103 protein-coding genes and 1 pseudogene (2 of these 104 only partly in view) are annotated in these 113,464 nt (G+C 59.0%); 46 read left to right on the forward strand and 58 right to left on the reverse strand.

The window, feature by feature from the left end:
• Together ACA061_RS10565 and ACA061_RS10570 are read right to left on the reverse strand one after the other, a co-directional pair.
• Positions 1-1,025: the 5' portion of an NAD-dependent epimerase gene (locus ACA061_RS10565; RefSeq protein ID WP_210555548.1), read on the reverse strand. Its footprint begins 13 nt before the window's first position; only the first 1,025 of its 1,038 coding nucleotides appear in the window; the start codon lies at positions 1,023-1,025; its stop codon lies beyond the left edge, outside the window.
• Positions 1,022-2,374 carry a UDP-glucose dehydrogenase family protein gene (locus ACA061_RS10570; protein WP_150602267.1) on the reverse strand — a complete coding sequence of 451 codons (1,353 nt, stop codon included), beginning with the start codon at positions 2,372-2,374 and terminating at the stop codon, positions 1,022-1,024. The genes ACA061_RS10565 and ACA061_RS10570 overlap by 4 nt, the downstream gene beginning before the upstream one ends.
• Before the next feature lie 388 nt (positions 2,375-2,762).
• On the opposite strand from ACA061_RS10570, the gene ACA061_RS10575 reads away from it, so the two are divergent.
• Positions 2,763-4,463: a sulfatase-like hydrolase/transferase gene (locus tag ACA061_RS10575; protein WP_497301433.1), complete on the forward strand. Its 1,701-nt coding sequence runs from the start codon at positions 2,763-2,765 to the stop codon at positions 4,461-4,463.
• Between the two features lie 86 nt (positions 4,464-4,549).
• Here the strand turns inward: ACA061_RS10575 and ACA061_RS10580 are convergent, their stop codons facing one another.
• Positions 4,550-5,566: a helix-turn-helix domain-containing protein gene (locus ACA061_RS10580; protein WP_497301434.1), complete on the reverse strand. Its 1,017-nt coding sequence runs from the start codon at positions 5,564-5,566 to the stop codon at positions 4,550-4,552.
• Between the two features lie 306 nt (positions 5,567-5,872).
• Positions 5,873-6,793 (reverse strand): LysR family transcriptional regulator, encoded by a 921-nt coding sequence (locus ACA061_RS10585; protein WP_497301436.1) that lies wholly within the window; start codon positions 6,791-6,793, stop codon positions 5,873-5,875.
• A gap of 96 nt (positions 6,794-6,889) precedes the next feature.
• Between ACA061_RS10585 and ACA061_RS10590 the strand changes: the two genes are divergently transcribed.
• Entirely contained in the window at positions 6,890-7,732 is an 843-nt protein-coding gene (locus ACA061_RS10590; RefSeq protein WP_497301437.1) for an AraC family transcriptional regulator, read from the forward strand.
• A gap of 99 nt (positions 7,733-7,831) precedes the next feature.
• Here ACA061_RS10590 and ACA061_RS10595 read toward each other — a convergent pair whose 3' ends face one another.
• Positions 7,832-9,805, reverse strand: a complete 1,974-nt coding sequence (locus tag ACA061_RS10595) for an alkyl/aryl-sulfatase (RefSeq protein WP_497301438.1) — start codon at positions 9,803-9,805, stop codon at positions 7,832-7,834.
• Positions 9,806-9,943: 138 nt separating this feature from the next.
• Between ACA061_RS10595 and ACA061_RS10600 the strand changes: the two genes are divergently transcribed.
• The 6 genes from ACA061_RS10600 to ACA061_RS10625 all read left to right on the forward strand — a co-directional run bounded on the left by ACA061_RS10600 (position 9,944) and on the right by ACA061_RS10625 (position 15,468).
• The gene (locus ACA061_RS10600; protein ID WP_210701765.1) at positions 9,944-10,597 is read left to right on the forward strand and encodes an ABC transporter ATP-binding protein; all 654 of its coding nucleotides are present in this window, start codon (positions 9,944-9,946) and stop codon (positions 10,595-10,597) included.
• Positions 10,594-13,065 carry an FtsX-like permease family protein gene (locus ACA061_RS10605; protein WP_497301439.1) on the forward strand — a complete coding sequence of 824 codons (2,472 nt, stop codon included), beginning with the start codon at positions 10,594-10,596 and terminating at the stop codon, positions 13,063-13,065. Before ACA061_RS10600 ends, ACA061_RS10605 begins: the two co-directional genes overlap by 4 nt.
• On the forward strand, positions 13,055-14,122 hold the full coding sequence (locus ACA061_RS10610; protein ID WP_210555556.1) for a lipocalin-like domain-containing protein: 1,068 nt from the start codon (positions 13,055-13,057) through the stop codon (positions 14,120-14,122). Before ACA061_RS10605 ends, ACA061_RS10610 begins: the two co-directional genes overlap by 11 nt.
• A 238-nt stretch (positions 14,123-14,360) precedes the next feature.
• A complete protein-coding gene (locus ACA061_RS10615) occupies positions 14,361-14,603 on the forward strand; it encodes a hypothetical protein (RefSeq protein ID WP_150616511.1) in 243 nt (80 codons plus the stop codon).
• Positions 14,604-14,614: 11 nt separating this feature from the next.
• On the forward strand, positions 14,615-14,797 hold the full coding sequence (locus tag ACA061_RS10620; RefSeq protein WP_150602257.1) for a hypothetical protein: 183 nt from the start codon (positions 14,615-14,617) through the stop codon (positions 14,795-14,797).
• Positions 14,798-14,883: 86 nt separating this feature from the next.
• The gene (locus ACA061_RS10625) at positions 14,884-15,468 is read left to right on the forward strand and encodes a hypothetical protein (RefSeq protein WP_150602256.1); all 585 of its coding nucleotides are present in this window, start codon (positions 14,884-14,886) and stop codon (positions 15,466-15,468) included.
• A 341-nt stretch (positions 15,469-15,809) separates the two neighbouring features.
• Here ACA061_RS10625 and ACA061_RS10630 read toward each other — a convergent pair whose 3' ends face one another.
• Entirely contained in the window at positions 15,810-16,637 is an 828-nt protein-coding gene (locus ACA061_RS10630) for a glycosyltransferase family 2 protein (RefSeq protein WP_210701768.1), read from the reverse strand.
• Between the two features lie 216 nt (positions 16,638-16,853).
• Between ACA061_RS10630 and ACA061_RS10635 the strand changes: the two genes are divergently transcribed.
• Positions 16,854-17,666 (forward strand): VanW family protein, encoded by an 813-nt coding sequence (locus tag ACA061_RS10635; RefSeq protein ID WP_210701780.1) that lies wholly within the window; start codon positions 16,854-16,856, stop codon positions 17,664-17,666.
• Positions 17,667-17,711: 45 nt separating this feature from the next.
• On the opposite strand, the gene ACA061_RS10640 is transcribed toward ACA061_RS10635, so the two are convergent.
• From ACA061_RS10640 to ACA061_RS10730, 19 genes and pseudogenes are all read right to left on the reverse strand, one after another.
• Positions 17,712-18,209 carry a hypothetical protein gene (locus tag ACA061_RS10640; RefSeq protein ID WP_210555559.1) on the reverse strand — a complete coding sequence of 166 codons (498 nt, stop codon included), beginning with the start codon at positions 18,207-18,209 and terminating at the stop codon, positions 17,712-17,714.
• A 27-nt stretch (positions 18,210-18,236) separates the two neighbouring features.
• Complete coding sequence (locus ACA061_RS10645) at positions 18,237-18,719, reverse strand: hypothetical protein (RefSeq protein WP_215731540.1); 483 nt, start codon at positions 18,717-18,719, stop codon at positions 18,237-18,239.
• A 43-nt stretch (positions 18,720-18,762) separates the two neighbouring features.
• The gene (locus ACA061_RS10650) at positions 18,763-19,716 is read right to left on the reverse strand and encodes a hypothetical protein (RefSeq protein WP_210701769.1); all 954 of its coding nucleotides are present in this window, start codon (positions 19,714-19,716) and stop codon (positions 18,763-18,765) included.
• Positions 19,713-22,991 carry a toxin VasX gene (locus tag ACA061_RS10655; RefSeq protein WP_497301444.1) on the reverse strand — a complete coding sequence of 1,093 codons (3,279 nt, stop codon included), beginning with the start codon at positions 22,989-22,991 and terminating at the stop codon, positions 19,713-19,715. The genes ACA061_RS10650 and ACA061_RS10655 overlap by 4 nt, the downstream gene beginning before the upstream one ends.
• Positions 22,988-23,878 (reverse strand): DUF4123 domain-containing protein, encoded by an 891-nt coding sequence (locus ACA061_RS10660; RefSeq protein ID WP_210701771.1) that lies wholly within the window; start codon positions 23,876-23,878, stop codon positions 22,988-22,990. Before ACA061_RS10660 ends, ACA061_RS10655 begins: the two co-directional genes overlap by 4 nt.
• The gene (locus ACA061_RS10665; RefSeq protein WP_497301445.1) at positions 23,851-25,896 is read right to left on the reverse strand and encodes a type VI secretion system Vgr family protein; all 2,046 of its coding nucleotides are present in this window, start codon (positions 25,894-25,896) and stop codon (positions 23,851-23,853) included. Before ACA061_RS10665 ends, ACA061_RS10660 begins: the two co-directional genes overlap by 28 nt.
• 132 nt (positions 25,897-26,028) lie before the next feature.
• Positions 26,029-26,211 (reverse strand): annotated as a pseudogene (tssD, locus tag ACA061_RS10670) (type VI secretion system tube protein TssD); the annotation flags it as partial.
• 62 nt (positions 26,212-26,273) lie between these two features.
• Positions 26,274-27,419, reverse strand: a complete 1,146-nt coding sequence (locus ACA061_RS10675; protein WP_497301446.1) for a DUF6708 domain-containing protein — start codon at positions 27,417-27,419, stop codon at positions 26,274-26,276.
• A gap of 222 nt (positions 27,420-27,641) precedes the next feature.
• On the reverse strand, positions 27,642-28,721 hold the full coding sequence (locus ACA061_RS10680) for a DUF6708 domain-containing protein (protein ID WP_497301447.1): 1,080 nt from the start codon (positions 28,719-28,721) through the stop codon (positions 27,642-27,644).
• A gap of 36 nt (positions 28,722-28,757) precedes the next feature.
• On the reverse strand, positions 28,758-32,078 hold the full coding sequence (locus ACA061_RS10685) for a toxin VasX (protein ID WP_497301448.1): 3,321 nt from the start codon (positions 32,076-32,078) through the stop codon (positions 28,758-28,760).
• Positions 32,075-32,974, reverse strand: coding sequence for a DUF4123 domain-containing protein (locus ACA061_RS10690; protein WP_497301449.1), 900 nt, complete (start codon positions 32,972-32,974; stop codon positions 32,075-32,077). Before ACA061_RS10690 ends, ACA061_RS10685 begins: the two co-directional genes overlap by 4 nt.
• A complete protein-coding gene (locus ACA061_RS10695; protein WP_497301450.1) occupies positions 32,967-35,009 on the reverse strand; it encodes a type VI secretion system Vgr family protein in 2,043 nt (680 codons plus the stop codon). Before ACA061_RS10695 ends, ACA061_RS10690 begins: the two co-directional genes overlap by 8 nt.
• Before the next feature lie 132 nt (positions 35,010-35,141).
• A complete protein-coding gene (locus ACA061_RS10700) occupies positions 35,142-35,657 on the reverse strand; it encodes an Hcp family type VI secretion system effector (protein WP_007919523.1) in 516 nt (171 codons plus the stop codon).
• 437 nt (positions 35,658-36,094) lie between these two features.
• A complete protein-coding gene (gene hglS, locus ACA061_RS10705) occupies positions 36,095-37,483 on the reverse strand; it encodes a 2-oxoadipate dioxygenase/decarboxylase HglS (protein ID WP_210555063.1) in 1,389 nt (462 codons plus the stop codon).
• 88 nt (positions 37,484-37,571) lie between these two features.
• Complete coding sequence (gene glcF, locus ACA061_RS10710; protein ID WP_210555064.1) at positions 37,572-38,792, reverse strand: glycolate oxidase subunit GlcF; 1,221 nt, start codon at positions 38,790-38,792, stop codon at positions 37,572-37,574.
• A gap of 2 nt (positions 38,793-38,794) precedes the next feature.
• A complete protein-coding gene (gene glcE, locus ACA061_RS10715; protein WP_210701874.1) occupies positions 38,795-39,844 on the reverse strand; it encodes a glycolate oxidase subunit GlcE in 1,050 nt (349 codons plus the stop codon).
• Positions 39,844-41,343, reverse strand: a complete 1,500-nt coding sequence (glcD, locus tag ACA061_RS10720) for a glycolate oxidase subunit GlcD (RefSeq protein ID WP_497301453.1) — start codon at positions 41,341-41,343, stop codon at positions 39,844-39,846. The genes glcE and glcD overlap by 1 nt, the downstream gene beginning before the upstream one ends.
• Before the next feature lie 130 nt (positions 41,344-41,473).
• Complete coding sequence (locus ACA061_RS10725; protein WP_210701876.1) at positions 41,474-42,400, reverse strand: alpha/beta fold hydrolase; 927 nt, start codon at positions 42,398-42,400, stop codon at positions 41,474-41,476.
• A 21-nt stretch (positions 42,401-42,421) separates the two neighbouring features.
• The gene (locus ACA061_RS10730; protein WP_210701877.1) at positions 42,422-43,876 is read right to left on the reverse strand and encodes a flavin-containing monooxygenase; all 1,455 of its coding nucleotides are present in this window, start codon (positions 43,874-43,876) and stop codon (positions 42,422-42,424) included.
• 315 nt (positions 43,877-44,191) lie between these two features.
• Here ACA061_RS10730 and ACA061_RS10735 point away from each other — a divergent pair, with 315 nt between their 5' ends.
• Both ACA061_RS10735 and ACA061_RS10740 read left to right on the forward strand, forming a co-directional pair.
• Positions 44,192-45,265 (forward strand): diguanylate cyclase, encoded by a 1,074-nt coding sequence (locus ACA061_RS10735; RefSeq protein WP_210701878.1) that lies wholly within the window; start codon positions 44,192-44,194, stop codon positions 45,263-45,265.
• 542 nt (positions 45,266-45,807) lie between these two features.
• On the forward strand, positions 45,808-46,110 hold the full coding sequence (locus ACA061_RS10740; protein ID WP_497301454.1) for a hypothetical protein: 303 nt from the start codon (positions 45,808-45,810) through the stop codon (positions 46,108-46,110).
• Positions 46,111-46,233: 123 nt separating this feature from the next.
• Here ACA061_RS10740 and ACA061_RS10745 read toward each other — a convergent pair whose 3' ends face one another.
• The 8 genes from ACA061_RS10745 to ACA061_RS10780 form a co-directional block, all read right to left on the reverse strand.
• Positions 46,234-47,103 carry an isocitrate lyase/PEP mutase family protein gene (locus ACA061_RS10745; RefSeq protein WP_042559747.1) on the reverse strand — a complete coding sequence of 290 codons (870 nt, stop codon included), beginning with the start codon at positions 47,101-47,103 and terminating at the stop codon, positions 46,234-46,236.
• Positions 47,104-47,501: 398 nt separating this feature from the next.
• Entirely contained in the window at positions 47,502-48,536 is a 1,035-nt protein-coding gene (astA, locus tag ACA061_RS10750) for an arginine N-succinyltransferase (RefSeq protein WP_150604532.1), read from the reverse strand.
• A gap of 61 nt (positions 48,537-48,597) precedes the next feature.
• Complete coding sequence (locus tag ACA061_RS10755) at positions 48,598-49,614, reverse strand: arginine N-succinyltransferase (RefSeq protein ID WP_497301457.1); 1,017 nt, start codon at positions 49,612-49,614, stop codon at positions 48,598-48,600.
• Positions 49,615-49,732: 118 nt separating this feature from the next.
• Positions 49,733-51,082, reverse strand: a complete 1,350-nt coding sequence (locus tag ACA061_RS10760) for an APC family permease (protein ID WP_497301459.1) — start codon at positions 51,080-51,082, stop codon at positions 49,733-49,735.
• 81 nt (positions 51,083-51,163) lie between these two features.
• Positions 51,164-51,916, reverse strand: a complete 753-nt coding sequence (locus ACA061_RS10765; protein WP_150616488.1) for an N-formylglutamate amidohydrolase — start codon at positions 51,914-51,916, stop codon at positions 51,164-51,166.
• Positions 51,900-53,231, reverse strand: coding sequence for a type I glutamate--ammonia ligase (locus ACA061_RS10770; protein ID WP_497301461.1), 1,332 nt, complete (start codon positions 53,229-53,231; stop codon positions 51,900-51,902). Before ACA061_RS10770 ends, ACA061_RS10765 begins: the two co-directional genes overlap by 17 nt.
• The gene (locus ACA061_RS10775) at positions 53,228-53,872 is read right to left on the reverse strand and encodes a cysteine hydrolase family protein (protein WP_150616486.1); all 645 of its coding nucleotides are present in this window, start codon (positions 53,870-53,872) and stop codon (positions 53,228-53,230) included. Before ACA061_RS10775 ends, ACA061_RS10770 begins: the two co-directional genes overlap by 4 nt.
• 2 nt (positions 53,873-53,874) lie before the next feature.
• A complete protein-coding gene (locus tag ACA061_RS10780; RefSeq protein WP_497301462.1) occupies positions 53,875-54,729 on the reverse strand; it encodes a MurR/RpiR family transcriptional regulator in 855 nt (284 codons plus the stop codon).
• A gap of 330 nt (positions 54,730-55,059) precedes the next feature.
• Here ACA061_RS10780 and ACA061_RS10785 point away from each other — a divergent pair, with 330 nt between their 5' ends.
• Together ACA061_RS10785 and cobF are read left to right on the forward strand one after the other, a co-directional pair.
• Positions 55,060-55,629 carry a histidine phosphatase family protein gene (locus ACA061_RS10785; protein ID WP_497301464.1) on the forward strand — a complete coding sequence of 190 codons (570 nt, stop codon included), beginning with the start codon at positions 55,060-55,062 and terminating at the stop codon, positions 55,627-55,629.
• Positions 55,629-56,384 carry a precorrin-6A synthase (deacetylating) gene (cobF, locus tag ACA061_RS10790; protein WP_210555075.1) on the forward strand — a complete coding sequence of 252 codons (756 nt, stop codon included), beginning with the start codon at positions 55,629-55,631 and terminating at the stop codon, positions 56,382-56,384. The genes ACA061_RS10785 and cobF overlap by 1 nt, the downstream gene beginning before the upstream one ends.
• Positions 56,385-56,645: 261 nt before the next feature.
• Here cobF and ACA061_RS10795 read toward each other — a convergent pair whose 3' ends face one another.
• From ACA061_RS10795 to ACA061_RS10805, 3 genes are read right to left on the reverse strand one after another with little or no spacing between them, the layout of a single operon-like run.
• A complete protein-coding gene (locus ACA061_RS10795; RefSeq protein WP_497301465.1) occupies positions 56,646-57,827 on the reverse strand; it encodes an acetyl-CoA C-acetyltransferase in 1,182 nt (393 codons plus the stop codon).
• An 11-nt stretch (positions 57,828-57,838) separates the two neighbouring features.
• Entirely contained in the window at positions 57,839-58,504 is a 666-nt protein-coding gene (locus ACA061_RS10800; protein WP_150604542.1) for a CoA transferase subunit B, read from the reverse strand.
• A 24-nt stretch (positions 58,505-58,528) separates the two neighbouring features.
• On the reverse strand, positions 58,529-59,227 hold the full coding sequence (locus tag ACA061_RS10805) for a CoA transferase subunit A (RefSeq protein WP_150595564.1): 699 nt from the start codon (positions 59,225-59,227) through the stop codon (positions 58,529-58,531).
• A gap of 308 nt (positions 59,228-59,535) precedes the next feature.
• On the opposite strand from ACA061_RS10805, the gene ACA061_RS10810 reads away from it, so the two are divergent.
• From ACA061_RS10810 to ACA061_RS10825, 4 genes are all read left to right on the forward strand, one after another.
• A complete protein-coding gene (locus ACA061_RS10810; RefSeq protein ID WP_150604543.1) occupies positions 59,536-60,411 on the forward strand; it encodes a LysR family transcriptional regulator in 876 nt (291 codons plus the stop codon).
• 155 nt (positions 60,412-60,566) lie between these two features.
• On the forward strand, positions 60,567-61,925 hold the full coding sequence (locus ACA061_RS10815; protein ID WP_210555077.1) for an MATE family efflux transporter: 1,359 nt from the start codon (positions 60,567-60,569) through the stop codon (positions 61,923-61,925).
• Between the two features lie 356 nt (positions 61,926-62,281).
• Complete coding sequence (locus tag ACA061_RS10820; protein WP_497301466.1) at positions 62,282-63,277, forward strand: IS110 family RNA-guided transposase; 996 nt, start codon at positions 62,282-62,284, stop codon at positions 63,275-63,277.
• A 67-nt stretch (positions 63,278-63,344) separates the two neighbouring features.
• Positions 63,345-63,902 (forward strand): YceI family protein, encoded by a 558-nt coding sequence (locus ACA061_RS10825; RefSeq protein ID WP_497301467.1) that lies wholly within the window; start codon positions 63,345-63,347, stop codon positions 63,900-63,902.
• Between the two features lie 15 nt (positions 63,903-63,917).
• On the opposite strand, the gene ACA061_RS10830 is transcribed toward ACA061_RS10825, so the two are convergent.
• Both ACA061_RS10830 and ACA061_RS10835 read right to left on the reverse strand, forming a co-directional pair.
• Positions 63,918-64,955, reverse strand: a complete 1,038-nt coding sequence (locus ACA061_RS10830; RefSeq protein ID WP_210555079.1) for an AraC family transcriptional regulator — start codon at positions 64,953-64,955, stop codon at positions 63,918-63,920.
• A gap of 8 nt (positions 64,956-64,963) precedes the next feature.
• Entirely contained in the window at positions 64,964-65,878 is a 915-nt protein-coding gene (locus tag ACA061_RS10835) for a GGDEF domain-containing protein (RefSeq protein ID WP_497301469.1), read from the reverse strand.
• A gap of 405 nt (positions 65,879-66,283) precedes the next feature.
• On the opposite strand from ACA061_RS10835, the gene ACA061_RS10840 reads away from it, so the two are divergent.
• The 6 genes from ACA061_RS10840 (at position 66,284) to ACA061_RS10865 (ending at position 73,709) form a co-directional block, all read left to right on the forward strand.
• Positions 66,284-68,827, forward strand: coding sequence for a TonB-dependent receptor (locus ACA061_RS10840; protein ID WP_497301471.1), 2,544 nt, complete (start codon positions 66,284-66,286; stop codon positions 68,825-68,827).
• A 60-nt stretch (positions 68,828-68,887) separates the two neighbouring features.
• A complete protein-coding gene (locus tag ACA061_RS10845; RefSeq protein WP_497301472.1) occupies positions 68,888-70,792 on the forward strand; it encodes a phytase in 1,905 nt (634 codons plus the stop codon).
• A gap of 90 nt (positions 70,793-70,882) precedes the next feature.
• Positions 70,883-71,593 carry a protein TolQ gene (tolQ, locus tag ACA061_RS10850; protein ID WP_150595556.1) on the forward strand — a complete coding sequence of 237 codons (711 nt, stop codon included), beginning with the start codon at positions 70,883-70,885 and terminating at the stop codon, positions 71,591-71,593.
• A 14-nt stretch (positions 71,594-71,607) separates the two neighbouring features.
• On the forward strand, positions 71,608-72,054 hold the full coding sequence (gene tolR, locus ACA061_RS10855) for a protein TolR (protein WP_150616474.1): 447 nt from the start codon (positions 71,608-71,610) through the stop codon (positions 72,052-72,054).
• Positions 72,051-72,857 carry an energy transducer TonB gene (locus ACA061_RS10860; RefSeq protein WP_497301473.1) on the forward strand — a complete coding sequence of 269 codons (807 nt, stop codon included), beginning with the start codon at positions 72,051-72,053 and terminating at the stop codon, positions 72,855-72,857. The genes tolR and ACA061_RS10860 overlap by 4 nt, the downstream gene beginning before the upstream one ends.
• A 165-nt stretch (positions 72,858-73,022) precedes the next feature.
• Positions 73,023-73,709, forward strand: a complete 687-nt coding sequence (locus tag ACA061_RS10865) for a GNAT family N-acetyltransferase (RefSeq protein ID WP_497301474.1) — start codon at positions 73,023-73,025, stop codon at positions 73,707-73,709.
• Positions 73,710-73,814: 105 nt separating this feature from the next.
• On the opposite strand, the gene ACA061_RS10870 is transcribed toward ACA061_RS10865, so the two are convergent.
• A complete protein-coding gene (locus ACA061_RS10870; protein ID WP_210701891.1) occupies positions 73,815-74,453 on the reverse strand; it encodes a TetR/AcrR family transcriptional regulator in 639 nt (212 codons plus the stop codon).
• An 85-nt stretch (positions 74,454-74,538) separates the two neighbouring features.
• Here ACA061_RS10870 and ACA061_RS10875 point away from each other — a divergent pair, with 85 nt between their 5' ends.
• Positions 74,539-75,126, forward strand: a complete 588-nt coding sequence (locus ACA061_RS10875) for an NAD(P)H-dependent oxidoreductase (RefSeq protein WP_150616470.1) — start codon at positions 74,539-74,541, stop codon at positions 75,124-75,126.
• Between the two features lie 106 nt (positions 75,127-75,232).
• On the opposite strand, the gene ACA061_RS10880 is transcribed toward ACA061_RS10875, so the two are convergent.
• Complete coding sequence (locus ACA061_RS10880; RefSeq protein ID WP_210555085.1) at positions 75,233-76,174, reverse strand: class I SAM-dependent methyltransferase; 942 nt, start codon at positions 76,172-76,174, stop codon at positions 75,233-75,235.
• 199 nt (positions 76,175-76,373) lie between these two features.
• On the opposite strand from ACA061_RS10880, the gene ACA061_RS10885 reads away from it, so the two are divergent.
• Together ACA061_RS10885 and ACA061_RS10890 are read left to right on the forward strand one after the other, a co-directional pair.
• Positions 76,374-76,787, forward strand: coding sequence for a response regulator (locus tag ACA061_RS10885; RefSeq protein WP_150604556.1), 414 nt, complete (start codon positions 76,374-76,376; stop codon positions 76,785-76,787).
• Positions 76,788-76,865: 78 nt separating this feature from the next.
• On the forward strand, positions 76,866-77,534 hold the full coding sequence (locus ACA061_RS10890) for an HAD-IA family hydrolase (protein ID WP_497301477.1): 669 nt from the start codon (positions 76,866-76,868) through the stop codon (positions 77,532-77,534).
• A 146-nt stretch (positions 77,535-77,680) separates the two neighbouring features.
• Here ACA061_RS10890 and ACA061_RS10895 read toward each other — a convergent pair whose 3' ends face one another.
• Positions 77,681-78,574 (reverse strand): LysR substrate-binding domain-containing protein, encoded by an 894-nt coding sequence (locus ACA061_RS10895; protein WP_497301479.1) that lies wholly within the window; start codon positions 78,572-78,574, stop codon positions 77,681-77,683.
• 112 nt (positions 78,575-78,686) lie between these two features.
• Between ACA061_RS10895 and ACA061_RS10900 the strand changes: the two genes are divergently transcribed.
• The 3 genes from ACA061_RS10900 to ACA061_RS10910 are packed head-to-tail and all read left to right on the forward strand — an operon-like array spanning position 78,687 to position 80,937.
• Positions 78,687-79,709 (forward strand): aldo/keto reductase, encoded by a 1,023-nt coding sequence (locus tag ACA061_RS10900; protein ID WP_210701896.1) that lies wholly within the window; start codon positions 78,687-78,689, stop codon positions 79,707-79,709.
• Positions 79,706-80,503 carry an SDR family NAD(P)-dependent oxidoreductase gene (locus ACA061_RS10905; protein WP_150616465.1) on the forward strand — a complete coding sequence of 266 codons (798 nt, stop codon included), beginning with the start codon at positions 79,706-79,708 and terminating at the stop codon, positions 80,501-80,503. The genes ACA061_RS10900 and ACA061_RS10905 overlap by 4 nt, the downstream gene beginning before the upstream one ends.
• Positions 80,504-80,526: 23 nt before the next feature.
• Positions 80,527-80,937 carry an SRPBCC family protein gene (locus ACA061_RS10910; RefSeq protein WP_210555089.1) on the forward strand — a complete coding sequence of 137 codons (411 nt, stop codon included), beginning with the start codon at positions 80,527-80,529 and terminating at the stop codon, positions 80,935-80,937.
• Positions 80,938-81,107: 170 nt separating this feature from the next.
• On the opposite strand, the gene ACA061_RS10915 is transcribed toward ACA061_RS10910, so the two are convergent.
• Entirely contained in the window at positions 81,108-82,502 is a 1,395-nt protein-coding gene (locus ACA061_RS10915) for a sensor histidine kinase (protein WP_150616463.1), read from the reverse strand.
• The gene (locus ACA061_RS10920; protein ID WP_042559723.1) at positions 82,480-83,163 is read right to left on the reverse strand and encodes a response regulator transcription factor; all 684 of its coding nucleotides are present in this window, start codon (positions 83,161-83,163) and stop codon (positions 82,480-82,482) included. The genes ACA061_RS10915 and ACA061_RS10920 overlap by 23 nt, the downstream gene beginning before the upstream one ends.
• A 171-nt stretch (positions 83,164-83,334) precedes the next feature.
• Here ACA061_RS10920 and ACA061_RS10925 point away from each other — a divergent pair, with 171 nt between their 5' ends.
• From ACA061_RS10925 to hcnC, 5 genes are all read left to right on the forward strand, one after another.
• On the forward strand, positions 83,335-83,664 hold the full coding sequence (locus ACA061_RS10925) for a YdcA family protein (RefSeq protein ID WP_497301919.1): 330 nt from the start codon (positions 83,335-83,337) through the stop codon (positions 83,662-83,664).
• Between the two features lie 191 nt (positions 83,665-83,855).
• Positions 83,856-84,797: a hypothetical protein gene (locus ACA061_RS10930; protein ID WP_150604563.1), complete on the forward strand. Its 942-nt coding sequence runs from the start codon at positions 83,856-83,858 to the stop codon at positions 84,795-84,797.
• Between the two features lie 492 nt (positions 84,798-85,289).
• Positions 85,290-85,604, forward strand: coding sequence for a (2Fe-2S)-binding protein (locus ACA061_RS10935; protein WP_042562120.1), 315 nt, complete (start codon positions 85,290-85,292; stop codon positions 85,602-85,604).
• Positions 85,601-87,010, forward strand: a complete 1,410-nt coding sequence (gene hcnB, locus ACA061_RS10940; protein ID WP_497301485.1) for a cyanide-forming glycine dehydrogenase subunit HcnB — start codon at positions 85,601-85,603, stop codon at positions 87,008-87,010. Before ACA061_RS10935 ends, hcnB begins: the two co-directional genes overlap by 4 nt.
• Positions 87,003-88,262 (forward strand): cyanide-forming glycine dehydrogenase subunit HcnC, encoded by a 1,260-nt coding sequence (gene hcnC, locus ACA061_RS10945; RefSeq protein ID WP_497301488.1) that lies wholly within the window; start codon positions 87,003-87,005, stop codon positions 88,260-88,262. Before hcnB ends, hcnC begins: the two co-directional genes overlap by 8 nt.
• Before the next feature lie 157 nt (positions 88,263-88,419).
• Here the strand turns inward: hcnC and ACA061_RS10950 are convergent, their stop codons facing one another.
• Complete coding sequence (locus tag ACA061_RS10950; protein WP_497301490.1) at positions 88,420-90,228, reverse strand: monovalent cation:proton antiporter-2 (CPA2) family protein; 1,809 nt, start codon at positions 90,226-90,228, stop codon at positions 88,420-88,422.
• 264 nt (positions 90,229-90,492) lie between these two features.
• Here ACA061_RS10950 and ACA061_RS10955 point away from each other — a divergent pair, with 264 nt between their 5' ends.
• Positions 90,493-91,407, forward strand: coding sequence for a LysR family transcriptional regulator (locus ACA061_RS10955; protein ID WP_150604567.1), 915 nt, complete (start codon positions 90,493-90,495; stop codon positions 91,405-91,407).
• Here ACA061_RS10955 and ACA061_RS10960 read toward each other — a convergent pair.
• Positions 91,397-92,164 (reverse strand): substrate-binding domain-containing protein, encoded by a 768-nt coding sequence (locus ACA061_RS10960; protein ID WP_210555094.1) that lies wholly within the window; start codon positions 92,162-92,164, stop codon positions 91,397-91,399. The two genes, ACA061_RS10955 and ACA061_RS10960, sit on opposite strands and share 11 nt — an antisense overlap.
• A 12-nt stretch (positions 92,165-92,176) precedes the next feature.
• The gene (locus ACA061_RS10965; RefSeq protein ID WP_150616457.1) at positions 92,177-93,469 is read right to left on the reverse strand and encodes an MFS transporter; all 1,293 of its coding nucleotides are present in this window, start codon (positions 93,467-93,469) and stop codon (positions 92,177-92,179) included.
• A 779-nt stretch (positions 93,470-94,248) separates the two neighbouring features.
• On the opposite strand from ACA061_RS10965, the gene ACA061_RS10970 reads away from it, so the two are divergent.
• Complete coding sequence (locus tag ACA061_RS10970) at positions 94,249-94,557, forward strand: RcnB family protein (protein ID WP_497301493.1); 309 nt, start codon at positions 94,249-94,251, stop codon at positions 94,555-94,557.
• A 102-nt stretch (positions 94,558-94,659) separates the two neighbouring features.
• Positions 94,660-95,130, forward strand: coding sequence for a hypothetical protein (locus tag ACA061_RS10975; protein WP_210555096.1), 471 nt, complete (start codon positions 94,660-94,662; stop codon positions 95,128-95,130).
• A 75-nt stretch (positions 95,131-95,205) separates the two neighbouring features.
• On the opposite strand, the gene ACA061_RS10980 is transcribed toward ACA061_RS10975, so the two are convergent.
• Together ACA061_RS10980 and ACA061_RS10985 are read right to left on the reverse strand one after the other, a co-directional pair.
• Entirely contained in the window at positions 95,206-95,517 is a 312-nt protein-coding gene (locus ACA061_RS10980; RefSeq protein WP_042559711.1) for a protealysin inhibitor emfourin, read from the reverse strand.
• Positions 95,514-96,578 (reverse strand): M4 family metallopeptidase, encoded by a 1,065-nt coding sequence (locus tag ACA061_RS10985; RefSeq protein WP_497301496.1) that lies wholly within the window; start codon positions 96,576-96,578, stop codon positions 95,514-95,516. The genes ACA061_RS10980 and ACA061_RS10985 overlap by 4 nt, the downstream gene beginning before the upstream one ends.
• A gap of 143 nt (positions 96,579-96,721) precedes the next feature.
• On the opposite strand from ACA061_RS10985, the gene ACA061_RS10990 reads away from it, so the two are divergent.
• Entirely contained in the window at positions 96,722-97,060 is a 339-nt protein-coding gene (locus ACA061_RS10990) for an FKBP-type peptidyl-prolyl cis-trans isomerase (RefSeq protein WP_210555097.1), read from the forward strand.
• 268 nt (positions 97,061-97,328) lie between these two features.
• Here ACA061_RS10990 and ACA061_RS10995 read toward each other — a convergent pair whose 3' ends face one another.
• The 3 genes from ACA061_RS10995 to ftrA all read right to left on the reverse strand — a co-directional run bounded on the left by ACA061_RS10995 (position 97,329) and on the right by ftrA (position 99,206).
• Positions 97,329-97,640 carry a helix-turn-helix domain-containing protein gene (locus tag ACA061_RS10995; RefSeq protein WP_150616452.1) on the reverse strand — a complete coding sequence of 104 codons (312 nt, stop codon included), beginning with the start codon at positions 97,638-97,640 and terminating at the stop codon, positions 97,329-97,331.
• A 2-nt stretch (positions 97,641-97,642) separates the two neighbouring features.
• Positions 97,643-97,966, reverse strand: a complete 324-nt coding sequence (locus ACA061_RS11000) for a type II toxin-antitoxin system RelE/ParE family toxin (protein WP_150616451.1) — start codon at positions 97,964-97,966, stop codon at positions 97,643-97,645.
• Positions 97,967-98,231: 265 nt separating this feature from the next.
• Positions 98,232-99,206, reverse strand: a complete 975-nt coding sequence (gene ftrA, locus ACA061_RS11005; protein ID WP_497301501.1) for a transcriptional regulator FtrA — start codon at positions 99,204-99,206, stop codon at positions 98,232-98,234.
• Positions 99,207-99,308: 102 nt separating this feature from the next.
• On the opposite strand from ftrA, the gene ACA061_RS11010 reads away from it, so the two are divergent.
• Positions 99,309-99,737, forward strand: a complete 429-nt coding sequence (locus ACA061_RS11010) for a rhodanese-like domain-containing protein (RefSeq protein WP_497301504.1) — start codon at positions 99,309-99,311, stop codon at positions 99,735-99,737.
• Here the strand turns inward: ACA061_RS11010 and ACA061_RS11015 are convergent.
• Positions 99,702-100,037 carry a hypothetical protein gene (locus ACA061_RS11015; protein ID WP_210701905.1) on the reverse strand — a complete coding sequence of 112 codons (336 nt, stop codon included), beginning with the start codon at positions 100,035-100,037 and terminating at the stop codon, positions 99,702-99,704. The two genes, ACA061_RS11010 and ACA061_RS11015, sit on opposite strands and share 36 nt — an antisense overlap.
• Before the next feature lie 28 nt (positions 100,038-100,065).
• Between ACA061_RS11015 and ACA061_RS11020 the strand changes: the two genes are divergently transcribed.
• The 3 genes from ACA061_RS11020 (at position 100,066) to ACA061_RS11030 (ending at position 103,048) form a co-directional block, all read left to right on the forward strand.
• On the forward strand, positions 100,066-100,845 hold the full coding sequence (locus tag ACA061_RS11020; RefSeq protein WP_115146805.1) for an ABC transporter substrate-binding protein: 780 nt from the start codon (positions 100,066-100,068) through the stop codon (positions 100,843-100,845).
• Positions 100,846-101,032: 187 nt separating this feature from the next.
• On the forward strand, positions 101,033-102,145 hold the full coding sequence (locus ACA061_RS11025; RefSeq protein WP_497301507.1) for a succinylglutamate desuccinylase/aspartoacylase family protein: 1,113 nt from the start codon (positions 101,033-101,035) through the stop codon (positions 102,143-102,145).
• Between the two features lie 186 nt (positions 102,146-102,331).
• Positions 102,332-103,048, forward strand: a complete 717-nt coding sequence (locus tag ACA061_RS11030) for an alpha/beta hydrolase (protein ID WP_210555107.1) — start codon at positions 102,332-102,334, stop codon at positions 103,046-103,048.
• Here ACA061_RS11030 and ACA061_RS11035 read toward each other — a convergent pair.
• Positions 103,038-103,601 (reverse strand): DcrB/PsbP domain-containing protein, encoded by a 564-nt coding sequence (locus ACA061_RS11035; protein WP_150604581.1) that lies wholly within the window; start codon positions 103,599-103,601, stop codon positions 103,038-103,040. The two genes, ACA061_RS11030 and ACA061_RS11035, sit on opposite strands and share 11 nt — an antisense overlap.
• A gap of 74 nt (positions 103,602-103,675) precedes the next feature.
• Positions 103,676-104,446, reverse strand: coding sequence for a hypothetical protein (locus tag ACA061_RS11040; protein ID WP_497301510.1), 771 nt, complete (start codon positions 104,444-104,446; stop codon positions 103,676-103,678).
• A 148-nt stretch (positions 104,447-104,594) separates the two neighbouring features.
• Here ACA061_RS11040 and ACA061_RS11045 point away from each other — a divergent pair, with 148 nt between their 5' ends.
• Positions 104,595-105,131: a chalcone isomerase family protein gene (locus ACA061_RS11045; RefSeq protein WP_497301513.1), complete on the forward strand. Its 537-nt coding sequence runs from the start codon at positions 104,595-104,597 to the stop codon at positions 105,129-105,131.
• Between the two features lie 137 nt (positions 105,132-105,268).
• Here ACA061_RS11045 and ACA061_RS11050 read toward each other — a convergent pair whose 3' ends face one another.
• Positions 105,269-106,408 carry a cytochrome P450 gene (locus ACA061_RS11050; protein ID WP_497301516.1) on the reverse strand — a complete coding sequence of 380 codons (1,140 nt, stop codon included), beginning with the start codon at positions 106,406-106,408 and terminating at the stop codon, positions 105,269-105,271.
• A gap of 79 nt (positions 106,409-106,487) precedes the next feature.
• On the opposite strand from ACA061_RS11050, the gene ACA061_RS11055 reads away from it, so the two are divergent.
• The 3 genes from ACA061_RS11055 (at position 106,488) to ACA061_RS11065 (ending at position 109,384) form a co-directional block, all read left to right on the forward strand.
• The gene (locus ACA061_RS11055; RefSeq protein WP_210555110.1) at positions 106,488-107,249 is read left to right on the forward strand and encodes an ArsR/SmtB family transcription factor; all 762 of its coding nucleotides are present in this window, start codon (positions 106,488-106,490) and stop codon (positions 107,247-107,249) included.
• 96 nt (positions 107,250-107,345) lie between these two features.
• Positions 107,346-108,566, forward strand: coding sequence for a putative DNA modification/repair radical SAM protein (locus tag ACA061_RS11060; protein WP_150595510.1), 1,221 nt, complete (start codon positions 107,346-107,348; stop codon positions 108,564-108,566).
• Entirely contained in the window at positions 108,563-109,384 is an 822-nt protein-coding gene (locus ACA061_RS11065) for a TIGR03915 family putative DNA repair protein (protein ID WP_497301518.1), read from the forward strand. The genes ACA061_RS11060 and ACA061_RS11065 overlap by 4 nt, the downstream gene beginning before the upstream one ends.
• Before the next feature lie 191 nt (positions 109,385-109,575).
• Here the strand turns inward: ACA061_RS11065 and ACA061_RS11070 are convergent, their stop codons facing one another.
• From ACA061_RS11070 to ACA061_RS11080, 3 genes are all read right to left on the reverse strand, one after another.
• Complete coding sequence (locus ACA061_RS11070) at positions 109,576-110,595, reverse strand: branched-chain amino acid aminotransferase (RefSeq protein ID WP_150604587.1); 1,020 nt, start codon at positions 110,593-110,595, stop codon at positions 109,576-109,578.
• 239 nt (positions 110,596-110,834) lie between these two features.
• Positions 110,835-112,208 carry a dihydrolipoyl dehydrogenase gene (gene lpdA / locus ACA061_RS11075; RefSeq protein ID WP_497301521.1) on the reverse strand — a complete coding sequence of 458 codons (1,374 nt, stop codon included), beginning with the start codon at positions 112,206-112,208 and terminating at the stop codon, positions 110,835-110,837.
• Between the two features lie 7 nt (positions 112,209-112,215).
• Positions 112,216-113,464, reverse strand: the 3' portion of a protein-coding gene (locus ACA061_RS11080) for a dihydrolipoamide acetyltransferase family protein (RefSeq protein ID WP_210555113.1). It continues 26 nt past the right edge of the window; the window shows 1,249 of its 1,275 coding nt (coding positions 27-1,275); its start codon lies off the right edge, out of view; its stop codon occupies positions 112,216-112,218.

Here is a 113,464-nt window from a genome sequence, read left to right on the forward strand (position 1 = left end):
GCGCGTGGGCGATAGGCAGTTGGGTAGTAGTCGCGGAACCAGGCGATGAAGCGCCCGAGTCCTTCATCCAGCTCTATCCGGGGCTGAAAACCGGTGGCCTGGGCCAGATCGCTGGCCTCGGCACAGGTGTTGAGTACGTCGCCCGGCTGCAAGGGCAGCAGCTCGACCAAAGCTTTTTGACCGAGGTGTTTTTCGATCAGCGCCAGGTAGGTTTTCAGTTCCACCGGATGTTGGCCGCCGATGTTGAACAGCCGCCACGGCGCCATGCTGCTGGCGGGGTCGGGCTGCTCGCGGTTCCACTCGGGGTTGGCTTTTGGCGGTTGCGGGATGAGGCGGGCAATGCTTTCGATGATGTCGTCGATGTAGGTGAAATCGCGCTGATGCTCGCCATAGTTGAACAGCTTCAGCGGTTGCCCCTCGCTGATCGCCTTGGCGAACTGGATTGGCGACATGTCCGGCCGGCCCCACGGCCCGTACACGGTGAAAAAGCGCAGCCCGGTGCAGGGGATGCCAAACAAGTGGCTGTAGCTGTGGGCCATCAGCTCATTGGCTTTCTTGGTCGCGGCGTACAGCGACAGCGGATGATTGACGCCGTCCTTCACCGAGTACGGCGTGGTCTGGTTGGCGCCATACACCGAACTCGACGAGGCGTAGATCAGGTGTTCGACCGGATGCTGCCTGCAGCTTTCCAGAATATTGAGGAAACCCTGCAGATTGCTGTCCAGATACGCCCGCGGATTCTCCAGCGAATAACGCACCCCGGCCTGCGCCGCGAGGTGGATGACTACTTGCGGACATTCCCGGACGAACAGCGCTTCGATGGCCGACGCATCGGCCAGGTCAACCGTAGCGAGCTGGAAATCGCCGACCTGCTCGCGCACCCATTGCACGCGATCGTGCTTGAGTTGCGGATCGTAGTAGGCGTTGAAATTATCCAGACCGACCACTGTGTGTCCGTCGCGCATCAGCCGCAATACGCAATGGGCACCAATGAAGCCGGCCGCGCCGGTGACCAGGATTTTCATGGCCGCAGCCCTTCGGGGGCGATGTGGCGCAGGCCGATGCCGCTGTAATGCAGGCCGGCGGCGGCCAGATGTTCCGGGTTGTAGAGGTTGCGACCGTCAATCACCACCCGCGAACGCAGCTTGCTGGCCAGCCATTCGAAATCCACCACGCGGAAGTTTTTCCACTCGGTGCAGATCACCAGCGCATCGGCATCTTCCAGCGTGTCGTCGCGGGTGGCGCACAGGTGCAAGTCGTTACGGTAACCATAGAGGCGCCGGCACTCGGACATGGCTTCCGGGTCGTAGGCCTGCACGCTCGCGCCTTCGGCCCACAGCGCATCCATCAAGTAACGGCTGGGGGCTTCACGCATGTCGTCAGTGTTTGGCTTGAACGCCAAACCCCAAATCGCAATGGACTTGCCGGCCAGGCCCTGGGGGAACTGCGCTTTCAGTTTGCTGAAGAGGATGTGCCGCTGACTGTCGTTGACGTCGGTGACGCTGCGCAGCAGTTTCAACGGCATGCCGTTGTGTTCGGCGGTGTGCAGCAGGGCGCGCAGATCCTTGGGAAAACACGAGCCACCGAAGCCGCAGCCCGGATAGATAAAGTGATAACCGATGCGCGGGTCGGAACCGATGCCCTTGCGCACTGATTCGATGTCGGCGCCAAGCAATTCAGTGAGGTTGGCCAGCTCGTTCATGAAGCTGATGCGCGTGGCGAGCATCGCGTTGGCCGCGTATTTGGTCAGCTCGGCGCTGCGGTTGTCCATGAACATCAGTTTTTCGTGGTTGCGGCAGAACGGTGCGTACAGCTCGCTCATCTGCTCGCGGGCCTCGTCATCGCGGGTGCCGACGATAATCCGGTCGGGGCGCATGCAATCGGCCAGAGCGCTACCTTCCTTGAGGAATTCGGGGTTGGACACCACGCGCACTTTCAGGTCAGTCCTGGCGCGGCGCAGCAATTCGCTGTTGGAAGTGGCGAGGACTTGATCGGCGGTCCCGACCGGCACCGTGGATTTGATGATCAGGGTACGATCGGCCTCCATTAAACCGGCGATCTGCCGGGCAACGTTGAGCACGTGGCTGAGGTCAGCGGAGCCGTCTTCATCGGCCGGGGTGCCGACCGCGATGAAAATCAGCTCGGCGTGTTCGACCGCATCGCTGGCCTGGGTGCTGAACAGCAGACGCCCAGCCTTGATGTTTTCTTCAAGTGCGCTGGACAGTCCTGGTTCGCTGATGGGCGGCACGGCTTGTTGCAGTTGTTTAATCTTCTTCGGGTCTATATCAACGCATAAAACCCGATGTCCGACATCTGCAAGTGCGGCAGCTTGTATAAGTCCAACATAGCCCGTGCCAAATACGCTCACGTCCATCTGCGCACCCTCGATAGAGCGAAAAGAAGAAGTTCTTGAGAAGACCGTAGAAGGGGTATAGCGCAGGGTTTGAAAAGCGTGTCAGCAAAATGACATGTTGCATCTGTATAACACTTGAGCGCTTTTTGGCGATTGGCCATCAAGTCATTGCTGCGATTGGATTTGTTGATTTTTTGCAGATTTGTTCAGAATTAAAATAAGCGATAGACGGTTGTAAGTCTTTAATTTAAAGGCTTTCAGCGCATGGCGTGTGTCAGATTTGAGTCACCGTTTTTTTGACGCATTATAAAAAAAACAGTCAATTCTTGCGCTTTGAGGGCCGGGTGCTAGTGTCAGGTTTTGACCGACAAACCTTTGACTTTCTGCCTTTTGCACCAGCGGAATCGCCATGTTCAAATATGCCAAAGAACTGCTTTTAATTACTTATCTGCTCCTTTATTCCGAATATTACATTGAGCGGTTAAATGCTATCGGCCTCGGTTTTTCTGTACTTCTTTTTGGCGCGATGTTTTTGGCGCTCACTTTGGCGTTATATCTAACGGCGTATATAAGACAAACACTCGTTCGCCATTTATTCGCATTGGCGATGTTTGTTTCGGCGGTGTTTTTCGACATCTATACCCGGGTCACCGCGGATTACCTGAGCTACAGCAATTTCGTCTCGCTGGTGTATTCCGGCGGCTTCATTCAGGAAGCGGCGTACCAGTACCGTGACGCAATCATTCGCGGTGCGCTCAGTGGCCTGCTGCTGTTGTTTGCCATAGGTCTCAAACCGCGCCATTCGCTCATCGTACCGAACACGTTGCGCGTGGCGGCGCCGTTGTGTGGCGTGTTGCTGCTCAGCGCGGTGCTGTTTTTGCGCGCAGGCGAGGGTGCCCGCGGTTTGCCGATCATGTACACGCCGTTGGCCTATCTGAACCTGTTTGCCTATGAGGCGCTTCATAACACGGTGGGCCCACGTGAACCGGTCACGCTGGCGCGCACTTCGCAGGCGATGGGGCATGACATCGTGCTGATCATCGACGAGAGCATCTCCGGCAATTATCTGGATATCAACGCGCCATTTGGCGTGCACAGCAACCTCAAACAGCCGCACGCAGGCGTCGACATTTTCAATTACGGCTATGCCGCCTCCATCGCCAATTGCAGCGCCGACACCAACATCACCCTGCGCTACGGTGGCACCCGCGCCGACTACATGCGCATCAACAGCACGCTGCCGTCGATCTGGCAGTACGCGAAAAAGGCTGGAATGCGCACGGTGTACATCGACGCCCAGCGTACTGGCGGCAATCTGCAGAACCTGATGAACGACGCCGAGAAAAAGGACATCGACGAGTTTGTCCAATTCGACCGCACCAGCGTGCGCGACCGAGACATGGCCGCGGCGGCGAAGCTGATCGAACTGCTCAACGACGACAAGCCCGAGCTGATCCTGATCAACAAGGTCGGCGCGCATTTCCCGGTGCACGACAAATACCCGGATGCCTTCATGGCTTACCGCCCGACCTTGCCGCGCGGGCAGTTCACGGAAGTTGCCGATACCGGTGAACGCAATGGTTTCAATGGTCAGGTGGATGACTGGGTGCTGTATCGCAACGCCTACAAAAACACGGTTTTATGGAACGTCGGCGAGTTTTTTGCGCGGGTGTTGGCCAAGGGCAATCTGGACAATGCACTGCTGATCTATACCTCCGATCACGGGCAGGATCTGCACGAACGCGGTAACCCGGGGCTCAACACCCACTGCGGCGGGGATCCGGTGGAGGAGGAGGGCCTGGTGCCGCTGGTGGTGATTCAGGGCCGCGATCTGAAAACGCTCGACTGGTCGGCGCAACTGGCAACCAACAAGGATCGCTCCAGTCACTACAACATTTTCCCGACGCTGTTGCAGTTGATGGGGTATGACCTGGCGGCGATCGAATCGGCGTACGGCAAGCCGCTGTCGGTACCAACGGTGGATGAATTCACCTTCAACTATCGCTTCAATGCGCGGTTGGGGGCCAAGCCTGAGTGGAAGCATATTGATCTGGGCAGCATCGTGACGCCGACCCAGGCGCCGGCGAGTGTGGCGGCGGGGCAGCCCTGAAAGATCGCAGCCTGCGGCAGCTCCTACATTAAAAACGCGATCCACTGTAGGAGCTGCCGCAGGCTGCGATCTTTTGATCTTGCTGTTCAGACTTGCCACTGCGCCCGATACACCCCCGGCGCACACCCCAACCACCTCAAACACGCGCGGTTAAAACTCTGCACATCGCTATAGCCCAAACGATCAGAGACCTCGACCAACTCCAGCTCACCTGCCTGCAACAGATCCTCGGCCCGGTAGCGCCGATACTCGTCCAGTAACTCGGAAAAACGCCAGCCCAATGCCTTCAACCGCCGAGCCGCTGTGCGTTCGATCAAATGCCGGGCGGCACAAAACTGCTTCCAGTCGGCCGCTGCCAGGTCTGCAATCAAATAGTCGCTGAGCTGCTCCAGCAAGGTCGACTCGCTGTTGCGGCGGGTCTGCTCCAGCAATTCCACCAGCGTTTGTTCGAGCGACTGATTGCCCGGCGTCAACGGCGCCACAAACAACTGCGGATCCAGGCGAATCGCCGGATACGCCTGCCCACCCTGCACGGGCGCACGAAAGGCGCGCTCATGTTCTGCGCTGCTGGCCGAAACCAGCGCCACACTCGACACAGGATCACGCCCAAGACCACTGGCGAGCAACTTGCGCCGCAACATGCTGCACAGGCTGATAAGGATGTAATCGGCCGTCGCGGCACACGCTCGCAAGCTGCCGGCATCCAGCAAACGCAGTTCGACAGCATCGCCGTCGCGGACGATCTGCGCGCGGTAATGGCCGTTGAAGAAAGGGAAGAACCGCTCGAAATAATCGCAGGCACTTTGCAGCGACACCGCGACATCGAACAGATACGTCAGGCCATTGGTGGCCGTAGAAACAAAGCGCCGGCCCGCCGCCAGACCGATCAGCGGATCGCCGGTCTGCTCGATGGCAAACGCCCAGAACCGCCGCGACAGCACCAGCGGAATGCGCATGAAGGGCGTGCGCAAATCGAACAGACTGCGGTGAAACTGCGCCTCGATGGCTTGTTGCGCGACTCCGCGAGCAAGCAACTCTTCGATGGCCGGCAACAGGGTCGGTGCGTAAAAAGCGTTGGCGGGCGGCTGATCGATTTTTGTCATGTAGGGCTCACCGCTTGTTTCAGGACACTGGTCAGGCTGGCCGACGTTAAGCGATTTGCCGGAGCAAGACCATGCTTGATTTATGCCAGCTCGACCTGAATCTGGCTGCTCGCGATAGCGGTGTGTCAGGCGCTGATGTGTTGGATGTGCTGACGCCATCGCGAGCAGGCTCACTCCTACATTTGATCGCATTCCAACTGAATAAATACGGTCACCTGTAGGAGCTGCCGAAGGCTGCGATCTTTTGATCTTGCTTGTAAAAAATCACAATCAAAAGATCGCAGCCTTCGGCAGCTCCTACAAGGCTCAGTGGTTGGCTGCCAGCAGGCGTTGGTCCACCGTCAGAATCGCTTCCACCATCGCCCGCGCCGCCGGGGTCATGAAGTAGCCGACGCGGGTGACGATGCCGTAGCTCAGTTGCAGAGCCGGATCGTCGTGGGGTATGTCGATGAATTCGAGCAAGTGGATCACGCCTTGATCGACCTGCTCACGCAGTGCCTCCAGCGTCGCCAGGCCCACTGCGTCGGAGCGCAGCACCACGCGCTGGATCGCGTCGAACTGGGCGCATTCGACGCTGGGGGTGAAATCGGGTTCGCCCAATACATCGGCAAGGATTTTGCGGATCATCGGCGGAATGCGTGTGCCCACCACCGGGTAGTCGAGCAGGGCACGCAGCTTCAAGTCAGGCTGACTGGCGAGCGGGTGACCCGCGCGGCAGAAAAACCGCCCCGGTCGGGTACGCAGCAGTTGCACGTGGTACTGCGGATCGCCAACGAAATAACGCGCATCCGCCACCAGAAATTCGATCTGCTGCTCACGCAACCACAACGACAATTGCTGCCAGTCGCCCTGATGAAAACGCGTGCGGATCGCTGGGTGCGCCTGGATGAATTGCGCCAGCGCTTCCGGCACTAACACTTGCGCCGGATAAGGGCCACAACCGAATTGCAACTCACCGCTGGTGAGGCCGTTGTATTGCGTCAGTTCGTTGTGCAATGCCTGACTGCCGGCGAGCAGGCGCCGAGCATGTTGCAACACCAGTTCACCCTGACCAGTGAGACGAAATTCTCGGCTGCTGCGCTCGACCAATTCACAGTCCAGATCGCGCTCCAGCGTCTGGATACTGCGGCTGAACGCCGGTTGACTGAGGTTGATGGCCTCGGCCGCGCGGCCAAAGTTGCGGTAGTCAGCGAGGGCGACCAAGTGGCGAAGCTGTCGCAAATCCATCATGCGTCTCCTGCATTCTGCGGATACTTTTAATGCATTGGATCGATATCACGTTGGCTGGCATAAGTACACGCCTGTCTCTTGGTAGCCGTCGCCATGTCCCACCTCCTGTTCGCCTCCAGCGCCTTCACCCGGACCATTCTCGGCCACGCCGAGCAGTCCGGTCTGTGCCCGCAGACCTTGCTGGCGCGCGCCGGAATCAGCCACGCGGCACTGCAGGATCAGGCTCGGCAGATCCCCGCCCACGCGGTCGAGCAACTGTGGCTTGAATGCGAACAGGCCGGTGTCGCCCCGACGTTCGGCTGCGAGCTGGTCAACTCAATGGCGACCACTTGCCTGCAAGGCTTGAACATTCTGCTCGACTCCGCGCCCACCCTGCGCGCCAGCCTTGAATGCTTTGTGATGTTGGTCCCGCGAGTGGCCAATTACGTGGCTGTCGAACTGCAGGAGATCGGCCCGTTCGCTCATTTGCATTTGCGCCCGGTGCTGGGCCATGCGCATCACTTCGGCCTTGATGCTGCAACGCTCACTTTGGTGCGCAATATCGCCGGGCGACTGGGCAAGGCGCCCGAGGAAGTGTTTGTCAGCGTCAGTCTGTGCCCGCCACAAGCGGCCGGAACCTGGCTGCGCAGGGCCGGCATTAACGTCGAGCAGGGCGAGCATCCGCGCCTGACGCTGCGCCGTGCAAGTCTTGACGATGCGCTGCTGGGCGCCAATGCTTTCCTGCATCAGAGCATGCTCCGTCACTGGCAGGCTGAATCATCCGCCCCCAGCCGTAACGACAGTCTGCAAATGGCCCGTCACTGGCTGACAGCCGGCGATCAACCGATCGAGCGCATCGCCGCGCGCCTCGGTTATCGCCAGCCGAGCAACTTCATCCGCGCGTTCCGCAAACAGTTCGGCATCACGCCGAAGCAGTTCCGGCTCAATCCGTTGTAACTTCGGCATTGATCGTTTTTTTGTCGGCTCGCTCTCACATTTAGCCAGGGGCGCGGTTTCAATGTGGGAGCGAGCCTGCTCGCGAAGAGGGCGACGCGGTTACGGCGTGACGATGTTGAACTGCGGCCCGAACGTATCCAGGCTGCCCATCAACTCACCCAGTTTCTTGCCGTTACCCTGCAATTTGATCAAGCCTTTTTGCATCGCCGTCGGGAAGTCCAGTTGCTTGAGGCTGATCCGCTCCAGTGTGTCCTTGCTCAGGCTGACACTGGCATCTGCCGTCGGGTTCAGCCCGGCCCTGTGGGTGAGGACGCCATTGCGCAAGGTCAGGTTGAAGTCCTTGTGCTGATCCTCGAATGTCCAGTTCAGCGTCAGGTCATGGCCGACCGCCTTGTCACTGTCCAGGCGCACCGCCAGATAATCAAAGAACATTTCCGGGCTCATCGCCCGCACCATGTCTATCGACACCGAAGTCCCGGCGTGCGGTGGCACACCATTGCGCAGCTCCATCGCGCCGGTCAGGTACATGTTGCGCCAGGTGGCGTTTTCACTTTGATAACCCATTTGCTCCAGTGTCTCGGCCTGGGCCTTTTTCGCGTCGACGTTGTCCGGCTCGGCGAACAATAACTGGTTCCCCAACTGCGCCGCCCAGCGATAGTCACCGCTGGCCATGGCTTTGCGCATTTTTTCCAGCACCGCAGCGCCGCCGCCCATGGCCTCGACCGTGCGTTTGGCCGTGTCCACCGGCGGCAGCGGATTGAGGTTGGCCGGGTTGCCGTCATAGAAACCCATATAGCGCTGATACACCGCGCGGACGTTGAAACTCAGCGAGCCGTAATAGCTGCGGGTGTACCACTTCTGGTCCAGCGAGCCCGGCAGCTTCTTGACCGCATCGGCGATTTCCAGCGGTGTCAGGCCCTTGTTGAGCAGGTGCAGCGTGCGGTCGTTGAGAAACGCGTACATGTCGCGCTGGTCGGCGAGGAGCGTGCGAATCCGCTCGCCACCCCAGGTCGGCCAGTTGTGCTGGGCGAACAGCACGTCGGCCTTGTCGCCGTAGCGCACCAGGCTGGCGTCCAGATATTGTGACCACGCCTTGGCGTCGCGTACCTGGGCGCCACGCGGCGTGAGCACGTTGTGCATCATTTGCGTGGCGTTTTCTGCCATGCACAGGGCTTTGAGCTCGGGCAGATAGAGGTTCATCTCGGCCGGGGCTTCGGTGCCCGGCGTCAGTTGAAACTCGACCTGCACACCGGCGATGGTGCGGGTTTCCAGTTCCTTGGTGATCAGGTCGGTGGGTGGAATCAGCGTGATAGTGCCGCCACTGGGCGTGCTCTTGCCCAGGCCGGCGTCGACCTGACCCTGCTCACCGCGCGGCAGCAAACTGCCGAACTGGTACTGCGCGCGGCGGCTCATGGCGTTGCCGGCGTAAACGTTCTCGCTCATCACGTGTTCCATGAACCCGGCCGGGGCGAACACCTTGACCTTGCCGGCCTTGACATCGGCCTCGTCGATCACGCCGCGCACGCCGCCGAAATGGTCGGCGTGAGTGTGGCTATAGACCACCGCGACCACCGGTTTGTGCGGACGGTTCGCGTAGTACAGGTCCAGCGCAGCCTTGGCGGTTTCGGCCATGGTCAGCGGGTCGATGATGATCAACCCGGCGTCGCCTTCAATGATGGTCATGTTGGCCAGATCGAGGCCGCGCACCTGATACAGCTTGGGGCTGACTTCGAACAGGCCGGCATGGGCGCTGAGTTGAGCGAGCCGCCACAGACTCGGGTTGAGCGATTCCGGGGCCTGATCCTTGGCGAGGAAGTCATAGGCCTGCACATCCCAGATGACCTTGCCGGCGGCGTCCTTGACCTGGCCCTTGAACGGCGCGATCAGGCCTTTGCTGACCGACTCGAAGTCGGTGCGATCACTGAACGGCAATTGTTGCAGGACGGCAGCGTTGCTGGCGGCAGTCTGGGCGCTGGCGGCAACGGCTGCGTCGGCGGCGATGACTGTTTGACTCAGGCATGCGGTGATCAGGCAGGCCAGCAGGCCACGGGGGCTCAAAGTAAAACGAGGCATGGATTCTCCAATTATTATCGTTATGGCTGGATCAGGGTTGGAGGGTAGGGCGCAGCGAAGGCACGGCGATGATCATCCGCGGACAAAAACCATTCAGCACCGCTATCCTTGGCTCACGTCCATCGATCAGGTTTGCCCATGCTTGAGGTTCGCAACGTCTTCAAAAACTACGCCACCCCCCAAGGCCCGTTACCCGTGCTGCAAGGCGTCGACCTGACGCTGGAACCCGGCAGCAGCCTGGCGTTGATGGGCGAATCCGGCAGTGGCAAAAGCACCTTGCTGCACTTGATCGCCGGTCTCGACAAGGTCGACAGCGGCAGTATTCACAGCGGCGAGCATCGGCTCGAGAGCATGAACGAAGCGCAACTGGCCAACTGGCGACGCACGGAAATCGGTCTGGTGTTCCAGCAGTTCAACCTGATCGGCAGCTTGCGCGTCGAAGACAATCTGGCGTTTCAGGCGCGCCTGGCCGGGCGTCACGATCCGCGTTGGCAAGCGCATCTGGTGCAGCGTCTGGGCCTGGGAGATTTGCTCAAGCGTTATCCCGAGCAACTCTCGGGCGGCCAGCAGCAGCGTGTCGCGTTGGGTCGGGCGCTGGCCTCGCAGCCGAAACTGCTGTTGGCCGACGAACCCACCGGCAGCCTCGATGAAGCGACCAGCGACGAAGTGCTGCGATTGTTGCTGGAGCTGCTCGACGACACGCCGACGACCTTGCTGATGGTCACTCACAGCCCTCGTGTGGCGGCGCGGTTGTCGCAGCGGGTGGTGCTGTCCAGCGGACGTCTGACGTGATCGTTTTCCGGCAAACCCTGCGTGCGCTGCTCAGCCATTGGCGGCGGCATCCGGTGCAGTTTTTCAGTGTGCTGACCGGGTTGTGGCTGGCTACCAGCCTGTTGACTGGCGTCGAGGCGCTGAACAGTCAGGCTCGCGACAGCTACGCTCGCGCCAGCCAATTGATCGGCGGCGAACCGCAGGCCAGCCTCAGTACGCCGAACGGTGCGACGTTCCCCCAGCAATGGTTCATCGACCTGCGGCGCCAGGGCTGGCCGGTGTCGCCGCTGTTGCAGGGGCGCTTGATCCTCAAGGATCACGACAATCAACGCCTGCAACTGATGGGCATCGAACCGGTGTCGCTGCCAGCCGATTCCGCTGTGGCAGGGCAGGCGATGCCGATCGAGCGTGTCGTCGAATTCTTCACGCCGCCGGGCAGTACGTGGATTTCCCCGGAAACCTTGCGGGCCCTGAACCTGAGCGAAGGTGCTACGCCGCAAACGGTCAGTGGCCAGACGTTGCCGCCGTTGCTGGCACAAAAGGACATGGCGCCGGGCGTGTTGTTGGTCGACATCGGCGTCGCGCAAACCCTGCTCGAACAACCCGGACAACTCTCGCGTTTGTTGCTGCCCAAGGATTTTCACGGTGAGTTGCCGGCCGCGCTCACAGGCCAGTTGCAGCTCAAAAGCAGTGGCGAGGAAAACAATCTCGCGCGCCTGACCGAGAGCTTTCATCTCAATCTGGATGCCTTGGGTTTTCTCTCGTTCGTTGTCGGTTTATTCATCGTGCATGCAGCCATCGGCCTGGCGCTGGAGCAACGCCGTGGCTTGCTGCGCACATTGCGTGCCTGTGGGGTCAGTGCGCGGATGTTGATGGGTTGCCTGATTTTCGAATTGGGTTCGCTGGCGCTGATCGGCGGAGTGTTCGGCGTGATCAGCGGTTATTGGCTGGCCAGTGTGCTGCTGCCGGACGTCGCCGCCAGCCTGCGCGGATTGTACGGCGCAGAAGTGGCGGGGCAGTTGCGCCTGAGCCCTTGGTGGTGGGTCAGCGGGATCGGTTTGAGCCTGCTCGGCGCCTTGCTGGCCGGGGCAAACAGCCTGCTTCGCGCTGCCCGTTTGCCACTGCTGGCGGTGGCGGATCCGCAAGCCTGGCATCAGCAATACACGCGCTGGTTGCGGCGTCAGGGCTGGCTGGCCTTGGTGCTGGGCGTGATTGCGCTGGTGGCGTTGATTTGGGGCGACAGCCTGGCCAGCGGTTTTGTGCTGATGGCGGGGTTGCTGCTCGGCGCCGCGCTGGCCTTGCCGGTGCTGTTGAGTGGCGTGTTGAATCAACTGCTCGGGCGCAGTCGTTCGGTGCTCGGCCAATGGTTTCTCGCCGACTGCCGCCAACAATTGCCGGCACTGAGCCTGGCGCTGATGGCGTTGCTTCTGGCGCTGGCGGCCAACATCGGCGCCGGCAGCATGACCGCCGGTTTTCGCCAGACCTTCAACGACTGGCTCGAACAACGCTTGAGCGCCGAGCTTTACATCAACCCGAGCAACCCGGCCCAGGCCCGCGAGATGTCCACTTGGCTGAAACAGCAGCCACTGGTGACGGCGGTGCTGCCCAACTGGCAGGTATCGATCACGTTGCAAGGCTGGCCGGCGGATGTCTATGGGGTGATTGATCATCCTTATTATCGTCAGCATTGGCCATTGCTCGATGCCAGTGGCGGTGATCCGTGGGCGCATCTGGCGACGGATGATGCGGTGATGCTCAGCGAGCAACTCGCCCGCCGCCTGCAGGTGCGCGCCGGTGATCGCCTGACGATACCTGCTCCGAATGGCGCGTGGTCGCCGCGAATCGTTGGCATTTATGCCGATTACGGCAATCCCAAGGGCCACTTGCTGGTCAATAGCAACCATCTGCTGCGTGGCTGGCCACAGTTGACGCCGAACCGTTTCAATCTGCGCATCGATCCGCAAAACATTGCGGAATTTTCGCGTGCATTGCAGGCGCGTTTTCAGCTGGATGACAGCCGCATCGTCGATCAGGCGCGGCTCAAGGGCTGGTCGGTTGAAGTTTTCGAACGCACCTTTGCCGCCACGGCGGCTTTGAACACCTTGACCCTGGCGGTGGCGGGCGTGGCGCTGTTTATCAGCTTGTTGACCCAGAGCCAAAGCCGTCTCGGCCAACTCGCGCCGCTGTGGGCGCTGGGCGTGACACGACGCCAATTGATGCTGCTCAATCTTGGTCAGACCTGGCTGCTGGCGGTGCTGACGCTGGTATTGGCGTTGCCGCTGGGGATCGCGCTGGCGTGGTGTCTGGATGCGGTGATCAACGTGCAGGCGTTTGGCTGGCGTCTGCCGTTGCGCGTGTTCCCTTGGCAGCTTTTGCAACTGATGGGGTTGGCGTTGCTGGCCACATTGCTGGCGTCGGCGTGGCCGTTGTATTCGCTGTACCGTACGCAACCGGCGGATTTGCTGAGGACGTTTGCCCATGAGGACTAACTTCGTTGTGCTGATGGTTCTGCTGTTGCTCGGCGGCTGCGATCAGTCAGTGCCCGAGCAAAAGGGCTTCGCCGGAATGGGCGATCAGGCACAGGCATTTACCCCGGTGGTGCCGGGTCGGGTGTTCAGCTTTCCGGCGGATCACGGCGCCCATGAGGGGTTTCGCATCGAGTGGTGGTACGTCACCGCCAATCTCAAGGATCAGCAGGGCAACGATTTCGGCGTGCAATGGACGCTGTTTCGCAGCGCCCTCAAACCGGTGCCGGAGCAGGCAGGTTGGGGCAGTCAAACGATCTGGCTGGGGCATGCCGCGGTGACTTCGGCAACGGCGCATCATGCCGCCGAGCGTTATGCCCGTGGCGGCGTTGGTCAGGCCGGCGTGCGTTTGGCGCCGTTCGAGGCGTGGATCGATGATTGGCAGTTCAGCAGTCAGGCGGTCGATCCCCTAAGTGACCTGCAACTCAGCGCCCGCGATAGATCATTCGCCTATCAACTGCATCTCACGTCCAGCCGTCCGTTGGTGCTGCAAGGCGACAAGGGTTTCAGCCAGAAATCCGAACAAGGGCAGGCATCGTATTACTACAGTCAGCCGTTTTTTCAGGCCAGCGGCACGCTGCAAATCGATGGCAAGACTTACACCGTCAGCGGCCCGGCGTGGCTCGACCGCGAGTGGAGCAGCCAGCCGCTGACCGCCAGCCAGACTGGCTGGGACTGGTTCTCCCTGCACCTGGACAGCGGCGAACACCTGATGCTTTATCGCATGCGCCAGAAGGAGGGCGCGCCGTACCTGACCGGCACCTGGATCGGCGCCGACGGCCAGACGCAAACGCTGCGTAGCGAGCAGATCAAACTCGTCCCGCAAGACACCGCCAAAGTCGCCGGCCGGGCGATGCCGGTGCGCTGGTCAATCAGCATTCCAGACAAGCACCTCGATATCAGTCTCTCGGCGCTCAACCCCAACGCGTGGATGGACCTGCGCATTCCCTATTGGGAAGGTCCAGTACGCGTCAGTGGTAGTCATGGCGGCAACGGCTACCTGGAAATGACCGGGTACTGATGCTCAAAATCCTGGAATGACTCATCACGCGCTACCGACATAAAACCCCGGGGGATATGGCTCATCTCAATCTGCCGACACACATCCCTGTAGGAGCTGCCGAAGGCTGCGATCTTTTGACGGTGGTCTTTGAACGCAAGATCAAAAGATCGCAGCCTTCGGCAGCTCCCCAGGGATCGGGTTGAACTCCGGTTGCTCGCTGAACCTCTACAAAAGTAATACCTGTCGAGGATGAGCCATGAGCGACGACCTGCAACCCCAAGACCTCACCACTTGGCAACGTCTGTTCGACGACGACACTTTGTGGCAGCAGTCCCCCGACGCTCACTTCTTAGACCTGCAACGCATCGCCGATGACATGCTCGGTCAGGGCGCCATCGACCTTGAGCAATGGCAGATCCTGCGTGCCAAGGCCGATGACCTGCACAAGGATTCCCCCGCCGTAAACGTCGCCCGCGAACTTGACGACCCCGAAGCCTGAGGACAACACCGATGAAACCTGAATCTGAAAACCAGCATCCTGACGAGCCCCGGCCACCGGGGGAAACCGAGCGCGACAATGATGCTCTGCGTCCGACCGATCCGAAGCAGCGTGAGAAGAGCGGCAAAGGCACGGCCAGTGGCGAATCGACCGCACAGGAAACTGCCGCGCCACAAACCAAAGCCAAGCCCTGAACAGCGTCTATGCTCAGTGACACACCCCACGTCTGAAATGATTCCGGCGTCGGGTGCTGCCAATCATTGACAGGGAAAGTACGCTTATGAAGCTTCATGCACTCGCCAAGTCCATCGCCCTCGCGTCGCTGCTGTCCGCCTCCAGTCTCACTGCGTTTGCCGCCGACATACCGCTGTCGGCAACGGTTGAAGCCGACAAAGTCACCACCAAAGTGCTAGCGGTTGACGCGGATAAACACCAGGTTGTGCTGGAAGGCGCCGAAGGCCAGCAGGTTCACGTACAGCTCACGGAGAAAGCGAAAAACCTCGCCAATCTGAAGGTCGGCGACCAGGTCAACGTGGAAGTCATGCGTTCCGTCGCGGCCTACCTCGACACCGATGTGGATAAAGGTCTGCCTGGCACCACCGAGCGAACCGGCGAACTGCGCAACGCTCCGGGCAGCAGCAACCCCGGCGGCGAAGCTTACCGTCAGGTTCAGGTGCAATTGAAAATCACCAAAATTGATTTGAAAACAAATCAGGTAACTCTGCAAAACCCTGCCGGTGTATCGAAAACCCTCAACGTCGAACGGCCTGATATTCAGGACAAACTGAAGAACCTCAAAGTCGGGCAGAGCGTTGTTGTCACTTATACCGATGTATTAAAAGTGACCAGTCAGCACGAAAGTTGAGTTTTAGCTCTACAGGATGACTACTCTTGTACAGTTTTTGTATTAGAGTAGTCATACTATTAGTTGCTTGTAGGGTTTCTGAAAGTTTCGTGAAAGGTTCGTGAAGGGTTTCATCGATAAATATCTATTAACTTTCTTGTACATAATATTTACATTGAAGTATGGCGACATATCCGCCAACTTCTATTAAAATCCTTCGCGTTCGCCCAGTGTCAGGGCTCTTTACCGGTGCATGGATTGCCAGGCCATTACACTGGGCGAACACCTCCGTTGGAGCAAATGTATACAATTTCAGTTAAAAAAAGGGTGACTTTTAAAGTCACCCTTTTTGTTGCCATGAGTTAAACCGATGTTTGTATCCCGGGTTTGCCTCGCTGTCCCTGGAAGCGCTCGATAGTCGCTTGGTACATTTTCGTACGGCGGTGATTTTTCCCGTAGGTGCCCGCCGCGGCGACCGTTCCTGCCTGGATGTGATCGAGATAACGGAAAATCGTGCGTGGCGAAAGCAGCTTGATGCCGTATCCAAGGCTCACCATTCGATCCTGCAGCGTGTAACCGGGTACGCGATCATCCATGCAGAAGTGCAGGCCTTGAGACTTCATCAGTCGCACGTTCCACAACGTACAGAAACTTTTCAGGTGAGTTTCCTTATATGGTCTTGGCGGTTTGGATTTCATACCCAGACGAACTTTTGCCTGGCGAACATAATGCTTGCAAAAGCGTGAAGTTAAACGCCAGGTATCCCGCACAATCCCCCGATTGATCTGCTCGACACAACCAACTGCGGCGATATCCGCACTTTTTGTGCACTCGCGCAGCATCATTGCAAACACTTCTTTGTCATAGACGAAGGTGTCGGTGTGGAGCAAAAACAAATAATCGGTTTCAACCTTTTCCAGCGCCAGATCAAGTGCCTTGCCATGGGCAATATGGCCTGCTTCCTTGCACGGAGAAGGCCGCTCGATCAAGTTGATCCAGTCGAGCGAACGCAGGTAGTCCAGACTTTCATCCGCTGAATCGTTGTCCACCACCCAGACTGGAATGCGCTGTTCCTTGACATGCTGGTGCAATAATTCCAGGCACATCCGGGTAATGTCCGCGGTCTTGTAATTGACCAGGACAAGGCTGAAGTTCGGCTGTGGTTGGGTTGGCAGATTAAACGCACTCATAACAGAAAGACTCATCCACGGGTCAATGACGACAGGGTTTATGAGCCGGGAGGGTAGCGAGCCAACCTTAGGCGAAGCTTAATTTGCAGGTCTGGCAGCGCTTCAGAATGTGTCGAAGTGAGTCGAGGAATATGCGTGGCGCGCTCGGGTTACAGGCTAGAATGCCCGCCCATTTCACGATTCAAGGAAGAAGCGGCGATCGCCGTTGCGTCACGGATGAAACCACTTTCCCTCTACCACCCAGCCTTGTACTGGCTGCGCGTGTGGCAAAAAAGACTGTTCCGGCACATCGCCTGGCACTGCTCCAGCAAGCGTTACGCACGACCCGTTGCGTTGACCGGACGCCTGCCATTTCGCTACCTCAAACACACCTCGAAACTCATCCGTAAACTCGGCGACTCCGATCTTGCCCTGCAACACAACAAAGTCATCAACCTCAAACTCGCCGTCGCCGCCATCGATGGCGTCATCATCGCCCCTGGCGAACACTTCTCCTTCTGCCGGCTCGTCGGCCGCCCAACGCGTAAACGTGGCTACGTCGAAGGGATGGAACTGTCCTTCGGCGAGGCCCGCACCGGGGTGGGTGGCGGGATATGCCAACTGAGCAATCTGATTCACTGGATGGCCATACATTCACCGCTGGTAGTGGTTGAACGCTCCAATCACAGCTTCGATCCGTTTCCGGATGAGGGACGCGTACTGCCGTTTGGCTCCGGTGCGGCGATTTTCTATAACTACATTGACCTGGTGCTGCATAACCCGACGGATCGGTGTTTTCAGCTGAAGTTGAATGTCGGGCAGACGCAACTGGAAGGGGAGTTGTTATGTGATCAGGTGCGGGCGTATCGGTATCACGTGTTTCAGGAAGGGCATCGGTTTGCGCGCGAAGGGGAGCGGGTCTATCGGGAGAATGAGATCTGGCGGGAAGTTCGGGAAAAGGGGCAGGTGGGGACATTGGTAATGCGGGAGAGGCTTTATCGCAATCGTGTGGTGGTCAAGTATGCGGTGGCGGACGAGCTGATCGGATAGGGCACGCGCAAATATGCTTCGCTGAACAAGGCGCGCCGCGTCTGATCAGTTTCTGAAATAAAGCTCGTCGAGCTGACGTCTGCGTATCGACAGATATTCATCCCATACCTTGGGGAAGTCCTCATCCCTCGTCAGCGGAAAGGTCAGATAAATGTATCTTCCGACAACACTGATGTATTGCCGCGCACGTTTGAAAGCCGGCTGCTCGAAAAGCGCGACGCTCTCATCGTAGGCGTCATGGTGATGACGGATGCTCACTCGGTGCGGCGCGATCATGCCCCGCGCAAAATCGATTACCCAGCAATTATCAACGGCTGTGCTCAGGTACCCGTAAACACCATCGCTCGACAAACGAATACATGAATTGGCCTGAGTACCGTCTTCATCGTTGACCAAAACAATCTGGTCTGCGAAATACTGGATCATCCTGTTATCGGGCCCTTGCAGGAGCAAGCTCCAACCTTCTGCCCCCATGTGGAATTCACCGTTGTTTTCAAAGGTGGCGGTCCAGCCGTTGGCGAGTGTGATTTGGCGGGTGTTCACGTGAGTTCCAGATTCAATGGTTCGAGGCTAAAGCGATTCGAGTTCGAGTGTGCAACCAAGGCTACGCAGTCTCTGAAGCTCTTGAGCGAACGAGTATTTCGAAGTGCCAGCATTTTCCTTGTCGTAGGATATTCGGAGCAGCCTGAACAACACGCCTGCTTTATTTCGGCTGGTTTTACCAAGGGCGGCGGTAAGGTCATAACCCGCCCCGGATAGAAACGGGTTCTTCTTCCTCAGGATGTAATAGGCCCTCAGGTTCGAAAGCAATCCGTCCGAGTCGATGTAGTTTTCCTCGAGGCTTTGAACGTACTCCTCAAAGATCCGGGTCAGTTGTACTTGCGCTGAGTCTTGGTGCCTCAACACGGCACACATCCCTTGCCAGTTGTTTATGTGCAAGTGGTCGCCCCAGTCACAGCCTTTGGCGAAGTAGAACCCGTTGCCTTTGAAGAAATCAGGGATTTCATGTTGGTCTAAAGCGTTTTGGAAGGTAGCCGTCACTGGCGTACTCATGTGTTGTCCTCAGGTAACGGCGCACGGCACCCCCTTAAGCCAATTACTGTAGTGGTTGCTCGGCCATTTCTGTCTCACGCTTGGCGATGGCCGCCTCCAACTCAGGCGAGCGTTTGGCCCATTGCTCGGGAGGAAGGGGTTTGGACCATTCGACGATGGCGGGATCAGTCAGATCAGGTGGTGGTGCGAGTTTCCACACCTGAAGCATCATGGCCAGAGGCGTTCCCAGAAGAAAAATGGATACAAACAGCCACAGTGCTTGGCCAAACTCCTTGGCTATCAGGTGGTCACGAATACTTATAAAGAAACCGTACCAGATACCCCAAAATGTGCCTTTTCTTCCAAGTTTTCCGCGAATGCCCTCCAGGTCATTTCCTTGTGGAGTAGCGTCCGGTCCAACTTCCATAAAACTGCGCATGCATTCCCAAAGGCTCATGGCTGTTTCGCCGCCGCCGCAACTGAACCCTAGGCTGAAATCGCGTTCTTTTTCAGGCGCATCAGGATCGGGATTACGAAAACCCACCACCAATAAGCCTTGAGTTGTTTTACCGTGCTGGCCTACGGAGTCCATCGCCACCGCTTGGGCGGTAACCTGTTCCCAAGGCACGATCCAGTAGCGGCCATCTTCGAATGGGACACAGACTTCGCGCCGTTGGCGGTTGAAGCGAATAGGAGGTGGTACTGGGCTGATCAAGCCTTTGAAGACTAGAAGAATTGGAAGGCCAACGATAAATAACGAAAGCGCTAATGCACCTCCAAAATATCCTTCAGAAGAACTCTCATGCTGCACAAACCAAATACTCATAAGCAGCACTGGCCAAATAACCATGACGGCAGAGCCAATGCTGTAGGAGCCAATATCAAGAAACACGTCGTTCTTGCGCCAAATGCTGTTAAGCACATCTTTGGGTGTTTGCCCCGTCGGGATTGCTGGTGGTGCCAGATAGTCCTCTCGTGAGAGCAATCCTTTGCGAGTGCCGGTTGCGGCTGAGGTCATGCCTTATCCTTGGGGGTCAGGTAGTTAGAGTTCTGTTGTGGGCCAAGACGGTGAACGCTGGCCCGATCTAGCTCGGGAGTTGGCTCGCCCGATCGCAGGGTGATGATTTCACCATCCGGACTCAGTAAGCCGCCATTGGGCGATAGTGTGTACGCGAGGCCTTTAGTGCCGCCGATGGTAGCACCGTCACCGGCCAGCAGTGCCACGGGACTGAGGTAACATATGCGCAAGGACAAGCGAGTAAGCGGCTGCGAGAAGCTGCCGGTAAGGCGCAAGCCCTGGCCGGCATCGGCGGGAATCCAAGTGCACTGGCTGGCATTCAGCCAAGTAGCACCCAGGTCGGTGGGCGTACCTCGAGTACCGGTACCGAACCCCGCCGAGACTGGGGTAGGATTGCCGCTCATAGATAAATCGATTTGTGCCGCTTCTGGTGCAGCACCCGGCAAGTCAATGCTTAATTGGGTAATGGCGTCCTGGGTGATTGTGTCGCCCAGAACCCCGCTGATACGAACTTCTCGAGTCTCCATCGACACTCTCGGCTGATACAACAACATCATCAGTTCGTTGATTTCGTCCAGTTGTGCCTGAGGCTCGATAGCCTTATTGGTATTTGCACGGCGATGGGACCAGCAGCAATTGGCCAAATAATTCTGCAACGGACTGGCTTGGCGGAGCCAGGCGAACAGGTAAAGACCCCCGAGTGCCAACAACAAGAAATTCATTGGCCCCATCCCAAGGCGAAAGCGTTTTATGGCCACTGGAGTTGAAATTTGATTTGATAGCCGCATCCCCGTTAGTCCAAGCCCTAGAAGTGCTTGCGCTCCATACACGGCAACCTGCCCGGCAACGGCCAATTGTTTGATTTTAAGCCACGGATCGATATTGCTTTGAGCACTCTCTATTTGAATTTGAAGCGACTTGAATTCTTTATAGGCTGCTGCAGCGGATAGCCATCCAACAACTCCACTGAACAGAGTGAGCGTTGGAGCCGTTGCAGAAAGCCCCAGAGGCAGTCGACCGGTTATGTCCTTTACTCCTTTCCCCAAAAGCATCCAATTCTGAATCACCGCCCCCAACGCCGCCCCTGCATATAAATACGCAGAAAGAGAGTCCGCCTGACGCTGCTCATCGCTGCCTTCCAGCGCCGCTGCCTGTCCAGCATAGGTGCCGGCGTTGAGAATGTTGACCACCAGCGCCGCCAGCGGCAGTAGGCCACCCGAGGCTTTGATCGAGGGTGCGTTGACGATGCCGTTGACGCGACCGAGGCTGATGGCCTGAGCGGTGCTTCGGGTCCATTGGCTGAGGGCTTCAGCGTTCTGGCCGACTAAGCGCCAGACTTTGATACCGTTCTCTACGCCCTGCACAAGGCGGGTGTTATCGCCGAGGCGGATGACCAGGAATAATCCCATTGCCATCGCCGTGCCTTTGCTTGCATGAATCAAAGACGCGCCGAGGCGGGTCATGGTCGCCGTCCAGGCACCTTCCAGATTGCTCGCTAACCGCTCGATATTGCGCAGGGTGTCAGCGTCCAGAATCTTGAGCGCGGCTGCGCGGGAATCGGCAAGGTTTTCCAGACTGAGCGCCGTGACCAGTTCGTTGAGGCGTGAAGTGTTGTTCACCGCCGCTTCCAGGCTCGGACTCCACGCCTGGAACACCAGACGCAGCAAGCCGGGGTCATCGCTGCTCACGTAATCGGCAAACTGTTTGGCGCCTTCGCTACGGCTGCACTGAGCACTAAGGCAGGCGACCGTCAAACTTTCAAGCCAAGTGAGGTGTTCTTCGCTGCTCTGGTCGACAAACCAAGTACCACTGTCGTTGCGTGGGAGGTAGGTTTCGCGATCGGCGTACAGCAATTGATGGCGTTCTTCGACCTGTTTGAAGTGCTGCGGCGCCTCCTGATCCAGCCAATGGTCCATGCTCGCCAAGTCGATGTATTCACCAACCTTGGTTCCGCCGCCACCTTCCAGATTGCTGACTTTTTCCTGGCGATAATCCCGCACAACCTGTTGCGCTTCCTGATGCAATTCGCTCGGGATGAAGCTGCGCACCTTGTTCAGCACGGCTTCTTCACGGGATCGAACCTCAGCCAACAGGCCATCCGCTTGAGCATGCCCATACTGTCGGCCGCGTTGTTGGTTGATGCGTGTTTCTTCCAGCATCAGGGTGTTCAGCTGCTTCTGACTGTCGATCAGGGTGTCGCCCTGTTCCGGTGTCAGTTGCAGGTTATGTTCGCGATACCGGTAGTTGAGCAGGCTGGCAACTTCGCCACCGTCTTCGGTGACCATGTTGCGGATAAAGCTGCCGATGGTCTGGCGCAAGCTATTGTCGGCTACCCACTCTTCGTGTTCTGCCTCGACCTTGTTCTGTTCGTGGTCGATATCCCGCAACACCCCCAGATCATCATCCAGCGCAGCAAACACCGCATATAGCGGAGCCGACTCGCTCTTGGCTTTGTCCAGCCAGGCTTGCGTAGGTGCCAGTTCCCAAGGGCTGGCGCTCCAAGTCCCGGGCTCGACCACGGGCTCGCCCGGTGGTTGCGTGCCGGCCGCCTGTTCGCGTTCGCGCAGAGATTCCGAGCTGGCGGAATAGGCTTTGATGTTGTCTTGAGTAGGCGCGGCTTGCGCTGTTTTTCGTTGTTCTTTCACGCCTTCGCGGTCAGTCGCGCCGTTCTTTTGATGTTCATGTGCGAGGGTTTTTTCGCGAACTTTCGGCATGAGTTCGGCGACAAGTGTCGGGGCTTTTTCGAGCGGCGGGCAGTGTTTGGCCGACAGGCGTTTAGCGACGTCGGTGAGGGCGATCTGACGCATACGCTTGCGTCGTTCACCGTTCTTTTTCAGGCGCTCGCAGGCGTCTTTGCCCAATGGCACTTCGCTGTAGAGCATCCACGCGTCGGTGCTTTTGTTCAACGCGATTCCGGCGTTTTCACCGGTCGTCAGAGCAGAGTGGGGTTGCGTCAGCGGTTGTTCAACCAGCAAACCATCAGACGCCACCGCGTAGCGTTTCAATGGTCCTTCGGCATGCCAAAGATAGGCGTAGCCCGCGCGCAAGCGACGCAAGGCCATCGGGTGGCTTTTGGTCGGGCTGGATGGCGCGAAATCGGCGTGTTCGGCGGCCTGTTCGGCCATTGCGTAACGGCTGGGAACCACAAAGATTTCGGGTTGGCGCGCAGGGCAGGTGGTAGCCGGGCTGGACAGGTCTTCGTCGCCGAACTGGCATTGTGCAGCCTGATCTGCAGCGGCCAGGTTGCGGTTTTTATCGAGCGGTGCGGTGGTCATGCATTGGACTCCTTGTCAGTCAGCAGCCAATGGCGATGCAGTTCTACCAACAAGGCATCCAGGCGTTGTGTGGCGTTGAGCGTCGGCTGTTGAAGAATCTCGCGGTAGGCCTGATGTTCAGGCGCTTGGGGGAACTCGGTCCCGTGCTCAGCAACCAGAGCAGACCAGCGTGCCACTTCGTTGGGCGCCGAGTAACCGTGGCTGGCGGCGCCTTCACGGCAAAGGACCGCCCATTGCTGCTGTTCGACGGCCGAGCGCTGAGCCAGGCAGTCGGGAAAGTAGGTACGAACGTGCGCCAGCAACTGTTGATCAAACATTTCCAGCTTGCCTTGATTGAGCCGTTGCAACTGTTGCTCATCGAGGTGAAGCCACGGACGCTCAGCATATTGCTGGGCGCTTTGGCGATCCTGCTCACGAACGATCCACTGTTCTTCCTGGCCTTCTCGCGCTGGCAGGCGTACGCGTCTGATCGGGCCCATCACGTGATCTTTTTCCCCGGGGTTCAGGGCCGGCAGCCAATGGCGCATGACTCGCGGGTCGTAGTAGCGAAACAGCATTGACGCTTCACCGGTCACCCGCGCGTGGATGAGGCTGCGCAGATGTTCAGTCAATTGCTGTAGAGGCGCATCGCTTTCGATGATGATGCCAGCATCGTTTTGCCAGTCATCAGTAAAGGCCTTTTCAAGTGCGCTGTTGGCGCGCAATACGACCAGCGCAGGGCCGACATCAAATACCTCTTGGTAGGGCGTTGCGTGATACAGCCATTCGATAACAGGGTTGTCGTCCAGACTGTACAAACGGGCCGGAAGGTTTTCGATCTTTGCTCCATCCAGAAGCAGATAACGCGTGGCACCGGGGATCATTTCAGCGCCTTCAGTTTTTGGCATATCTCGCAGACCGGCTGAGCCGTTGTGGCCGCCCGTTTCAGGGTTTGGCGCAACACCGGTCCCAGCAACTGCCCAGCCTTATCCGCATCCGCCTGCTTCAACGGCCCCGGCAACAACGGTGCAGCCCCCGTGCCGCTACCCGGTCCACCGCCGGAGTTCATGTTGATCACCGGCCCGCTCATGGTCACGCCGCCAGCATCGATTTTGATGAAGCTCCCACCGCCAATGAGCGTCAGTTCCGCCCCCGCTTCAAGCACGACTTTCATGCCGCTGCTGAGGTGGATTTCCTGCCCCGCATCGATGAACTGCCCAGTCCCAATCTTTATGTGCTGATTGACGCCCACGGTGAGGTGATCATTTGCCCGCGCCTCAACTTTGCGATCGGCATAAACCGTGTGGTGTTCTTCGGCCTTGAACTCGCTGTAGCTGTTCTTTTCAACGGTGTCGTGACGCTCGTTGCCGACCCTAATCTTCTGGTCATGCTCGACGTTCTCGTCCCAGTCACGCTGGGCGTGGAGATAAATCTGTTCCTGACCTTTTTTGTCTTCGATGCGCAGTTCGTTGTAGCCGCCGCCACCCATTGAGCTCAGGGTTTTGAAGGTGCTGCGGGTTTTGTTCGCCGGCAGCGCGTACGGGACGGTGTTTTCCTTGTGGTACAGGCAGCCGCTGATCAGCGGTTGATCAGGGTCGCCTTCGAGGAAGGTGACAAGCACTTCCATGCCGATGCGCGGGATGGCGATGCCGCCGTATTGGGCGCCGGCCCAGGCGCTGGAGACGCGGAGCCAGCAGCTGGTTTTGTCGTCGGCCTGGCCTTCGCGGTCCCAGTGGAACTGGACTTTGACGCGGCCGTATTGGTCGCAGTGGATTTCTTCGCCTTTGGGGCCCGTGACCACGGCGCTTTGGCTGCCGAGAATGCGCGGTTTCGGGTGGCGCAGGGGCGGGCGATTCGGCACGTCCCACGGGGTGGCCTGGAAGCGGTTGCGGTAGCCCTGATGGAAATCGTCTTTGAGCGCGGTGGTGTCGCTGGTCACGGACTCTTCCAGCACTTGCGGCTGTTTGCCTTCGTGGAGGACTTCGGTGAGCAGCCAGAGGTCGTTCCATTTGGCTTTCGGGTGCGCGGTCAGCGCGAGGAAATGGCCGCTGACCAGCAACGGCTGATCGCTTTTGCCTTCAGCCAGTTGGAAGTCGCTGCGGTGACGTTCGAGGGCGCGTTTGGCCAGGTGTTTGCCGCGCTCGCGGTCGATGAAACGGCCCGGGTAATCGTAGTCTTCGAGGTCGGGCAGGGCGTCGCCACGGTTTTCGCTTTCCAGCGTCAGGCGTGGTTTTTCGAAGTCGTAATCGCGGCGCGTGGTGCGGCTGGTGCGGGTTTCCAGGCGCAGGTCGAAGCGCTTGATCACCGGGTCGCTGGCGACCATGCCGGAGTCTTGCTGATAGGCCACAGGCTTGAGTTTCGGGAACACCGTCTGGTCATCGCCGAACACCAGTTTGTGCGCCGTGGCGCTGTGCTGGAAGTGGTAGTGGATACCTTCTTCCTCGCACAGGCGCTGGATGAAATGCAGGTCGGATTCGTCGTATTGCACGCAGTAGATGCGCTCGGGGTAGATCGAACCGGTCTTGAATTCGTAAGCGTTGCTCTGGATGCCGTGCTCTTCCAGCACTTGGCCGATGATTTTCGGCACTGTGAGGTTCTGGAAGATGCGCTGGTTGACGCGGTGCGCCAGGTACGACAGTTGCGGGCGCAGGGTCACCGAATAACGGGTCAGGCGTTTGCCCGAGTCACCTTGCGCGGCGCGATAGATCTGGCCGTGGATGCCGCTGCCGTCGGGCGACAGTTGCAGGAAGGCCGGTTTGTGCAGCAGGGTTTCGAGGTCCAGCGACGGCTGCTCACTGACCAGCTCCACCTCAAAGACAAAAGGCTGGCTGATGGCTTCCCGGCCGGTGAGGGTAAACACCTGAAAATCGGCGGAAAGCCCTTCGATGGTCAGGGCAAAGTGGGTTTCATTGGCCGGCGCGAACATCCCTTGTTCCTCGTGCTGTGCAGCGGCGCTCGTCGACGCCCGCAAAAGCGGGTCAACGTACGCTAAATTCTGGAGGGGCGTAAACAACATCGACCAGCAGAGCTGGCCGATGCTTGTAACGATCAGCCGTAATTAAACGACTGGAGCACGCCAGTCATCGGAACCCGAAGTACCGGATACTTCGTGGGTCCAGGTGATTTTGCGGTAGGTGAACTGCACTTCTTCCAGGTGGGTGAAGTGCGAGTTGCCTGGATCCTGGCAGTTGTGCATTTTGTTGTTGATGGCGACGATGATCGCGTCTTCCAGTTTTGTAGAAGCTCAGATGTAACGGTTACCGGGCCACCTGATTTTGGCAACTATATAGCTCAGCTGTTTTTTTATTTTTCTGCCTTGCTTTCATTTAGGTTTGCCTTGAAGTACGTCATGAAATCTTGTCCCTGAGCAAAAGCCTTTTCGATCTCGGCGCTTTGCTCTTTCAATGCATGGCTTGGTTTGGCCCATTGCTCAGTTGGTATAGATTTTGACCACTCAGCAATGGAATCAGGTAGAGACTTCATACTGAAACGGTGGTCCCATTCCGCAACCCAGTACGGAAAGCGCCATAAAGTGATTACATGAGTGAAATACCACCAGCCAACACCTAACGCGGAGCGCTCGTTGTGTTGATATTCCTCAAGCATATCTCCGTGCTCTTTATCAAATGTATGACGGCCTTCGTATGGAGCTTTACCGGGGCAGTGTTGTGGCCCTCTTTCCATGTAAATACGTATGGCCTCCCATTTGCCCAAACCATGAACTGGAGTCATTACTTCCTGGTTCACAAAATGAACTGTATCAGTTTTAGTGTCGTCAAATGCCATGCCAAATGTATAAGTACTCATGACGCCGACCCCAGTTACACCGGTACTGACAGAAAGCCAGGAAACCATTTCTTCCCAAGGTTGGATGACCGGATCGTCAGACCCGTTCGCAAAAAAACAGACTTCGCGACGTTGACGATTGAAGCGTATTGGGCGGGTACGGACTTTGGCAAGAGTAGTGCTGATGACAACATAGAGCCCCAGAACTGTGGCTCCTGCTGCTCCCCAAACTCCAATTGCAGCACCGGTGGGGAAAAACTCTATGAAAATATGTGTAAATGTTCTGCCATAGGGATCACCAAAACTCATAAGTCCGGCGATGAAGGGGCCGATTATTAAACTCACAATCAGAATGAGCATGCTGCTTGCGATCATCACTCTGGTTTGGAATGCCTTATTGACGTTACTGCTACCGAGGTCCAGGTAGGTGTCGTTGATATCAAGAAAACTTCCCCCCAAATCCATTGGGATCTGGCCGGTAGGGACGGGTAGTGGCGAGAAAAACACTGCTTCGCCAGTAGTAAAACGTCGAGATTCACCAGCGACGGGGCGCTGATGCTTGAGATGAAGTTCGTCGTTATTTGTTGATTTGGATGACATGTAATTCAACCGGAAAGTGGTGAAGCGGGCACCTACAGGAAGTCGCTGTTGACCAATAGCCATGGTGCATCGGTTTGGCGCGACTTTAATACAGAGACAGCCGGAAGTAGCTTGCTATTTTGCGTAACCAACGTCGTAGTTTGGATGCTCGAAAAGGGGGCGGGATTATTTTCTTTTGAAAATAAATCATCCCCTTTGTTTTTCATTTTTGTAAAAGCTTAGATTCTACCCGGCGGTTATCGGGCTATCTGATTTCTGACAACTATATAGCTCAGCTGTTTTTTATTATTCTGCCTTGCTTTCGTTTAGGTTTGCCTTGAAGTACGTCATAAAGTCCTGCCCTTGAGCAAAGGCTTTTTCGATTTTCGCGCTTTGCTCTTTAAGCGCTGGGCTTGGCTTGCCCCATTGTTCAGGCGGAAGAGGTTTGGACCACTCAGCAATGGAATCAGGTAGAGATTTCATGCTGAAACGATGGTCCCATTCTGCTACCCAATACGGAAAACGCCACCAAGTGATCAGGTGTGTCAGGTACCACCAACCAACTCCTAATGCGGAACGTTCGTTGTGCTGGTATTCCTCGTGCATGTCTTTTCGTTCTTTATCGAAGGTATGGCGACCCTCGTAGGGTGCTTTAGCAGGGCAGAACTCCGGTCCTTTTTCCATGTAGGCACGTATGGCTTCCCATTTGCCTAGTCCATGAATAGGAGTCATGACCTCTTGTGTGAGAAAGTGCACCGTATCGGCCTTGGGATTATCTATTGCCATGCCAAAGGTGTAGCTACTGATTACGCCTACTCCAGTGAATCCGGTACTGACTGATATCCACGCAACCGTGTCTTCCCAAGGCTGGATCACGGCTTCGTCGGAGCCATTCGGGAAGTAACAGACCTCTCGGCGTTGACGGTTAAATCGGATGGGTCTGGCGCGGGCTTTGTTCCTTGTGGTGCTGATAATCGCGTACAGTCCAATCAGCGCTGCTCCCCCTCCACACCAGAGCGCTAGTGATATTCCGAACTCAAAAAAATCGTTGAAGTAAAACCAGAAGCTTCTGCCGAATGGGTTTATGAATGCTGCGAAGCCCATCAATGTTGGGAGAACAAATAGACAAACGATAACTACGACTGTTGGGAGTGACACAGCTAATCGTGCTTGGAAAGACTTGGTGATATTGCTACTACCCAAGTCCAGATAGGTGTCGTTGACTTCAACAAAACTTCCGCCGAGATCCATTGGGATTTGCCCGGTCGGAACTGGCAGCGGTGAGAAAAATAATGCTTCACCTGTGGCAAAACGACGAGTTTCACCCGCCGTGGGGCGGTGATTTTTAAGGTCAAGTTCGACTTGCTGTTCAGGTTTGGATGGCATGCAATTCAACCGAGAAAACGTAGGCGGTTTAGGCAACTACAGGGAGTCGCTAGTTACTAGCAACCAAGGGGCATCCGTGGTACGTGTCCTTAACACAGATACTGATTGAAGCAGCTTGCCATTCTGTGCGTTTAGAGTCGTGGTTTCGAATCGTTTCTCTCGGAAAGATTTATCACCGGCTACGGGGTGGTAGCGTAAAATGACGGCAAGGCCATGCTGGGCATTAGCTTCGTGTTGGAATATTTCCAAGCCGAGCTTAAGAGGTTCGCCCGGAGCACCTAGCAGATTGAGTTGATACAGCAACGGTTCGCTCCACGCTTCCCAGTCATTGCGCTGTTGGTTAGTTAACCAGTAAGCACTGAGGCCGAGACTGACATCTTCTAGATCATTGGCTGTCATCCCCGGCACGCTCAAGACGGCCATGGGCTTGCTGTTTACTTGTTGTAGGGCTATCTGCGGAGCGGCAGTAATATTTGCTAACATCAAACGCTCCTCCGCAAGACTTCGGTTTTCGCTCTGCTTGCCCCAAGGACCTTTAAGCAGCCATTTATCCAGTTCCGTCTTATTATTACGGTTGTATAGCCATTCACCACCTAACTGGAGGCCTGTCAGGACTAGGCCAATCAGGTTGGCACGTGCGGCGACGCTGAGCAACTTACCACCAGCAGTAACCCACGCAAGAGCACGCGCCTGGCTTACATTCGTCATAGCTTCAAAAGTGTATTGAACTGTTCGTGCGGTCGCCCAGCCATTGACAACTAGTTGGCCGGAGTCTCCAGCCAGCGTCATGCTAGCCCCAGCTAGCTTGGCGCCATCGCCTGACCGTAAAGCTTCGGTCCATCTTGCGGCAGACCCTTTTTCACCATACAAACCGGTGCCTGCGGCAATAGCGCCAAAAAAATATGAAAACGGCCCCAATACGCCTGTAATTTTGCCTAACTTGGAAGCTAATCCGATTTTAGCGGCGGCACTCGCATAGTTTTCAATTGCCACAGAAAGGCCAGTAATGGCAATCCCTTGGGCCGCGGCAATTGCCCCCCCAAACATTGAAAAAAGAGCATTTGCTACAGCCAACTTATCGGAGGAGTCCGCCTCTTTTTTTCTAGCAAATTCACCATAAACAGTCGCAAAGCTGATGATTTGCAGAACCGCTGCAGCTGAAGAAAACAAATCCCCTCCAGCTGATGCGAAAACCGCCTTGCTTATTCCCTTGGAAGGACGCTTGAGCCGATAGTCATCGGCCATCCGCTCAAACTCAAGCACCTGAGCATTGTTAAGCCCTTTAATCTTGTAGGCAGCCTTGCCCGGTCCGTCACCAACAGGACTCATGGCCTGAGCTATCCGCCCTTCAAGGGGAGCGACAGTCTGTTGAATGGCTTTGCGGCGAGATACCAAGGTTTTATAACCGCCTTTTGGTGACCTTCCTTTACGTTCATCAGCCAGGGTTTGCCGAATCTGATTTTTCAGCGAGGTCATTTGCTGGCGCAGATCTGTCAGTTTGGCCATATCAGCTTTGAACGCAGCAATTTGATTCGCAGAGGCAAATTCTAATGTAATACCTCCCTTACCAAAGGCACGAAGAACATCTATCCAGGCCGAGCCAGGAATTCGGCGCAATACTTTTGCTGGATCTAGCGGCTGTCCATTGCGTAGCGCTTGGATGGCCTCATCCAGCGCTCCTGCCAGGCGCAATTGCTTTGCCGGCTCATACGCCGTGTTGCGCAACTGACCGAGCACAATGCCGTTTTCACTCAATTGCATTGCTGCTGCGAGATTCTGAGTGAGCAAATTGCCAAATTTTCCGCTGAGTGCCTGGGCACCCTGATAGTCGTCCTTGACCATATAGGTATCGCGCAGGGACTTGATGAAAGATGTGACCTTGGAATGCATGTCCTTCTGATCAGTCAAGCTCAATGTGAAGAAGGTTGGTACGGTAAACCCCGGCTGTTTCTCGAGCAGATCGGCAAGCTTTTCAGTCGCTTTATCTGTCCGGCAAATGTCTCTCATACAGGCATATTCAGTAGCGAGAGTTGTGTCGAGTTGATCGCCAAATTTAGGATCAAAATACCAGGCTGAGCGTTGGAAGCGTTCTTCACAGATTAGATTCGCGCGATCGTCACTGATCAGATCTAGTCGTTTGTTCCAACGATTGAGTTGGGCGCGTTGCTGTTTCAGGAAGGCTTCCATAGCTGGTCGGTCGATCAGATCGTTGATGCCCTGTTGTCCCATCTTCGCGCCTTCGAGCGCGTCATCCGCGTTGTCTTCGATGGTCTCGATCAAGTCTTCGTACTTGGAATGCAAAGGTCCAAGACTCGTACGCATCCGCGACTTTGAAGCTGCAATAGCCCCACGATGCGTACCAGCGCCTGAATACTGGGTTTGATTTTTAACGTTGACGTAGTCGACGATCGATTGCCGCTGCTCTTCGCTTGTTTCGTCCTTGAGTTTGGCAAAGCGTGGATCGCTTTGTGCAGCATTCAGGATGGTATCGCCGGTGACTGTGTACAAGGATTCGATGTAGCAACCAAATACGTATTTTTTTTGGTTTGTCTCCGCATCACTCCAGTCACTGATCCAGCCGGTGACCAAATCCTGATGTTCGGCAAGGTCGCGCAGCACGCCGATGTCATCCTGTATGACCATATACAGATGGTCACGCTCGTTTTCTGCTTTGACCTGTTTTTTCAGCGCACCCAGTTGAGTCTTTTTGAAGTGCGATGCTTGCTCCCAGAGGTAGTCTTTGCTTTCTTCGGGTTTGGCGCCCGTAGCTGCTGGGTCTTTGCTCGGCTGCTCTGCAACTTCCGCAATCCACTTTTCCGCCTGACTTGGAGTCAGTAGATTAGCTGCGCCTTTCTCAGGGTCTGCATTGGTGAGATCGACCTTCTGCATGAAATACTCACGTTCAGACTTGTGCTTGATGACCTGCGCGCATTTCGCGGCGGTCCATTGCACCTCGGAGTAGTTGACGTAAAGTTTGCTCAAGCGCGGGAAGACCAACACGGCTTCACCCACATTACTTTCGCGTTTATTTGCGGTGATCTCACCTTTATCCCACAGCAGTTGCGTAACGATGCCGTCCTGAATACGGTATTCGTGCATAACGGCTTCAGGCTTCTTGTCGACGATGACGTAGAGCCAGCCGTCACGCATCAATCGAATGCCTAGTGGGCGAGAAGTGGTTTTGTACGGCATGGTCAGCGCGCTTGACGGGTCGAGTCGTTCAACGAGGCCGTAACGCAGTGGGATGAGCTGGATTTTTGCCTTCATCAACGAGCAGCCGCCCATGGCACACTTGCCGTCATCCCGGCTTTTTGCAACGTTGTTCGGGTTTTTGCCGGTCGATGTTGGCGTTGTCATCCTTGGCTCCTGTTCAGGGTTGCAGCCCGTTCCTGGGCAATATCAGCGACCCTTTCGAGTCGTTGTGCAGGCGTTTGTTCCGACGGGGTTTTGAGTATGGCGTCGAGGTCTGGATGTTCTTCCAGCGCTCGCTCGCCAAGGAACCCGTGAATGTTGGCGTAGAGGGTGATGTCGAGTTCAGTGTTGAAGCCGCGATCGTAGGAGGTCGTTGCGAGTGCGTGCAGGTGTTCCCAGCGTTGCAGTGGGTTCGATTGCGCCTGATAGGACGGAAAGTATTCTTGCATGTGTGCATCGAGGCGCATTACTACGTTGCGAAAGTTCACCTCGTCCAGTTGACTGAGTTGTGCGTCGCTCAATCGATAGCGCTTATTGTGGTCGGGCTCGGGAGAATTGCCCGGCCGCTGGTTTATGTACCAGCAACCCAATGCAGCATTGGCAGTAACGATTTGTTTGCAAGGGCCGAACAGGGTCGGATCCTTGATGGTTGCTGCGTGGGCGAGCAGTGCATGGGTTACGGCCGGATCCGCGATACGCAACAACACTTCTTCGCCCATCGGGTGCAAGACGCTGGTGAGCCAGCGAAAGTGTGCGACCAGTTGATCCCATGATTGATCGCTGAACACCAAGTGACCCCATTCTTGGTTTGAGGCGTTTAGGAACTGAGCCAAGATCGGGTCGTTTTGGTTTTTTATGAGCACGAGGCATGGGGAAATATCGCCCAGTTCTGCCCAGCGTGTCCCGAGATAAAGCGGCTCGAATTGAGGGTTTTCTGCCCACTGATATAAGTGCTGTGGGAGCTTCTCAACGCTGACACCATCAAGCAATAAACCAACCGTGCCATTCCACGGAAGACCTTGCGGAAGGCCGTTTTCCAATGGAAATTCCGCCTTAAGCATTCTGAGCCTCCAGTTTGGCCTTCTCGCAGATCGCGCAGATTGGCTTCTTTTGCATCAGCGCTTGCCGTTGTGCAGGCACTAACAATTGCCCAGCCTTATCCGCATCCGCCTGCTTCAACGGCCCCGGCAACAACGGTGCAGCCCCCGTGCCGCTACCCGGTCCGCCACCGGAGTTCATATTGATCACCGGCCCGCTCATGGTCACGCCGCCGGCATCGATCTTGATAAAACTACCGCCGCCAATGAGCGTCAGTTCCGCCCCCGCCTCAAGCACGACTTTCATGCCGCTGCTGAGGTGGATTTCCTGGCCGGCATCAATGAACTGCCCAGTCCCAATCTTGATGTGCTGATTGACGCCCACGGTGAGGTGATCATTCGCCCGCGCCTCAACTTTGCGATCGGCATAAACCGTGTGGTGTTCTTCGGCTTTGAATTCGCTGTAGCTGTTCTTTTCAACGGTGTCGTGACGTTCGTTGCCGACCCGGATTTTCTGGTCATGCTCGACGTTCTCGTCCCAGTCGCGCTGGGCATGCAGGTAAATCTGTTCCTGACCTTTTTTGTCTTCGATGCGCAGTTCGTTGTAGCCGCCGCCACCCATTGAGCTGAGGGTTTTGAAGGTGCTGCGGGTTTTGTTCGCCGGCAGGGCGTACGGGACGGTGTTTTCCTTGTGGTACAGGCAGCCGCTGATCAGCGGTTGGTCGGGGTCGCCTTCGAGGAAGGTGACAAGCACTTCCATGCCGATGCGCGGGATGGCGATGCCGCCGTATTGGGCGCCGGCCCAGGCGCTGGAGACGCGGAGCCAGCAGCTGGTTTTGTCGTCGGCCTGGCCTTCGCGGTCCCAGTGGAACTGGACTTTGACGCGGCCGTATTGGTCGCAGTGGATTTCTTCGCCTTTGGGGCCCGTGACCACGGCGCTTTGGCTGCCGAGAATGCGCGGTTTCGGGTGGCGCAGGGGCGGGCGATTCGGCACGTCCCACGGGGTGGCCTGGAAGCGGTTGCGGTAGCCCTGATGGAAATCGTCTTTCAGTGCGGTGGTGTCGCTGGTCACCGACTCTTCCAGCACTTGCGGCTGTTTGCCTTCGTGGAGGACTTCGGTGAGCAGCCAGAGGTCGTTCCATTTGGCTTTCGGGTGCGCGGTCAGCGCGAGGAAGTGGCCGCTGACCAGCAACGGCTGATCGCTCTTGCCTTCAGCCAGTTGGAAGTCGCTGCGGTGGCGTTCGAGGGCGCGTTTGGCCAGGTGTTTGCCGCGCTCGCGGTCGATGAAACGGCCCGGGTAATCGTAGTCTTCGAGGTCGGGCAGGGCGTCGCCACGGTTTTCGCTTTCCAGCGTCAGGCGTGGTTTTTCGAAGTCGTAATCGCGGCGCGTGGTGCGGCTGGTGCGGGTTTCCAGGCGCAGGTCGAAGCGCTTGATCACCGGGTCGCTGGCGACCATGCCGGAGTCTTGCTGATAGGCCACAGGCTTGAGTTTCGGGAACACCGTCTGGTCATCGCCGAACACCAGTTTGTGCGCCGTGGCGCTGTGCTGGAAGTGGTAGTGGATACCTTCTTCCTCGCACAGGCGCTGGATGAAATGCAGGTCGGATTCGTCGTATTGCACGCAGTAGATGCGCTCGGGGTAGATCGAACCGGTCTTGAATTCGTAAGCGTTGCTCTGGATGCCGTGCTCTTCCAGCACTTGGCCGATGATTTTCGGCACGCTGAGGTTCTGGAAGATGCGCTGGTTGACGCGGTGCGCCAGGTACGACAGTTGCGGGCGCAGGGTCACCGAATAACGGGTCAGGCGTTTGCCTGAGTCACCTTGCGCGGCGCGGTAGATCTGGCCGTGGATACCGCTGCCGTCGGGCGACAGTTGCAGGAAGGCCGGTTTGTGCAGCAGGGTTTCGAGGTCCAGCGACGGCTGCTCACTGACCAGCTCCACCTCGAACACAAAAGGCTGGCTGATGGCTTCCCGACCTTGCAGGGTAAACACCTGAAAATCAGCGGAAAGACCTTCGATGGTCAGGGCAAAGTGGGTTTCATTGGCCGGCGCGAACATCCCTTGTTCCTCGTGCTGTGCAGCGGCGCTCGTCGACGCCCGCAAAAGCGGGTCAACGTACGCTAAATTCTGGAGGGGCGTAAACAACATCGACCAGCAGAGCTGGCCGATGCTTGTAACGATCAGCCGTAATTAAACGACTGGAGCACGCCAGTCATCGGAACCCGAAGTACCGGATACTTCGTGGGTCCAGGTGATTTTGCGGTAGGTGAACTGCACTTCTTCCAGGTGGGTGAAGTGCGAGTTGCCTGGATCCTGGCAGTTGTGCATTTTGTTGTTGATGGCGACGATGATCGCGTCTTCCAGTTTGGTGGTGTAGTAGTGCTCTTGAGTACCTTGAGCCGAAGTACGGAACCACTGGATAACGATTTCGCTCATGCGCTCGCCGGAAGTCAGAGCGGCTTGCAGCAGAGGCGAAGCCTTGTCGTAGACCTTGGTGATCACAACTGGCTTGTGAACGCGCTGACCGGTTGGCTGACCGGATTGCGGGTCACGCGGGATGATCACGTCGTGGCTGAAAGCCTGAACCATGACCTGGTCTTCGTGGCCTTCCTGGTAGGTGTTGCCAACGGAGTCAGCGGTGAATGCGCCTGCAGTGATCAGGCCTTGTTTTTCGCCGGTAACCGACATGTACGCTGGTGTTGCCATGGGGTGCTCTCCTTGCGGATAAATTTAAGGTGCCCGGGAGGCGAAATCGCCCGGTGGGTGCCTGACTGTTATCAAGGAGCGTGCCAGGTTTTGCCAAGTCCCCGGAGGGCGGGGGGCAAAGTGCTCTGGACTGCGGTTGCGAGGGTTTTTTACACGGAATCGAAGGCGAAAGTGCGCAAGAAGTTGCGCAGTACTGCGCAACTTCTTGCGCACTTGGCTGCAGGCCTCGTGACGTATAGGCTGTAGCGCTTCAGAGGGGTGTTTTATTATGGGGTACTGCGCAACTTCTTGCGCAGTACGGCCGAAGGCCGTCACTGGCAGTGCGATGAGTCAAAAGCAAAAAGATCGCAGCCTTCGGCAGCTCCTACAGGAAAAATACATTCCAGATGTAAGAGCTGCCGAAGGCTGCGATCTTTTGATCTACCGACGACCTGCCGTTAGATTATTTTCAGGCCCAGCACTTGCGCGCATTCTTCAATCGAACGCCTCTGCGTCTCGGCATACAACCCCAACTCATCAATGGTCGGGCGCCCCAGCGCCTGTTCGAACGCCTGTCGATTGGAGTGCTCGCCATAGTGCGCCTGCGCCGCATCCCCAAGGTTCGACTGAAAAATCCCCGCCGCACTGACCGGCAGGAAATCTTCGTACACCAGTGGCTCAGCTTTCACATAGCCATCGCGCAACAAGCCCTCCAGCGAGGTATCACCGAGACTACCCGCCCCCAAGCCTTTTTCAGTAGTGAAATAGCGAAAGTACGCCAGGCTCTGTTCACGCATGCCGTCGACGCTGTCGGGAAATTCGCCAAAGTGTTGAATCATCAGCGTGTTGTAGCGTGAGGCATTGCCTTCGTTGGGGAAATCACCGAGCTCATCGCGGGCAGCATTCAGTAATCGGTCATACAGCGCCCGGCCCTTGGGGGTCAGCGCGGCGCCGCGTTGTTCGATTTCGCCGAAACGCGCGCTGTGGCTGCCTCGGGTTTCGCTCTGATCGGTGAATGCGATTGGCTCATCCAGCGCTTTGAAACTGGTCTGGCGCAGCAGGATCGGGCATTGCCGGCGAGGCGGGCCTTCGACCACCGCTTTGGGCGTGATGCCATGGGCGGGCATCTGTTCCTGGACGATGTCGATGTCCAGCGTGCGTGGGGTCAGGTGATTGATGTGTGGGCCTTTGAACGCCACGACATCAGCGATCAACCGGTGTTGGGCGCTCAACGTCTGGTACTGCGCAGCGGTAACAGTTGCGCTGTGATGCCAGCGAAAGGTTTCCAATGCCTGTAGGACGAATTCCTGCGATTCGGTTTCGTCGAGTCCGCCAGCCGTTTCAGCTTGGGCGATCAAACGCAGCGCCGCGTCGGTAAAGATCGAACGTTTGGCCAGGACTGACTCGGCGAAAGCGCGCAGCTCAGGGTCTTCAATCAACTCCAGCCGCAACAACGACGTGAACACCCGGAACGGACTGGTCTGCAGCGCATCTTCATGCACCGCGCGAAATGCCGTGGAGTGCACCGGCACGCCCGCAGGCGTCAGGTCGTAGTAACCCACCGGTTGCATGCCCATGACCGCGAACAAGCGGGCGAGGGTGGCCAGTTCCGTCGCGGTGCCGACGCGGATGGCGCCATGGCGTTCCATGTCCAGGCGTTCGATTTCGCCGGTGCTGTCTAGCTGCCGAGCGATGCCTGGCTCACGGGAAAGCACGTCACGGTTGGTCTGTTCCACCAGTTCCATCAGTGCGCCGTACAGAGGCACCTCTTCGCGGTACATGTCGGACATCGCTTTGGAGAAGCGTTGGCGGATCAGGTCGGGGCTGACGAAAGGCTGCACGGTCATGAAATTAATTCCTGCCACGGTCACGTAATGGATAGGAGAAAAGATCGCAGCCTTCTCCTGCGCGGGCAAACGAAGAATCCTACGAACTTCATTCTGCCAACGACTGATCCACCAGTTCGATCCAGTGCAAAACCGGTGTGCGTCCGGCGCTGGCCAAGTGGCTCTGGCAACCGATGTTGGAGGTGACGATCAGCTGCGGGCGGCCGCTTTCCAAGGCATTGAGGCGGTTGTCGCGCAGTTGCCGCGCCAGTGTCGGCTGGGTCAGGGAATAGGTGCCCGCCGAGCCGCAGCACAAGTGGCCGTCCGGCACCGCCGTCAGGTTGAAGCCGAGGCGGGTCAGCACCGCTTCCACCGCACCGCCGAGTTTCAATGCGTGCTGCAAGGTGCACGGGCAATGCACGGCGATCCGCTGTTCGCTGGCGGCGCAGACCTGCTCCAGCGGTTCTTGCGCGAGAACCTGCACCAGATCGAGGGTCATTTCGCTGATCCGCCGTGCCTTGTCGGCATAGACCGGATCGGCCTCGAGCAAATGCCCGTAATCCTTGATGAACGCGCCGCAGCCGCTGGCGGTCTGCACGATGGCTTCGGCGCCGTTTTGCAGATGTGGCCACCAGGCGTCGATGTTCTGCCGGGCGCGGTCGAGGCCTTTGGCCTGGGCGTCGAGGTGATAATCCAGCGCACCACAGCAACCGGCCTCGGCTACCGGGATGACGCTGATGCCGAGTCGGTCGAGCACACGCGCCGCGGCGTCATTGGTGTTCGGCGACAAACCCGGTTGCACGCAACCTTCCAGCAACATGACGCGGCGCGCATGCCGAGGGGCGGGACGCAACCCCGACGTCAGCATGGGCTGCGGCAGTTTGCTTTCAAACATTCGCGGCAACAGCGGCCGAAACGTAGCGCCCACCCGCAGCAAACCTTTGAACAATCGCGGATTCGGCGCCAGTGCGCGCAGGCCTTCACGCAACAAGCGTTGCGCCGCCGGACGCGGCACCGCTTGATCAACCACGGCCCGACCGATGTCGAGCAAGTTGTGATAGTCGACGCCGGACGGGCAGGTGGTTTCGCAATTGCGGCACGACAGGCAGCGGTCCAGATGCAGTTGCGTTTGTGCGGTCGCCGGTGCGCCTTCGAGCACTTGCTTGATCAGATAGATGCGCCCGCGCGGACCATCGAGCTCATCGCCGAGCAATTGATACGTCGGACATGTCGCGTTGCAAAAGCCGCAATGCACGCAGCTACGGAGGATCTTTTCCGCCTCGGCGGCGCGGGGCAACTGTCGGGATTGCTCGCTGAGGGTTGTTTGCATGGCTAAAACTCCGCGTACATCCGGCCGGGATTGAACAGCCCTTGCGGGTCGAGTTGCGCCTTGAGTTGCCGGTGATAGCGCAGCAGCGTGGCGGGCAATGGCTGGAACGGTGACGAGGTGGCGCCATGGGTGAAGCAGGTAGCGTGGCCGCCGAGTTCCTGGGCAAGGATATGAATGTGTTGGCTGTCGGATTTCAACCAGCGTTGCGCGCCGGCCCAGTCGATCAGTTGCGCGCCGGGCAGATCCAACGCGCCGAGATTGTTCGGCAGCGACAGGCGCCACAATGGCAGGCCTTCGTCAAAGAATGGCGAACGTTGCTCGTTCAAATCACGCCAGAACAGCGAGTCCAGTGGTTCACCGCCCAAGCGTTGATGCGCCGCCGTCACCGAGCCCTCGCCACCCTCAAGTCGCAGATACAAACTGTCGCCATCGTGGCACGCGGCGCTGATTGGCAGCGGTTGCTGGCCCCATTCGGCGAGATTGGCCAGTGCCCGAGCGCAATCGATATCCAGGCGAATGCTCAGGCATTGCCGGGGTTTGGGCAGGACTTTGAGCGAGACTTCGGTGAGCACGCCGAGGCAGCCGTAACTGCCGGCCATCAGCCGCGAGAGGTCATAACCGGCAACGTTTTTCATCACTTCGCCGCCGAAACGCAGGTGTTGGCCCAGACCGGTAATCACTCGTGTACCCAGAACGAAATCGCGCACCGAGCCAGACCATGGCCGCCGAGGGCCGGACAAACCCGTCGCAATCATGCCACCGACCGTGGCGCTTTCACCGAATGCTGGCGGCTCGCACGGTAACATTTGCCCGGCGGCATCCAGTGCCGCGAGCAACTCGGACAATGGCGTCCCTGCGCGCACGCTGACCACCAGTTCGGTCGGCTCATAGCGCACGATGCCGCGATGCACGCGGATGTCGAGTACCTCACCGGCCACTTCGCGACCGAGAAACGCCTTGCTGTTGCCGCCCTGAATTCTCAGTGGCGTGGCATTGGCCCGCGCTACATTGACCTGATCGAGCAGGATGCTGGCGCCGTCGAAGTCAGCCATCAGAAGCGCTCCAGCTCGGGAAATGGCAGTTGCCCGGCATGAATGTGCATCGCGCCAAACTCGGCACAGCGGTGCAGTGTCGGGATGTTCTTGCCGGGGTTGAGCAGGCCTTGCGGGTCAAACGCGGTTTTGACGGCGTGGAACAGGGTCAATTCTTCGCTGTTGAATTGCGCGCACATCTGATTGATTTTTTCGCGGCCGACCCCGTGTTCGCCGGTGATGCTGCCGCCGACCTGCACGCACAATTCCAGAATTTTGCCGCCCAGAGCTTCGGCGCGGTGCAGTTCGCCGGGTTGGTTGGCGTCGAACAGAATCAGTGGATGCATGTTGCCGTCGCCGGCATGGAACACATTCGCCACGCGCAAACCGTATTCCTCGCTGAGGCGGGCGATGCCTTGCAACACGCCGGGCAATTCGCGCCGCGGAATGGTGCCGTCCATGCAGTAATAGTCCGGCGACAAGCGGCCGATGGCCGGAAAAGCGTTTTTGCGCCCGGCCCAGAAACGCACGCGTTCAGCTTCGTCACGAGCCTGACGCACCTCGGTTGCACCGGCCTCGGTCATCACGTCGCGAACCCGCTGGCAGTCGTCGTGGACATCCGCTTCGACGCCGTCGAGTTCGCACAACAGAATGGCTTCGGCGTCGACCGGGTAACCGGCGTGAATGAAGTCTTCGGCGGCGCGAATGGCGAGGTTGTCCATCATCTCCAAGCCGCCGGGAATGATCCCTGCGGCGATGATTTCGGCCACGGCGCGTCCGGCCTTTTCCACGGAATCGAAACTGGCCAGCAGCACTTTGGCGACCTGTGGTTTGGGCAGCAGTTTGACCGTGACTTCGGTGATGATCCCCAGCAAGCCTTCGGAACCGGTGAACAGCGCAAGCAAGTCGAAACCAGGCGAATCGAGGGCTTCGGAGCCCAGGGTCAGGCGTTCGCCTTCAATCGTCAGCACTTCGATTTTCAGCAGATTGTGCACGGTCAGGCCGTACTTGAGGCAATGCACGCCACCGGCGTTTTCGGCGACGTTGCCGCCAATCGAACAGGCGATTTGCGACGATGGATCCGGCGCGTAATACAGCCCGAACGGCGCGGCGGCCTGGGAAATCGCCAGATTGCGCACGCCGGGCTGAACCCGCGCAGTGCGGGCGGCCGGGTCGATGTGGAGGATGGTGTTGAAGCGCGCCATCACCAGTAACAGGCCTTTTTCCAGCGGCAACGCGCCGCCGGACAAACCGGTACCGGCGCCGCGGGCGACCACCGGAACGTTTTGTTGATGGCAGAGTTTAAGCAGGGTTTGCACCTGCTCGAGCCGCCGGGGCAGGGCGACCAGCATCGGCGTGGTGCGGTAGGCGGAGAGGCCATCGCATTCGTAGGGTTTGAGTTCTTCCTCGCGCCAGAGAATGTCGAGGTCGGGGATGGCCTGTTGCAAGGCCTTGAGCAGATCGGCCTTGTTGACGTCAGGCAGCGGACCGTCGAGGCGTTCGTCGTAAAGAATGTTCATCTCAACCTCTCAACCACTCCCCCTGTAGGAGCTGCCGAAGGCGGCGATCTTTTGATCTTGCTTTTGATTCTTAAAAACCAAAGTCAAAAGATCGCAGCCTTCGGCAGCTCCTACAGGGGTGTGCAGGTTTTCATTTTTGCTTGCCCAAAAACTCTCGATACAAGCGCGCGGTGTCTGCGGGCTGTTCGACCATTGGCATATGCCCGACGTGGTCCCACACATCCACCTGCAAATTGGCGATGCCTTTGCTCCAGATCGGCACGCTGCTGACATCGATCAAGCGATCCTTGCGGCCCCACAGCAGCAGCGATGGGCATTTGATGTCGGCCAGTTTTGGCTCCATCGGCGGGCTGGCGCGGAAATCGCGGAAGATCTCTTCCAGTTCATCGCGCTGGTTTTCATAACGCTGGGCGATCGCATCCAGCACGGGTTTCGGCACCCAGGGCGGCGAGGCCATGGTCATCGCATAAAACTGCTGGAATTCTTCCCGGGAGTTGATCAGAAACGGGTTGTGCCCACGGGCCAGGTGGCGCTCCATGTCGCTGACCTCGGGCGCGGCGACGCCGGCCGGGTCGATCAACGCCAGCGAAGCGATCCGCTCCGGATACGTTGCCGCCAGCCAGGCCGCGATGTAACCGCCCATGGAGTTGCCGATCACGTGCACTTTCTCCACGCCGCAGACGTCGAGCAACTGGATCATGCGCTTGGCCTGAACCGCAATGTCGTAGCCGCCACCCGCCTTGAAGCCGGTTTCACCGTGGCCGGCCAGATCCGGAATGATCACCCGGTACTCGCGCACGAAATGCCGGGAGAAGCGCAGCCACAGGTTTTTGTCGCCGCTATAGCCGTGCAGCATCAGGATCGCACTGGGCGCTTCATATGGCCCGCCCTGCCAGGTCGAGACTGTCATCTCGGCGATCGGCACTTCGATCTTGTGCAGTTTGTACAACTTGGCCTCAATGGCCATGTTCAGGTCATACAGCCAATGGCCGACCGCCGGATAACTCAACCAGCTCCAGGCCACGAACACCGCGAGGGCGACAAACAGCAAAAGCATCGACGTCTTCCTTATACGTAGTCAGGACAAAATGTGGTCGGCCGGTTTCAGCGCCCGGGTCAAACGGTGATAGCTGAAACTGAAGCCGGGAAACATCGCGATCACATGACCGCTCTTGCTTTGATACCAACTGTGGCAGCCGCCGGACTTCCAGACCGTGCGCTCCATCTCCCGGTGGATCATTGCAGTGTAGGTACGTTCTGCCTCGGGGCGCACTTCGATGCTGCGCAGACCTTTGGCTTGCACGGTGCGGATGCAGTCGATGATGTAGTTCATCTGCGATTCGATGATGAACAGCGCCGAAGTGTGGCCAATACCGGTATTGGGCCCGGTGACGATAAACAGGTTGGGAAAGTCCGGCAGGCTGGTGCCGAGGTAGGCGCGAGGATATTCGGCCCAGACATCTCTGAGTTGCACGGCGTTCTTTCCGCTGACGGGGTAGGAAATAACGCCGTCGGTAGCGTCATAACCGGTCGACCAGACGATCAGATCAACATCGATGTGCTCGCCGTCCTGGGTGTTGATTCCGCTTTCATCGATTGACGCGATGCCCTGCTCGCGGCTGTGCAGGCTGACATTGGGCCGGGTCAGTGCCGGGTAGTAGGTGCTGGAGACCAGCACCCGTTTACAGCCGATGGTGAAGTCCGGCGTGAGTTTTTGCTGGAGCACGGGATCGGGCACTTGGCGTTTGAGAAAGCGCAGCGCCTGTTTCTGCACCATGTGAATCGCCGGTTTCGAGTATTTGAAGGCGATCACCCGTGTCTCGAACTGCCAGTAAATCAACCAGCGCAGCAGTTTGTAGGCCGGTTTCAAACCGAGTAACCAGCGCTGAAACGGCCCGAATACGCGATCGGCTCGCGGCAGCACCCAATGCGGCGTGCGTTGGAATACATGCAGTTGCTCAACCTGCGGGGCGATCACCGGGATTACCTGCGCGGCGCTGGCTCCGCTGCCGACGATGGCCACGCGTTTACCGCGATAGTCGTAGCTGTGATCCCAATTGTTTGTATGAAATGTCTTGCCCTGAAAGCGATCCTGCCCAGGGAAGTGCGGGATTACCGGTTGGCTCAATGGCCCGCTGGCATTGATCAGGAACTGCGCATGGAACGTGCCTTTGGTGGCGGTGTGGACGGCCCAGCGTTTTTCCGTGTCATCCCACTCGACGTGTTCGACATTGGCTTGCAGCTCCACGCGCTCACGCAGGCCGAACGTATCGATCACGTGCTCGGTATAGCGATGCAATTCCGCTTGTGCTGCAAACATCTGTGACCAGCGGTACGGCGCGAACGACAGCGAATAAAGCGGGGAGGGCACATCCACCGCCGCGCCGGGGTAGGTGTTCTGGCACCAGGTGCCGCCAAAGAAGTCGCGCCGTTCCAGCAAGCGAAAATCGTCGATCCCGGCCTTGAGCAGGTTGATCGCCGCGCACTGACCGCCAAATCCGCTGCCGATGATCAACACTTGGTAAGTCTGCATGGGCCTCCTTCTTATAGTTGTTTTTCCGTTTTACTCCTTTCATGTATAGCCAAAAATTTGCACTGTGCCCGGTCGCAAGGGTTACCGCATCTTTCCCCATTCCTCCGTCCACCCCAAAACCCTGTAGGAGCTGTCGAGTAAAACGAGGCTGCGATCTTTTGATCTTGTTTTAAGGTTCAAAATCAAAGGATCGCAGCGTGCCGCAGCTCCTGCATTCAGGGCGCTGACCGGTGATGGCTATTTAACGTTGCCCTGTTAGACTCCGAAGACGTCCGCCCTGCACTTTGCAGGTTCCGTCGAGTGGTCGAGGCCCTTATGGGAAAAACGGGAGGAAAGGGACTTTCATTGGCCAGGAGGCTGTACACATCGAGAGTCCTCGGGCTGCTGCTTGGGCTTTTGTGTGTGTCTGTGTCGATGTACTCGCTCGATCCGCCGTTGTGGGTCTGGGCGCTGATGTTGTCCAATGGCCTGGTCTGGCCTCATCTGGCTTATCAGCTGGCGCGCCGCGCTCGAGTGCCTTTTCATGCCGAACATCGCAACCTGTTGATCGACGCCTTTTTCGGCGGCTTCTGGGTCGCCGCCATGCACTTCAATCCACTGCCTACTGCAACAACCATCTCGATGATGGCGATGAACAACGTTGCCATCGGTGGGGCGCGTTTTCTGCTGGCCGGTTCTGCGGCGCAGCTGCTAGGCGTCGGCGTTGGGTTGGTGGTGTTTGCCCCGGCGTTCATTCCGCAAACCACGCCGGCGCAGATGTATGCCTGTTTCCCGCTGCTGCTGTTGTACCCGTTGGCGCTCGGCTGGATCTGCTTTCGGCAGGCCTATACGCTGGGCGTGCATAAACGTGAATTGCTGGCGCTGAGCCGCACCGACAGCCTCACTGGCCTGCTCAATCACGGTGCGTGGAAGGATCAACTGGAAATCGCCTTTCAGCGTTGCAAACGGCAGAAGCAGGGCGCGGCCATTGCGTTGATCGACATCGACCATTTCAAGGCAATCAACGACACCTACGGGCATGTGGCCGGCGATATTGTGTTGCGACAATTGAGCAAGATGCTCAAGCAGAACCTGCGTGCGACCGACGTAGCCGGGCGTTACGGCGGCGATGAGTTCTGCGTGATTCTGCCGGAGTTGCCGCTGTTCAATGCGGCCCAGGCCATGGAGGCGTTGCGTGAGCGTTTCGCGACGTTGGGTTATGAGCAGAATCCGGCGTTGAAGGTCAGTTTGAGTATTGGCCTGGCGGCGTACGATCCGGCGCACCCCGATGCGACCCGTTGGCTCAGTGATGCCGATCAGGCGCTGTATGAAGCCAAGGCGAGCGGACGGAACCGGGTGATTTGTAACAGCGATAGTTTGCCAAAGCAGCCGTTGCTGGACTCGGTCTGAGATAAATCCCCCCTGTTGGAGCTGCGGGAACCACGTCGGATTTGTGGTGCGGCCGCCCCTCACCCTAACCCTCTCCCGGAGGGAGAGGGGACTGACCGCGTTGTTTGCAGTCAATGCAGCAACCTGCCAGATCAATTTGAATTCACGATTTCCATTCAGCGCGGTGTATCACGTCGGCGCCGGTCCCGAGCATCTCCCAATCAGTTCCCTCTCCCTCTGGGAGAGGGTTAGGGTGAGGGCTATTTCGTAGGAAAAGTGGAAGGCATGAGCGGCGCACAACTTTCCAAGACGTTTCCTACAACGTACCCTGTTGCCGCGTTTCGGTCTCGACCCCTATAGTTCGGGCTCGCGGAGTTTATCGCGAACGACCTTGGCCGGTCGGAAACCTGAAACGCAGCAGCTTGCATCGTGTTATGGCAGCTGTGCGCGGGACACCTGCGGGTGTGCCGGATCTTTCAGGTATCTGGTCGGCCAACCCGCACACAGCTGCCACCTTATTCGTTTGGCCGCGAACGGTGGTTGCGACACCTGGAGATACACCGATGAACGACCAAGTAACGCCACGCTACCTCCCCATCGACACCTACGACGCCGAATCCCCGGTGCTCTTCATCAATACTCACAAAGAACTCAGCGACATGGCGGCCTGCGCGATGCACCGGTTTGTGGTCGTGCGCGATTTGGCGGACACCTTGTCCAGCCTCAACCTCAAAGGCATTTCAGACGTTGACCTGACGCGGGTCACCAGCGCGGTGCACCTGTTGATGCGGGAAGGGTGTGCAATTCTGGATGTGATTCAAGCGCGGGCGGCGCAGCGGGAAGAGGCTTACAAAACACCGGTGTAGCGGCTGGCCCCTTCGCTGGCAAGCCAGCTCCCACAGGGTTTTATGGTGACCGCAAGTTTGTCGCCAATCACATAACCTGTGGGAGCCTGGCTTGCCAGCGATGGCGTCAGCTCGGCCAGCACATCACTCCTTGACGCTCATATATTCCTTCGCCCAGAGAATGTATTCCTCCGGCTGGGTGTAGGTGTGCGTCAGTTCGGTCGCGCTCAGGTCGGAGGCCTGGGTAAAGATCTGCCGCTGTTCACGCAAGCTGTCGTATGTGGCCTTGATCGCCGCGAAGTAAGCGCCGTGGCCGTCGATGGTCACGCGCACACCCAGTTCGGCCAGACGCTTGTCGTCGCGCAGCGCCGGGTTGCCGTAGGTGACCAGCATCAGTGGCACGGTCAGGTGCTCGGCGATCTGCTCTAGCTGATCGAAGTCCTGCACGCCAACCATGCAAATGCCATCGGCACCCGCACCCTGGTACTGGCGGGTGCGGCTGATGATTTCCTGGATCGGCAGGATCCCGGCATTGGTGCGGGCGATGATCGCCATTTCCGTGTCAACCCGGGCTTCCAGCGCCGCGCGAATTTTGCCAACGCCTTCGGCCACGGTGATCAGGTCGGTGGATTTGCGCCCGAATTGCGCGGGCAACAAGGTGTCTTCGATGGTCAGGGCGGCGACGCCGGCGCGTTCCAGTTCGACGATGGTGCGCATCACGTTGAGGGCGTTGCCATAGCCGTGGTCGGCGTCGGCAATCACCGGCAATTGGGCGACGCGGCCGATGCGGGTGGCTTGTTCAGCGAACTCGCTGAGGGTGATCAAGGCAAAGTCCGGGGCGCCCAGCACCTGCAACGAGGCCACGGAGCCACCGAGAATCCCTACTTCAAAACCCAGGTCAGCGGCAATCCGGGCGGACATCGGGTCGAACACCGAAGCCGTGTGGTAGCAAGTGTCGGAGGCCAGCAGTTGACGGAAATTGCGGCGCAAATCTTGATGAGAAAGCCTGGTCATACGAGTTCCACCAATACCAAAGGAATGGAACGGCTTGAGCAAAGGTGTCAACGCCGAAGGATGAAAAGGCTATCACGCGAATGGGTCAAGGATCATGACGAATTTTCGAGGGGGGCATTTTCAGATGATCTTTAGCTGAAAGGATTCATCTTTGGTGCGGGGATTTGACTGTGGGGAAGGATTTATCTGTGGTGAGCAGATCTGTAAGGGCAGGGAATTTACCTGTGGCGAGGGGATTTATCCCCGATGGGCTGCGAAGCGGCCCCCTTATCCGCACAACTGATTTTCTTTCGGGTACATCGCGGTTACCGGTTTTGCGACTGCTGCGCAGCCGATCGGGGATAAATCCCCTCGCCACAGGAGGTTTTCCATAACGGGGAGAATGTGATCCCCGAGGTTCAGGCAGCCACAGCCTGTTGCTGTTGATTGGGCAGCATCACCGCCCGCACCGAATTCCCCGGTTGCAGCTGCAGGCGTTTGGCCGTGAGACGGTCGATGACCAGGCTGCTGCCGACCCGGCGCGCCGGTGCGACGGTGATACGGCAGTTTTCCAGGCGCCGGTTGTGGATCAGCCACAGCGGTGCCTGTTCGTCCGGGCTGCCAAGGCTCAAGGACAATTCCAGGCTGTCACGTACCGTGCGGATGTTGCGGATCGGCGCTTCAATGACCGGCCCACCGTCGAAAATATCGATATAGCCCTTGTGGGCGAAACCCTCGGCCTGAAGGATTTTCAGCGCCGGCTCAGTGTTCGGGTGCGCCTGACCGATGGCCGCCTGTGCCTGTTCGGTGAGCAGGCAGGTGTACAGCGGTTGGCGCGGCATCAGTTCGGCGATGAACGACTTGTTGCCCAGCCCCGACAGGTGATCGGCGTGGCAGAAATCCATCTGGAAGAAGTGCCGGCCAAGGCTGTCCCAGAACGGCGAACAGCCCGTTTCATCGGCGCTGCCGCGCAGTTCGGCGATCATCTTCTCGCCAAACAGATGCGGAAACTCGGCAACGAACAACAGGCGCCCCAGCGACAGCAAGCGACCGTTGCTGCCGTGGCGATGGTCATGGCCCAGGAACAACGAGCACAGTTCCGATTGCCCGGTCAGTTCGTTGTTGAGGAACAGGGTCGGGATCTGCCGTTGAATGCCCAGATCCGGCGCCGAACTCACGGTCAACCCGACCCGATAGTTGTACCAGGGTTCACGCAGGCCGACCGCCCCGGCCAACGCACTGACACCGACCACACGCATGTCATCGTCTTCGAGCACGAACAGATAATCGGCGTCGGCACGCTCGACCTGCTCGGCGAACGCACGTTGTGCCCAGCGCACCCGGTGGGACAGGCGATCTTCATTGACCGGCAGGGTGGTGAACCCCGGGCCGGCCTGTTCTACCAGCGCCATCAAGGCTCGCAGGTCGCTGATTTTAACCGGGCGGACAATCATGCTGTAACTCCTTCTGCGCGCCTGTTCGGGCACTGTCGTTGAGTGCGGAACCGGGCGTGGTTCACAGGGCGATCAGCCGAATCGGGCTGCCATTGGTCACGTTCAGCGCCGCACACATTGCAGGGGTGAGGGACAGGGGTTGATCGGGTTGATAATCCAGTTCGGCGACGATGGCGCGAAAACCGTGCAGCGCATCATTGCTCAGCAGGTAACGGCCACGGGCATCAATGTGGGGTTGTTGCTGCACAGGCGCGATCTGGCTGCGGACGATCGAGTGGATGTTTGTCGTGCGTGCATACAGTGTCGGTCCGGCGTCGAACAGGTCGATGTAGCTGTTGGTTTCAAAGCCTTCACGCTCAAGAATGTCGAACGCTTCCTGGCCGTCCGGATGAATCCGGCCGATACAGTCCTGAGCCGCTTGCGGCAGCATCGGGACATAAATCGGGTATTGCGGAAACAATTCGGCGAGAAACGCGCGGCTTTGCATTCCGCACAGCCGCTCGGCTTCGACGTAAGGCAGATCGAAGAAGTGCTTGCCCAGTGCGTCCCAGAACGGCGAATGGCCGTTTTCGTCGCTGTAGCCGACGATTTCGGTGATCACTGCGTCGGCGAAGCGTTGTGCGTGGGCCGCGATGAACAGCAATCGTGCCCGCGAGAGCAATTCGGAGAATGGCGTTCGCACCAGCGCGGCGTCGATATGGAAACCGCGCAGCAGCGTGTGGTCGTTGAGGTCGTGACACAACGACAGCGCCGGCACACCGTGCTCGATGTTCAATTCCCGCGAGGCACTGGTGAAGTGACGGTTGCGCAGGCTGTAGAACGGTTCGTCGAAGCCGGCGGTGGCGAGAATCTCCGAGCAGCCGACCAGACGTTGACTGTCGAGGTCTTCGAGCACGAAGAAGTAGTTCTCCGGGCCGTGGGCCGTGGCGTCACTGGCAAACGAGGCACAGGAACCGGCGATTTTCTCGCGCAATCGCTCGCTGTCGTCCGGCAGGGAGGTTACCCCCACCAGACTGTCACGGGCCAATTGTTGGAGCTGGGTCAGGTCAGTCTGCTCGACTGGGCGTAAGACCAGCATGGATGTACTCCTGTATCAAAAGGTTCGGCAAATTTGCCGAACCTGACTATCACTGTCGGTTTCCACGCATTAAATCGGCGGTCGCCTGATTTGTTGTCAGACGCCGCTCTTTTTCTTGTCAGCCGTTGCTCGGGTCAGGCAGCGCGGTACTGGCGCTGAACTTGTTGAGGAAGAACAGGTACACCAGGCCCAGAGCGATCCAGATCAGGCCGAGTTTCTGCGCATCGACACCCATGTTGACCATGATGGCCGCGACGATGATGAAGCCGATCACCGGGCAGATCAGGTGGCGCACAACCTGACCGGACTTTTGCCGACGCCAGTAGTAGTTGATCACTGTCAGGTGCAACAGCATGAAACCGCTGAGTGCGCCGAAGTTGACCAGCGAGGTCAGGGTGTCGACCGAGTTGATGAACAGGTAGCAGATCACCAGCGACAGCACCGCCACCAGATAAATGCTCATGTACGGCGTGTTGTGTTTCGGATGAACCCTGGCCAGTATTTTTGGCAGCTTGCCGTCACGGGCCATGCCGAACAGCAGGCGCGACACAGCAGATTGCGAAGTGACCGCCACAGCGATACCCCAGGACAGCGCCGTGGTGATAGCCGTCAGGGTCGCCAGCCAGCTACCGGCTGCGAGTTCGGCGATTTCATAGAACGCGGTGTCGGCGGACTTGAAGTCCAGGCCTGCTGCCAGATCGGTAGCGATCCAGGTTTGCACCACGAAAATCGTGCCCATTACCACCAGCGTGATCAACGAAGCTTTGCCAACACTACGACCCGGGTCGCCCTTGATTTCTTCGGCGAGGGTGGAAATCGCATCGAAGCCCAGGAACGACAGCACGGCAATCGACACGGCTTGCATCAGCAGGGCGAAGTTGAAGGTTTGCGGGTTGTACAGCGGCGCCAACGTCAGCTCGCCATTGCCGCCACCGTTGTGCAGGGCGGTCCAGGCATAGAACAGGAAGATGCCCAGCACGACCAGTTGCGCCAGCAGAAAGACAATGTTCATCCGTGCGGTAAACGTGATTCCGCGCAAGTTGACGAAGGTGGCGCTGACGAGGAATGCCAGAATGAAGCCGACCTTCGGAATGTCCGGGTACAAGTGGTTGAGCGCCATCGCCGCGTACACGTACAGCAGCGGCGGGATCAGCAGGTAGTCAAGCAGCATCAGCCACCCGGCGATGAAGCCGACGTGTTGATTGAGGCCGCGTTGCGCGTAGGAATACACCGAGCCTGCAACCGGAAAAGCGCGGGCCATGCTGCCGTAGCTCAACGCGGTAAACACCATGGCCACCATGCCGATGATGTACGCCAGCGGCACCATCCCCGGTGCCTCGGCGTTGACGTAGCCATACACGCCGAACGGGGCGATGGGGATCATGAAGATCATCCCATACACCACCAGGTCGGTGAGCGTCAGGCTACGTTTCAACTCTTGCTTGTAGCCGAATTCTTCAATTTCCATGAAGCGCAACTCCTTGTAAGCCAATCAGTCGTTTTAGTTGTTATATCGGTCCATCGTTTACAGCTTCAGCAGTGTTTTCCATTACAGCAGTGGCGCGAGGTATCCAGCCCAGCGCGACACCGCTTCGGGGCTGCGCAGCAAGTCGTTGCGCACCTCGATCAGCACCGAATCCAGGCCACGGGCATCGCCGTGTACCGGGACTGTCATGTCGCCCAGCGGATCAATCCTGTACGGCTGATTACCCGCGACTACCAGCGGATGTGCTTCGAGGCCGTCGAGCACTTGTTGGGCGTAGGCCTTGGCCTGGCCAAACAGCACACCGACTTCCATGGTGCGCGGCTGGCCGTAATACACCGGCGTAAAGCTGTGAATCCCGACTATGCGCACCGGTTGGCCCTTGGCAATGCGCGCGTCGATCAGTGTTTGCAAGCGCGTGTGAAACGGCTTGAACAGCGTCTGCCGGCGGTACTCGCGCGTGGCTTCGTCCAGCTCGCGGTTGCCCGGCACCTGATAGATCTCGCTCTGCGCCGGAATGCTGTCGGGGGCATGTCGTGGCCGATTGAGGTCGATCAGTAGCCGCGAATAGTTGGCGCTCAACAGCGTTGCGCCGAGTGTTGCCGACAATTGCTCGGCCAGTTCCAGTGCGCCGATGTCCCAGGCGATGTGCTCGCGGGCGGCTGTATCGTCCAGGCCCAGATTGTTCAGGGCCTCGGGGATGTAGCAGCTGGCGTGCTCGCACACCAGAATCAACGGATGCGTCGAGTCGGCGCGGCTCAGGTTGTAGACCGGTCTGGTAAACAACCCCAGCTCGGCGGATTCAGTACACGCGTGCATAGTGCTCACAAAGTTCAGCGATCGAGAGCTGTTCCGTCAGCGCCAGTTCCTCGGTTTTAAGGGCGTAATAACTGTCGAGCAACGGTTTGGGCAGCCATTCGTTGAGGGCTGTACTGTCGCGCAGGCAATCCAGTGCCTGAGCCAGCGAGGCGGGCAGGGCAACGATGCCCCGCGCCTGACGTTGCTCGTCATTGAGTGAATCGGGGATTTCATTGGTGATTGCGTTCAGCGCCAGACGCTGTTCGATGCCCAGTCGTCCGGCGATCAGCAGTGCAGCCATCGCCAAATGCGGCGAGGCGGTGGCGTCCATGGCGCGAAATTCCAGGTTGAACTGCTTCGCCACGGATTTGCTGCCCAACGTCGAAGTCGGGCAGATGCGCAACGCCGCTTCGCGGTTCTGTTGCCCCAGGCAGGCGTAAGAGGCGCTCCAGTGATGTGGCTGCAAGCGCTCGTACGAGAGCGGTGTCGGTGCGGTGATTGCACACAGCGCCGGCAAGTAATGCAGGATTCCCGCCGCCCAATGCTGGCCGAGGCTCGACAGACCATTGCTGGTGCCTGCGTCGTAGAGCATCGGCTGGCCGTCCAGATCAAGCAGGCTGACGTGCAGGTGCACACCGTTGCACATCGCCTCCGCGGCAGTCTTCGGTGCGAAGCTCAGGTCCAGGCCCATCTGCCGGGCGATCTCACGGGCGATTTCGCGCACGTTCACCGCGCGGTCTGCGGCCGCGACGCCCAGCGCTGGTCGGCAAGTGATTTCGAATTGATGCTTGCCGTACTCGGGCAGAAACATCTCCGGCTCGACGCCGCCGGCACGCAGAGCGCTGAGCAGCCAGCCGCCGAACTCGGCGCCCTGACGCTGGGCTTCAAGCGAGAACGCCGGAGGTTCGGCAAGGTCTGCATGCAGGTTGAATTCGTGTTCGAACGCGGCGTTGACCTGCAAGCCCAAATCGTCGCGGTAACGCTCGACCTCATCGCGCAGCAGCGTGCGCGGGCAGGCGCCGAATGGCTGGCCATCGGTTTCGCGAAGATCGCCGTGGATGAAGTCCAGCGGCGGGGCGTTCACATCCGGCCCGTTGCTCACGGTGACGCGGCTGCTCAGATCCGGAACCAGGCGCAAGTCGCCATAAGCGCCCCACGGGCTGGTCGAAGCGATGGAATCCTGCGGGGTCAGGGCGCTGTTGGCTGGCACCCAGCCACAACCGGGGGCTTGGTAATGCTCAAGTTCGTCGGTGGGGAACGAGCGGCCACGAGTAATGCCGATCAGGTCAGTAGTGACGATAGTGGTCATCGGCAGCGGCGTCAGACGGGCGCTCATGGCTGCATCTCCTGCAACCGGCCGAGCACGGTGTCGGTGTCGGTGATCCAGCAGTAACCCTTGATCGCGTTCAGGCAGGCGTGATGGCGTTCGGCAGTGCGGGTGGCGCAGGCGTCTTCGACCAGGGTCACCAGATAACCGCGGTCGGCAGCGTCGCGCACGGCCATGTCCACGCACTGATCGGTAACGATGCCGGCGATGATCAAATGGCGGGTCGCGAGGTTGCGCAGCACATAGTCGATGTTGGTCGAGTTGAAGACCCCGGAGGACGTTTTCGGCAAGAAGATTTCGTTTTCTGCGGGCGTCAGTTCGGCGATGATCTGTGCCTGCGGGCTGCCCTTGGGGACGTTCAGATTCGACAGTTTGTGGTCCAGCGAACGATCGCGGCCATCGGCGGTAAGGCTCTCGATGACGGTGTGCAGCACGTTCTGCTGCGCCTCGCGAAAGCCATTCAGCAGGCGTTGTTGATTGGGCACGACATGCGTCTGGACGCGGTTCAGAAAGTATTCGCCATCCGGACTTGTGAGGTGAGGTTCAAACTGCGGATCGAGCCAGGCGCGCTGCATGTCAACCAGCAACAAGGCCGTATGGTCGGTGACAAATGGCAGGTCTCGCGGCGAGCGGTGTGGAAGGGTGAACATCCTTATTTATCCTCCAGAAGGTGCGTATTGAAGTCGTTGCGCAGGGCGTCGATGCCTTCCAGGCGATCGGCCAGATTCGTGGTGCGCAGGGTCAGGCTGGCGATCAGTGCTTCGACTTGCGCCAGCGCCGGCACCATGGTGTCGAACGGCGAGGCTGACTCTACGGGGGCGCTGATAATCAGGTCGGCTAGTTCGCGCAGTGGCGAGGCGTAGATGTCGGTGAAGAGCACCACTCGCGCGTTGTTGTTTTTCGCCGCGCTGGCCACGCGTAGGGCCTGGGACTGGTAGCGGCGATAGTCAAACAGCAACACCACATCCTGGCGTTGCAGATCGAACAGGCGATCAGGCAGTTGCGCGTTGTCTTCCAGTGCAAAGCAGCCGGTGCGCAGCAGGCGCAAGTGATTGAGCAAGTAGCTCGCCAGCAGGCTGCTGAAGCGTCCGCCGAAGCAGTGCACCTGATGCCGGGTATCGAGTAGCCAATCCGTGAGGATGCGCACGTCTTTGGGTTGAGTCAGCGATTGCGTTTCAACCAGCAGGCGATGGCTGTCGGCCAGATAATGACCCCAGGCGTCGTCCTTGTTTTGCTGGGCTCGCGGTTGCAGCAGGGTGCGCGGTGAGCGCAGGCGATGATCCATGTCGCTGAGCAGCGCATCCTGGAACTCGGCATAACCGCCGAAACCGAGTTTTTTCACCAGGCGCACGATGGTCGGGTCGCTGACGCCGGCGTGTTCGGCCAGACGTGCCATTGGTCCCAGACCGTTGCGTGGGTATTGATCAAGCAGGGCGCGAACGACTTTGCGTTCTGACGGTGTCAGATCGAGGCCGGGATCGGTGATCAGGTCTCTGAGAGGGGGCATCCTGGCTCCTGCTGGATGGGTGTGTCGAATTCGTTTCACAATCCGTTAAAACAGTATTTATGTAACTGACGCTACATGTCTAGTGAATTTTTCAGTGTGTTGAAAAGGCCCTGAAATGGGGCAAGATGCTTGTGTAACAAGGGCTACACGGTTGGCGACAAGCTTTGTAGTCCATTGCCCATGGGCATGTCAGACATTGCCGATTTTTTGGCATCTTAAAGTGATAAGGCGATGCAGCTAACAGCCTTGAAGCCCTTGATGTACGGCACAATTGCCCACTAACCGGCATTGCGCCGTGGTTTTTCATGACTCTCGACAGAGTGATTGATTGTGCACACCACCCGTTTGACCCTGATGTGCCACGCGCGAACCGTCGCACAAAAACTGGCGCGTTTTCCTACGAATGAGCCTGTTGAAAATATCGGCCCGGCTTCTGACGTATTGGCTGCGCGCTTCGACGCCTCACGGCGCCTGATCTGTGCGCCTGAACTGCGTACACGTCAGACCGCCGCGTGGTTGGGTGCCGACGCACATATTGATCAAGCGCTGCGCGATTGCGATTGGGGGCAGTGGCACGGGCAGGCGATCAAGGATCTGCAACGCTCGCAAACTGCGGCGCTACAGGAATGGCTGGAAGATCCGCACGCCACGCCCCATGGCGGTGAATCGATCGCGCAGGTGTGTGAGCGTGTGTCGAGGTGGCTGGTCAGTCTGCAAACCACGCCGGGGCACGTGGTGGCGGTCACGCATCCGTTCATCATCCGTGCTGCGTTGATTCACGTTATGCAGGGCTCGGCGTTTCATGACATTGATGTCGAGCCGTTGTCAGCGGTTGAACTTCGCTTCACCGGGCGCTGGCGGCTACGCTTGCCAGGTCATGACATTGAAGGAACACGCTGATGAAGCAGCTGCTGGTGATCGGTATCGGCGCCGGTAATCCGGACTACATCACGATGCAGGCGGTGAAAGCGCTGAATCGGGTGGATGTGTTCTTTTTGCTGGATAAGGGCCAGAGCAAGGACAAATTGATCGATCTGCGCCGCGAGATTTGTCAGCGCTATATCACCGATCCAGCGTATCGCTTCGTCGAAGCCCACAGCCCGGAACGCGAGCGCGGCGACGTGGACTACATCGCCAGCGTCGATGATCTGAACCGCACCAAGCAGCAAACCTTCGAACGGCTGATCAACGACGAATTGTCTGACGGGGAGTGCGGCGGTTTTCTGGTGTGGGGCGATCCGGCGTTGTACGACAGCACCCTCCGCATCCTGCACGCGATACTGGCGTCGGGCCGCTGTGCCTTCGAGTTTGAAGTGATCCCTGGGATTACCAGCGTTCAGGCCTTGGCGGCGCAGCACAAGGTGCCGTTGAATACCATCGGCCGCTCGGTTGAAATCACCACCGGCCGGCGCCTAGCAGCAGGGCAGGTAAGTGATGCCGACAGTTTGGTGGTGATGCTCGATGCCGAAGATTCCTACCACCATGTGGCTGATCCGCAGACAGAGATTTTTTGGGGGGCTTACCTGGGCACGCCGGATGAGATCTTGATCAGCGGCAAACTTGGCGATGTGGCGGATGAAATCGAGCGGGTGCGCAAGGCTGCGCGGTTGGAGCATGGATGGATCATGGATACGTATTTGCTGCGCAAGCCTTAGATCTTTGGTGCTTGAATGGGCCCCTTCGCGAGCAGGCTCGCTCCCACATCGACCTCTGTAGGAGCTGTCGAGTGAAACGAGGCTGCGATCTTTTGATCTTGTTTTTCAAGAGCAAGATCAAAAGATCGCAGCCTTCGGCAGCTCCTACAGTTGATCAGTGTCGTACACAAATCTTGCGGCGAACATTGATCCCCTAAGGATCTGTGTGTTGGGGAGACAGCGAGCGGATGTCGTGGATCCGCCCGCGGTCGGTAGTGCTCTTTATGCGCGTTCCAGCGCCAGGGCCACGCCCTGTCCGCCGCCGATGCACAGGGTCGCGAGACCTTTTTTCGCATCACGCTTGATCATTTCATGCAGCAAAGTCACCAGCACCCGGCAACCCGACGCACCGATCGGGTGACCCAGCGCGATGGCGCCGCCGTTGATGTTGACCTTGTCCAGATCCCATTGCAGGTCCTTGGCCACGGCCAGCGATTGCGCGGCGAAGGCTTCGTTGGCTTCGATCAGGTCGAGTTGCTCGATTGACCAACCCGCCTTGTCCAGGCAGCGGCGGGTGGCCGACACCGGGCCGATGCCCATGATCGCCGGGTCAACGCCCGCGTTGGCGTATGCAGCGATGGTCGCCAGTACTGGCAGGCCCAGGGATTTGGCTTTCTCGGCGCTCATCAGGATTACCGCAGCGGCGCCGTCGTTCAGCGACGATGCGTTGCCAGCAGTGACGCTGCCGTCCTTTTTGAACGCCGGGCGCAGTTTGGCCAGCGATTCAGCGGTGGTCTCACCACGCGGTTGTTCGTCGACCTTGAAGGCGACCGGATCGCCTTTGCGCTGCGGGATCAGGATCGGGGTGATTTCATCGACAAAACGCCCGGCCTCGATGGCGGCAGCGGCTTTGTGCTGGGAGGCGGCAGCGAAGGCGTCCTGCTGTTCGCGGCTGATCTCGTATTTGTCGACGAGGTTTTCCGCGGTGATGCCCATGTGGTAATCGTTGAACGCATCCCACAGGCCATCGCTGATCATGGTGTCGACGATTTGCGCGTGACCCATGCGCAGACCGGTGCGCGCGCCCGGCATTACGTAGTTGGACAGGCTCATGTTTTCCTGGCCGCCGGCGATAATCACGTCGGCGTCACCGCAACGGATCGCTTGGGCACCGAGGTGCAAAGCCTTGAGGCCCGAGCCGCAGACCTTGTTCAGGGTCATGGCCGGCACCGCGTGGGGCAGGCCAGCCTTGATGGCGGCCTGACGCGCCGGGTTCTGGCCGGCGCCGGCGGTCAGTACCTGGCCCATGATCACTTCATCGACCTGCGCACCGTCCAGACCGGTCTGTTCGAGCAACTGGCGAATCACCGCTGCGCCCAGATCAACCGCGGATACGCTGGCCAGAGAGCCTTGGAAACTGCCGATCGCGGTACGCGTAGCGGCAACAATGACGACGTCTTGCATTTTCAAATTCCTCACTGGGCAGCGAACTGCATTTCCGGCACATGATCAGGCACGATCAGTTTACCGGCGGTTTTGGCCACGATCTCTTCAACGCTGACACCCGGCGCGCGTTCTTTGAGAATGAATGCACCGTTCTCGATTTCCAGATAGGCGAGGTCGGTCAGCACACGCTTGATGCACCCGGCGCCGGTCAGCGGCAGGCTGCAACGGGCTAACAGTTTGGACTCACCGTCCTTGGACGCGTGGGTCATGATGACGATGATGTTGTCTGCGCCAGCTACCAGGTCCATCGCGCCGCCCATGCCTTTGACCAGTTTGCCGGGGATCATCCACGAGGCGATATTGCCTTCGACGTCCACCTCAAACGCGCCCAGCACGGTGAGGTCGACATGGCCGCCGCGGATCATCGCGAAGGATTCGGCCGAAGAAAAAATCGAAGCGCCGATACGCGCGGTCACGGTTTGCTTGCCGGCGTTGATCATGTCGGCATCGATGGTTTCTTCAGTAGGAAAAGGACCCATGCCGAGCAGGCCGTTTTCCGACTGCAGCATGACTTCCATGCCTTCGGGAATGTAATTGGCGACCAGGGTCGGAATGCCGATGCCGAGGTTGACGTAGTAGCCGTCCTGCATTTCGCGGGCGACGCGCTGAGCCATTTGTTCGCGGGTAAGTGCCATGTTGTTGTTCTCCGTAGGCCTGAATTATTTGCGGATGGTGCGCTGTTCGATGCGTTTTTCGAACGTGCCGCAAATGACCCGGTCGACGTAGATGCCGGGAGTGTGGATGTGTGCCGGATCCAGCTCGCCGGGCTCGACGATTTCTTCGACTTCGACCACGGTGATCTTGCCGGCGGTGGCGGCCAGCGGATTGAAGTTCTGCGCGGTATGGCGATAGATGACGTTGCCGAAATGGTCGGCTTTCCAGCCTTTGACGATGGCGAAGTCGCCTGTGATGGACTCTTCCATCAGGTACTTGCGACCGTTGAATTCGCGCACTTCCTTGCCATCGGCCACCGGAGTACCGACGCCAGTAGCCGTGAAGAAGGCTGGAATGCCAGCCCCGCCTGCACGCATCTTCTCGGCGAGGGTGCCTTGCGGGGTCAGGGTGACTTCGATTTCGCCTTTGAGCAGTTGCTCTTCGAACAGCTTGTTTTCGCCGACATACGAGGCGACGACCTTGCTGATCTGGCGGTCGGTCAGCAGCACGCCGAGGCCAAAACCGTCGACGCCGCAGTTGTTGGAGACGACGGTGAGGTCGCGGGTGCCCTTGCGCTTGATCTCGGCGATCAGGTTTTCCGGAATCCCACACAGACCGAAGCCGCCAGCGATAACGGTCATGCCGTCTTCAAGCCCGGCGAGGGCTTCCTCATAGGAACTCACGCGCTTGTCGAAACCTGCCATATGCACCTCTTTTATTATTTGCGGGCGGCTGGCTAGCCGAATGGTTGGAGTGTCTCGCTGAAGAATATATTTGTTAAGTTGATTTTTAAGGTTGATTGATAGATAAAACTCAACAATCGCCAAACTCACTGAATCGACGATTTTGCCTAATGGCCGAATCGACGAAATCCTGTAGGAGCTGCCGAAGGCTGCGATCTTTTGATCTTGACCCTTGAACATTCAGAACAAAATCAAAAGATCGCAGCCTTCGGCAGCTCCTACAGTTTTAACCGCGTTTATCCAGGCAGCATCGCAGGAAGCTATCCAGTATGACCATCAAACAAATCCGTGCCTTTCTTGCTGTGGCCCAGAGCCTGAGTTTTGCCGTGGCCTGCGAGCGGTTGCACCTGTCGCAATCGGCGCTGAGCCTGACCATCAAAGCCCTGGAAGAGGGCTTGGGTGGACGGCTGTTCAGCCGCAACACGCGCAATGTGGCGTTGACCGCAGAAGGTGAATCCCTGCTGCCGCTGGCCCGACGCCTGATTGCCGACTGGGACAACGCCGAAGACGAAATGCGTCAGCGCTTCAGCCTGCAACGCGGGCGGGTGACGCTGGCGGCAATGCCGTCGTTTGCCGGCAACCTGCTGCCGCCGATCCTCAAGACCTTTCGCGCGCGCTATCCCAACGTCAACGTGACGGTCAACGATGTGATCAACGAGCAGGTGCTGGAGATGGTGCGCGACCGTCAGGTGGAACTGGGCGTGGCGTTCGAACCGATGCAGAACACCTCGATGACATTCACACCGCTTTACATGGATCGGTTCGTCGCGGTGGTGCCGCAGGATTCCCCGCTGGCCGCCCGTACCGAGATCGACTGGCAGACGTTGTTACAGGAACCGTTCATTACCTTGCAGCGGCCGTCCACGGTGCGGGTGATGCTCGAAGAGCACTTGCAGGCGCGGGGCATGAAGTTGCCGGTGGAGTTTGAAAGCCACCAACTGGCAACAGTCGGGCGGATGGTTGCCAGTGGGCTGGGCGTGAGCGCTGTGCCGGCGCTGTGTGCCGAGCAGATGCAGGAATTGGGTGCGCGCTGCCTGACGTTGAATGACTCGGTGGAGCGGGCGATTGGCGTGCTGACTGAACCGGGCAATGAACTGTCGGCGGCGGCGCAGGCACTCTTCGACATCCTCAGGGCTGAGTATTGAACGCTGCCGCAGGCTGCGATCTTTTGATCTTCGCCCGTTCTCAATCTTGATGGGGAAATATAAACACCTGTCTTAAATGTTAATTGCACCCCGCTCACAACTCACCGAAGCTATCCTTCATCAGCTCTCCCGCCGTCGAGATGGACCTCTATTCAATGCAGACCCCCAGCGTCACCAAACCCCTCTGGCAAACCTACCTGCTGTTTCTGGCGCCGATGGTGCTGTCCAACTTCCTGCAGTCCATGTCGGGTACGGTCAACAGCATTTACATCGGCCAGATGCTTGGCACTCAGGCGCTGGCGGCGGTGTCGGGGATGTTTCCCGTGGTGTTCTTCTTTATCGCGCTGGTGATCGGCCTCGGCGCGGGTGCGGGTGTGTTGATCGGTCAGGCCTGGGGGGCGCGTGAGCCGCACATGGTCAAGGCGATTGCCGGGGCGACGCTGTTGCTGGGTGTATTGATTGGTCTGGTCGCGGCGGTGTTGGGCAGTGTGTTTGCGCGGCAGGCGCTGACGGGGTTGGGGACGCCCGCGGATGTCCTGGACGATGCGGTGGCATACGCCCACGTGATGATGTGGATTCTGCCGTCGCTGCTGGTGTTTGTGCTGTTCACGCAGTTGTTGCGCGGGGTCAGCGATACGGTGTCGCCGTTGCTGGCGCTGGTAGTGTCGACCTGTGTCGGGCTGGCGCTGACGCCGGCATTCATTCGTGGCTGGTTCGGCTTGCCGCAACTGGGCATTCAGAGTGCAGCGTATGCGGGGCTCGCGGGTAACCTGGCGGCGATGGCGTGGCTGGCGTGGCGGCTGATTCGCAAGAACCATCCACTGGCGCCGGACCGCGAATTTTTTGCGGCGTTGCGGCTCGACAGGGTGATCCTTGGCAAAGTCCTGCGTATCGGTTTGCCGACCGGCGTGCAGATGATTGTGTTGTCGCTGTCGGAATTGGTCATCCTGGCCTTGGTCAACCAGCACGGCTCGCAAGCGACGGCGGCGTACGGCGCGGTGACGCAAATCGTCAACTATGTGCAGTTCCCGGCGTTGTCGATTGCGATCACCGCTTCGATCCTCGGCGCACAGGCCATCGGCGCGGGGCGACTGGAACGGATGGGTCCGATCTTGCGCACCGGTCTGTTGATCAACGTGTGTTTAACCGGCGGCTTGATCGTGCTGGGTTACCTGTTGTCGCACTGGTTGCTCGGCTTGTTCCTGACCGAGGATTCCACCCGGGCAATGGCCGAGCATCTGTTGCACATCATGCTCTGGAGCCTGTTGGTGTTCGGCTTCCAGGCGATCATCGGCGGCATCATGCGCGCCAGTGGCACGGTGCTGGTGCCGGTGGTGATCGCTATTGTCTGCGTGGTGGGCGTGCAATTGCCGGCGGCCTATTGGCTGGACGGGCAGTTTGGTTTGCAAGGTGTCTGGATGGCGTTCCCGGTGGCTTACCTGGGGATGCTGGTGTTGCAGACGCTGTATTACAAACTGGTCTGGCAGCATCAGAAAATCGAACGTTTGGTTTGATCTGTGTAGGAGCTGCCGCAGGCTGCGATCTTTTGACTTGAAGTTTTCAAAAGCAAGATCAAAAGATCGCAGCCTTCGGCAGCTCCTTGTATGTTGCCCTCACACCAGTCGATTGAGATCTAAGCTCGCTGGTGCGGACATACGAAGATGTGTTTCTGGGGGAGACCGATCGCTCCTGAAGGCAGGACTTGCTCCTGACCTTGTCTGTAGAGAGGTCCCCCCGCCTCATTGCCCACCACGAAGAGTATCGAGAAGCCGACAAGTCGGACTTCGCATTACAAGGTTGCAGTGGCATGAAGTTCGAGGTCAGGGGAACCAGAATGCATTTCTAACCCAGTTCACTCGGAGTTGAAAGCATGAGCATGCATGTCGGTTTGGATGTGGGGTCTCGTACGACCGCCATGGGCTGGCGCAACCACGGCCGTTTTGCAGGGGCCTGCAACATCGACCAAACGCCCGCCGGGCGTAAAGCAGCGGTCAACAAGCTGCTCGAGCTCAAGCCTTTATCTGTGGTAATGGAAGCCACTGGCATCTATTACCTGGATTTGGCCATGGAGCTCACTGCAGCGGGTTTGCCCGTTTCGGTTATCAACCCGAAGAGCTTTCATAACTTCGCCAAGCTGATGCTGAAGAACAGCAAAACCGATGCGATCGATGCCCAATTGTTAGCCGAATACGGCGAGCGCATGAGCCCCGGATTGTGGACACCACCCACGGCCGTACAGTTGGAACTTCGGGCTATCGGAAGGCATATCAATCGTTTGACGTGTCATCGCACCCGAGCCAAGAACGAGCTGCATGCGCTGAAAGCCACTCAAACAACCCTAACGATGTTGATTGAAGACGAAGAAGAAGCCATTGAGGCATTTGACAAGCGAATCGAGCGCTTCAGACTCGCAGGTCGGGCGCTGATCGACAATTGCCCGACGCTAAGCGCCCAGTTCGGGCACATGATCGCAGCGCCGGGCATGGGCGAAATTTCAGTATTTGCGGCACTGGCTGAATTGACGACCTTGCCAGTGACACTTAAGTCCGCGCAGGTCAGCCGACATGCAGGACTCGATGTGCGGCTTACGCAATCAGGTACCAGCATCGATAAACCTGGACGGATAAGTAAGGGCGGAAACGCCTACCTACGCTCAGCGATGTACATGCCAGCGCTGACTGCCATACGTTGCGACAGCAACGTGAAAGCCTTTTACGAAGCGTTGATCGGGCGAGGGAAGAGAAAAATGCAGGCTGTCGTCGCCGTCATGCGCAAATACCTGACCGGCTTGTGGGCCTGTATGCGAGCTGGCGAAGACTTCAATACGGCCAAGCTTTTTAGCGAAAAACACCTCGCAAAAGCTTGACCGTGAACAGAGTATCTACAGGGTAGGTAGATCAGTTGGCGCAACTGCCTGATGTTTGGAGAATCCCATGTCGATCCGCTTGCTGCTCGCTGCCGCTTTTTGCCTGTGTGTCGCTCCTGTAGCGCAGGCGGTTGAATACACCCGGGTCAACACCACCGCCAGCCAGATCAGCTTCACCTACAACCAGATGGGCTCGCGGATGTACGGCACCTTCGGCAAGTTTGACGCGACGCTGGCCTTCGACACTGACAACCTCGCCAACGCCCACACCACCTTGCACATCGACCTCACCAGCATTGACGCCGGCAGCGAAGACGCCAATACCGAACTGGTGAAACCGGCGTGGTTCGACACCGCGAAATTTCCCGTGGCAGTGTTCGAATCGAGCCATTTCACGCAGGTTTCCGAAAACCACTACCTGATCACTGGTCGATTGACCCTCAAGGGCATCAGCCGAGAAGTTGCGGCCCCGGTGGAGTTGAAAGCAGGCAACGCCATCGGCATTTTCGACGGCGAACTGGTGCTCAAACGCGACGAGTTCGGCCTCGGCGCGGGGGAGTGGGCTGATACCGTGGTGTCCAAAGATATCGCCATCAAGTTCAAGGTTGTGGCGCCTCAGCAGTGACACCCGCCCAACACCTCAATGACTGCCGAACAACTGACGGATCAGGTTCGGGGTGCTGCCGGTCCAGCGTTTGAATGAACGCCGAAAGTTCGCTGCATCGGTAAAGCTCAGGTATTCGGCCACTTCGTCGTTGCTCATGCCTTTGACCTGATACAGGTACAGCGCCACGTGTTTGCGCACCAGATCCACCTGTTGCTGGAACCCGCTGTCGTGTTTCTGCAGCTTGCGTTTGAGGGTCGCCGGGCTCATGGCAAATGCCTGTGCAGCCTGTTCCAGGCTCGGTGGCTGACGGACGTGATCCTGCAAGTGGCTGTAGAGGCAATCGGTGAAGCTGGCGGCAAAACCCAATTGCTCGATCTGCCGCGTGGCTTCCTGGCGCGCGACCTGACCGGCCGTGGCGGAGGCGCCGGGCCACGGTCGGGCGAGAAATTCGCGCGGGATGCGCATCAGGTCCAGCGGTCGCTTGAACTGTGTGTGCTCGCCCAGATGCACCCAATACTGCTCGACATAACGCGGCTCGGCATGACTGAAGCTGCATTCCCACGGCAGGCGCTGGCCGCTGAGCCACTGACTCATGGCGATCAGCGAGGTCATGCCAGCTTCCAGCAGAAAACGCCATTGCTCGCCAGCGCCGCAACTGTCCAGCCAGTACACGTAGGCAAAACTGTCATCGAGCAACAGACGCGGTGTCATCAACGGGCTGAGCAAGGCCTGTTGCTGCACCAGTGTGTCGAGCGCCTGATGCAGATTCTGGGCGTGGCGCAAGGCATGGCTGGCCGCACCGTAATGACCGGGCAGCAAGCGTTGGCCGAACAGGAAACTGCTGTCATCGGCGTCGAGCAAGCGCCGACTGTTGTCGATCAAAGCGAGAAACTGCTGCGGACTGAGGCGCGTCTGCCCCGCCAGAATGTCTTCATGAAACAACCCGGTGCCACGCAGCAGTCGATGGCTGTCGATGTCACGCGACAGCGCCAGGTCGATCAGCGTCGCCGGTTGGTAATGCCCGGGGATGAAACGGCTGTCGCTTTCGTACCAGTTGGTTTTGACGGTCATGGTCGGCCTCAGGCGCTTTTGGCCAAGGGCGACTTGGCGCGTGCCAGTGCCAGGTTCAAGCGTTTGAGCAGCACTTCGGGCGTCTCGTCGAGGGCCATGACAGCCGCGGTACTGGCCGCCAGTTGCAGGCGCTCGCCGTGTTGACGGGTTTTGTGCGCCAGCGCTTGCACGGCGAACTGCAGTTCCTGCGCGAGCAGTTGCGCCTGACGTTCGCCCGTATTGGGCAGCAACACCACAAAGCGGTCGCCGGCCAAGCGACAGAGCAGATCCTGACGGCGCAGGTTGAGCAGCAGCAAATGGCTGAGGGCCTGCAACACGGCATCGCCTTCGGCATGCCCATAGGCCTGATTGATCGCGGCGAAGTTATCCAGATCCAGTACCAGCAAGGACAGCGGTTGCTGCTGGGCGATGCTCTCGCCGAGGCTGTCGGCCAGTTGCCGTTTCAGATAGTCGGCGCCGCCCAGCGGGGTGAGTTTGTCGAACAGCCGATGCTCGCGGAACAGTCGCTCGCGTTTCTCCATCTGCGCGCTGATCGCCAGTTGTTCGCGGTGCCAGTGATAGATGCCGATGGTCAGCAGCACCATGCCCACCGGCATCGGTCCCGACTCCAGCCAGTGATCCCAAGTGATGCTGTCGGGCAGGCGGATGAACTCGTCGAGGCTGTCGATCCACCAGGAAAAGAAGATGCAACTCAGCCCCAGCGCCAAGTAGTTGGTGACCCGCCCGGCCGGGCGGCTTTTCAGCACCAGCCCCAGCCAGACCAGCGCCAGCAGCGCCGAACCGCCTTCGCCGATGATGTCCAGCCAGACCCATTCGCTGACCGCTTTAAGCTCGCCGCACGCCAGGTGCAACAGCAAACCGAGGTTGGCCGCCAGCAGCAGTGCAACGAGTTTCCAACGATGGGGTTTGAGCACTGAGAACATGGCCGCGATCCTTTGGCGAAGAAGCAATGCGCGCCAGCACAGCAGATATTTATGACAGTCGGGTGACGGGCGGGGGAGGTCGAATCAGCTCACCGGCCAGTGCAATATTTCTTCAAGAACACCACGTCCCCTGTAGGAGTGAGCCTGCTCGCGATAGCGTCAAGTCAGCCAATATTAATGGTGACTGGAAAAACGCAATCGCGAGCAGGCTCACTCCTACAAGTGCCGTGGTGGGTGGAAGAGGTCATTTCAGCTCATTTGCACAGACAAACCTCAGCAAATGCCCGGTTTACACGGCTCGGCCGCCCTCCCTGTCACAGAAGCGTCATCCGCCGCCCCTAGCTTGCCCTTCCAGTTGCCGGGCCACTTGCCTGGCCTGACCGGATTCTTTGGGGGAGGACACACATGTACCAGCGCAGCAGTTATCCGCGCAGCGGCACCGTCGGGCTCTTCAGTTTCACCCTGACCGCTTTGGCCATGGCGGTGGCCAGTGAGCCGCTGCACGCGGCCGATGCCAGCGCCAATGTCGAACACGTCGAAGTGGTTGGTCAGGCGGCGAGCATCGACTCGGCGCTCAAGGAGCAGCGTCGTTCCGACAGCATCAAAAGCGTGGTACACGCCGACGGCATGGCGCAGTTGCCCGATGAAAACGTCGCCGAAGCGGCGCAGCGCATGCCGGGTGTCAGCGTCGAACGCGATCAGGGCGAAGGGCGTTTTGTCAGCGTGCGCGGCCTCGGGCCGGATCTGAACAGCGTGACCATCAACGGTACGCTGGTGCCGTCGCCGGAAAGCGAACGCCGTGCCGTGGCGCTCGACGTGTTGCCTTCGGAGCTGGTGCAGTCGCTGTCGGTCATCAAAACCCTGACCCCGGACATGGATGCCAACTCGCTGGGCGGTACGGTCGATGTCAAAAGCCTGTCGGCGTTCGACCACAAAGGGCTGTTCTACACTGGCGGCACCGAGGCCAGTTACGACAAGAACTCCCATCAGACCAGTCCCAAGTTCTCCGGTGCGGTCAGCGACCGGTTCAGCCTGGGCGACGGCATCGATAACTTCGGTGTCGCGGCCGCGTTGAGTTGGCAGAAGCGTGATTTCGGTTCGGACAACGTCGAAACCGGTGGCGCCTGGGATTTCGCCCGTGGCGCGCAACTGGAAGAGTTCGAACAACGTGACTACGACATCAGTCGCGAACGCACGGGCGGCGGTCTGAACTTCGATTACAAACCCGACGACCTCAGCAGCTATTACCTGCGCACCCTCTACAGCCGCTACAAGGACAGCGAAACGCGCAACTCGACGAGCATCGAGTTTGCCGACCCACAGGCCGGCGGCGTATTGGGCGACGCTGAAGGCAAACGCAAACTCAAGCAGCGCGAAGAAACCCAGGAAATCCAGTCGTACGTGTTCGGTGGCGAACGCATGATCGGTCTGTGGACGCTCAGCGGTCAGGCCGGCTACAGCCGCTCCAGCGAAGACAGCCCCGGGCACATCGCCAACGCGGAGTTCGCTGGCAATGACGATTTCGCCGACAGCGGTTTTTACAGCAACGACAAGCCGCGGCCGATCATTGGCCAGGGCTTCTACGACGCCAATAACTTCAGCCTCGACAAGGTCGACTGGGAAAAGCAGAACACCCAAGACACCGAGAAAAACCTGCGTCTGGATCTGGCCCGTGACTATGACTTGAGCGGCTACGCGTCGCAGGTCAAGTTCGGCGGCAAAGTCAGCCGCCGCAACAAGGACAACGACCTCGATGCCTGGGTATATGAAGATTTCGATGACCTCGGTTTCAGCGACGATCAACTCAACCTCAGCCGCTTCGCCAAGGGCTCGGTGGATTATCGACTGGGGCAGTTCGGGCCGGGAATCAGTGGCAGTGCGATCAAGAACCTGATCGGCGGGCTGAACCGCGACGATTTTTATGACCCGGTCGAATCAACCGTCAACGACTTCAAGATGAGCGAGGACATCAACGCCGGTTACCTGATGAACACGGTCGATATCGATGACTGGCGTTTTATTGCCGGTCTGCGCTACGAGGGCACCGAGTTCGAAGCCAAAGGCACCGGCGCCACCGACGGCGACTTCGAGCCTACCGAGACCAAGCGCAGTTATCACCACTGGCTGCCGGGCCTGCATGCGCGCTATCAACTGGACAAAAACACCCAGGTGCGTGCGGCGTGGACCAAGTCTGTGGTGCGTCCGACCTTCGGCCAACTGGCGCCGGGTTTTGTCATCGATGGTGATGAGGCGACGTTCGGCAACCCCGAGCTGAAACCACTGGAGTCGAGCAACCTCGACCTCGGGATCGAGCACTTCATGGGCCATGCCGGCACGGTGTCGGCGTTTGTGTTCTACAAAGACATCCAGAACTTCGTTTACAACACCGACGTGGCCGGTACGGGTGCCTGGACCGACTTCTCCGAAGCGCACACTTTTGCCAACGGCGACAGCGCCAAACTCTACGGTCTGGAGCTGGCGTACTCGCAAAAATTCGACTGGTTGCCGGCACCGTGGAACGGTCTGTTGCTGGGAGCCAACACCACGTTCAGTCGCTCCGACGCCGAAATAAAAGGCTTCGATGCCGCCACTGGCACTAACCGCAAACGCAGCATCGATCTGCCCAGCCAGTCCGACACCGTCGGCAACCTGATGCTCGGCTGGGAAAACGACAAGGTCAGCCTGCGCCTGTCGGCCAACTACAAATCCGACTACCTCTACGAACTGGCTTCGATCAGCGACAAGGCCCACGACCTGCACGTCGATGCGCAGACCTTCGTCGATTTCAGCGCGCGCTACTCGCTGACAAAAAACCTGCAACTGAGCTTCGAGGCGCAAAACCTCACCGACGAGTCGTACTTCGTTTACACCGGCCACCGCGCTTACAACGGCCAATACGAAGAATACGGCCCGACCTACAAGCTCGGCCTGACCTTCACCCATTTCTAAGCCTCGGAGGGCGGCCGGGTGCCGCCGTCGATCCACGCACGACAAGGATTCTGCCGGTTCATGAGTATTTCTTTGCGACACAAACACTGGCTGCTCGGCGCCCTGATCGCCCTGACCGCCAGCCAGACGCTGGCCGCCACGCCGAGCCTGGCACTCACGCCGTGGGCGCCCAAGTTGAAATTTGAAGCGCTGGGTTTTTTGCCCGGTGATGCGCGCCTTGGCATCAGTGCCGCTGAAGGCTTGCTGTTGCTTGATGGCCAGGGCGCGCAACTGGCGCGTTTGCCCGGTTCCTTCAGCGGGCTCGACAGCCGCGCTGACCAGCGTCACGTGTGGGTTGCCAGCCTGGACAACGCCAGTCAGCGAGCGCTGGTGGTCGGCCTCGATCCGGCGCAGCGGCAATGGGGTGCGCCGCTGTATCTGCCGACGCGAGACTTCGCGGTAAACGGCGTGTGCCTGTACCGCGACAGCGCCGATAACCTGTTTGTGTTTCTGGTCGGCGAGGAGGGCAAGGGTGAGCAATGGCTGGTGGGCAACGGCGTCACGCTCAATGCTCAGGCGCAACGGGTGCGGGGTTTGCCACTGCCGCCATCGGCGCAGTTTTGCCAGGTCGACGATGCCGCCGAGCAACTGGTGGTCAACGAAGAGAACGTCGGCTGGTGGGCGTACCCGGCGGCTGCCGAAGCCGAGGTAAAACGCTCGCCAGTGGCGCTGCGCGAGCCATTCGGTCAGATCAAAGGCGAGGCCGGTGCCATGGCGCTGGTGCCTGGCGGCGTCATCGGGCTCGATCCGAAAGCGGCGCAGTTGCACCTCTACCAGCAACAGGGCGAGGGCTGGACGGCGCAAGCGACGTTGCCGTTGGCAGATTTGAAAGAGCCGGAAAACCTGGCCGTGCGCAACACCGCCAAAGGCCTGCAAGTGTTGATCCGCGACGATGACGATGGCCGCGTCTACCAGGGCAATCTTGACTGGCAAGCCACGCCGGTGGCGTTGCCGCCGAAGCTGCCAAATATCGCGGCGCAAGCGCAGAGCGATCCGGTCGCACGGCAGGGCGATGCTGCGGACGACCCGGCGATCTGGGTGCATCCGCGGCAGCCATCCCTGAGTCGCGTGCTTGGCACCAATAAAAAACAGGGCCTGATGGTGTATGACCTGCAAGGCAAGCAAGTGCAGGAGTTGCCGGTCGGTCGCCTGAACAACGTCGATGTGCGGCCCAATTTCAAATTGGGCGCGCAGACGGTGGACCTCGCGGTGGCCAGCCATCGCGATCACAACAGCCTCAGCCTGTTCGCCATCGACCGCAACAGCGGCGAGTTGCGCGACATTGGCGAAGTGCCGACGCCATTGAAAGACATCTACGGCCTGTGCCTCTTTCAGCCGGCCAGCGGCGAGATTTACGCCATTGCCAACGACAAGGACGGCACCTTTCTGCAATACCGCCTCGGCGCCCCGAACGGCACGGTGCAGGGCGAATTGGTACGCCGCTTCAAGGTCGACAGCCAGCCCGAGGGCTGCGTCGCCGATGATCAGCGTCAACGTCTTTTTATTGGCGAAGAAGACGTCGGAGTCTGGGCGGTGGACGCCCGCGCCGAGCAGCCGGCGACCCTCACCAGCGTGATCAAGGTGGGTGGGCCGCTGCACGCCGACGTCGAAGGTCTGGCGCTGTATCAGAGCCAGGCGCGGGACTATCTGGTGGTGTCCAGCCAAGGCAATGACAGTTATCTGGTGCTGGACGCCGAGCCGCCATTTGCCGTTCACGGCGCATTTCGGGTCGGGCTCAACGCGGCGGCGGGGATTGACGGGGCGTCGGAAACCGATGGCCTGGAGGTGACCTCAGTCAACCTCGGCGGGCCTTGGAGCCAGGGCCTGTTGGTGGTGCAAGACGGCCGCAAGCGCATGCCCGAGCAAAGCCAGAACTTCAAGTTCGTGCCGTGGGCCGAGGTGACCAACGCCCTGAAGTTGCCCTGATCCGTCATCAATCGGTCATCACTTTTTCATCGAATAGCGGCACGGTCGTTGCCTCGGCAACCCCGGCCATTGCCCACAAGGAGTTTCACCATGCAGGCCACGCTCGAACACATGACAATCTGGGGGCTGATCAGCGACGCCAGCCTGTTGGTCAAAGCCGTGATGCTGACCCTGTTGCTGGCATCGGTGCTCAGTTGGTACTTGATCATCCAGCGCAGCCGCGTGCTGCAACGGCGCGACCGCCAGTTGAACGGGTTTATCCAGCGCTTTCGCCTGGCGCCCGAGCTGTTGCCGCTGTACCGCGAAACCGCCCAGGTGCAAGAACCCGAGGCCGGTATCGAACCGATCTTCAACGCCGGATTCGCCGAGTTTCGGCATCTCAATCAGCACCCCGGCAGCCAGGCCGATGCGGTGCAGGAAGGTGTCGAGCGAGCGCTGCATGTCGCCATCAGCGAACAGGAGCTGCAACTGGAAAAGGGTTTGCAGTTTCTTGCCACCGTCGGCTCGGTCAGCCCTTACATCGGTTTGTTCGGCACCGTGTGGGGGATCATGAATTCATTCCTCGGCTTGTCTCAGGTGCAGCAGGCGACACTGTCGACCGTCGCCCCGGGCATCGCCGAAGCACTGATTGCCACGGCCATCGGCCTGTTTGCGGCGATCCCGGCAGTCATTGCCTACAACCGCTTTGCGGCGCGTAGCCAGATGCTGCTGACGCGTTACTACGCCTTCGGCAACGAGCTGCAAGTGCGGCTGCATCGCCAGTTGCACGGCACGCCGATGAACCTCGCCGCTGCGGCCTGAACAGGAGAACCACGATGCTAGTCAGGCCACAACGCAAGCATGGGCCCAAGGCTGAAATGAACGTGGTGCCTTACATCGATGTGATGTTGGTGCTGCTGGTGATTTTCATGGTGACCGCGCCGATGCTGACTCAAGGGGTGAAAGTCGAGCTGCCGAAGATCGCCAGCGAAGCCTTGGCCACCGACACCCGCCAGCAGATTCTGACGCTGTCGGTGAAGGCCGGCGGCGGCTATTTCTGGAATCTGGGCGGGGAACTCGATACGCAGCATCAGACCGATAGCGCCGTGGTCCTCGACGAAATGCGCGCCAAGGTCGAGCAGATTGTCGCGCAGCGCCCGGATACGCAGGTGTATATCCGCGCCGACAAGGACGCCGGTTATGGCAGCGTCGTTGCCGCCATGGCCGCGTTGCAGCAGGGCGGTGTCAGCAATCTCGGGCTGGTGACCGAGGCCCCGCAATGACGGCGATGATCATGCACAATCCTCCAACCCTTGCAGCGCCGAAGCCGCACCACGACTTCTGGCAACACAGCCTCGCGGCGACGCTGGCGCTGGCGTTGCATGCCGGGGTGCTGGCGCTGTTGATCAACACCTGGTCGCCGTCGGCACCCGAGGTCAAACCACCTCGGGTGTTGACCACGCAACTGGTGATGGTCGCACCCCCGGTCCAGCCGCCTGCGCCTGCGCCTGAACCAACGCCGGCGGCGATTGCCGAGCCGGTTGTCGCGGCGCCGGTCGAACCGGTGAAACCACTGGCCGAGCCGCAACCTCAGGCGCCAAAAGTCGAACAAGCGGCACTCGCACGCAAGCGAGTGGAGGAGCGCAAACGCGAGCAACAAGCCGAGCAACAGCGCCAGCAAACCGAGGAGCGCAAGCGGGCAGACGCCGCCACGCAGCAACGCCTGGCACAACAGCAAGCCGCACAACAACAAGCGAATCAGGCCCAGCAACAGGCACAACAGGCCGAACGCGCACGCCAGCAGGCACTCGCCGACAGCCGCCAGTATTTACCGCTGAGCAAAGAGGCGCCGGAGTATCCGGAGCGGGCGCTGGACAAAAACATCGAGGGTGATTGCTCCGTGGAATACACGGTCAACCCGCAAGGCCGGGTCGAGCATCCCAAGGTGCTGGACGGCTGCCATCCACTGTTCATCCGCCCGTCATTGGCGGCGGCGCAAACCTTCCGTTATCAGCCGCGGATCGTCGAGGGTGTCGCGGTGTCGGTGCCAGCGGTGCGCAATACCTTTCATTACCGGATCAAGTGACCCGGGTGATCCTCCCTGTAGGAGCTGCCGCAGGCTGCGATCTTTTGACTTTGGGTTTTTACAATCAACAGCAAGGTCAAAAGATCGCAGCCTTCGGCAGCTCCTACAGAGGCAAGTGCTGTGACAGGTTATGATGTCGCGGTTTTCCGCCGGAGTTCAGCCGCCATGCACCGCATCACCCACTACAAAACCCCTTGCCCCGAGGGCGTCAACAGCCAGATTCTGCAGATGGTCGTCGACTACCTGACCGACATCAGCGCCGTGGGCCTGGGCCCGAGCAACCTGTTGTACAACGTCTATCAGTACGCGGTTGGCTACGAAATGCATCTGTATCTGGAAGCGTTGAATGGCGAGAAGGGCACCGAGGTGGAGTTGCTGGTGGCAACTGATGAGCAAGATCCGGAGCAGGTGATCGGCTTCCTGTTGTACCTGCCGGTGCAGGGCGATTGGGAGGCGTGCAGCGTCGCCTACATGGCGGTGCGTGAAGGGCATCGGCGTCAGGGTGTGGCGCGGGCGATGATCGGCGAGATGGTCGGGCGCTATCCCCACGCCGAACTGGCGTGCACCGTCGGCAAGGTCCCGTATTTCGAGGCGCTGGGCCTTGAAGTGATCGGCCAACGCGAGACGCAAGTGCTGATGAGTACACGGCATTACCGCAGCAACGGCCTGCGCGGATATATCGACACCACACCCATCTACCGTTCGCTGGAGGTGCAGCAGATTCATACTTATCTGCTGAACAAGAACAGCAAGCGCGCCATGCTCGACGCTGAGAAGCAACGTGATCGGCATTTGGACCAGACCACGCGTCATACCGAAGAATTTGTCCGCCAGCGCCTGACCGTGCACTGATCAGTCATCGGCATTCCAGGCAGGGCTCACAGCACTTATGCCTACGCACCTCTGGTCGAACAAAGCCGCTGCGCAACTCCATCGTGGAAACTTGCGCGGGCGCTCTTAAGTACCACTAGCCCCTCGCGCGACGGCTCGTTCGACCATCGCCATGATGGTTGCATACAGTTCGTCACTGGCCTGTTCAGCGCTGATTTCGCCATTGGCGGCAGCGTTGGACAGCGCTTCAGCGGCGCCAAGCATTGCGCGTAAACCGGCTTGAGTGATTTGCCCGCCGTTGGCATAAAGCGACAGGACGCTGCGACATTTTTCCAGGAAGATCGCCTCGTACTCGCGCTTGATCCTCTCCAGTTCCGGTGTGCTGGCCAGTGCAGCAATCACCCCGGGAATCTCGTTGCCTTGCAGCAGAACGCAATCGACGTACGCCGTGGCGATCACCGTTGCGGTGCCAGTCAATGTCGGATCGCAATCGGCGATGGCGGCGTCCATGACCAGCGTCTGCCGCGTATCGAAATCCCGATACAGCGCAGCGAGCAAACCTGCGCGGGTGACGAAGTGGTCATAGACAACGGGTTTGGTCACACCGGCCTGCTCGGCGAGATAGCCGAGGGTCAGGGCGTCGGTGCCTTCGGCGCGAATAATTTGCCAGGCGACGTCGAGCAACTGGCGCAGACGGTCTTCGCGGGACAGGCGTCGGCGTGGTTGGGCGGGGGAATTGGGATCGGGAATTTCTGTGGTTGACATGGCTATATACCAAACGTAACTTACGAAGCGTAACTTACCAAGAGTATATAAGCCTTGGTCAACAATCACCAATTGGAGATTTCCCATGCACACATTGATCGTTGTCGCTCATCACGATCCTCGTTCATTGACTCATGGCGTGGCGACACAGATTGCCGAAGGTCTGACGCTGGCTGATCCGCAGAGCACCTTTGAAATCGCCGATCTCTACGCCGAAGGTTTTGAACCGCGCTTCGGCGCAGCGGATTTCGCCGTGCATCACCGCGAGGCCAGGCCGCCCGCTGATGTCCTGGCGGAACAGGCCCGTATCGATCGCGCCGACACCTTGGTGCTGGTGTACCCGGTTTACTGGTGGTCGATGCCGGCGCTGCTCAAAGGGTGGATCGACCGAGTGTTCAGCAACGGCTGGGCATTTGATTTCAGTGGCGATCTAAAGCATGTGAAGCTGCTTCAGCGCATGCGCGTGCATCTGGTTCAGCTCGCCGGGGCTGATGCGCGTACTTATGAGCGCCATGGTTACGGCGCGGCGATGAAGGCGCAGATCGAACACGGGATCTTCGATTACAGCGGCGCGACAGTGCTGAGTTCGACGTTGTTGCCTGAGTCTGAGTTACGCGATCCCAAGCAGCAGTTGGAAGTAGCCCGCGAACTCGGCAGCCAAATGCACACATAACCCCGTGTAGGAGCTGCCGAAGGCTGCGATCTTTTGATCTTGTTTTTATGGCGCAAGATCAAAAGATCGCAGCCTGCGGCAGCTCCTACAGTGGATATTTGTAGTGTCAGGAGGTGCGTTGGAAGATCAGGGCTTTGAGGCCGCTTTCGGCGTCGATGTCCGGAAACTCCGGCGGGTTTTCCAGGCGCTGCTCGAAGCGCAGACTCGGCGCCTCTTGCGTCACCCCGTCGATCAAAAAGTCCGAGCCGAACGCCGGATCATTCATGCACGCCAGCACAGTGCCCTGCGCGGTCAGCAGTTCCGGCAGGCGGCGCAGCACGCGCTGGTAATCCTTGGTCAGCAGGAAACTGCCTTTCTGGAACGATGGCGGGTCGATGATCACCAGGTCATACGGGCCGCTGTTGATCACCTTGCCCCAGGACTTGAACAAATCGTGGCCCAGGAAGCTGACCTTGCTCAGGTCATGCCCGTTCAGCCGATGATTGTCGCGGCCGCGGCTCAACGCCGCGCGGGACATGTCCAGATTGACCACATGGCTGGCGCCGCCTTCAATGGCCGCCACGGAAAAGCCGCAGGTGTAGGCGAACAGGTTCAACACCCGTTTGCCGTTGGCCTGCTCGCGTACCCAATCGCGCCCGTAACGCATATCCAGAAACAGCCCGGTGTTCTGCTTGCGGCCCAGATCGACGCGGTATTGCAAGCCGCCCTCGACGATGGTCATTTCGTCGATCTCATCTCCCAGCAGCCATTCGGCAGTGCTTTGAGGCAGATAGCGATGCTGGATCAACAGGGTATGCGCGCCGGATTGCTGCCACTGCGCCGAAGCGGTCAGATCCAGCAGCAAACGCTTGAGGTCGTCAAGCTGCTCGGGGACAGGCTCCTTGAACAGCGACACCAGCACCACGCCTTGCAACCAGTCCACGGTCAGCTGTTCCAGACCCGGCCAGCAACGCCCGCGCCCGTGGAACAGGCGACGGGTTTCGCTTGGCGCCGCCGCGAGCGCGGGCAACAAATGGGCGTGGAGGGTGGCGAGGGCTTCAGGATTCATCGATCAGGGTCGGCAAGCAAAAGGGTCGGCATTTTAACCATAATTACGTCATCGCGAACGCCTGTCGCGAACAGCCAAATACGACCTTTCGGAAAAGAGCTGTATCAAAAATGAATTTCTGCAAAAGTCGCCGCTCATACCAGATAAGCAGCGGATTTGAGCCGCTAAATCGTTAATGCAATTCAGGGAGTGCAGTTCCATGTGCCCAACACCGATGGCGGACACGCACCTTCCTGACGGATTGATTCTGGTGGTTGAGGATGATCCGTTGATTCTGGAGTTTCTCTGCGAAATTCTTCAGGAGGAAGGTTTCAAGGTCGAGCCGCAAGCCAGCGCCGACGCGGCATCGATTTATCTTGAGCAGCACGCACAGCAAGTGGCGTTGTTGCTGACCGACATCACCATGCCCGGCATTCTTAATGGCGCCGATCTGGCCAATCTGGTCGGCGATCGCTGGCCGGAAAAACCGGTGATGGTGATGTCTGGCTATGAAACGCCGGAGACCTCCGGGGTCAAGCGTCCGGTGGCCTTCATCAAAAAGCCTTGGGCTATCGGTCAATTACTGGACACTGTGGACAGCGCGTTGAAGTCGAAGGCGCCGCTGGCGCACTGACACGCCGGGTGCAACGGCCGGGCAAAGTGCTACATTGCCGGGCCAACCTGCCTGCCATTGCCAGAGGATGCGACCCTTTTGTCCGCTCACACTAGTGTTTTCGACCGCGCGTTCGGCGCGTTCCTGTTCGACATGGACGGCACCGTCCTCAACTCCATCGCAGCTGCCGAGCGTGTCTGGGCAGCGTGGGCGGTACGTCATGGCGTGGACGTCGCGACGTTTTTGCCGACCATTCATGGCGCACGTGCCATCGACACCATCCGACGTCTGAACTTGCCGGGTGTGGACGCGGAGGCGCAAGCGGCGTTCATCGCGCAAGCGGAAATCGCAGACGTTGAAGGCGTTGTCGAGATTCCCGGCGCGAGGACTTTTCTCAATAGCTTGCCCGCCGAGCGCTGGGCGATGGTGACGTCGGCCCCGCGGGATCTGGCCTTGCGCCGGATGGCAGCGGCTGGCATTCCCGCGCCTGTATTGTTGATCACCGCCGAGAATGTACAGACCGGCAAGCCGGACCCCGCCGGTTACCTGCTGGCTGCCAGCCGCTTGGGAATTGAGCCCGGCGACTGCCTGATCTTTGAAGACGCTACCGTCGGCATCCAGGCCGCCGAAGCCGCCGGCGCAGCGCTGATGATCATCACCACGACGCACCAGCATCCGCTCGAAACGTCGCACGCGACGTTGGCCCGCTACGATGCAATTAGCGTCAATGTCGACAGCACTGGCCACCTCCACCTGCAAAAAACCTGACCCACACATTCCCCCTGTAGGAGCTGCCGCAGGCTGCGATCTTTTGATCTGGTTTTTAACAGGCAAAATCAAAAGATCGCAGCCTGCGGCAGCTCCTACAGAGAATTCAGAGAATCCGGAGAGTCCGGAGAATTCAGAGAGTGCCATCATTCCTGCGGGAGGGGGTCAGTCAGGACTTTGCGAAACGTCTCCACCAACGGTCGCAAATTGATACGGTGCCACGCCGCCCATAGCGGTGTGGTAAACGCCAGCCACGGCACTTCGCGCAGCACCACACCCGGTGGCGCGTTGTGGCTCAGCCCCTTCTGAATCATCGCAATCCCCAGCCCCGACGCCACCAGCCCCAGCGCGGTAAACGGCTCGGTGGCCTGCATGCGCACATCCGGGGTGAAGCCTGCGCGGATGCACGCGCTGACAAACTCGTCGTTTGCATCCTGGCGCGGCTGCACGCCGATCCATTCCTGATCGGCCAGATCCGACGGGTTCAGCGTGGTCTGGCGGGCCAGTGGATGCTGTTCCGGCAATGCCAGCAGCATCGGATCATCCAGCACCTGAAAGCCGAGCAGATCCGGATCGTCATCGGTCGGCGGTTCGCTCACCAAGGCGATATCGAGACTACGCTGACGCAGGCCTTCCAATTGCTCGGCGGAGCTCAAGTTGTACAGCGCGACATGCACATTGGGCCGATCGACCCGCAGCACGCGCAAGGCGTTGGGCAGGACGCCGGCGTGCATGGCGTTCTCGATGTAGCCGATGCACAAGCCGCCTTCTTCGCCACGGCCCAGACGCTTGCCGAGGGATTCGAGGCGATTGGCATGAGTCAGCAAAGCACGGGTTTCAGCGAGAAAAGTCTGGCCATCGCGGGTCAGGCGTATGCGCTGCTGGCTGCGCTCGAACAGTGTCAGGCCCAGGCGTTCTTCGAGCTGGGCGATTTGTCGGCTCAGTGGCGATTGGGAAATGTGCAGGCGTTCCGCTGCGCGGCCGACGTGTTCTTCCTCGGCGACGGCGACGAAGTAGCGCAATTGGCGAATGTCGATCATGTCAGACCTCTGGGGACTCAAGTGCTGCGCATTATGTCTTGGACGGTCTCGTTATCGCAATCTAGGATTTGCTCAACGGTCACGCAGACCACGAACGAATGAGGACAATCCAATGAGCTTGAAAGACAAACTGCCCGGCCAACTGGGCTTCGGCACCGCACCACTGGGCAACATGTTCCGCGCCATCCCCGAAGAAGAAGCGCAAGCCACCGTGCATGCCGCATGGGAGGCCGGCGTGCGTTACTTCGACACCGCGCCATTTTACGGCTCGGGTCTGTCGGAGATTCGTTTGGGTGAAGCACTCAAGCAGTACAACCGCGACGACTATGTGCTCAGCACCAAGGTTGGCCGGGTCATTCTCGATGAAGTCGAAGACGCTGCCGCCCGTGACCTGGGCGAGAAGAGCGGGGTGTTCGAACACGGGCGCCCGAACAAGATCATCAACGACTACAGCGCCGACGCGACCCTGCGCTCGATTGAAGACAGCCTCAAACGTCTGCAAACCGATCGCCTCGATATCGTCTGGGTCCACGACATCGCTCAAGACTTCTACGGCGATCAATGGCTGGAATACTTCAATCAGGCCCGCACCGGCGCCTTCAAAGTGCTGACCCGTTTGCGCGAAGAAGGCGTGATCAAGGGGTGGGGCCTGGGCGTGAACAAGGTCGAGCCGTGTGAACTGACGCTGGACCTGACCGAAGCGCAGCCGGATGGCTTCCTGTTGGCCGGCCGCTACACGCTGCTCGACCACGAACGTCCGCTGCAACGCTTGATGGATTCTGCGTTGGCGCAAAACGTTGAAATCGTCGTCGGCGGGCCTTACAGCTCGGGCATTCTGGCGGGCGGCGCGCACTTCGAATACCAGAAGGCCAGCCCTCAAGTCATCGCCAAGGTCGAGCAGATCAAACGCATTGCTGCCGCTTATAACGTTGATGTGAAAGCCGCAGCACTGCAATTTTCTCTGGCCAATCCAGCGGTCGCCGCAGTGATTCCCGGGGCGAGCAAACCGGGGCGGATTGCTGAAGATGTCGCGGCACTGTCAGCGGTAATTCCTGCGGGGTTCTGGCAGGCCATGCGTGAAGCGAAACTGGTGTCCGAACGTGCACCATTGCCAATCGATGAGGTGAAAGCATGAAGATTGATCTGAGCGGGAAACTGGCAATTGTCAGCGGCAGCACCGCTGGCATTGGCTTGGGCATCAGCCAGTCGCTGGCCGAATCCGGCGCCACGGTGGTGGTGATCGGCCGCGACACGGCCAAGGTCGAACAGGCGCTGGCGAGCATTCGCCAGAAAGTGCCGGGCGCACAATTGCGCGGTCTGACCGCGGATCTGGGCACGGCGCAAGGTGCAGAAAAACTCTTCGCCGCGGAACCGAAAGCCGACATTCTGGTGAACAACCTCGGCATCTTCAATGACGTCGATTTCTTCGACGCACCGGACAGCGAGTGGACGCGCTTCTATGAAGTCAATGTCATCTCCGGCGTGCGTCTGGCGCGGCATTATGTGCCGGCGATGGTCGAACAGGGCTGGGGGCGAGTGATCTTCCTGTCTTCGGAATCCGGGGTGGCGACGCCGGCCGACATGATCAACTATGGCGTGACCAAAAGCGCCAATCTGGCGGTCTCCCACGGCTTGGCCAAACGTCTGGCTGGCACCGGCGTGACGGTCAATGCGATCCTGCCGGGGCCGACCTTCACCGATGGCCTGGAGGAGATGCTCAAGGATGCCGCCGCCGAGTCCGGCCGCAACCTGCGCGATGAAGCCGACGCCTTTGTGCGCAAGGCTCGTCCGACCTCGATCATCCAGCGCGTGGCCGATGTCGAAGAGGTCGCGCATCTGGTGACGTACATCGCTTCGCCGCTGTCCTCGGCCACCACCGGCGCCGCCCTGCGGGTCGATGGTGGTGTGGTCGACAGCCTGACTATCTGAATTTCTTGAGAGAGACGTTTTTTATGGCAACTGCATCAGCAACAATCGATATTCCGGCTTCGGCCGATCAGGTCTGGCAATTGATCGGCGGCTTCAACACGCTGCCGGACTGGCTGCCGTTTATTCCAAGCAGCGAACTGAGCGATGGCGGGCGTGTGCGCAGCTTGAAAACCGCCGATGGCGCGGTGGTGGTCGAGCGACTGCAAACGTTCGATAACGCTGGGAAGACCTACAGCTACTCGATTGAACAGGCACCGTTCCCGGCCACCGACTATCTGGCAACCATCAAGGTTGAAGCCCAAGGGCAGGGCGCGCGAGTCACCTGGTCGGGCCGCTTCAGCGCCAAAGGCGTGAGTGATGAGGAAGTGGAGGCGCTGTTCCAGGGCATTTACCAAGGTGGCCTAGAGGCGCTGCGCGCCAACTACCCGGCCTGATAGCCACAACATAAAACCTGTGGGAGCTGGCTTGCCAGCGATGGCGGTAGACCAGTCAAATTCATACCGACTGACCCACCGCTATCGCTGGCAAGCCAGCTCCCACAGGGTTTTGTGCTGTTCGCAGAGTGTGCTGGCAACCCAAAAAACTGTAGGAGTGAGCCCAATGATCAAGTCTGTGAAATCAGACTCTGCCGACAATCCAGCACCAGTTTCGCTCCGCCCACATCACTGCTGCCCACCGCCAGTTTGAAACCATGCAAGCTGACAATCGCCGCCACGATCGACAGCCCCAGGCCAAACCCGCCTTGCGGTTGCCCGGCCTCGGCGCGATAGAAACGCTGGAACACCGCTTCACGCTCGGCCTCCGGAATACCCGGCCCTGAGTCGTGCACTTCGATTCGCGTGTGCCCGGCATCATTCACCCCGCGCAAAATGACCGTGCCACCGGCGGGCGTGAATTTGATCGAATTGCTCAGCAGGTTCGCCAAAGCCTCGAACAACAACGCCCGATCACCATTGAGCGCAGGCAAGGTCTCCGGCATGTTCAGCTCAAAGCGCAGTTCGCCTTCCTCGGCCAGTGGCAGATAAAACTCGTGCAGTTCTTCCAGCAACGACACCGGATCGAGCTCGACAAAACCGGAACGGCGCTGACGATCCTCCAGTTCGGAAATCCGCAACAACCCGCGAAACCGCGCCATCAGGGTATCCGCCTCGGCCAACACCAGATCCAGTTGCGCCGCTTCTTGCGAGCCTTCGCCGGCCTGCTGTTGCATGCGATACAGCTGCGCGCGCAAGCGGGTCAGCGGTGTGCGCAAATCATGGGCGATGTTGTCGCAGACGCCTTTGACTTCGTTCATCAAGCGCTCGATGCGCTCAAGCATGGCGTTGACGATGGCGGCGAGCATGTCCAGTTCATCGCGGCGATTGGACAGCGGCAAACGGTGGGTCAAGTCCCCGGCCACGATGGACTGCGCACTCGCCTGAATCGCCCGGATGCGCCGCAACGGTCGCCGTCGCAGCAAGTGCCAACCGGCAATCCCCGGCAGAATCGTCAGCGACACTCCCCAGAACAACGCATGCAAAATGATCTTCGTCACCGCGAACAGCGAACCGTTATCGCGCAGCAACACCAGCCAGCGGCCGTCGCGGGTCTGGGTCGCGACGGCGTCGCAGCTGTCGCTGGGCAAGGTCGGATCATCGGAGTCGGCGCATTCAGCGAGCATGTGAATCTTGCCATCGAGCGGCAAGCCTTCGGGGATCTGCTGCAAGGCGCCGCTGAGGTAAACGCCTTGGGCATCGAACAGGCCGTAGGCGTCGATGCCGCGAATGTCGAAGGTCATGCTGGCGGCGAGGGCGTCTTCCAGTTGCTCACCGCGAAAGTGCGAAAACAGATGCTGGCGTTGCATCAGCGAATGTTTGGCGAGGTTGTCGAGGTAGCCGGAAACCTCGTAATACATGACCCCCATGAGGATCGCGCTCCAGGCCACGAACAGCGAACTGTACAGCGCCAGCAGGCGGCTGCTGGAAGAACGCCAACCGTCAGACGGGTTCGGCAATGACATAACCGGAGCCTCGTACCGTGCGGATCAGCGGCACATTGCCCGCCGCGTCGATTTTCTTGCGCAAACGGCCGATGTGCACGTCGATCAGGTTGGTCCCGGGGTCGAAGTGATAGCCCCAGACCTCTTCGAAAATCATCATTCGCGAGAGGATCTGGCCGCTGTTGCGCATCAGGAATTCCAGCAACTTGTACTCGGTCGGCAGCAGCGTCAGCACTTGTTCGGCGCGGCGTGCCTCGTGGCTGATCAGGTCCAGCTGCAGATCGGCGACCTGCAACGTGGTGGCCTGAGTAGCGCCGCTGTTCTGCCGGCGCAGCAAGACTTCGACGCGCGCCGCCATTTCGTCGGTGGCGAACGGTTTGGTCAGGTAGTCATCGCCACCGGCGCGCAAGCCGCGCACGCGCTCGTCGACATCGGAAAGGGCGCTGATCATCAGGATCGGCGTAGCGACGCCCATCGTGCGCAGGGTAGTGACGATGGCCAGGCCGTCGAGCTCCGGCAACATACGATCGAGAGTGATCAAGTCGTAGTTGCCGCTCACGGCACGGTCGAGGCCCTCGCGGCCATTGTCGACCCAATCCACATCGAGGCCGTGGCTGCTCAGTTCGGCGACAATTTCCCGGGCAGTCACGGCATCGTCTTCGATGGTCAAAATACGTGTCATAGGGCTGGCCTTGATCGGTTCAAACGGAATGGCAGCATTTTGCCAAGAAATTTCCGTGGCGCTTTAAATTAACTTTCATGTTGTAGCTGCCATTGGGCGGGGTCGAGGATTAATTTTCCGGAACATTGATATCATCTGGCCATAACCTCAACAGGGAGTGGTTCCGTGCGCATGTTCAATCGCTTTGGCTGGATGCCTGTTATCGCTGTGCTGCTGGCCTTGCTCAGCGCTTCGGCAGTCGCCGCCAATACTCCGTGCTCGGGCAAGAAAGGTGGAATTGATCGCTGCGACGGCGACCTGTTTCTGTGCAACGACGGCTCTATCAGTGGCTCGAAGAAAAGCTGTGCGGCGATGTACGGCAACCAGGGCCAGAGCCGACCGCAAACGCTGCTGCAAAGCGACGATGGATGCTCCTGTGGCACGGGTTCGTTTTGCACTGGGCCACGGGGTGGGGTGTACTGTCTTACCCCCAGTGGCAACAAGAGTTACAAGCGTAAGTGATCGTCTTTTGGCCAATGCATAAAACCCACCGAATTCAGCCACTTGTTGCAATTTGCAACGTCCTAAGAAGTTCAGATTTTCTAACGTGTTGAAATAAAAGGATTTATTAAATTCGCGCATCTGGCACGGTCGCTGCAATTCCTCTTCTGACGAGTTGTAACACCATTTTTCATGCCTGGAGCACTACAACAATGAATAGATCCTCTGATGGGTTTTATGCTGCCTACGAAGGAGAGTCGAGCAACGTCTCAGGGGTGTCCTGGGGCGCGATCTTCGCAGGTGCCGCGGCGGCCGCTGCACTGTCGATGATTCTGGTGCTGCTGGGCTTTGGTTTGGGTTTCTCTGCCGTTTCACCGTGGGCCGGGGAGGGCGTGAGCGCTAAGGGCCTGGGTATTTCAACGATTGTATGGCTGGCGCTGACGCAGATTATTGCTTCCGGGCTGGGTGGCTACATCGCCGGTCGCCTGCGGGTGAAGTGGGCGAACATGCACGGTGACGAAGTGTATTTCCGCGACACCGCCCATGGTTTCCTGGCGTGGTGTGTGGCGACTCTGGTCACCGCGATTCTGGTTGTTGGCTCGGTCAGCAGCGTGATCAGCGGCGGCGTGCAGGCCGGTGCCAGCGTTGCCGGTGGTGCAGCGAGCGCCATGACCCAAGCGGCCGGCACTGCTGCGGCCAATACCGATAGCAACCAGTACGGTTACTACATCGACAACCTGTTCCGCGATGACCGCCCAGCGTCCGTCAGCGATGACGCTGCACACGGCGCAGTGGCGCGGATCTTCACCCAGAGCCTGGCCAATGGTCAGCTCAGCGCTGAAGACCGCACTTACCTCGCCCAACTGGTTGCGCAACGGACCAACCTGAGTCAGGCCGACGCCGAACGTCGTGTCGATGAAGTGTATGCCCGCACTCAGAAAGCCATTGCCGACGCCAAGCTGAAAGCTCAGCAAGCCGCTGACACCGCTGCGAAAGTCGCTGCCATGACCTCGCTGTGGATGTTCGTCGCGCTGTTGGCCGGTGCGTTCTTCGCAAGCTTTGCAGCCATCTTCGGCGGTCGCCGTCGGGATGCGGTCGAGTACGTTGAAGTCGACACCTACACCACTACCTCCACACTGCCTCCAGTTCGTTAAATAGGGAGAATGACCATGCGTTCATTACTGCTGTTTTTCCTCGGTATTCCGATCCCGATCATCATCCTGATTGCGCTGTTCGTACACTGACCGATTGCTCTATTGAGGCGCATGCCTCGGCCGCTTCTACCTTCGGGTAGAAGCGGCTTTTTAATGCCTGCACATTGACCTGTAGGAGCTGCCGAAGGCTGCGATCTTTTGACTTTGTTTTTAACAAGCAAGATCAACAGATCGCAGCCTTCGGCAGCTCCTACAGGGGGGGGTGTGCAGATTTCACTGGCCTGGATCAATATTTCCGTTGGCGATATCGCCTAACGTAAATGATCCAGGCCTTTGCTGAGACATGAACTACATTGTTCTCGCGCGCACCTCGTTGCGCTGACGGAGTACCCCGCGAGCCCGCCCGAGCCAAGAATCAAACGGGCCGCCAGGTGTAGTGCGGCAAGGAGCTGACACAACCTCAACCGAACCTTTTCACGGATGAACATCGCAATGCACTGCCTAGAAAGAACCTTCGATATCCAGCCCTTGGCGCAGGCGGATATGACCGTGCACATCAACGGTCAGCCGGTCACTGCCGCCATCGGTGAAACCGTCCTCAGCGTTATCCAGTCCCTCGGCGTGCGCCAGATCGCGCGCAACGACCATGATCAGATCAGCGGCGCCTACTGCGGCATGGGCGTGTGCCAGTGCTGCCTGGTAAAAATCAATGGCCGGCATAAACGCCGTGCCTGCCAGACCGTCGTGCGCGATGGCATGCAGATCGAAACCCAAGTCAACCGCATCGCCGGGCAGGAGGTCGTATGAGCCTGCGACCGGTGATCGTCGGCGGTGGTCCGGCGGGGATGGCGGCGGCCATCGAACTGGCGCGCCATGGCGTGCGCTGCACCTTGCTGGAAGAGGCCTCGCGCCTCGGCGGTGTGGTCTATCGCGGGCCGCTGCGTGACGGCGTGCAGCTGGATTATCTCGGACCACGTTACGCCGAAGTGCTGGGCAAACTGCACGGCGAATTCCAGGAGCATTGCGGGTTGATCGACGTGCACCTGAACCATCGTGTGGTCGGCGCCGAAGGCACTCGCGCGCTGGTGGTGTTGGACGCCGACGAGCAACTGCACGAGATCGAGTATTCACAATTGTTGTTGTCGGCCGGTTGCCACGAGCGCAGCGTGCCGTTTCCCGGCTGGACACTGCCAGGGGTGATTCTGCTCGGTGGCCTGCAACTGCAAATCAAAAGTGGCGTGGTCAAACCGCAAGGCCCGGTGATTATTGCGGGGACCGGCCCACTGCTGCCGTTGGTGGCGACGCAACTGCATGCCTCGGGCGTCAAAGTTGCCGGCGTGTATGAGGCCTGCGCGTTCGGCAAGATCGCCCGCGAAAGCCTGGCGTTGCTGAACAAGCCGCAATTGTTCCTCGACGGCTTGAGCATGCTCGCCTACCTGAAACTGCACGGCATCGCGATGAACTATGGCTGGGGTGTGGTCGAAGCTCACGGCGAAGACGAACTGAAAAGCGTTAGTGTGGCGCCATACTCGCAGACCTGGACGCCGGACATGTCCCGTGTCGAGCGCTTCGAGGCGCAGACCCTGGCGGTCGGTTATGGCTTTATTCCGCGCACGCAACTCAGTCAGCAAATGGGCCTGGATCATGGCTTCAGTGATGACGGTTATCTGCGCGCCCATTCAAATGTCTGGCAGCAGAGCAACCAGCCTCGCATCCATCTGGCCGGCGACATGGGCGGGATTCGCGGTGGTGAAGCGGCGATGCTGGCCGGCAAGATTGCAGCGACGTCTATCCTGCTGCAGCGCGGTGTGCTCGACGAGGATCTGGCGCTGGTTCGCCGCGACCGCTATCTGGGCAAACTCAAAGCCATCGTGCGTTTTCGTGCGGCGGTGGATCGCTACACCGAACGCGGTGTTGGCCAGACAGCATTGCCGAACGCCGACACGGTGATTTGCCGCTGCGAACACGCGACCCGCGCCGATATCGATCTGGCGCTGGAGCAGGGCGTGCAAGACATTGCCAGCCTGAAAATGCGCACCCGCGTGAGCATGGGCGACTGTCAGGGGCGGATGTGCGTTGGCTATTGCAGCGACCGCTTGCGTCAGTCCACCGGACGCCAGGATGTCGGCTGGCTGCGCCCGCGTTTCCCGATCGATCCGATCCCTTTTTCCGCATTCCAGTCTGTCGGCACGGAGGCCGCTTCCCATGAGTAAGTTTTACGACGTGGTCATCGCCGGCGGCGGTGTGATCGGGGCGTCCTGCGCCTATCAATTGTCCAAACGCAAAAACCTCAAGGTGGCCCTGATCGACGCCAAGCGTCCGGGCAACGCGACCCGCGCGTCAGCCGGTGGCTTGTGGGCGATCGGCGAGTCGGTGGGCCTTGGGTGCGGGGTGATTTTCTTCCGCATGATGTCGGCCAACCGCAAGCGCGAAACCCAGGGCGCGGCGGTAGCGGTGGACGCCAGCACGCCGCACATCCTGCCGGAGTCGTTCTTTGATTTCGCCTTGCAGTCCAACGCGCTGTACCCGGCGCTGCACCGTGAGCTGAAAGACAATCACGGCATGGATTTCAAGTTCGAAAAGACCGGGCTCAAATTCGTGATTTATGACGATGAAGACCGGCTCTATGCCGAGCACATCGTCGGTTGCATTCCGCATCTGGCCGATCAAGTGCGTTGGCTCGATCAAGCCGCACTGCGCGAAGCCGAGCCCAGCGTCAGTCATGAAGCACGCGGGGCGCTGGAGTTTCTCTGCGACCATCAGGTCAGCCCGTTCCGCCTTGCCGATGCCTACATGGAAGGCGCGCGGCAGAATGGTGTCGATATCCTGGTCAACACCAACGTCACCGGCGTGTTGCACCACGGCACGCGGGTGACCGGCGTACAGACGGCCGAGGAGGGCGTGTTCCACTGCAAGACGCTGATCAACGCCGGCGGTGCGTGGGCGGCGGACTTGAGCGAATGGGCGACCGGCATCCGCATTCCGGTGAACCCGGTAAAAGGGCAGATTCTGCTGACTGAGCGCATGCCGAAAATCCTCAACGGCTGCCTGACCACCAGCGACTGCTACGTGGCGCAAAAGGACAACGGCGAGATCCTCATCGGCAGCACCACCGAAGACAAAGGCTTCGACGTCACCACCACCTACCCGGAAATCGCCGGGCTGGTGCAGGGCGCGGTGCGCTGCTTGCCCGAGCTTGCGGACGTCAATCTCAAACGCACTTGGGCGGGCCTGCGCCCAGGTTCGCCGGATGAGTTGCCGATTTTGGGGCCGATGCGTGGGGTGGAGGGATACCTCAATGCCTGCGGGCACTTCCGTACCGGGATTCTGACCTCGGCAATTACCGGCGTGCTGCTGGATAAACTGGTCAACGACGAGCCGCTGCCGCTGGACATCACGCCGTTTCTGGCGGATCGGTTTGAGACAGTCGCGGTCAAGCAAACACCGGAGTTAGAGCCGGCCTAAACCCAACCGCAATTACTGAATCACTGAACCCTGTAGGAGCTGCCGAAGGCTGCGATCTTTTGATCTTGCTTTTTAAAAACAAAGTCAAAAGATCGCAGCCTTCGGCAGCTCCTACAGTGAATGTGATCGATCATTCCCGCGCAGGGTTTGGCAGCAATCAGGCTTTGCGCGATTCTTCTTCAAGTTGATCCGACTCAAACAACCGTGCCAGTTCCGCCCGGGCTTCCTGGGCGGTTTGCAGGACTTTGGCTGCGTCGTCGTACACCGCGTGTTGCGCCTCCAGCACCTGTTCGTCGTGATGCTTGAAGCGTTTGATCCGCGCATCGGCCTGGGTCTGGGTCAGCCCGAGGCCAACCAGCGTGCGCCGGCTCATTTCCAGACTGGAATAGTACGTCTCACGAATCGCCTCGGCGCCGACATCGACCAAGCGATGAACGTGCTGACGGTTACGGGCCCGGGCGATGATCTTCATGTGCGGGTAGAGCTTGCGCACCACCTCGGCGGTCTTGATATTCGTCTCCGGATCATCCGTGGCGATGACAAAATATTCTGCCTCGCCGACCTTGGCTGCATGCAGAATTTCCGGGCGCATCGGGTCGCCATAGAAGACCGGCACACCACCGAAACTGCGCGACAGTTCGATGGTTTCGACCGAGGTGTCGAGGGCGACAAACTTGATGTTCTGCGCCCGCAGAATCCGCGCAACGATCTGACCCATCCGGCCCATACCGGCGATCACCACGCGCGGGGTATCCGTGTCGATGTCGCGGAATTTCTCGGGTACTTCCACCGGTTGTACTTTTGGGCTGACCAGCCTTGCGCAGAGCAACAGCAATAACGGCGTCACCGCCATCGACAGGGTGATGGTCAGCACCAGCAGGTCATACAGCCGCGGCTCGAACAGCCCCTGATCGCGCCCGATCTTGAACACCACAAACGCAAACTCACCCCCCGCCGCCAGCACGATGCCGAGGCGAATCGCACTGACCTTGTTCAAGCCACCGGCCAGACGTCCCACCACAAACAGCAACGGCAGCTTCAAACCGATCAACAACAGCGTCAGCCCCAGCACGGTAATTGGCGCGCTGAGCAACAGACTCAGATTGGCGCCCATGCCGACGCTGATGAAAAATAGCCCGAGCAGCAGACCCTTGAACGGTTCGATCTGCGCTTCCAGTTCATGGCGATATTCAGAATCGGCCAGCAGCAAACCGGCAAGAAACGCCCCCAGCGCCATCGACACACCAACAAGATCCATCAGCCACGCCGTGCCGATCACTACCAGCAACGCAGTAGCGGTAGAGACTTCCGGCAGACCGGTTTTCGCCACCACGCGAAACACCGGCCGCAACAGGTAACGCCCGCCGATCACCACCACGGCAATAACGCCGAGCACCTGCAGGCTGTGCCGTATATCGTCGGCAGTGCTGGTGTGATGATCGACACCGGCAAGCATCGGCACCAGCGCGATCAGCGGGATCGCGGCGATGTCCTGGAACAGCAGAATGGCAAACGCGAGGCGCCCGTGGGGGCTGGTCAGTTCCTTGCGCTCGGCAAGGCTTTGCAGGCCGAACGCGGTGGACGACAGCGCCAGACCGAGGCCCAGCACAATCGCGCTGTTCAGCGGCTGGCCGAAGACCGACAACGCCAGAACGCCGATCACCGACGCGGTCAGCAGCACCTGCGCCAGACCGACACCAAACACCGATTTGCGCATCACCCACAAGCGTCGCGGCGACAGCTCAAGGCCAATGATGAACAGCAGCAACACCACGCCCAGCTCAGAAATATGCGCCACGCTCTGCGGATTGCCGATCAGGCCTAGCACCGACGGGCCGATGATCACCCCGGCAAACAGATAACCAATCACCGCGCCCAATTGCAGACGTTTGGCCAGAGGCACGGTGAGCACCGCCGCGAGCAGAAAAACAACGGCGGCTTGCAACAGATTGCCTTCGTGGGGCATGGGTTTACTCCTGACAACGGTACGGCGGGGGCGACAAGGATAAGGGTTGAACCCACCTCAAACCAAATCCCCTGCTTCGGGTGTTCAACACAATCCCCCGTGTAGGAGCTGCCGAAGGCTGCGATCTTTTGATCTAGCTTTTTAAAAACAGAATCAAAAGATCGCAGCCTTCGGCAGCTCCTACATGGGGCGATTCAGATCTGTAACATATTGCATCAATTGGTTACATTTATAACCCAAGCGAATCAATCCCCGAGTCCCGCCATGGCCATCAACTTCGACCTCAACGACCTTCAAGCCTTTCGGGCGGTCGTTGAGCAGGGCAGTTTCCGCAAGGCTGCCGACACCGTGCGCCTCTCGCAACCGGCCTTGAGCCGACGCATCGAGAAGCTTGAAGACGCCCTCGGCGTGAAACTGTTCGAGCGCACCACGCGCAAAGTCAGCCTGACCCAGGCCGGGCGCGGTTTCATGCCGAGTGTCGAACGTTTGCTGGACGATCTGGACGTTGCACTGCTGGGCATCAGCGAAGTCGCCTCGACCCGATTGGGCCACGTCACCGTCGCTTGCGTGCCGTCTGCCGCGTACTACTTCATGCCGCGTGTGGTTGCGCGCTATCACCAGCAGTTTCCGCGAATCAGGATCAAAGTCCTCGACTCCAGCGCCCACGACGTATTGAGCGCCGTGGTCAATGGCGAGGCCGATTTCGGTTTGAGTTTTATGGGCACGCAGGATGCCAAAGTCGACTTCGAACCGCTTGTGCAGGAGTGCTATGTCGTGGCGTGCCGTCGCGATCACCCGTTGGCCGGGCGCAACAGCGTGACGTGGGACGAGTTCTACCAGCAGGATTACATCTCGCTGGACAAGACTTCCGGCAATCGGTTTTTACTCGATCAGGCCTTGAGCAGCGTGGTGCCGCAGCGTCAGAGCATCTGCGAAACGCGACATGTGACGACGATGATTGGCCTGGTGGAGGCAGGGTTGGGCGTAGCGGCGGTGCCGTTGATGGCGATGCCGGGGCCGGATCATCCGATCCTGACGCGGATACCGCTGACGGATCCGCAAGTGATGCGCAGCGTTGGCATTATCAAGCGCCGGGATCGCACGTTGACCCCGGCGGCACTGGAACTGGAGCGGCTGGTGGTGGAAATGAAAGTCCAGCCGCCGATTATCAACGCTTGACCGAATCCAGCCCGGTCGCCTGCACGTCAGCCTGTGCGGCCGGCGCAGCGAGGTAGGCGAGTAACGCTTTGGCCTCGACGGGATGTTGCGCGTTGACCGGAATACCCGCAGCGAAACGCGTCACCGATTGTACCGACTCTGGAATCTTCGCCACGAAACTTACTCCCGGCACGGGCAGCAATTCGCTGACCTGCTGGAAGCCCAGTTGATAATCGCCAGTGGCAACCACCGAGCCCACGGGGATTTTCGCGATCATCTTCGCCTTCGGTTTCAACTGATCTTCGATGCCGAGTTTCTTGAACAACTGCTGCTCGATGTACACGCCGCTGGCGCTGTCGGAGTAAGCCACCGATTGCGCGTCAAGCAGGGTTTTCTTCAGGCTCTCGACGTTGCTGATGTCCGGTTTCGGCGCGCCAGCGCGAACCACCATACCGATCCGCGAGTCCGCCAGTTCTACCCGCGACGCCGGGTCGACCTTGCCTTGTTTGATCAATTCGTCGAGGGCGTAGCCGACCATGATCACCACGTCGGCATGCTCGCCACGCGCGAGGCGATTGGGGATCGCCTCTGGCGCCTTGCCCATCGATGGGCCGAACTGGGTGTCGAGGGTGTTGCCGGTGGCGGTGGCGAATTTCGGACCGAGGATTTTATAGGCTGCCGTGAAGCCGCCCGAGGTCATCACGTTAACCTGTTCGGCGTGCGCCAGGGCGCTGAAAGCGAGGAGGGCGAGGGCGCCCAGATTCAACAGTTTTTTCATGGTGATGGTTCCTTATGCAGTAGCCGGTTGCAGACGGCCGCCCGCGCGGCGATAGAGATAAAGCGTGGCGAGCAACGCGCACAGCGCGCCGATGCTCATCCAGTAGCCCGGCGCGGCTTTGTCGCCGGTGTATTGGATCAAGAAGGTCGACATCGCCGGCGTGAAACCGCCGAAAATCGCTGTGGCCAGGCTGTAGGCGAGGGAGAAACCGGCGACGCGTACTTCCACCGGCATGATCTCGGTGAGCGCCGGAATCATCGCGCCGTTGTACAAACCGTAAATAAACGACAGCCACAACAGCGACAGCAGCATGTGGCTGAAACTCGGTGATTGCACCAGATACGACAGCGCCGGATAGGTCGTGGCCAAGGCCAGCAGCGACATCGCGATCAATACCGGACGACGACCGATGCGGTCGGACAACATGCCGCCGATTGGCAGCCAGAAGAAGTTCGACACACCCACCAGCAGGGTTACCAGCAGCGCATCGGACGTGCTCAGATGCAGCACGGTTTTGCCGAAGGTCGGCGCGTATACGGTGATCAGGTAAAACGCGGTGGTGGTCAGGGCGACCATCAGCATCCCGCCGAGCACCACGCCCCAGTTCTGGCCGAGGGTGCGGAACACTTCGCCCATGCTTGGACGGTGCTTGCGCGCGGCGAACTCTTCGGTTTCCGCCAGATTACGCCGCAGGAAAAAGATGAACGGGACGATCATGCAGCCGATGAAAAACGGAATTCGCCAGCCCCAATCGGCAACCACGTCCGGCGCCATCCACGCGTTCAGGGCGTAACCCAAGGCAGCTGCGACGATGATCGCCACTTGCTGACTGGCTGACTGCCACGCGGTGAAAAAACCTTTGCGGCCCGGCGTGGCGATCTCGGAGAGATACACCGACACGCCACCCAGTTCCGCACCGGCCGAGAAGCCCTGCAACAGCCGTCCGATCAATACCAGCGCCGGGGCGAACAGGCCGATGGTTTCGTAACCGGGCACCAATACAATCAATATCGTGCCGCTGGCCATGATCGACAGGGTGACGATCAACCCTTTGCGCCGACCGACATCATCGATGTAGGCGCCAAGCACAATGGCCCCCAGCGGACGCATCAGGAAGCCTGCGCCGAACACTGCAAAGGTCATCATCAGGGAGGCGAATTCACTGCTCGCCGGAAAGAACACCGCCGCGATCTGGGTGGCGTAGAAGCCGAACAGAAAGAAGTCGAACTGTTCGAGGAAGTTACCCGAGGTTACTCGGAAAATGGCACCGGCCCGTGAGCCGCCTTGTGGGATTGAGGCTGTCATAGAAAAAACTCCACCGCTTTTATGACGTGCGCTACGGGGAGGCGGCGCACGGTTTTTATTGAGGCGGATGGTGGCGCAGATGTAACAATCTGTTAATTGCATTGTTGGCATAGATTGATGTTGAAAGTGGATCAATGCTGATCGGTTCTAGGCATGCATCTTTGTGCCTGAGAACAACACAAAATTTGTGGGAGCTGGCTTGCCAGCGATGACGACCTCTGGGCCGACCATGCTCTGGGTTGTTTTGGGTGAATATCCGGTTTTTTGGTGATGGCGACTTAGGGTTCCGCCCTTACGGCGGGTCACTTTTGGCAAACGCCCCAAAAGTAACCAAAAGGTCTGTGCCCTGACGTCCGGCCCGCTCGCTAGAGCTCGGGGTTCCTTCGCTCCGGAATCCATCCGGGGCATCGATTCCGGTTTGCTTCGCTGCACCTCCTTTCGATGTTCTCCCCGGATGAATCCCTGCACTCAGCCTCCCGACGGGCCTTCCAGATCAAGAGCTACACTCGAGCTAACGCTCATTGTGTTGAGTGGTGAGAAGCGAGGGCGGTGGGGGTTGTGTTTTTGTTTTTCTGTGGGAGCTAGCCTGCTGGCGATGGTGGCCTGTCAGCCGACCTGTGTCTGTCAGGTGTACTCAAATCCCTGTGGGAGCTGGCTTGCCAGCGATGACGACCTGTCTAACGAAAGAAATCCCCCAGCCAGTCCAAACAAAAAACAAGGAATGATTTCGCCGCCGCGCAGTCGGAGTTCAGGTAGTACATATCTCTGGAGGTTCACCGATGAACAGCAAAACCCTAATCGCCAGCCTGGCCCTGGTCGCCGGCATTTCCGGGATCAGCCCGATTGTTCAAGCGGCGCAAACCTCGAACGACCCCTCCGTCCAGTCCCCCGTCAGCGATCGTGAACTAAAGATCAACGACCGCGCGCCAGACGTTTATCAACGCAGCGACAAAGCCTTGAAAAACTGGAAAGCGAAAGGTTTGAAAGCACCGGTTGAGCAAGCGCAGTGGGTGCAGATCAATGATCAGTACGTGATGGTGATGATCACCAACGGGACGATTGTCGAGATGCAGCCGGTAGAGCGTTAAGCCATTCGGTAACAATTGGCCAAGGAAGGCAGATTGCAATCGAGCACCGTTCGGGTAAAAACCTGGGGGTGTTTCGAGTGACGGGAAGTCAGGAGCAATGAGTTGGACAAGAAACCTCTTTATCGGAAAGAAAACACTCGTACTTGGGGTGTGCGTCGCAACGCGTTAGTCGCGCAATACCGCGATCAGCGTAATACCAAGAGCGAAAATCGCAGCGACGCCGTACGTGGTTCGATGCATGCAGGCAAACGCTACGGCATGGATTACACACCCTTGTTTCGCTTTCTTTTGTCTCGTGTTGGCGGTAACTGGGACGAGATTTTCAGCGAAGCGGTGTCGCGTCTGGATCGACCGGAGCCCGTATTCTGGATGGTCGCCATCTATGAGGAGGATCGCGAGGAAGTCGTACGATTGGGCGAGTCGAGTTACTTCAATGGTTTGTACGTCGATCAGCAAAAGCGCCTTCAAATTGTCAATCCGGCATTGAAAGCTGAGGACATGGCGCCGCGCTGTCAGTGCTGTACGCACACCTTTAACGGTGTGGTTTTTGGCCGGCGATTTGGGACTGACTGATTTCGTCAGGTGTTGGAATCCGTTTGAAACCGCGATTGGACCCATATCCTTGCGCTGAACTTTGTAGAATCTTGCTTACAACAACTGCCCCTTGTCCCAAAGATGCACCAGATCTCCCGGCGCCTGATCCTCCGGCACTTTCAGCACCATTTCCCCTGACCGGTAGCGCACTTCTATCTGATAGAAGCGCTGGTCTCCGCGTCCGGTTTCAACGCTATCGAACGGCAAACACCCCTCCAGCACCGAACAGATGCGGCTGCGTTCGCTGATGTCGCATTGCGCGAATTCGATTTCACGCGGGCGGCTCAGGCTATGAATGGCCGCCACGCCACCCTGGCGTGATACCCGCACCACGGAATCGTCACCCAACTCGGGCAGAATTTTCATACAACCTCCACGACCAATTCGATACCTACCTGAGCCCAGGCCTCACGCACCGCAGTCACCTCTCTGGCACCGAAACGCTTGCCAGCGTTTTCGACCGTCAACCCGGCGAACGCCTCAAACGTTGCGTCCTGACTCAAGCGTTTGTCGCACAACGTGTCGTACCAGATTCGTCCGGCCTTCTCCCAGGCGAAGCCGCCCAATGCCCGAGCCGCCAGATAGAACGCGCGGTTGGGAATCCCTGAGTTGATATGCACGCCACCATTGTCTTCAGTGGTAATGACGAACTTACGCATGTGATCCGGTTGCGGATCCTTGCCCAATAACGGGTCGTCATACGCCGTGCCGGGATGCGACATCGAGCGCAGACCCTGTCCGTGGATTTGCGGCATCAGCAGATCGGCACCGATCAGCCAGTCAGCCTGCTCCGCCGTGTGGCTGAGCGAATATTGCTTGGTCAACACGCCGAACACATCCGAGAGTGATTCGTTAAGTGCACCCGATTGGTTCGCGTAAATCAGACCGGCCTCGCTTTCCGTCACGCCATGAGCGAGTTCGTGGGCGATGACGTCGAGCGAGCGGGTGAAACGCTGGAAAATTTCCCCATCACCGTCACCGAACACCATTTGAGCGCCATTCCAGAAGGCGTTTTCGTAGCCTTGGCCGTAATGCACGCTGCCGATCAGGGCAAACCCGTTGTTGTCGATCGAATCTCGACCTAACACCTTCCAGAAGAAATCATAGCTGGCGCCCAGCGCCTCATAAGCTTCATCGACCGCCGGATCGCCTGTCGCCGGCTGTCCTTCCACACGTACCTCAATCCCGGGCAGCAGCATTTTGTTTTGCGCATCATGCACACTGCGCTGAGCGATGCCGGGTTTGCTCGATGAAGCAAGAATGGCGCGAGTTTCCCGGCGCAAGGGCGCGCCGGGGTTGGGCAGCAGGCTGCGCACATGATTGAGGGTGAGCATCGCCGCGGTGCGCTGCGGCTGCGAACCATGAGCGATGATGCGGTTGAGGATGTACGGCGGAATAAAACTGCGCAGCAAGTGTGAGTCGGTCATCAGAGCTTCCCTGGCTGAATACGATGGCGATACACATGTGAGCCGCGCTGCGTGTTTCGGTTCCATGCATTGCCATCGGCATCGAATTCTGCGAAAAACGCCGTCCGCGCCCCCAACGGGCCATCCTTTCTGAGTGAAGCGCCATGACCGACGAACTACAAATCATCGAGCTGCAACCGGGCGAGGGCAAAGCTGCCGTCAAAGGCGCGCTGATCACCACCCAATACACCGGCTGGCTGGAAGACGGCACCGAATTCGATTCTTCCTACAGCCGTGGCAAACCTTTCCAGTGCGTGATTGGCACTGGCCGCGTCATCAAAGGTTGGGATCAGGGCCTGATGGGCATGCAGGTGGGCGGTAAACGCAAACTGCTGGTGCCGGCGCATCTGGGGTACGGGGAACGGACCATGGGCAAAATTCCGCCGAATTCGAATCTGGTGTTCGAGATTGAGTTGTTGGAGGTTTTGACGCGGGAGGATTGAGGTTGGCGTTCGTCTTCCTTCGCCGAAAAGGGCGGAAAGATCGTCAAATTCATCAGTGCCTTGTTTCAGCAGACAAGGCCTTTACGGTCACTGTGACGAGGGCCGCACCAAGTCAACCAGCGAGCTGCTGAACTCGCTGGATGCTGTGGAGGTTTACCTCAGGGCACATACGCCGTTTATCCTCTCCGACTTTCGGCGGTGAATGTGTCGACGTTTTCGCGAGTATGCTCTGCAGGTTCGATGCAATGCCTCTGAGAACAGGCGGCTGTCAGGCCCAGTGCAGGGTCGGGTTCAGCGGGAAGCAAATGTCCACTTCCAACTTCGCTGCGGCCGACAGATTGACCAACGCATCCAGAGAGAACTTGTCGATCTTGCCGTTGAGTACATCGTTCAGGCGTGGCTGACTGATCCCCAGTCGTTTGGCTGCATCCTTTTGTGGAAGCTCCCAGGCGCGGATGGTCTCGCAAAGAGTGCGCATCAGTTTGGCCCGCAAACGCATATTGGCGGCCTCCTGCGGGGTATCTTCCAGTGCATCCCAGACGCTTGAGAAGCGCTCGGAAGCGATTTGATGATCCTTCATGGCTAAATGATTTCCTGGTATCTGGCGCGTGCCAATTCGATATCTCGCGTTTCAGTTTTGCGGGTGGTCTTGTGCATGGCGTGCAGCACATAGATCGCCTCGGGTCGGTTGACCACGTAAAACACTCGAAACGCTCCTGAATCCTCGGTGATCCTGATTTCGTTGACGCCCCGACCTACTGTTTTCATGGGGCGCCAATCAAAGGGTTCGTCACCCTGCTGCAATAGATCCAACTGAAATCCCGCAGCTCTGCGAGCATCAATGGGGAAAGTTTTCAGATCCTTGAGCGCGGTCCCGACAAACACCACATCCTTGTGTCTTGGCATCGACTTCTCCTGTTTTGACCGGAAAAGTCTAATCGCTCAGCGCGAATCGTGATGCGGCGGTGTGTTGCAAGGCATGGCAGAAATCACCTGATCATCAGGTTATATCGAAATCGATATAAATCAAGCCCCTTTTGGATTACCAGATATTCGGTTCCAGACAGGGATATCTTCGTGAGCTGATTTTCAACGTTGTCCATTTGAACCGATCACGCCGCAGATCCACTGTAGGAGTGAGCCTGCTCGCGATTGCGCCCTTGAAATCCCTTCAAGAATTGGCTCTGACCCCACCCCCAAACCGCTCCCGATACACCGACGGCGGCACTCCAACCACCCCGCGAAACGCCACCCGAAAACTCTCCACCGACCGATAACCGCAGCGCTCGGCAATCTGTTCGGTGTGTTGGTCAGTGCTCTCCAGCAACTCCCGCGCCCGCGCCAACCGCTCATGCTGCAACCACGCCTTGGGCGATTGCCCGCTGGCTTCGGTGAAACGCCGCAGGAATGTTCGCTCGCTCATCGCCGCTTCACTCGCCAGATCGCGCACCTCCAACGGCTCGTGCAAGCGCTCGCGCGCCCACTGCATCACGCGTGACAGATCGTTGCGCGGCGTCTGGCTGACGGGGGTTGGAATGAATTGCGCCTGGCCGCCGGTACGCTGCGGCGACATCACCAGTCGCCGTGCCACGGAATTGGCAACCTGAGTGCCAAAGTCGCGCGCCACCAGATGCAGGCAGGCATCGATGCCGGCCGCGCTGCCTGCCGAGGTGATCAACTGGCCGGAGTCGACGTAGAGCACATCCGGGTCGACTGCAATTGCTGGAAAGCGTAGCGCCAATTCCGCTGTGTAACGCCAATGGGTGGTGGCGCCGCGCCCATCGAGCAGGCCGCTGGCGGCCAGCACAAAAACGCCTGAGCAGATCGACAACAGCCGCGCACCCCGTGCGTGGGCCTGACGCAGCGCGTCAATCAATGCTGGAGGCACCGCAGCATTTCGGTCGCGCCAGCCGGGGATGATGATGGTTCGGGCCTCGGCCAGCAGCTCCAATCCGCCGTCAGCCAGCACCTGAATCCCGCCCATGGCGCGCATCGGGCCTTGATCGACCGCCGCAATCGCATGCTCGTACCACGGGAACTCAAACTCCGGCCGGGTCAGGCCGAAGATTTCTACGGCGATGCCGAACTCGAATGTGCAGAGGCCGTCGTAGGCCAGAATCGCGACCAAACCTGGTGAAGTAGGCATTTGGCGGAAAATTCCCGGTGAGTGTCTTATCCGCCACTGTAGCGATAAGCGTTGGCTGGATAAAGTCTGTTCACACCCACTCAGATGAAGGAGCAATACCTTATGCCCAGCCTGGTTTGCGAAATCCCTGCCGCCCCGTCGGCCATCGCCCTCATGCATTTCAGCAATCGTCTGACGTTTGAAACCGATTGTTCCGACGTGTTCAGCAGCCAGGAGGCCGGTGCGGTCGACTTTGTGCTGGTCGATGTTCGCGGGCCAGTGGCCTTCGAGCGCGGTCATGTACCAGGCGCGATCAATATCCCGAACCGGTTGCTGACGGCGGCGGAACTGGCCAGCTACCCGAAAACCACGTTGTTCGTGGTCTATTGCGCCGGCCCGCATTGCAACGGCGCGAACAAGGCTGCGGTGAAACTGGCGGCGCTGGGTTACCCGGTCAAAGTAATGATCGGTGGCGTGACCGGTTGGCTCGATGAAGGTTTTCAATTGAGCGTTAAGCTAGCCGCCAAAACCGCAATCGGCTGCGAATGCTGATCCCATTGTAGGAGCTGCCGCAGGCTGCGATCTTTTGATCTTGTTTCTAAAAAGCAAAGTCAAAAGATCGCAGCCTTCGGCAGCTCCTACACGAGATTTTTGGTATCGATTTAGGGCTTGTCCTACAGCCTTTGCACCACGACGGCGCACCTGTTGACCCCGGTCAATCAGTGCGCCGAACTTCTGTAAGTAATTGTCGCTTAAAAACAATTTGCCCTGTGCGCGCCGCCATAGACTGCCGACCACTTCGGTTTTTGCCGCTATATGGCCTTGACCGGACGCTGAATCGAAAGCTGCCAATAAAAGCCTCCGCACACAGGAGTAATAAATGAAGAAGCTAGTGATGTTCGGTGCCCTGGCACTGTCGATGTTGTCCCTGACCGCTGTGGCTGAAGACGCCAAGCCGATCCGCATCGGTATCGAAGCCGGTTACCCGCCATTCTCGATGAAAACCCCTGACGGCAAACTCACCGGTTTCGATGTGGACATCGGCGATGCGCTGTGTGAGCAGATGAAAGTCAAATGTACCTGGGTCGAGCAGGAATTTGATGGCCTGATCCCGGCGCTGAAAGTGAAGAAAATCGACGCGATCCTGTCCTCGATGACCATCACTGACGACCGCAAGAAAAACGTCGATTTCACCATCAAGTACTACCACACCCCGGCCCGTTTCGTGATGAAGGCCGGCTCCAATGTCACCGATCCGCTGACCCAGCTCAAAGGCAAGAAAGTCGGTGTACTGCGCGCCAGTACCCACGACCGTTTCGCCACCGAAGTGCTGGTACCGGCCGGGATCGATCTGGTGCGTTACGGTTCGCAGCAGGAAGCCAACCTCGACATGACGTCTGGCCGTCTGGACGCGATGCTGGCCGACTCGGTCAACCTCAGCGACGGTTTCCTGAAAACCGACGCGGGTAAAGGCTTCGAATTCGTCGGTCCGACCTACGAAGACGCCAAATACTTCGGCGGCGGCGCCGGGATTGCAGTGCGCAAGGGCGATGCGGCCCTGGCTGAGCAGTTCAACAAAGCCATCACCGAAATCCGCGCTAACGGCGAGTACAAGAAAGTGCAGGACAAGTACTTCGACTTTGACGTGTACGGCCATTAATACGCCGTAGAAAAAAGTGGCCCCGTTTACGCGGTGGCCACTTTTTTTATGCCCATGATTTATCCTGCACAACACCTTTCCAATGTAGGAGCTGCCGCAGGCTGCGATCTATTGATCCTGCTTTTAAAGATCAAGATCAAAAGATCGCAGCCTGCGGCAACTCCTACAGAGTTCGCGGAGTTTTCTTATGCAACGCATCGACCATCTTCTGCCCTGGAGCCATTTGGGCAGCGAACGTTCCCTCAGCGTGTTCCGTTACGGCGCGGGCGCCCGCAAGGTGTACATCCAGGCCAGCCTGCACGCCGATGAACTGCCGGGCATGCGCACTGCGTGGGAACTCAAGCAACGCCTGAGCGCACTTGAAGCGCAGGGTCGTTTGCAAGGCGTGATTGAACTGGTGCCGGTGGCCAACCCGATCGGGCTCGATCAGCATCTGCAAGGCAATCACATGGGCCGCTTCGAATTGGGCAGCGGCAAGAACTTCAACCGCGCGTTCGTCGAACTCAGTGCGCCGGTGGCAGCGTTGATCGGCGAGCGTCTGGGGGCTGACGCCGAAGCCAACATTGCGTTGATTCGTCAGACCATGGGCCAGGTTTTCGATGATCTGCCGGCCCCGGCCTCGCAACTGGAAGCCCTGCATCGTTTGTTGCTGCGACACGCCTGCGATGCGGACATCAGCCTCGATCTGCACTGCGATTTCGACGCCGCAATTCACCTTTATGCGCTGCCGCAGCACTGGCCGCAGTGGCAATCGCTGGCGGCACGGCTGAAGGCGGGCGTGGCGTTGTTGTGTGAAGATTCCGGCGGCAGTTCGTTCGATGAGTCCTGTTCGACGCCGTGGCTGCGCCTCGCAAAAGCCTTCCCGAACGCGGCCATTCCGCCCGCCAACCTTGCGACCACGCTGGAGCTGGGCAGCATGGGCGATACTCGGGTCGATCAGGCGCAGGCCAATTGCGAGGCTATTCTCGGGTTTCTCGCCGAGCAGGGCTTCATCAGTGGTGAATGGCCGGCGGCACCAAGCGATTGCTGTGAAGGCATGCCGTTTGAAGGCACCGAATACCTCTTCGCGCCGCACCATGGTGTGGTGAGTTTTCTGCGCTCGGCGGGCGAGTGGGTAGAGAAGGGGGATGCGTTGTTCGAGGTGGTGGATCCGTTGAAAGATCGAGTAACTACCGTGCGCGCCGGAACCAGCGGGGTGTTGTTTGCGATTGATCGCGGGCGTTACACCGAGCCGGGGATCTGGCAGGCGAAAGTGGCGGGGCGGGTGGCGTTTCGGACGGGGAAGCTGAATAACGACTGACGGATCTTCGGCGTGTTTGCGGGCCTCATCGCTGGCAAGCCAGCTCCCACATTGTTCTGGGGCGTTCACAAAACCTGTGGGAGCTGGCTTGCCAGCGATAGCGGTATCAGCGGCACCTCAATATTTGGATCCTTGCTTCAGGATGTTAGGCTCCCCCCGAACCCTGCACCCTGTGAAGGAAGACTTATTTTGAAGGCGTTTGCTCTGTTGACCCTCCTGGCGTCCACCGCCGTTCATGCTCAAACCACGCTGCAATCCGATCTGCCACTCAAGTACATCGAACAGGTTCACCCTGACGCCGATCCACGTCCGTTGGTGATTTTCCTGCACGGTTACGGCAGCAATGAAGCCGATCTGATCGGCATGAAATTTCAGCTGCCGGCGCAGTACAACTACCTTTCGGTGCAGGCACCGCTGGCGTTGGGCGAAGGGCGTTTCCAGTGGTTTCGCAAGAAAGGCGAAGGCGCCTACAACGGTGAGACCGATGATCTGAAGGTCAGCGGCCAGAAACTTCGGGATTTTGTCGCGCAAGCGGCGAAGAAATATCACGCTGCCCCGGACAAGGTTTACCTGATCGGTTTCAGCCAGGGCGCGATGATGACCTACGAGGTGGGCCTGCGACCACCCGTGGCGGTGGGCGGTATTGCGGCGTTGAGCGGGCGTTTATTGCCGGTGTTGAAAGCAGACCTGAAGACCGGACAACAACCGCTGCCGCTGAACATCTTCATCGGTCACGGCACAGCCGATGATCCAGTGCCATATCACCACGGTACTGAGGCCAATGCATTACTCCAGAAACTGGATTACAAACCACAGTTTCACGCGTATCCCGGCGTCGGCCACAGCATCACTGCGGCCGAACTGCGCGACTTGAACGCCTGGTTGCAGCAGCTCAATCCTTGACGATGGTCTTCACCAGCGCATCATGACCTTTCTTGTCGCTGACCCGGGAGATCACCTGAACCAGCGCCATGCGTGTCCCGGAACCGGCCATCAACGTCGTGTTGAGGGTTTGGCCGCCGCCCTGGCTGGCGGTGCTGTCGACCTGACGCAGGCCCAGGCCAGTGCCTTTCTGGGTCAGGCTTTTTTCGCTGAGTTTGTTGAAGTCCGGTAGCGCTTTGCGCTGGGCTTCGATGAAATCGGACACGCTGCCGTCCAGAAACTCGCTGTCGTTGTCCTTGACGTTGTTGCCTTCGGGGATCTGGTTTTCTGCGGCGATCACCACGGTTTTGCTGGTCTGGTTGGTGTACATCGTGCCCTTGGCACCGGTCGGGCTGGCCGGCAACGGTTCAGCAACGAAGCCTTTGGGCAAGGTGAAAGTGAATTTGCCGCCCAACATCGAGACCTTCTCGGTGGCGGTTTTTTCCTTGGCCGTGGCCGCTTGAGCGTTGATGGCGCCGAGGCCGGCGACCGCCGCCAGCAACAGGACGACGGCTTTCTTGCTCAACAATGTCATTCGAATCTCCGGGAAGTGGTCATGCCAGGTGGGCGATCATCCCACGCAGCGCCGTGGCACTCCAGCCCGGCTCGTCAGGCTTGTGGTTGCGGTGCCGGTTTGGCCAGCAGTTTGCGCGTGACGCCAAGCATGGCCACCGACACAGCGACGCCCAAGGCGAATCCGCTGAAGCCCAGGCTTGGCAATGTCAGTGCTGACACCAGACAAAACGCCGAAAACGAGTACATCCCGGTCGCCGTGGCTCGCAACAACGCCGCCGTAAACTCGGGGCCGCGGGTCTGCTGGGAAAACACCGCCATGACACTGCCGAGCACCGGAAACACCGCGAGCAGTCCGCTCCAGCGCTCGCCGACGGTGCTGGCCAGCATCGTCACCAACAGCGTCAACGCCGCGCCGGCGATCATCCGCCAGATCAGTTTGTCCGACTTTGGCGCCGGGCGATTCAGCACCGGTTGTACCTTGGGAAACAGGTAGGGGGCTGCCAATAAAGCTACTGCGGCCGCCCCTATAGAAAACGGCAGCGACGCCGGGATCAGCGACAAGACCAACGCCAGCGCCGCCCAGACAGCCAGCGAAGCGCTCAGTGCCCACGGCCAGTTCGCCCGCTGCGCGACCTGCGCGTATGTGATGCAGAAGGCGATCATGGCAAACATCGCCGACAACGCGGCCACCGCTGACTGCGCGGCAAATTGTGGCCCCTGTTCGATGGCGAGGAAAAACAGAATCGGCCCGACCACTACCGGCAACCCCGACAGCCACCCGGCCACACTTGGCCCCCAACGCTTGCTGGCCAATGAGATCAGCAGCAGAAAACCGGGAATCAGTAGGAGTTTGAGGATCAGCACGCAGGTGTCTCCGTCTGTGAGAGACGGCCACGGTAGCATTGCCGGACGTACATTGCTGCAGATGTGTGCGGTTTTTGTATACAAGATTTTCGATGTGGTACTCGGCTATGCTTTGATTATCAGGGCCAATGCCGGAGTCGATGCTGCGATGAACAGAACACTGAGGTTATGGCGTGGATGCTGCGGCATTGGCCTTTGGGCATTGCTCGCCACGCCGGCCTGGGCCAATTGGCAGGATGCGGTGCCGGGCGCGCAAATCATTGGCCGCGGCGAATTCAGCGTGTTCGGCTTCGATGTGTACAACGCACGTTTATGGAGTGCCTCGCGTCCGTTGGCGGACGGCCAGCCGTTCGCTTTGGAGCTTATCTACCAGCGCAGCATTTCCCGGGACGATCTGGTGCAGGCCAGCGTCGATGAAATCAAACGTCTGGCCGGCAATACGATCAGTCCTGCACAACTTGCCGCGTGGCAGGTTCAGATGCGGCAATCGTTCATTGATGTGCAGGCTGGCACGCGTATCACCGGGGTCTATCTGCCGGGGCAGGGCGCGCGGTTTTTTGTTGGCCAGCAGTTGCAGCACGAGATTAATGATCCCCGGTTTGCCCGGGCGTTTTTTGATATCTGGCTGGACCCGCGTACGCGCAACCCCGAGTTGCGCGAGCAGTTGCTGGGTGCGAGCCGGTAAAGATCAAAGGACGGCAGGCTTCGGCAGCTCCTGAATTGCAATGCGCCCCTGTAGGAGCTGCGGCACGCTGCGATCTTTTGATCTTGATCCTTGAAAACAAGATCAAAAGATCGCAGCCTCGTTTCACTCGACAGCTCCTACAGAGGATTTGTGCACGACGCAGATCCAGTGTGGTCTCTCAGGCTGAACAATGGAATTCGCCCATTGAGCGAAGGCCGGTAGTGCCAGTTCAGGCGATCCAGTTCAATGCCGTGACTGAGAATCTCCCTCACGGTTGCACTGGCAATGCTCATCGCCAAGGCTTGTCCCGGACATTGATGCCGCCCGCTGCCAAAACTGAAACTGCGCCGATTCGGGCGATCCCAGAGAAACTGGTCCGGATCTTCATTGAACGCCGGATCACGATTGGCCGCAGCGAGCAGTACAAGAATCACCTCGCCAGCCTCCAGGCGCACACCGTCGATGTCGCAAGCGGCAGCGACAAAGCGCCGGGTGTTCTGCACCGACGGGTCGAAGCGCTGGACCTCCGCCAACAGCGCGTCCATTGGTGCTTCCCGTATTTCAGGTTGGCGCCGCAACGCCAGCAGCGCATTGCCGATCAGTCCGGCGCAGGCCTCGAATGTCTGCGAGCAGAGGCCGATCAGATTGGCGATGAGGATCTCCTTTTCGCCGTCAAAGCGCTGGCCGATCCCCGCGAGTAATGCGCTGTGCACATCAGGCTCTGCCAGCAACTCAGTGAAATGGCCGTGTAATTTTTGCGCCGCGACGTCGGCCGCCACCAGTTGCAATTCGTTGCTCAATGGCGACAGGCACGCCGCGAAATCGGCCGTCAGCGCACTGATTGTCCGTGCCTGTGCCGGGGTGAAACCAAGCAACGCCGCGACCACGCACACCGGGCCGCGGAACATGGCGCTGTATAGGCCATCGGCGTCTGTGGTTATCAACCGTGCGCTCACCCGGGCGCTGACGTCGTCCTGATCGATCAACCCCAGCGCCGGTTCAAACGCCGATCGTGGGCAGCGCTGGCGTTCGCCGTCGTTCATCCGCATCAGTTGGCCGAAGACCTTGCCGGCCATGCCTTGGGAGATCGCTTTGGGTATCGGCTCCAGCGCTGGGCGCACGTGGCAGTCCGGGTGAACCAAAACCGCGCAGACGGCGCGAGCGCTGCTGGCGACCCACAATTTCAGTTCGGGATCAAACGTCAGTCCACCCATGCCGCGTAGTGTTGCGTAGTAGGGATAGGGATCGGCATGAGTTGCAGCGATGATCGGGTCCATGGTTCGCAGCCTTGTCGATAGGGAAAGTGTTGCTACTATCTGCAGTCCGTAACGGCGATGATTCGTCCGGGAGCGAAATATGCACGCAGAACATCAAGACATCGGCGTCTCGCAGGTGGCCGCGGCCATCGCCGAGCCGGCGCGCACGAAAATCCTCTGCTCGCTGATGGACGGCCACGCCCGCACCAGCACCGAGCTGGCAGCCGTTGCTGAAGTCAGCGCCTCCACCGCCAGTGCGCACCTGGCCAAACTCAAGGATCTTGCGCTGGTGCGTCTGCATGTTCAGGGCCGCCATCGGTATTACAGCCTCGCCGACAAACGTGTCGCACAGGCGCTGGAAGCGTTGATGGTGATCGGCCAGAACGCCGCGCCAACCTTCAAGCCGCACACACCGGATCGCCTGCAATTTGCCCGCACTTGCTACGACCACATGGCCGGGACACTGGCGGTGATGCTGCACGACCGCTTGCTCGAAGCGGGGTGGTTGCTGGCGACCGACGAGCAGGCGTATCGCTTGAGCGACAGCGGTGAGGCGCTGTTTGCGGGGTTGGGCATTGAGGTCGAGGACTTGAATGCACTGCGGCGCAAATTTGCCTGCCCGTGCCTGGACTGGAGCATGCGCCGGCCGCATCTCGGTGGGGCACTGGGGGCGGCGTTGCTGCAAACGGCGTTGAAGCGCAAGTGGGTGACGCAGGATCTGGACAGTCGGGCGTTGGCGTTGACGGCGGTGGGGCGCAAGGAAATTCGTGCCAAGTTTGGTATCGAATTGACGATTGAGAACAGTCAGATCAACAGATCGCAGCCTTCGGCAGCTCCTACAAAGAGCGGTGATCACGTGTAGTGCGATCTTTTGATCTGCCGACGAAGGGCACGCTTACACCTTGAACCTGACAGGTCGACCCTATACTGTATATGCAACCAGTAAAGGGCCCGTGCCATGCAAATCATCGACAAGCTCAGTATTCTCGCCGACGCCGCCAAGTACGACGCCTCCTGCGCCAGCAGTGGCGCGCCCAAGCGCAGTTCCGAGGGCAAGAGTGGTCTGGGCTCGACCAATGGCATGGGCATTTGCCACAGTTATACGCCGGACGGGCGCTGCGTCTCGCTGCTGAAAATTCTGCTGACCAATTTCTGCCTCTACGATTGCCAATACTGCGTCAACCGCCGCTCCAGCGATGTACCTCGCGCGCGTTTCACGCCCGAGGAAGTCGTGGCGCTGACCATGGACTTCTACCGCCGTAACTGCGTCAGCGGGCTGTTTCTCAGTTCGGGGATTATCCGCTCGGCGGACTACACCATGGAGCAGCTGGTTCGAGTGGCCAAATTGCTCCGCGAAGAGCACGAGTTTCGCGGCTACATCCACCTCAAGACCATTCCCGAAGCCGATCCGGCATTGATCGCGGAGGCTGGACGTTATGCCGATCGCCTCAGCGTCAACATCGAGCTGCCGACCGATACCAGCCTGCAAATCCTCGCTCCGGAGAAAGACATCGGTTCGATCAAGCAGGCGATGCAAACCATCTACACCGGCGAGCAGACCGTACTCAACGAGCCACGAGCGCCAAAGTTCGCGCCGGCCGGACAAAGCACGCAGATGATTGTCGGCGCCGATGACACCGACGACAGCACCATTCTCCATGGCGCCCAGGCCTTGTACGGTAACTTCCGGCTGCGCCGGGTCTACTACTCGGCGTTCAGTCCGATCCCCGACAGCCCGAAAAGCGTGCCGCTGGCCGCGCCGCCGCTGATGCGCGAGCATCGCTTGTATCAGGCTGATTTTCTGTTGCGCAGCTACGGCTACAGCGCTGGCGAGTTGCTCAAGGGGCCGGGAAACCTGGCGTTGGACATCGACCCGAAACTGGCGTGGGCGCTGCAGAATCGCGAGGTATTCCCGCTGGACCTGAACAGCGCCGAACCCTCGTTGATCGCGCGCATTCCCGGGATTGGCCTGCGCACCACGGAGCGCCTGGTGGAGTTGCGCCGGCAGCGGCGCATCCGTTACGAAGACGTAGCGCGCATGCGTTGTGTGCTGGCCAAGGCCAAGCCGTTCATCATCACCAGCGATTACCACCCGCAGCAGGCCGAGGTCACCAGCCAATTGCTGTATCAGCAATTGCGCGACCGGCCGATGCCGCAGCAGATGGGGTTGTGGGGATGATCAATCTCGATTGTGACGACCTGTTCGACACCTGGCGCCAGCAGGCACGCTGGCTGCTTAGCCATGAAGTCGACCCGAGCGTGGTGAGTTGGGCCAGCGAGGGCGTCAGTGATCTTTTCGCCAGTGATCATCAAGTACCCGAAGGGCAGGGGCCATTCCAGGCGCGGATTCCGCGAGCATTGCTCGATACGCTTGGGCAAGCCGCACAATATCGCGGCGACCAGCGCTGGAGTCTCTTGTACGAAGTTCTGTGGCGGGTCAGCCACGGCGATCGCACGGCGATGATGGCTGGGGACAAGCTGGGCAGCGAGTTACAGCGGCGGATCAAGCAAGTACGCCGCGAAGCCCATCACCTGCATGCCTTTGTACGCTTCATCGAGCGGCCGAAAGATTTGCCAGGTCCGCAATATGTGGCCTGGCATGAACCGGCCCACGACATCCTGCACAGCGCCAGCGAGCATTTCGTCGCGCGCATGGGCCGGCACCGTTGGCTGATCGCGACCCCGCGTGATGGCGTTTATTACGATGGCGAACAACTGATCCATGAGCGCCAATGCCCGGTGGAATGGCAGCAAATGGCACAGAACGTCGACGATCCGCACGGTGATCTGTGGCTGACCTACTACAGCCACATCTTCAACCCGGCGCGGCTCAACCCGAAGGTGATGCAAGGGCATTTGCCGGTGCGGTTCTGGAAGAATCTGCCGGAGGGGGAATTGATCCCCGGGCTGATTACCCAGGCGCGGATGGGCAAACAGCAGAATGGGCAGGCTAGCGGGATTGCCGGGCGTTCCGGGAAACGGATTGCGCTTAAATAAAAGATCGCAGCCTTCGGCAGCTCCTACAGGGAAGCGTGAACACCCGATACACAAATGTCCCAAGCATACTGAGTCACTGTAGGAGCTGCCGAAGGCTCGGGCCGCGATCGGACGATCTTTTGATCTCGCTTTAAATAAAAAGCCCCCACCGTTTTCCCGGTGGGGGCTTTCGTACATCAGCAACCGTCAGATCAAACCTTGACGATCCAGCCCGCTGGCGCTTCGATGTCGCCGGTTTGCACGCCAGTCAGCTCTTTGTAGAGCTTCTGGGTCACCGGGCCGACTTCGGTTTCGCTGTGGAACACATGCAGATGGTCGTTGTAGCTGATGCCGCCGATCGGGGTGATCACCGCAGCAGTGCCGCAGGCGCCGGCTTCCTTGAAGTCAGCCAGTTTGTCGATCAGCACATCGCCTTCAACCACTTCCAGGCCCAGACGCGTTTTCGCCAGCTCGATCAGCGACAGACGGGTGATGCCCGGCAGTACCGATGGCGAGCTCGGGGTCACGAACTTGTTGTCGTGGGTGATCCCGAAGAAGTTGGCCGAGCCGACTTCTTCGATTTTGGTGTGGGTCATCGGGTCCAGGTAGATCGCGTCAGCGAAGTTGGCTTTCTTCGCTTTCGAGCCCGGCATCAGGCTGGCTGCGTAGTTGCCGCCGACCTTGGCTGCGCCGGTGCCTTGTGGGGCGGCGCGGTCGTAGCTGGAGATCTGGAAGTTGTGCGGGGTCAGGCCGCCCTTGAAGTAGGCGCCGACCGGGATGCAGAAGATCGAGAAGATGAACTCGGGCGCGGTGCGCACGCCGATGTTGTCACCCACGCCGATCACGAACGGACGCAGGTACAGCGCGCCGCCGGTGCCGTATGGCGGAATGAAACGCTCGTTGGCGCGAACCACTTCTTTGCAGGCTTCGATGAACTGCTCGGTTTCGACCATCGGCATCAGCAGACGCGCGCAGCTGCGTTGCATGCGCAGAGCGTTCTGGTCCGGGCGGAACAGGTTGATCGAACCGTCCTTGCAACGATAGGCCTTCATGCCTTCGAAGCACTGCTGACCATAGTGAAGGGCAGTCGAGCCTTCGCTGATGTGCAGCACGTTGTCAGAGGTTAAGGTGCCTTTGTCCCACTCGCCATCGCGAAAGTACGACAGATAGCGCTTGTCGGTCTTGATGTAGTCAAAACCCAGCTTGTCCCAATTGATGCTTTCGTTACCCATGACACCCTCTATCACTGAACAACCGCCGAAACGGTTCAAGGCTTCTGACGTTTTTTGGATGGGCACAACAATACTTCATTCTTGAGCGGTTTCGCAGCCCGGACGATGGGGAGATAGCAGATTTATAGCCTGCTTATGAAAATCCGCATCCACCATTAAAAGATCGCAGCCTGCGGCAGCTCCTACAAAAGCTCAGCGAACCCCTGTAGGAGCTGCCGAAGGCTGCGATCTTTTGATCTTTATAGATGAAGCGCATGCCCCAACGCACGCAACGCCGCTTCCTGCACCGCTTCACCCAAGGTCGGATGTGCGTGAATGGTGCCGCCGATGTCTTCCAGCCGCGCGCCCATTTCCAGGCTTTGCGCAAACGCCGTGGACAATTCCGAAACCCCGGCCCCCACCGCTTGCCAGCCGACAATCAAGTGATTGTCGCGACGCGCGACCACGCGCACGAAGCCGGTTTTCGATTCCAGCGTCATCGCCCGGCCATTGGCGGCGAACGGGAAGCTGGAAACGATGCAGTCGAGCCCGGCAGTCTTGGCCTCGTCCGGCGTTTTGCCGACCACCACCAGTTCCGGGTCGGTGAAGCACACGGCAGCGATGGCGGTTGGATTGAATTCGCGGGTTTTGCCGCTGATCAGCTCGGCAACCATCTCGCCTTGCGCCATGGCGCGGTGGGCGAGCATCGGCTCGCCGCTCAGGTCGCCGATCGCGTAGACATTACGCATGCTGGTCTGGCAGCGGCCGTCGATCTTGATCGCCGAACCATTCATGTCCAGATTCAGCGCTTCAAGGTTCCAGCCTTGTGTATTCGGTTTGCGACCGACGGCCACCAGCACCTGATCGGTTTCCAGATTCAGGGTGTCGCCGTTTGGATCACGCACCTGCAACGTACCGTCGAAACCCTGCACGCTGTGGTTCAGATACAGTTTCACGCCCAGTTGCTTCAGCGCTTCATGCACCGGTTGCGTCAGCTCAGCGTCATAGGCCGGCAGAATGCGCTCCTGCGCCTCGACCACGCTGACTTCCGCGCCGAGCTTGCGATAGGCAATGCCCAACTCCAGACCGATATAGCCACCGCCAACCACGACAAGGCGTTTCGGCACGCTTTTAGGCGCCAGCGCTTCGGTGGAGGAGATGATCGGCCCGCCAATCGGCAGGATCGGCAGATTGACACTGGTCGAACCGGTGGCCAGCACCAGATGCTCGCACTGAATGCGCGTGTCGCCGACTTCCACGGTTTTGCCGTCGATGACTTTGGCCCAGCCGTTGATGACTTGAATCTTGTTCTTCTTCAGCAATGCGGCGACGCCAATGGTCAGGCGATCAACGATGCCGTCCTTCCACTCGACGCTTTTGCTGATGTCGAGGGTCGGCGCCGAAACGCTGATACCCAACGCCGAATGCTGGTTGTGCTGCTGGGTCTGATGAAACTGCTCAGCGACGTGGATCAGCGCTTTCGACGGGATGCAGCCGATGTTCAAGCAAGTGCCGCCCAGCGATTGGCCTTCGACCAGAATGGTCTGAATGCCCAGTTGCCCGGCGCGAATCGCCGTCACATAACCGCCAGGACCGCCGCCGATGATCAGCAGCGTGGTGTTCAGAGATTGCATACGAGCCTTACTCCACAAACAAAGTGGCGGGTTGTTCGATCAAGCCACGTATGGCCTGGATGAAGAGCGCCGCGTCCATGCCATCGACCACGCGGTGATCGAAGGAGCTGGAGAGGTTCATCATCTTGCGGATCACTACCTGGCCTTTGACGACCATCGGGCGTTCGACGATTTTGTTGACGCCGACGATGGCCACTTCCGGCAGATTCAGCACCGGCGTACTGACGATGCCGCCTAACGCACCGAGGCTGGTCAGGGTGATGCTCGAGCCGGACAGTTCATCGCGGCTGGCCTTGCCATTGCGGGCGGCGTTGGCCAGGCGCGAGATTTCTGCAGCACTGTCCCACAGGCTGCGCGCTTCGGCGTGACGCACCACCGGCACCATCAAGCCGACATCGCTTTGCGTGGCGACCCCGACATGCACAGCGCCGAGGCGAGTGATTACCTGGGCTTCGTCGTCGTAACGGGCGTTCATCTGCGGGAAGTCGCGCAGGGCGACGACCAGTGCGCGGACGAGGAACGGCAGCAAGGTCAACTTGCCACGGCTGGCGCCGTGTTTTTCGTTCAAATGCGCGCGCAGTTCTTCAATCGCGGTGACGTCGATTTCTTCGACGTAACTGAAGTGCGCGGCACGCTGGGTGGCGTCCTGCATGCGCTGGGCGATCTTGCGGCGCATGCCGATCACTTGAATCTGTTCTTCGTCGTTGCGCTGGGCATAAGCCGCTGCCACTGGCGCTTGAGCGTTGGACTGACCTTGCGCCAGATAGGCGTCGAGGTCTTCGTGCAATACGCGACCGGCCGGGCCACTGCCACGCACGAGGCGCAATTGAATGCCCAGATCCAGCGCGTGTTTGCGCACGGCCGGAGAGGCCAGCGGACGTTCATCCGCCTCACGGGCAACCATCGGGCCCTGGCAAACGGCAGCCGAACGCGGTGCAGCGGCGGCGGGTTTGGTTTCTACGACAGCTTCGACTTTCGGTGCAGCAGGTTCCTTGGCAGCAACCGCAGCCGGCGCAGCCGATTCTTTCAGATTGCCCGCGCCTTCCACTTCAATGCTGATCAGCACGCTGCCAACCGCCATCACTTCACCCGGCTGACCGCCAAGCGCAATCACCTTGCCGTGCACCGGCGACGGAATATCGACCATCGCCTTGTCGGTCATGACATCCGCGAGTACCTGATCTTCAACCACCAGATCGCCAACCTTGACGTGCCACTGCGACAGTTCTACTTCTGCGATGCCTTCGCCAATGTCC

This window comes from Pseudomonas sp. LBUM1668, from assembly GCF_059695715.1.

What these genes read in the sequence shown, in the direction of transcription:
- ACA061_RS10570 (WP_150602267.1), bottom strand. Translation starts at nt 2,374, where the DNA reads ATGGACGTGAGCGTATTTGGCACGGGCTATGTTGGACTTATACAAGCT.
- ACA061_RS10575 (WP_497301433.1), top strand. Translation starts at nt 2,763, where the DNA reads ATGTTCAAATATGCCAAAGAACTGCTTTTAATTACTTATCTGCTCCTT.
- ACA061_RS10580 (WP_497301434.1), bottom strand. Translation starts at nt 5,566, where the DNA reads ATGACAAAAATCGATCAGCCGCCCGCCAACGCTTTTTACGCACCGACC.
- ACA061_RS10585 (WP_497301436.1), bottom strand. Translation starts at nt 6,793, where the DNA reads ATGGATTTGCGACAGCTTCGCCACTTGGTCGCCCTCGCTGACTACCGC.
- ACA061_RS10590 (WP_497301437.1), top strand. Translation starts at nt 6,890, where the DNA reads ATGTCCCACCTCCTGTTCGCCTCCAGCGCCTTCACCCGGACCATTCTC.
- ACA061_RS10595 (WP_497301438.1), bottom strand. Translation starts at nt 9,805, where the DNA reads ATGCCTCGTTTTACTTTGAGCCCCCGTGGCCTGCTGGCCTGCCTGATC.
- ACA061_RS10600 (WP_210701765.1), top strand. Translation starts at nt 9,944, where the DNA reads ATGCTTGAGGTTCGCAACGTCTTCAAAAACTACGCCACCCCCCAAGGC.
- ACA061_RS10610 (WP_210555556.1), top strand. Translation starts at nt 13,055, where the DNA reads ATGAGGACTAACTTCGTTGTGCTGATGGTTCTGCTGTTGCTCGGCGGC.
- ACA061_RS10615 (WP_150616511.1), top strand. Translation starts at nt 14,361, where the DNA reads ATGAGCGACGACCTGCAACCCCAAGACCTCACCACTTGGCAACGTCTG.
- ACA061_RS10620 (WP_150602257.1), top strand. Translation starts at nt 14,615, where the DNA reads ATGAAACCTGAATCTGAAAACCAGCATCCTGACGAGCCCCGGCCACCG.
- ACA061_RS10625 (WP_150602256.1), top strand. Translation starts at nt 14,884, where the DNA reads ATGAAGCTTCATGCACTCGCCAAGTCCATCGCCCTCGCGTCGCTGCTG.
- ACA061_RS10630 (WP_210701768.1), bottom strand. Translation starts at nt 16,637, where the DNA reads ATGAGTGCGTTTAATCTGCCAACCCAACCACAGCCGAACTTCAGCCTT.
- ACA061_RS10635 (WP_210701780.1), top strand. Translation starts at nt 16,854, where the DNA reads ATGAAACCACTTTCCCTCTACCACCCAGCCTTGTACTGGCTGCGCGTG.
- ACA061_RS10645 (WP_215731540.1), bottom strand. Translation starts at nt 18,719, where the DNA reads ATGAGTACGCCAGTGACGGCTACCTTCCAAAACGCTTTAGACCAACAT.
- ACA061_RS10650 (WP_210701769.1), bottom strand. Translation starts at nt 19,716, where the DNA reads ATGACCTCAGCCGCAACCGGCACTCGCAAAGGATTGCTCTCACGAGAG.
- ACA061_RS10655 (WP_497301444.1), bottom strand. Translation starts at nt 22,991, where the DNA reads ATGACCACCGCACCGCTCGATAAAAACCGCAACCTGGCCGCTGCAGAT.
- ACA061_RS10660 (WP_210701771.1), bottom strand. Translation starts at nt 23,878, where the DNA reads ATGCCAAAAACTGAAGGCGCTGAAATGATCCCCGGTGCCACGCGTTAT.
- ACA061_RS10665 (WP_497301445.1), bottom strand. Translation starts at nt 25,896, where the DNA reads ATGTTCGCGCCGGCCAATGAAACCCACTTTGCCCTGACCATCGAAGGG.
- ACA061_RS10675 (WP_497301446.1), bottom strand. Translation starts at nt 27,419, where the DNA reads ATGGCTATTGGTCAACAGCGACTTCCTGTAGGTGCCCGCTTCACCACT.
- ACA061_RS10680 (WP_497301447.1), bottom strand. Translation starts at nt 28,721, where the DNA reads ATGCCATCCAAACCTGAACAGCAAGTCGAACTTGACCTTAAAAATCAC.
- ACA061_RS10685 (WP_497301448.1), bottom strand. Translation starts at nt 32,078, where the DNA reads ATGACAACGCCAACATCGACCGGCAAAAACCCGAACAACGTTGCAAAA.
- ACA061_RS10690 (WP_497301449.1), bottom strand. Translation starts at nt 32,974, where the DNA reads ATGCTTAAGGCGGAATTTCCATTGGAAAACGGCCTTCCGCAAGGTCTT.
- ACA061_RS10695 (WP_497301450.1), bottom strand. Translation starts at nt 35,009, where the DNA reads ATGTTCGCGCCGGCCAATGAAACCCACTTTGCCCTGACCATCGAAGGT.
- ACA061_RS10700 (WP_007919523.1), bottom strand. Translation starts at nt 35,657, where the DNA reads ATGGCAACACCAGCGTACATGTCGGTTACCGGCGAAAAACAAGGCCTG.
- hglS (WP_210555063.1), bottom strand. Translation starts at nt 37,483, where the DNA reads ATGACCGTGCAGCCTTTCGTCAGCCCCGACCTGATCCGCCAACGCTTC.
- glcF (WP_210555064.1), bottom strand. Translation starts at nt 38,792, where the DNA reads ATGCAAACAACCCTCAGCGAGCAATCCCGACAGTTGCCCCGCGCCGCC.
- glcE (WP_210701874.1), bottom strand. Translation starts at nt 39,844, where the DNA reads ATGGCTGACTTCGACGGCGCCAGCATCCTGCTCGATCAGGTCAATGTA.
- glcD (WP_497301453.1), bottom strand. Translation starts at nt 41,343, where the DNA reads ATGAACATTCTTTACGACGAACGCCTCGACGGTCCGCTGCCTGACGTC.
- ACA061_RS10725 (WP_210701876.1), bottom strand. Translation starts at nt 42,400, where the DNA reads ATGCTTTTGCTGTTTGTCGCCCTCGCGGTGTTCGTGGCCTGGAGCTGG.
- ACA061_RS10730 (WP_210701877.1), bottom strand. Translation starts at nt 43,876, where the DNA reads ATGCAGACTTACCAAGTGTTGATCATCGGCAGCGGATTTGGCGGTCAG.
- ACA061_RS10735 (WP_210701878.1), top strand. Translation starts at nt 44,192, where the DNA reads ATGGGAAAAACGGGAGGAAAGGGACTTTCATTGGCCAGGAGGCTGTAC.
- ACA061_RS10740 (WP_497301454.1), top strand. Translation starts at nt 45,808, where the DNA reads ATGAACGACCAAGTAACGCCACGCTACCTCCCCATCGACACCTACGAC.
- ACA061_RS10745 (WP_042559747.1), bottom strand. Translation starts at nt 47,103, where the DNA reads ATGACCAGGCTTTCTCATCAAGATTTGCGCCGCAATTTCCGTCAACTG.
- astA (WP_150604532.1), bottom strand. Translation starts at nt 48,536, where the DNA reads ATGATTGTCCGCCCGGTTAAAATCAGCGACCTGCGAGCCTTGATGGCG.
- ACA061_RS10755 (WP_497301457.1), bottom strand. Translation starts at nt 49,614, where the DNA reads ATGCTGGTCTTACGCCCAGTCGAGCAGACTGACCTGACCCAGCTCCAA.
- ACA061_RS10760 (WP_497301459.1), bottom strand. Translation starts at nt 51,082, where the DNA reads ATGGAAATTGAAGAATTCGGCTACAAGCAAGAGTTGAAACGTAGCCTG.
- ACA061_RS10765 (WP_150616488.1), bottom strand. Translation starts at nt 51,916, where the DNA reads ATGCACGCGTGTACTGAATCCGCCGAGCTGGGGTTGTTTACCAGACCG.
- ACA061_RS10770 (WP_497301461.1), bottom strand. Translation starts at nt 53,231, where the DNA reads ATGAGCGCCCGTCTGACGCCGCTGCCGATGACCACTATCGTCACTACT.
- ACA061_RS10775 (WP_150616486.1), bottom strand. Translation starts at nt 53,872, where the DNA reads ATGTTCACCCTTCCACACCGCTCGCCGCGAGACCTGCCATTTGTCACC.
- ACA061_RS10780 (WP_497301462.1), bottom strand. Translation starts at nt 54,729, where the DNA reads ATGCCCCCTCTCAGAGACCTGATCACCGATCCCGGCCTCGATCTGACA.
- cobF (WP_210555075.1), top strand. Translation starts at nt 55,629, where the DNA reads ATGAAGCAGCTGCTGGTGATCGGTATCGGCGCCGGTAATCCGGACTAC.
- ACA061_RS10795 (WP_497301465.1), bottom strand. Translation starts at nt 57,827, where the DNA reads ATGCAAGACGTCGTCATTGTTGCCGCTACGCGTACCGCGATCGGCAGT.
- ACA061_RS10800 (WP_150604542.1), bottom strand. Translation starts at nt 58,504, where the DNA reads ATGGCACTTACCCGCGAACAAATGGCTCAGCGCGTCGCCCGCGAAATG.
- ACA061_RS10805 (WP_150595564.1), bottom strand. Translation starts at nt 59,227, where the DNA reads ATGGCAGGTTTCGACAAGCGCGTGAGTTCCTATGAGGAAGCCCTCGCC.
- ACA061_RS10810 (WP_150604543.1), top strand. Translation starts at nt 59,536, where the DNA reads ATGACCATCAAACAAATCCGTGCCTTTCTTGCTGTGGCCCAGAGCCTG.
- ACA061_RS10815 (WP_210555077.1), top strand. Translation starts at nt 60,567, where the DNA reads ATGCAGACCCCCAGCGTCACCAAACCCCTCTGGCAAACCTACCTGCTG.
- ACA061_RS10820 (WP_497301466.1), top strand. Translation starts at nt 62,282, where the DNA reads ATGAGCATGCATGTCGGTTTGGATGTGGGGTCTCGTACGACCGCCATG.
- ACA061_RS10825 (WP_497301467.1), top strand. Translation starts at nt 63,345, where the DNA reads ATGTCGATCCGCTTGCTGCTCGCTGCCGCTTTTTGCCTGTGTGTCGCT.
- ACA061_RS10830 (WP_210555079.1), bottom strand. Translation starts at nt 64,955, where the DNA reads ATGACCGTCAAAACCAACTGGTACGAAAGCGACAGCCGTTTCATCCCC.
- ACA061_RS10835 (WP_497301469.1), bottom strand. Translation starts at nt 65,878, where the DNA reads ATGTTCTCAGTGCTCAAACCCCATCGTTGGAAACTCGTTGCACTGCTG.
- ACA061_RS10840 (WP_497301471.1), top strand. Translation starts at nt 66,284, where the DNA reads ATGTACCAGCGCAGCAGTTATCCGCGCAGCGGCACCGTCGGGCTCTTC.
- ACA061_RS10845 (WP_497301472.1), top strand. Translation starts at nt 68,888, where the DNA reads ATGAGTATTTCTTTGCGACACAAACACTGGCTGCTCGGCGCCCTGATC.
- tolQ (WP_150595556.1), top strand. Translation starts at nt 70,883, where the DNA reads ATGCAGGCCACGCTCGAACACATGACAATCTGGGGGCTGATCAGCGAC.
- tolR (WP_150616474.1), top strand. Translation starts at nt 71,608, where the DNA reads ATGCTAGTCAGGCCACAACGCAAGCATGGGCCCAAGGCTGAAATGAAC.
- ACA061_RS10860 (WP_497301473.1), top strand. Translation starts at nt 72,051, where the DNA reads ATGACGGCGATGATCATGCACAATCCTCCAACCCTTGCAGCGCCGAAG.
- ACA061_RS10865 (WP_497301474.1), top strand. Translation starts at nt 73,023, where the DNA reads ATGCACCGCATCACCCACTACAAAACCCCTTGCCCCGAGGGCGTCAAC.
- ACA061_RS10870 (WP_210701891.1), bottom strand. Translation starts at nt 74,453, where the DNA reads ATGTCAACCACAGAAATTCCCGATCCCAATTCCCCCGCCCAACCACGC.
- ACA061_RS10875 (WP_150616470.1), top strand. Translation starts at nt 74,539, where the DNA reads ATGCACACATTGATCGTTGTCGCTCATCACGATCCTCGTTCATTGACT.
- ACA061_RS10880 (WP_210555085.1), bottom strand. Translation starts at nt 76,174, where the DNA reads ATGAATCCTGAAGCCCTCGCCACCCTCCACGCCCATTTGTTGCCCGCG.
- ACA061_RS10885 (WP_150604556.1), top strand. Translation starts at nt 76,374, where the DNA reads ATGTGCCCAACACCGATGGCGGACACGCACCTTCCTGACGGATTGATT.
- ACA061_RS10895 (WP_497301479.1), bottom strand. Translation starts at nt 78,574, where the DNA reads ATGATCGACATTCGCCAATTGCGCTACTTCGTCGCCGTCGCCGAGGAA.
- ACA061_RS10900 (WP_210701896.1), top strand. Translation starts at nt 78,687, where the DNA reads ATGAGCTTGAAAGACAAACTGCCCGGCCAACTGGGCTTCGGCACCGCA.
- ACA061_RS10905 (WP_150616465.1), top strand. Translation starts at nt 79,706, where the DNA reads ATGAAGATTGATCTGAGCGGGAAACTGGCAATTGTCAGCGGCAGCACC.
- ACA061_RS10910 (WP_210555089.1), top strand. Translation starts at nt 80,527, where the DNA reads ATGGCAACTGCATCAGCAACAATCGATATTCCGGCTTCGGCCGATCAG.
- ACA061_RS10915 (WP_150616463.1), bottom strand. Translation starts at nt 82,502, where the DNA reads ATGTCATTGCCGAACCCGTCTGACGGTTGGCGTTCTTCCAGCAGCCGC.
- ACA061_RS10920 (WP_042559723.1), bottom strand. Translation starts at nt 83,163, where the DNA reads ATGACACGTATTTTGACCATCGAAGACGATGCCGTGACTGCCCGGGAA.
- ACA061_RS10925 (WP_497301919.1), top strand. Translation starts at nt 83,335, where the DNA reads ATGTTCAATCGCTTTGGCTGGATGCCTGTTATCGCTGTGCTGCTGGCC.
- ACA061_RS10930 (WP_150604563.1), top strand. Translation starts at nt 83,856, where the DNA reads ATGAATAGATCCTCTGATGGGTTTTATGCTGCCTACGAAGGAGAGTCG.
- ACA061_RS10935 (WP_042562120.1), top strand. Translation starts at nt 85,290, where the DNA reads ATGCACTGCCTAGAAAGAACCTTCGATATCCAGCCCTTGGCGCAGGCG.
- hcnB (WP_497301485.1), top strand. Translation starts at nt 85,601, where the DNA reads ATGAGCCTGCGACCGGTGATCGTCGGCGGTGGTCCGGCGGGGATGGCG.
- hcnC (WP_497301488.1), top strand. Translation starts at nt 87,003, where the DNA reads ATGAGTAAGTTTTACGACGTGGTCATCGCCGGCGGCGGTGTGATCGGG.
- ACA061_RS10950 (WP_497301490.1), bottom strand. Translation starts at nt 90,228, where the DNA reads ATGCCCCACGAAGGCAATCTGTTGCAAGCCGCCGTTGTTTTTCTGCTC.
- ACA061_RS10955 (WP_150604567.1), top strand. Translation starts at nt 90,493, where the DNA reads ATGGCCATCAACTTCGACCTCAACGACCTTCAAGCCTTTCGGGCGGTC.
- ACA061_RS10960 (WP_210555094.1), bottom strand. Translation starts at nt 92,164, where the DNA reads ATGAAAAAACTGTTGAATCTGGGCGCCCTCGCCCTCCTCGCTTTCAGC.
- ACA061_RS10965 (WP_150616457.1), bottom strand. Translation starts at nt 93,469, where the DNA reads ATGACAGCCTCAATCCCACAAGGCGGCTCACGGGCCGGTGCCATTTTC.
- ACA061_RS10970 (WP_497301493.1), top strand. Translation starts at nt 94,249, where the DNA reads ATGAACAGCAAAACCCTAATCGCCAGCCTGGCCCTGGTCGCCGGCATT.
- ACA061_RS10980 (WP_042559711.1), bottom strand. Translation starts at nt 95,517, where the DNA reads ATGAAAATTCTGCCCGAGTTGGGTGACGATTCCGTGGTGCGGGTATCA.
- ACA061_RS10985 (WP_497301496.1), bottom strand. Translation starts at nt 96,578, where the DNA reads ATGACCGACTCACACTTGCTGCGCAGTTTTATTCCGCCGTACATCCTC.
- ACA061_RS10990 (WP_210555097.1), top strand. Translation starts at nt 96,722, where the DNA reads ATGACCGACGAACTACAAATCATCGAGCTGCAACCGGGCGAGGGCAAA.
- ACA061_RS10995 (WP_150616452.1), bottom strand. Translation starts at nt 97,640, where the DNA reads ATGAAGGATCATCAAATCGCTTCCGAGCGCTTCTCAAGCGTCTGGGAT.
- ACA061_RS11000 (WP_150616451.1), bottom strand. Translation starts at nt 97,966, where the DNA reads ATGCCAAGACACAAGGATGTGGTGTTTGTCGGGACCGCGCTCAAGGAT.
- ftrA (WP_497301501.1), bottom strand. Translation starts at nt 99,206, where the DNA reads ATGCCTACTTCACCAGGTTTGGTCGCGATTCTGGCCTACGACGGCCTC.
- ACA061_RS11010 (WP_497301504.1), top strand. Translation starts at nt 99,309, where the DNA reads ATGCCCAGCCTGGTTTGCGAAATCCCTGCCGCCCCGTCGGCCATCGCC.
- ACA061_RS11020 (WP_115146805.1), top strand. Translation starts at nt 100,066, where the DNA reads ATGAAGAAGCTAGTGATGTTCGGTGCCCTGGCACTGTCGATGTTGTCC.
- ACA061_RS11025 (WP_497301507.1), top strand. Translation starts at nt 101,033, where the DNA reads ATGCAACGCATCGACCATCTTCTGCCCTGGAGCCATTTGGGCAGCGAA.
- ACA061_RS11035 (WP_150604581.1), bottom strand. Translation starts at nt 103,601, where the DNA reads ATGACATTGTTGAGCAAGAAAGCCGTCGTCCTGTTGCTGGCGGCGGTC.
- ACA061_RS11045 (WP_497301513.1), top strand. Translation starts at nt 104,595, where the DNA reads ATGAACAGAACACTGAGGTTATGGCGTGGATGCTGCGGCATTGGCCTT.
- ACA061_RS11050 (WP_497301516.1), bottom strand. Translation starts at nt 106,408, where the DNA reads ATGGACCCGATCATCGCTGCAACTCATGCCGATCCCTATCCCTACTAC.
- ACA061_RS11055 (WP_210555110.1), top strand. Translation starts at nt 106,488, where the DNA reads ATGCACGCAGAACATCAAGACATCGGCGTCTCGCAGGTGGCCGCGGCC.
- ACA061_RS11060 (WP_150595510.1), top strand. Translation starts at nt 107,346, where the DNA reads ATGCAAATCATCGACAAGCTCAGTATTCTCGCCGACGCCGCCAAGTAC.
- ACA061_RS11065 (WP_497301518.1), top strand. Translation starts at nt 108,563, where the DNA reads ATGATCAATCTCGATTGTGACGACCTGTTCGACACCTGGCGCCAGCAG.
- ACA061_RS11070 (WP_150604587.1), bottom strand. Translation starts at nt 110,595, where the DNA reads ATGGGTAACGAAAGCATCAATTGGGACAAGCTGGGTTTTGACTACATC.
- lpdA (WP_497301521.1), bottom strand. Translation starts at nt 112,208, where the DNA reads ATGCAATCTCTGAACACCACGCTGCTGATCATCGGCGGCGGTCCTGGC.